General features: G+C 71.0%; 94 protein-coding genes, 3 tRNA genes, 1 other RNA gene and 2 pseudogenes (1 of these 100 only partly in view). 68 read left to right on the top strand and 32 right to left on the bottom strand.

Features of this window, described 5'->3' with window-relative positions; all coding sequences use genetic code 11:
• Window positions 1-1,156 carry the 5' portion of an amino acid permease gene (locus ITJ59_RS14630; RefSeq protein WP_194652034.1) on the bottom strand. The gene continues 269 nt to the left of window position 1, outside the view, so the window shows 1,156 of its 1,425 coding nt (coding positions 1-1,156); the start codon lies at window positions 1,154-1,156; its stop codon lies off the left edge, out of view.
• Between the two features lie 147 nt (window positions 1,157-1,303).
• On the opposite strand from ITJ59_RS14630, the gene ITJ59_RS14625 reads away from it, so the two are divergent.
• The 5 genes from ITJ59_RS14625 (at window position 1,304) to ITJ59_RS14605 (ending at window position 7,912) form a co-directional block, all read left to right on the top strand.
• Window positions 1,304-3,196 carry an ABC transporter ATP-binding protein gene (locus ITJ59_RS14625; RefSeq protein ID WP_228511616.1) on the top strand — a complete coding sequence of 631 codons (1,893 nt, stop codon included), beginning with the start codon at window positions 1,304-1,306 and terminating at the stop codon, window positions 3,194-3,196.
• 80 nt (window positions 3,197-3,276) lie between these two features.
• Entirely contained in the window at window positions 3,277-4,641 is a 1,365-nt protein-coding gene (locus ITJ59_RS14620) for a cystathionine beta-synthase (RefSeq protein WP_194652033.1), read from the top strand.
• Between the two features lie 14 nt (window positions 4,642-4,655).
• Entirely contained in the window at window positions 4,656-5,801 is a 1,146-nt protein-coding gene (locus ITJ59_RS14615; RefSeq protein WP_194652032.1) for a cystathionine gamma-synthase, read from the top strand.
• A gap of 91 nt (window positions 5,802-5,892) precedes the next feature.
• Window positions 5,893-7,293, top strand: coding sequence for an MFS transporter (locus ITJ59_RS14610; protein WP_194652031.1), 1,401 nt, complete (start codon window positions 5,893-5,895; stop codon window positions 7,291-7,293).
• 31 nt (window positions 7,294-7,324) lie between these two features.
• The gene (locus tag ITJ59_RS14605; RefSeq protein ID WP_194652030.1) at window positions 7,325-7,912 is read left to right on the top strand and encodes a substrate-binding domain-containing protein; all 588 of its coding nucleotides are present in this window, start codon (window positions 7,325-7,327) and stop codon (window positions 7,910-7,912) included.
• A 34-nt stretch (window positions 7,913-7,946) separates the two neighbouring features.
• Here ITJ59_RS14605 and ITJ59_RS14600 read toward each other — a convergent pair whose 3' ends face one another.
• Window positions 7,947-8,528, bottom strand: coding sequence for a TetR/AcrR family transcriptional regulator (locus ITJ59_RS14600; RefSeq protein ID WP_194652029.1), 582 nt, complete (start codon window positions 8,526-8,528; stop codon window positions 7,947-7,949).
• Between the two features lie 224 nt (window positions 8,529-8,752).
• On the opposite strand from ITJ59_RS14600, the gene ITJ59_RS14595 reads away from it, so the two are divergent.
• Entirely contained in the window at window positions 8,753-10,009 is a 1,257-nt protein-coding gene (locus ITJ59_RS14595) for a multidrug effflux MFS transporter (RefSeq protein ID WP_194652028.1), read from the top strand.
• A gap of 64 nt (window positions 10,010-10,073) precedes the next feature.
• The gene (locus ITJ59_RS14590) at window positions 10,074-11,972 is read left to right on the top strand and encodes a helicase HerA-like domain-containing protein (protein WP_194652027.1); all 1,899 of its coding nucleotides are present in this window, start codon (window positions 10,074-10,076) and stop codon (window positions 11,970-11,972) included.
• A 12-nt stretch (window positions 11,973-11,984) separates the two neighbouring features.
• Here the strand turns inward: ITJ59_RS14590 and ITJ59_RS14585 are convergent, their stop codons facing one another.
• Window positions 11,985-12,629 (bottom strand): hypothetical protein, encoded by a 645-nt coding sequence (locus ITJ59_RS14585; protein WP_194652026.1) that lies wholly within the window; start codon window positions 12,627-12,629, stop codon window positions 11,985-11,987.
• Between the two features lie 293 nt (window positions 12,630-12,922).
• Window positions 12,923-13,010: transfer RNA gene (locus ITJ59_RS14580), tRNA-Ser, on the bottom strand.
• A gap of 122 nt (window positions 13,011-13,132) precedes the next feature.
• Here ITJ59_RS14580 and pta point away from each other — a divergent pair.
• Together pta and ITJ59_RS14570 are read left to right on the top strand one after the other, a co-directional pair.
• A complete protein-coding gene (pta, locus tag ITJ59_RS14575; protein ID WP_194652025.1) occupies window positions 13,133-15,241 on the top strand; it encodes a phosphate acetyltransferase in 2,109 nt (702 codons plus the stop codon).
• Between the two features lie 85 nt (window positions 15,242-15,326).
• Window positions 15,327-16,523 carry an acetate/propionate family kinase gene (locus tag ITJ59_RS14570; protein ID WP_194652024.1) on the top strand — a complete coding sequence of 399 codons (1,197 nt, stop codon included), beginning with the start codon at window positions 15,327-15,329 and terminating at the stop codon, window positions 16,521-16,523.
• A 141-nt stretch (window positions 16,524-16,664) separates the two neighbouring features.
• On the opposite strand, the gene ITJ59_RS14565 is transcribed toward ITJ59_RS14570, so the two are convergent.
• Window positions 16,665-17,339: an SDR family oxidoreductase gene (locus tag ITJ59_RS14565; RefSeq protein WP_194652023.1), complete on the bottom strand. Its 675-nt coding sequence runs from the start codon at window positions 17,337-17,339 to the stop codon at window positions 16,665-16,667.
• A 37-nt stretch (window positions 17,340-17,376) separates the two neighbouring features.
• Here ITJ59_RS14565 and ffs point away from each other — a divergent pair.
• The 13 genes from ffs (at window position 17,377) to ITJ59_RS14500 (ending at window position 39,380) form a co-directional block, all read left to right on the top strand.
• An RNA gene (ffs, locus tag ITJ59_RS14560) (signal recognition particle sRNA small type) lies at window positions 17,377-17,473 on the top strand.
• A 187-nt stretch (window positions 17,474-17,660) separates the two neighbouring features.
• Window positions 17,661-25,241: a choice-of-anchor G family protein gene (locus tag ITJ59_RS14555; RefSeq protein ID WP_194652022.1), complete on the top strand. Its 7,581-nt coding sequence runs from the start codon at window positions 17,661-17,663 to the stop codon at window positions 25,239-25,241.
• A 163-nt stretch (window positions 25,242-25,404) separates the two neighbouring features.
• Window positions 25,405-28,098 (top strand): DNA polymerase III subunit gamma and tau, encoded by a 2,694-nt coding sequence (locus tag ITJ59_RS14550; protein ID WP_194652021.1) that lies wholly within the window; start codon window positions 25,405-25,407, stop codon window positions 28,096-28,098.
• Window positions 28,098-28,697: a recombination mediator RecR gene (gene recR, locus ITJ59_RS14545; RefSeq protein WP_194652020.1), complete on the top strand. Its 600-nt coding sequence runs from the start codon at window positions 28,098-28,100 to the stop codon at window positions 28,695-28,697. Before ITJ59_RS14550 ends, recR begins: the two co-directional genes overlap by 1 nt.
• Window positions 28,698-28,813: 116 nt before the next feature.
• Window positions 28,814-30,079: an aspartate kinase gene (locus ITJ59_RS14540; RefSeq protein WP_194652179.1), complete on the top strand. Its 1,266-nt coding sequence runs from the start codon at window positions 28,814-28,816 to the stop codon at window positions 30,077-30,079.
• Between the two features lie 32 nt (window positions 30,080-30,111).
• Entirely contained in the window at window positions 30,112-31,164 is a 1,053-nt protein-coding gene (locus ITJ59_RS14535; RefSeq protein WP_194652019.1) for an aspartate-semialdehyde dehydrogenase, read from the top strand.
• 59 nt (window positions 31,165-31,223) lie between these two features.
• Complete coding sequence (locus ITJ59_RS14530; protein ID WP_194652018.1) at window positions 31,224-32,711, top strand: malate:quinone oxidoreductase; 1,488 nt, start codon at window positions 31,224-31,226, stop codon at window positions 32,709-32,711.
• A 48-nt stretch (window positions 32,712-32,759) separates the two neighbouring features.
• Complete coding sequence (locus tag ITJ59_RS14525; protein ID WP_194652017.1) at window positions 32,760-33,866, top strand: Rv2578c family radical SAM protein; 1,107 nt, start codon at window positions 32,760-32,762, stop codon at window positions 33,864-33,866.
• A 153-nt stretch (window positions 33,867-34,019) separates the two neighbouring features.
• On the top strand, window positions 34,020-35,249 hold the full coding sequence (locus tag ITJ59_RS14520) for a sensor histidine kinase (RefSeq protein ID WP_194652016.1): 1,230 nt from the start codon (window positions 34,020-34,022) through the stop codon (window positions 35,247-35,249).
• Entirely contained in the window at window positions 35,246-36,493 is a 1,248-nt protein-coding gene (locus ITJ59_RS14515; protein WP_194652015.1) for a hypothetical protein, read from the top strand. The genes ITJ59_RS14520 and ITJ59_RS14515 overlap by 4 nt, the downstream gene beginning before the upstream one ends.
• Window positions 36,480-37,181, top strand: a complete 702-nt coding sequence (locus ITJ59_RS14510) for a response regulator transcription factor (protein ID WP_228511571.1) — start codon at window positions 36,480-36,482, stop codon at window positions 37,179-37,181. The genes ITJ59_RS14515 and ITJ59_RS14510 overlap by 14 nt, the downstream gene beginning before the upstream one ends.
• Window positions 37,181-37,807, top strand: a complete 627-nt coding sequence (locus tag ITJ59_RS14505; protein ID WP_194652014.1) for a thymidine kinase — start codon at window positions 37,181-37,183, stop codon at window positions 37,805-37,807. Before ITJ59_RS14510 ends, ITJ59_RS14505 begins: the two co-directional genes overlap by 1 nt.
• Window positions 37,808-38,330: 523 nt before the next feature.
• Complete coding sequence (locus tag ITJ59_RS14500) at window positions 38,331-39,380, top strand: LLM class flavin-dependent oxidoreductase (protein ID WP_194652013.1); 1,050 nt, start codon at window positions 38,331-38,333, stop codon at window positions 39,378-39,380.
• Window positions 39,381-39,457: 77 nt separating this feature from the next.
• Here the strand turns inward: ITJ59_RS14500 and ITJ59_RS14495 are convergent, their stop codons facing one another.
• The 6 genes from ITJ59_RS14495 to ITJ59_RS14470 form a co-directional block, all read right to left on the bottom strand.
• Window positions 39,458-40,075 (bottom strand): response regulator, encoded by a 618-nt coding sequence (locus ITJ59_RS14495; protein ID WP_194652012.1) that lies wholly within the window; start codon window positions 40,073-40,075, stop codon window positions 39,458-39,460.
• The gene (locus tag ITJ59_RS14490) at window positions 40,072-41,118 is read right to left on the bottom strand and encodes a sensor histidine kinase (RefSeq protein WP_194652011.1); all 1,047 of its coding nucleotides are present in this window, start codon (window positions 41,116-41,118) and stop codon (window positions 40,072-40,074) included. Before ITJ59_RS14490 ends, ITJ59_RS14495 begins: the two co-directional genes overlap by 4 nt.
• Window positions 41,119-41,176: 58 nt before the next feature.
• Window positions 41,177-41,659, bottom strand: coding sequence for a hypothetical protein (locus ITJ59_RS14485; RefSeq protein WP_194652010.1), 483 nt, complete (start codon window positions 41,657-41,659; stop codon window positions 41,177-41,179).
• A gap of 322 nt (window positions 41,660-41,981) precedes the next feature.
• Window positions 41,982-42,055 (bottom strand) — tRNA-Pro (locus ITJ59_RS14480).
• Between the two features lie 91 nt (window positions 42,056-42,146).
• Window positions 42,147-43,103, bottom strand: coding sequence for a metallophosphoesterase (locus ITJ59_RS14475; protein WP_194652009.1), 957 nt, complete (start codon window positions 43,101-43,103; stop codon window positions 42,147-42,149).
• Window positions 43,100-45,661: a transglycosylase domain-containing protein gene (locus ITJ59_RS14470; protein WP_194652008.1), complete on the bottom strand. Its 2,562-nt coding sequence runs from the start codon at window positions 45,659-45,661 to the stop codon at window positions 43,100-43,102. Before ITJ59_RS14470 ends, ITJ59_RS14475 begins: the two co-directional genes overlap by 4 nt.
• Before the next feature lie 50 nt (window positions 45,662-45,711).
• Between ITJ59_RS14470 and ITJ59_RS14465 the strand changes: the two genes are divergently transcribed.
• Both ITJ59_RS14465 and ITJ59_RS14460 read left to right on the top strand, forming a co-directional pair.
• Window positions 45,712-45,870, top strand: a complete 159-nt coding sequence (locus ITJ59_RS14465) for a DUF4177 domain-containing protein (protein ID WP_017888699.1) — start codon at window positions 45,712-45,714, stop codon at window positions 45,868-45,870.
• On the top strand, window positions 45,867-46,328 hold the full coding sequence (locus tag ITJ59_RS14460) for a RidA family protein (RefSeq protein ID WP_194652007.1): 462 nt from the start codon (window positions 45,867-45,869) through the stop codon (window positions 46,326-46,328). The genes ITJ59_RS14465 and ITJ59_RS14460 overlap by 4 nt, the downstream gene beginning before the upstream one ends.
• Window positions 46,329-46,407: 79 nt before the next feature.
• On the opposite strand, the gene acs is transcribed toward ITJ59_RS14460, so the two are convergent.
• Complete coding sequence (gene acs / locus ITJ59_RS14455; RefSeq protein WP_194652006.1) at window positions 46,408-48,360, bottom strand: acetate--CoA ligase; 1,953 nt, start codon at window positions 48,358-48,360, stop codon at window positions 46,408-46,410.
• Window positions 48,361-49,059: 699 nt separating this feature from the next.
• Between acs and ITJ59_RS14450 the strand changes: the two genes are divergently transcribed.
• The 12 genes from ITJ59_RS14450 (at window position 49,060) to ITJ59_RS14395 (ending at window position 59,018) form a co-directional block, all read left to right on the top strand.
• The gene (locus tag ITJ59_RS14450) at window positions 49,060-50,112 is read left to right on the top strand and encodes a TadA family conjugal transfer-associated ATPase (RefSeq protein ID WP_194652005.1); all 1,053 of its coding nucleotides are present in this window, start codon (window positions 49,060-49,062) and stop codon (window positions 50,110-50,112) included.
• The gene (locus ITJ59_RS14445) at window positions 50,109-51,026 is read left to right on the top strand and encodes a type II secretion system F family protein (protein ID WP_194652004.1); all 918 of its coding nucleotides are present in this window, start codon (window positions 50,109-50,111) and stop codon (window positions 51,024-51,026) included. Before ITJ59_RS14450 ends, ITJ59_RS14445 begins: the two co-directional genes overlap by 4 nt.
• A gap of 84 nt (window positions 51,027-51,110) precedes the next feature.
• Window positions 51,111-51,314, top strand: a complete 204-nt coding sequence (locus tag ITJ59_RS14440) for a DUF4244 domain-containing protein (RefSeq protein WP_194652003.1) — start codon at window positions 51,111-51,113, stop codon at window positions 51,312-51,314.
• Window positions 51,298-51,648, top strand: a complete 351-nt coding sequence (locus ITJ59_RS14435; RefSeq protein ID WP_194652002.1) for a TadE family type IV pilus minor pilin — start codon at window positions 51,298-51,300, stop codon at window positions 51,646-51,648. Before ITJ59_RS14440 ends, ITJ59_RS14435 begins: the two co-directional genes overlap by 17 nt.
• A gap of 22 nt (window positions 51,649-51,670) precedes the next feature.
• Complete coding sequence (locus ITJ59_RS14430; RefSeq protein WP_194652001.1) at window positions 51,671-52,114, top strand: hypothetical protein; 444 nt, start codon at window positions 51,671-51,673, stop codon at window positions 52,112-52,114.
• Window positions 52,090-54,897, top strand: a complete 2,808-nt coding sequence (gene topA / locus ITJ59_RS14425) for a type I DNA topoisomerase (protein WP_194652000.1) — start codon at window positions 52,090-52,092, stop codon at window positions 54,895-54,897. Before ITJ59_RS14430 ends, topA begins: the two co-directional genes overlap by 25 nt.
• A complete protein-coding gene (gene tmk / locus ITJ59_RS14420; RefSeq protein WP_194651999.1) occupies window positions 54,894-55,529 on the top strand; it encodes a dTMP kinase in 636 nt (211 codons plus the stop codon). The genes topA and tmk overlap by 4 nt, the downstream gene beginning before the upstream one ends.
• Window positions 55,530-55,554: 25 nt before the next feature.
• A complete protein-coding gene (locus ITJ59_RS14415) occupies window positions 55,555-56,697 on the top strand; it encodes a DNA polymerase III subunit delta' (protein ID WP_194651998.1) in 1,143 nt (380 codons plus the stop codon).
• Between the two features lie 21 nt (window positions 56,698-56,718).
• Window positions 56,719-57,354 (top strand): TetR/AcrR family transcriptional regulator, encoded by a 636-nt coding sequence (locus ITJ59_RS19190; RefSeq protein ID WP_228511570.1) that lies wholly within the window; start codon window positions 56,719-56,721, stop codon window positions 57,352-57,354.
• Window positions 57,355-57,400: 46 nt separating this feature from the next.
• Window positions 57,401-57,473 (top strand) — tRNA-Thr (locus ITJ59_RS14405).
• Window positions 57,474-57,665: 192 nt separating this feature from the next.
• The gene (locus ITJ59_RS14400) at window positions 57,666-58,475 is read left to right on the top strand and encodes a glycoside hydrolase family 16 protein (RefSeq protein ID WP_194651997.1); all 810 of its coding nucleotides are present in this window, start codon (window positions 57,666-57,668) and stop codon (window positions 58,473-58,475) included.
• Between the two features lie 102 nt (window positions 58,476-58,577).
• Window positions 58,578-59,018, top strand: a complete 441-nt coding sequence (locus tag ITJ59_RS14395; protein WP_194651996.1) for a BLUF domain-containing protein — start codon at window positions 58,578-58,580, stop codon at window positions 59,016-59,018.
• Between the two features lie 15 nt (window positions 59,019-59,033).
• Here ITJ59_RS14395 and ITJ59_RS14390 read toward each other — a convergent pair whose 3' ends face one another.
• The gene (locus ITJ59_RS14390) at window positions 59,034-60,713 is read right to left on the bottom strand and encodes an HAD family acid phosphatase (RefSeq protein ID WP_194651995.1); all 1,680 of its coding nucleotides are present in this window, start codon (window positions 60,711-60,713) and stop codon (window positions 59,034-59,036) included.
• A gap of 129 nt (window positions 60,714-60,842) precedes the next feature.
• Between ITJ59_RS14390 and ITJ59_RS14385 the strand changes: the two genes are divergently transcribed.
• The 3 genes from ITJ59_RS14385 to ITJ59_RS14375 all read left to right on the top strand — a co-directional run bounded on the left by ITJ59_RS14385 (window position 60,843) and on the right by ITJ59_RS14375 (window position 64,064).
• Window positions 60,843-61,838, top strand: coding sequence for a Gfo/Idh/MocA family protein (locus tag ITJ59_RS14385; RefSeq protein ID WP_194651994.1), 996 nt, complete (start codon window positions 60,843-60,845; stop codon window positions 61,836-61,838).
• Window positions 61,839-61,911: 73 nt separating this feature from the next.
• Window positions 61,912-63,420: a D-alanyl-D-alanine carboxypeptidase/D-alanyl-D-alanine-endopeptidase gene (gene dacB, locus ITJ59_RS14380; protein WP_194651993.1), complete on the top strand. Its 1,509-nt coding sequence runs from the start codon at window positions 61,912-61,914 to the stop codon at window positions 63,418-63,420.
• Between the two features lie 23 nt (window positions 63,421-63,443).
• On the top strand, window positions 63,444-64,064 hold the full coding sequence (locus ITJ59_RS14375; RefSeq protein WP_194651992.1) for an isochorismatase family protein: 621 nt from the start codon (window positions 63,444-63,446) through the stop codon (window positions 64,062-64,064).
• A 43-nt stretch (window positions 64,065-64,107) separates the two neighbouring features.
• On the opposite strand, the gene ITJ59_RS14370 is transcribed toward ITJ59_RS14375, so the two are convergent.
• The 10 genes and pseudogenes from ITJ59_RS14370 to ITJ59_RS14325 all read right to left on the bottom strand — a co-directional run bounded on the left by ITJ59_RS14370 (window position 64,108) and on the right by ITJ59_RS14325 (window position 73,731).
• Window positions 64,108-65,946 carry an ABC transporter ATP-binding protein gene (locus ITJ59_RS14370; protein WP_194651991.1) on the bottom strand — a complete coding sequence of 613 codons (1,839 nt, stop codon included), beginning with the start codon at window positions 65,944-65,946 and terminating at the stop codon, window positions 64,108-64,110.
• A gap of 7 nt (window positions 65,947-65,953) precedes the next feature.
• Window positions 65,954-66,169 (bottom strand): hypothetical protein, encoded by a 216-nt coding sequence (locus tag ITJ59_RS14365; protein ID WP_194651990.1) that lies wholly within the window; start codon window positions 66,167-66,169, stop codon window positions 65,954-65,956.
• 261 nt (window positions 66,170-66,430) lie between these two features.
• Window positions 66,431-67,834 carry an MFS transporter gene (locus ITJ59_RS14360; protein WP_194651989.1) on the bottom strand — a complete coding sequence of 468 codons (1,404 nt, stop codon included), beginning with the start codon at window positions 67,832-67,834 and terminating at the stop codon, window positions 66,431-66,433.
• A 200-nt stretch (window positions 67,835-68,034) separates the two neighbouring features.
• A pseudogene (gene ribA, locus ITJ59_RS14355) lies at window positions 68,035-68,640 on the bottom strand (GTP cyclohydrolase II); the annotation flags it as partial.
• Between the two features lie 29 nt (window positions 68,641-68,669).
• On the bottom strand, window positions 68,670-69,782 hold the full coding sequence (ribD, locus tag ITJ59_RS14350; protein ID WP_194652177.1) for a bifunctional diaminohydroxyphosphoribosylaminopyrimidine deaminase/5-amino-6-(5-phosphoribosylamino)uracil reductase RibD: 1,113 nt from the start codon (window positions 69,780-69,782) through the stop codon (window positions 68,670-68,672).
• A 105-nt stretch (window positions 69,783-69,887) separates the two neighbouring features.
• Window positions 69,888-70,445, bottom strand: coding sequence for a GNAT family N-acetyltransferase (locus ITJ59_RS14345; RefSeq protein ID WP_194651987.1), 558 nt, complete (start codon window positions 70,443-70,445; stop codon window positions 69,888-69,890).
• Between the two features lie 2 nt (window positions 70,446-70,447).
• Complete coding sequence (trpS, locus tag ITJ59_RS14340; protein ID WP_194651986.1) at window positions 70,448-71,458, bottom strand: tryptophan--tRNA ligase; 1,011 nt, start codon at window positions 71,456-71,458, stop codon at window positions 70,448-70,450.
• A gap of 42 nt (window positions 71,459-71,500) precedes the next feature.
• Window positions 71,501-72,343 carry an exodeoxyribonuclease III gene (locus ITJ59_RS14335; protein WP_194651985.1) on the bottom strand — a complete coding sequence of 281 codons (843 nt, stop codon included), beginning with the start codon at window positions 72,341-72,343 and terminating at the stop codon, window positions 71,501-71,503.
• A 275-nt stretch (window positions 72,344-72,618) separates the two neighbouring features.
• Complete coding sequence (locus ITJ59_RS14330) at window positions 72,619-72,891, bottom strand: HPr family phosphocarrier protein (protein ID WP_066655121.1); 273 nt, start codon at window positions 72,889-72,891, stop codon at window positions 72,619-72,621.
• Window positions 72,892-72,960: 69 nt separating this feature from the next.
• Window positions 72,961-73,731, bottom strand: a complete 771-nt coding sequence (locus ITJ59_RS14325; protein ID WP_194651984.1) for a DeoR/GlpR family DNA-binding transcription regulator — start codon at window positions 73,729-73,731, stop codon at window positions 72,961-72,963.
• Between the two features lie 253 nt (window positions 73,732-73,984).
• Between ITJ59_RS14325 and ptsP the strand changes: the two genes are divergently transcribed.
• The 4 genes from ptsP (at window position 73,985) to ITJ59_RS14310 (ending at window position 78,925) form a co-directional block, all read left to right on the top strand.
• Window positions 73,985-75,640, top strand: coding sequence for a phosphoenolpyruvate--protein phosphotransferase (gene ptsP, locus ITJ59_RS14320; RefSeq protein WP_194651983.1), 1,656 nt, complete (start codon window positions 73,985-73,987; stop codon window positions 75,638-75,640).
• 61 nt (window positions 75,641-75,701) lie between these two features.
• Window positions 75,702-77,243, top strand: coding sequence for a PTS mannitol transporter subunit IICB (locus ITJ59_RS14315; RefSeq protein WP_228511569.1), 1,542 nt, complete (start codon window positions 75,702-75,704; stop codon window positions 77,241-77,243).
• A gap of 90 nt (window positions 77,244-77,333) precedes the next feature.
• Window positions 77,334-77,771, top strand: coding sequence for a PTS sugar transporter subunit IIA (locus ITJ59_RS19185; RefSeq protein ID WP_027466426.1), 438 nt, complete (start codon window positions 77,334-77,336; stop codon window positions 77,769-77,771).
• Window positions 77,768-78,925: a mannitol-1-phosphate 5-dehydrogenase gene (locus ITJ59_RS14310; RefSeq protein WP_194651982.1), complete on the top strand. Its 1,158-nt coding sequence runs from the start codon at window positions 77,768-77,770 to the stop codon at window positions 78,923-78,925. Before ITJ59_RS19185 ends, ITJ59_RS14310 begins: the two co-directional genes overlap by 4 nt.
• Window positions 78,926-78,975: 50 nt before the next feature.
• On the opposite strand, the pseudogene ITJ59_RS14305 reads toward ITJ59_RS14310, so the two are convergent.
• Window positions 78,976-79,902 (bottom strand): annotated as a pseudogene (locus ITJ59_RS14305) (diacylglycerol/lipid kinase family protein); the annotation flags it as partial.
• 203 nt (window positions 79,903-80,105) lie between these two features.
• Here ITJ59_RS14305 and ITJ59_RS19430 point away from each other — a divergent pair.
• The 5 genes from ITJ59_RS19430 (at window position 80,106) to ITJ59_RS19170 (ending at window position 84,243) form a co-directional block, all read left to right on the top strand.
• Window positions 80,106-81,149, top strand: coding sequence for an ice-binding family protein (locus ITJ59_RS19430; RefSeq protein ID WP_323749522.1), 1,044 nt, complete (start codon window positions 80,106-80,108; stop codon window positions 81,147-81,149).
• 74 nt (window positions 81,150-81,223) lie between these two features.
• Complete coding sequence (locus ITJ59_RS14295) at window positions 81,224-82,156, top strand: NADP-dependent oxidoreductase (RefSeq protein ID WP_194651980.1); 933 nt, start codon at window positions 81,224-81,226, stop codon at window positions 82,154-82,156.
• A 92-nt stretch (window positions 82,157-82,248) separates the two neighbouring features.
• Window positions 82,249-82,836: a DUF805 domain-containing protein gene (locus ITJ59_RS14290; protein ID WP_194651979.1), complete on the top strand. Its 588-nt coding sequence runs from the start codon at window positions 82,249-82,251 to the stop codon at window positions 82,834-82,836.
• A 70-nt stretch (window positions 82,837-82,906) separates the two neighbouring features.
• On the top strand, window positions 82,907-83,485 hold the full coding sequence (locus tag ITJ59_RS14285) for a DUF805 domain-containing protein (protein WP_194651978.1): 579 nt from the start codon (window positions 82,907-82,909) through the stop codon (window positions 83,483-83,485).
• Complete coding sequence (locus ITJ59_RS19170; protein ID WP_228511568.1) at window positions 83,482-84,243, top strand: DUF805 domain-containing protein; 762 nt, start codon at window positions 83,482-83,484, stop codon at window positions 84,241-84,243. The genes ITJ59_RS14285 and ITJ59_RS19170 overlap by 4 nt, the downstream gene beginning before the upstream one ends.
• 70 nt (window positions 84,244-84,313) lie before the next feature.
• On the opposite strand, the gene ITJ59_RS14275 is transcribed toward ITJ59_RS19170, so the two are convergent.
• From ITJ59_RS14275 to ITJ59_RS14250, 6 genes are all read right to left on the bottom strand, one after another.
• Window positions 84,314-84,958: a TNT domain-containing protein gene (locus ITJ59_RS14275; protein WP_194651977.1), complete on the bottom strand. Its 645-nt coding sequence runs from the start codon at window positions 84,956-84,958 to the stop codon at window positions 84,314-84,316.
• 78 nt (window positions 84,959-85,036) lie between these two features.
• On the bottom strand, window positions 85,037-85,807 hold the full coding sequence (locus tag ITJ59_RS14270) for a succinate dehydrogenase iron-sulfur subunit (protein WP_123292177.1): 771 nt from the start codon (window positions 85,805-85,807) through the stop codon (window positions 85,037-85,039).
• Window position 85,808: 1 nt separating this feature from the next.
• Window positions 85,809-87,602: a succinate dehydrogenase flavoprotein subunit gene (sdhA, locus tag ITJ59_RS14265; protein WP_194651976.1), complete on the bottom strand. Its 1,794-nt coding sequence runs from the start codon at window positions 87,600-87,602 to the stop codon at window positions 85,809-85,811.
• Between the two features lie 49 nt (window positions 87,603-87,651).
• A complete protein-coding gene (gene sdhD, locus ITJ59_RS14260; RefSeq protein WP_194651975.1) occupies window positions 87,652-88,098 on the bottom strand; it encodes a succinate dehydrogenase, hydrophobic membrane anchor protein in 447 nt (148 codons plus the stop codon).
• Window positions 88,099-88,109: 11 nt separating this feature from the next.
• A complete protein-coding gene (gene sdhC, locus ITJ59_RS14255) occupies window positions 88,110-88,559 on the bottom strand; it encodes a succinate dehydrogenase, cytochrome b556 subunit (protein ID WP_194651974.1) in 450 nt (149 codons plus the stop codon).
• Window positions 88,560-88,637: 78 nt separating this feature from the next.
• A complete protein-coding gene (locus ITJ59_RS14250) occupies window positions 88,638-89,885 on the bottom strand; it encodes a glycosyltransferase family 4 protein (protein WP_194651973.1) in 1,248 nt (415 codons plus the stop codon).
• 176 nt (window positions 89,886-90,061) lie between these two features.
• Here ITJ59_RS14250 and ITJ59_RS14245 point away from each other — a divergent pair, with 176 nt between their 5' ends.
• The 16 genes from ITJ59_RS14245 (at window position 90,062) to ITJ59_RS14170 (ending at window position 107,381) form a co-directional block, all read left to right on the top strand.
• On the top strand, window positions 90,062-91,177 hold the full coding sequence (locus ITJ59_RS14245; RefSeq protein WP_194651972.1) for a mannose-1-phosphate guanylyltransferase: 1,116 nt from the start codon (window positions 90,062-90,064) through the stop codon (window positions 91,175-91,177).
• Window positions 91,178-91,248: 71 nt separating this feature from the next.
• Window positions 91,249-93,174, top strand: a complete 1,926-nt coding sequence (locus ITJ59_RS14240) for an alpha/beta hydrolase (protein ID WP_194651971.1) — start codon at window positions 91,249-91,251, stop codon at window positions 93,172-93,174.
• 4 nt (window positions 93,175-93,178) lie between these two features.
• Complete coding sequence (locus ITJ59_RS14235; RefSeq protein ID WP_228511567.1) at window positions 93,179-93,697, top strand: hypothetical protein; 519 nt, start codon at window positions 93,179-93,181, stop codon at window positions 93,695-93,697.
• A 14-nt stretch (window positions 93,698-93,711) separates the two neighbouring features.
• A complete protein-coding gene (locus ITJ59_RS14230) occupies window positions 93,712-94,203 on the top strand; it encodes a hypothetical protein (protein WP_194651969.1) in 492 nt (163 codons plus the stop codon).
• 234 nt (window positions 94,204-94,437) lie between these two features.
• Window positions 94,438-95,502: a BMP family lipoprotein gene (locus ITJ59_RS14225; protein WP_194651968.1), complete on the top strand. Its 1,065-nt coding sequence runs from the start codon at window positions 94,438-94,440 to the stop codon at window positions 95,500-95,502.
• A 139-nt stretch (window positions 95,503-95,641) separates the two neighbouring features.
• Window positions 95,642-97,162 (top strand): ABC transporter ATP-binding protein, encoded by a 1,521-nt coding sequence (locus ITJ59_RS14220; RefSeq protein WP_194651967.1) that lies wholly within the window; start codon window positions 95,642-95,644, stop codon window positions 97,160-97,162.
• A 55-nt stretch (window positions 97,163-97,217) separates the two neighbouring features.
• On the top strand, window positions 97,218-98,567 hold the full coding sequence (locus ITJ59_RS14215) for an ABC transporter permease (RefSeq protein WP_194651966.1): 1,350 nt from the start codon (window positions 97,218-97,220) through the stop codon (window positions 98,565-98,567).
• Window positions 98,564-99,856 carry an ABC transporter permease gene (locus ITJ59_RS14210; protein ID WP_194651965.1) on the top strand — a complete coding sequence of 431 codons (1,293 nt, stop codon included), beginning with the start codon at window positions 98,564-98,566 and terminating at the stop codon, window positions 99,854-99,856. The genes ITJ59_RS14215 and ITJ59_RS14210 overlap by 4 nt, the downstream gene beginning before the upstream one ends.
• A gap of 166 nt (window positions 99,857-100,022) precedes the next feature.
• Window positions 100,023-100,421, top strand: coding sequence for a cytidine deaminase (locus tag ITJ59_RS14205; protein WP_123339066.1), 399 nt, complete (start codon window positions 100,023-100,025; stop codon window positions 100,419-100,421).
• A 1-nt stretch (window position 100,422) separates the two neighbouring features.
• Window positions 100,423-101,721, top strand: a complete 1,299-nt coding sequence (locus ITJ59_RS14200; protein WP_194651964.1) for a thymidine phosphorylase — start codon at window positions 100,423-100,425, stop codon at window positions 101,719-101,721.
• Window positions 101,722-101,841: 120 nt separating this feature from the next.
• Window positions 101,842-102,954, top strand: coding sequence for an adenosine deaminase (locus ITJ59_RS14195; protein WP_194651963.1), 1,113 nt, complete (start codon window positions 101,842-101,844; stop codon window positions 102,952-102,954).
• A gap of 3 nt (window positions 102,955-102,957) precedes the next feature.
• Complete coding sequence (locus tag ITJ59_RS14190; RefSeq protein WP_194651962.1) at window positions 102,958-103,404, top strand: PTS sugar transporter subunit IIA; 447 nt, start codon at window positions 102,958-102,960, stop codon at window positions 103,402-103,404.
• Window positions 103,401-103,679, top strand: a complete 279-nt coding sequence (locus ITJ59_RS14185) for a PTS sugar transporter subunit IIB (RefSeq protein ID WP_123292189.1) — start codon at window positions 103,401-103,403, stop codon at window positions 103,677-103,679. Before ITJ59_RS14190 ends, ITJ59_RS14185 begins: the two co-directional genes overlap by 4 nt.
• A 65-nt stretch (window positions 103,680-103,744) precedes the next feature.
• A complete protein-coding gene (locus ITJ59_RS14180; RefSeq protein ID WP_194651961.1) occupies window positions 103,745-104,587 on the top strand; it encodes a purine-nucleoside phosphorylase in 843 nt (280 codons plus the stop codon).
• Complete coding sequence (locus ITJ59_RS14175; RefSeq protein WP_194651960.1) at window positions 104,584-106,260, top strand: phospho-sugar mutase; 1,677 nt, start codon at window positions 104,584-104,586, stop codon at window positions 106,258-106,260. The genes ITJ59_RS14180 and ITJ59_RS14175 overlap by 4 nt, the downstream gene beginning before the upstream one ends.
• Window positions 106,261-106,442: 182 nt before the next feature.
• Entirely contained in the window at window positions 106,443-107,381 is a 939-nt protein-coding gene (locus ITJ59_RS14170) for a hypothetical protein (RefSeq protein WP_194651959.1), read from the top strand.
• Between the two features lie 81 nt (window positions 107,382-107,462).
• On the opposite strand, the gene ITJ59_RS14165 is transcribed toward ITJ59_RS14170, so the two are convergent.
• Together ITJ59_RS14165 and ITJ59_RS14160 are read right to left on the bottom strand one after the other, a co-directional pair.
• Window positions 107,463-109,250 (bottom strand): acetyl/propionyl/methylcrotonyl-CoA carboxylase subunit alpha, encoded by a 1,788-nt coding sequence (locus ITJ59_RS14165; RefSeq protein ID WP_194651958.1) that lies wholly within the window; start codon window positions 109,248-109,250, stop codon window positions 107,463-107,465.
• 79 nt (window positions 109,251-109,329) lie between these two features.
• Complete coding sequence (locus ITJ59_RS14160) at window positions 109,330-110,124, bottom strand: Maf family protein (RefSeq protein WP_194651957.1); 795 nt, start codon at window positions 110,122-110,124, stop codon at window positions 109,330-109,332.
• Window positions 110,125-110,138: 14 nt separating this feature from the next.
• Here ITJ59_RS14160 and ITJ59_RS14155 point away from each other — a divergent pair, with 14 nt between their 5' ends.
• From ITJ59_RS14155 to ITJ59_RS14140, 4 genes are all read left to right on the top strand, one after another.
• A complete protein-coding gene (locus ITJ59_RS14155) occupies window positions 110,139-111,398 on the top strand; it encodes a class I SAM-dependent RNA methyltransferase (RefSeq protein ID WP_194651956.1) in 1,260 nt (419 codons plus the stop codon).
• 132 nt (window positions 111,399-111,530) lie between these two features.
• Window positions 111,531-112,247, top strand: coding sequence for a response regulator (locus ITJ59_RS14150; RefSeq protein ID WP_194651955.1), 717 nt, complete (start codon window positions 111,531-111,533; stop codon window positions 112,245-112,247).
• A 101-nt stretch (window positions 112,248-112,348) separates the two neighbouring features.
• Complete coding sequence (locus tag ITJ59_RS14145) at window positions 112,349-113,644, top strand: sensor histidine kinase (RefSeq protein WP_194651954.1); 1,296 nt, start codon at window positions 112,349-112,351, stop codon at window positions 113,642-113,644.
• Window positions 113,641-114,690: a hypothetical protein gene (locus ITJ59_RS14140; RefSeq protein WP_194651953.1), complete on the top strand. Its 1,050-nt coding sequence runs from the start codon at window positions 113,641-113,643 to the stop codon at window positions 114,688-114,690. Before ITJ59_RS14145 ends, ITJ59_RS14140 begins: the two co-directional genes overlap by 4 nt.
• Window positions 114,691-115,343: the final 653 nt, after the last annotated feature.

Genomic DNA, 115,343 nt, shown 5'->3' with positions numbered 1-115,343 from the left:
CCAGGGGGACCAGGGCGGCGACGATCGTGACCGTGATGCCGATGATCAACGTGTTCGCGATGGGGGTGCCGGTGCGCCGAGAGACCCGACCGAAGACCTTCGGGACCAGGCCGTCACGGGCCATGGTGAGCAGGATCCGGGTCTGGCCGTAGAGCACGGTCAGCACCACGCTGGCGATCGCGACGACTGCGCCGATCGAGAAGACCAGTGCGACGAGGGGCTGACCCGTGACGTCGACCACGATGCGGACGAGTGAGGCCTCGGACGACGAGAAGTCGGTCCACGAGCGGGCACCGATCGCCGCGATGGCGACCAGGATGTACAGCGCCGTGATGAGCGCGATCGAACCGATGATCGCCCGGGGGAGGTCACGGCGGGGGTTCTTCGCCTCTTCGCCGGCGGTGGAGGCAGCGTCGAACCCGATGTACGAGAAGAAGAGCCTGGAAGCCGCAGCGGTCACGCCGGCGGCGCCCATCGGCGCGAGCGGCTCGAAGTTCTGCGCCTGGAAGGCCGTGAACGCGACCACGACGAAGAACACGAGCAGGGCGATCTTGACGATCACCATCACGGTGTTCACCCAGGCGCTCTCGCGGGCGCCGGGGATCAGGACGGCGGTGGCGAGCAGGACGAGGACGGCGGCGGGCAGGTTCACGACGCCTCCGTCGCCCGGGGGAGCCGACAGCGCCGTCGGCAGGTGCAGCCCGAACACGCGCAGGGTCTCGTCGACGTACTCGCTCGCACCGACCGCGACGGCCGCCACCGAGACGGCGTACTCGAGCACGAGACACCAGCCGCAGACCCAGGCGATGCCCTCGCCCATGGTCGCGTAGGTGTAGGAGTAGCTCGACCCGGAAGTGGGGACGGCTCCCGCCATCTCGGCGTAGGACAGCGCCGACAGCAGCGCGGCGATACCGGCGACGACGAACGAGATCCACACGGCGGGACCCGCGAGCGGCACGGCCGTGCCCAGCACCACCAGGATGCCGGTTCCGAGGGTGGCGCCGACGCTGATCATCGTCAAGTGCCAGACACCCAGCGACCGACGAAGTGGTTCGCCGTTGACGCCGACGGCTGCCTCGGACTGCAGTTGCTCGATCGGCTTGCGGCGGGCGAGTTGCTGGCGGAGGGACGTGGGACGGGACGGCGCGGACGTCATGGGACCTCGGTGGTGCGGGAGCGGGGACGGCACATGCTCGCACGCCCCCTGAACGGGGTCAAATACGACCGACTGGATGCAGTGCGGAACGTCCGTCGCCGACGGCACGCCGATGTCCGACCGCGGGGATACGGTTGCTGCATGAGCATGGGCGGCGGGATGCACGGGGGTCGCGGTGGCGGCGGCGGTGGTCCGCGCGGCGGCGGCCGGATCTCGAGCGGCGACTTCCGCGCGCAGAAGGCCGCCAACGCCGAGGCGCCGAAGATCCCGCACCTGGTCAAGCGCATCGCGGGGCTGTTCGTCCCGCACCGCCGGTCGATCGTCCTGACGGTTGTGCTCGTCCTGGTCGGGGCCGCCATCTCGGTGATCCCGCCGTTGCTGACGCAGCAGGCGTTCGACCGAGGGCTGTTCCCCGAGTCCGGCAGCCCCGACGTCCCGGTGCTGGTCGAGCTCGTGTCGGCGATGGTGTTCCTCTGGATCGCGAGCGCCGGGTTGGGCGTCTGGCAGACCTACCTGACTGCGACGGTCGGCAACAAGGTGATGGGCGCCATGCGGATGCGCCTGTTCGGGCACCTGCAGCGGATGGAGCTCGCGTTCTTCACCCGCACGAAGACGGGCGTGATCCAGTCACGACTGCAGAACGACGTCGGCGGCGTCGCGAGCGTGCTGAACAACACGATCTCGTCGGTGCTCGGCAACACCGTCACGGTCATCGCCGCCATCGTCGCGATGCTGCTGTTGAGCTGGCAGATGACGCTGGTGGCCGTCGTGCTGCTCCCGCTCCTCGTGATCGCACAGCGTCGGGTCGGCCAGGTCCGTGCCCGGATCGCGGGGCAGACGCAGGAGTCGCTGTCCGACATGACCGCGATCACGCAAGAGGCACTGAGCGTCTCCGGCATCCTGCTCGCGAAGAGCTTCAACCAGCAGCGCAGCGAGACCCGCCGCTACGGGGACGAGAACCGCAACCAGATCCAGCTGCAGGTCCGACAGCAGATGTCCGGGCAGTGGTTCTTCGCGATCGTGCAGATCTTCCTGTCGATCATCCCGGCGATCATCTACCTCGTCGCCGCGTGGCTGATCATCGGCGACGTGCCGATCACGGCCGGCACCATCGTGGCGTTCACGACGGTGCAGTCGCGCCTGCTGTTCCCGACCGTCGGCCTGCTCCGCGTGGTGCTGGACCTGCAGACCTCCGGTGCGTTGTTCGCCCGCATCTTCGAGTACTTCGACCTGCAGCCCGCGATCACCGACTCGCCGACTGCGAAGCCCGTGGACGACACGAAGATCGGGCACGTCGCCTTCGACGACGTCACCTTCACCTACCCGGACGGCGAACCCGACAAGCCGACGCTCCGCGGGGTCTCGTTCGAACTCCGCCCCGGCCAGTTCGCGGCCTTCGTCGGTCCCTCCGGTGCGGGCAAGACGACGGTCTCGTACCTGGTGCCGCGCCTGTACGAGGCGACCGAGGGCTCCGTGCGCTTCGCGGGGCAGGACGTCCGCGACCTGGCGCACGAGGACCTCATGCGTCACGTGGGGATCGTCAGTCAAGAGACCTACCTGTTCCACGCGACGATCGGCGACAACCTGCGGTACGCCAAGCCGGACGCCACGGACGACGAGGTCGAGCGGGCTGCCCGGGCTGCGAACATCCACGACACGATCGCCTCGTTCCCGGACGGCTACGACACCGTCGTGGGGGAGCGCGGGTACCGGTTGTCCGGCGGCGAGAAGCAACGGATCGCGATCGCCCGGGTACTCCTCAAGGACCCACCGGTGCTGGTACTGGACGAGGCCACGAGTGCCCTGGACTCCATCTCGGAGCGGGTGGTGCAGACGGCGCTCGACACCGCGGCCGCCGGGCGTACCACGATCTCGATCGCACACCGGCTGTCGACGATCCGCGATGCCGACGTCATCTTCGTGCTCGACCACGGGCGGATCGTGGAGCAGGGGACGCACGACGAGCTCCTGGCGCTGGAGGGTACCTACTCGCTGCTGCACCGGCAGCAAGCCGACCCGGCCGGCGTCGTCGGCCACTGAGACCCGACCCCGGTCGTCCCCAGAGCGAGACGCACGTCACGACCCAGCAGAACGCGGTGCCCGCGTTCTAGACTCGGCCCGTGCGTTACGCGAACTCCGTGGTCGACCTCGTCGGCGACACACCGCTCGTCAAGCTCAACCGGGTCACCGAGGGGGTGCGTGCGACCATCCTGGTGAAGGTCGAGTACCTCAACCCGGGCGGCTCGTCGAAGGACCGCATCGCCACCCGGATCCTCGACGCGGCCGAGGCCTCCGGCGACCTGCGGCCCGGTGGCACGATCGTCGAACCCACCTCGGGCAACACCGGGGTCGGGCTGGCGCTCGTCGCCCAGCAGCGCGGCTACCGGTGCGTGTTCGTGCTGCCGGACAAGGTCGGCGAGGACAAGCGCAACGTCCTGACGGCGTACGGCGCCGAGATCGTGGTGACGCCGACCGCGGTCCCGCCCGAGCACCCGGAGTCGTACTACTCGGTGTCCGACCGACTCGTGCGAGAGATCCCGGGCTCCTACAAGCCGAACCAGTACGCGAACCCGAACGGTCCCCGCAGCCACTACGAGACCACCGGTCCGGAGATCTGGCGCGACACCGAGGGGCAGATCACCCACTTCGTCGCGGGCGTCGGTACTGGCGGCACGATCTCCGGCACCGGCCGGTTCCTGAAAGAGGCGTCCGAGGGCCGTGTCCGCATCGTCGGCGCGGACCCCGAGGGCTCCGTCTACTCCGGCGGCACCGGCCGTCCGTACCTGGTCGAGGGTGTCGGCGAGGACTTCTGGCCGACCGCGTACGACCCCGAGGTGCCGGACGAGATCATCGCGGTGTCGGATGCCGAGTCGTTCGCGATGACCCGACGCCTGGCGCGTGAAGAGGGCCTGCTCGTGGGCGGCTCGAGCGGCATGGCCGTCGTCGCAGCCCTCCGCGCCGCTCGCGACCTGACCGAGGACGACGTGGTCGTGGTCCTGCTGCCGGATGGTGGCCGCGGCTACCTCGGCAAGATCTTCAACGACCGGTGGATGCGCTCGTACGGCTTCGCCGAGACCGACGACGCCCGCACGGTCGGGTCCCTCATCGCCGGCAAGGACGGCCGCCTGCCCGACCTGGTGCACGCGCACCCGGCGGACACCGTGCGCGAGGTCGTTGACATCATGACGAAGTACGGGGTGTCGCAGATGCCCGTTCTCAGCGCGGAGCCGCCGGTCGTCATCGGCGAGGTCGTCGGCGCGGTCGAGGAGAAGGCGCTGCTCGAGCACGTCTTCATCGGCGCCGCGAAGATGGCGGACGCGCTGACCGACTTCGTGGGGGACCCGCTCCCGCTCATCGGCGTCGGCGAGTCGGTCTCGTCGGCCCGCCGCGCGCTCGAGTCGGCGGATGCCCTGCTCGTCGTCGAGGACGGCAAGCCGGTGACGGTCCTGACCCGCCACGACCTCCTGACCTACCTCTCCGAGTAAGGAACCCAGCCAGCATGACCGAGTTCAGCACCCGCGCCATCCACGCCGGCCAGGAACCCGACGGCCCCACCGGGGCGGTCATCCCGCCGATCCACCTGACGTCGACGTACGTGCAGGACGGCATCGGTGGCATGCGGAACGGCTACGAGTACTCCCGTTCCGGCAACCCGACGCGTGATGGGCTGCAGACCCTGCTCGCCGACCTCGACGGCGGTGTGGCCGCGTACTCGTTCGCGTCCGGACTCGCGGCCGAGGACGCCCTGCTCCGTGCGGCGCTCCGCCCGGGCGCCCGCGTCGTGATGGGCAACGATGTCTACGGCGGCACGCACCGCCTGGTCAGCCGGTTGCACGTGCCGTGGGGCGTCGAACTCGTCGTGGTCGACATGAGCGAGCTGGACCAGGTCCGGGCCGCGCTGCAGGGAGCTCCGGAACAGACCGTGCTGTGGGTCGAGACCCCGACGAACCCGCTCATGAAGATCGCCGACATCGCCGGGCTCGCGACGCTCGGGCACGAGTCCGGTGCGCTCGTCGTGGTGGACAACACCTTCGCGTCGCCGTACCTGCAGCAGCCGCTCTCGCTCGGCGCCGACGTCGTCGTGTACTCGACGACGAAGTACCTGGGCGGGCACTCGGACGTCGTGGGCGGCGCCGTCGTGCTGGCAGACGAGGAGCTCGCGGCGAAGGTGCAGTTCCTGCAGTTCGGCGCCGGTGCGATCTCGTCGCCGTTCGACGCGTTCCTCACCACCCGCGGGATCAAGACGCTCGCGGTCCGGATGGAACGGCACTCCACGAACGCGCAGGCCGTCGCCGAGGCGCTCGTCGCTGCGCCGGGTGTCGAGCGTGTCTACTACCCGGGCCTGGCCGACCACCCGGGGCACGACGTCGCCGCGCGGCAGATGCGTGGCTTCGGCGGCATGCTGTCCGTCGCCCTCGCCGGTGGCCCCGCTGCGGCACGACGCTTCGCTGAGTCCACCGAGCTGTTCGCGCTGGCCGAGTCGCTCGGCGGCGTGGAGTCGCTCATCGGGTACCCGAGCGAGATGACGCACGCCTCGGTGAAGGGCACGGAGCTGGCGGTGCCGGAGAACGTGGTGCGGCTGTCCGTCGGCATCGAGGACGCCGGCGACCTGATCGCGGACGTGCGGCAGGCGCTCGAGCGCTGACCCGCTGACGGACGGGAGGCACGGTGCGGGCCCGCACCGTGCCTCCCGTCCGTCGTGTCCGCACGTCGGTGGCCGCGCCTACGATGAGCGGGTGAGCACCACGGCGACGAGGACGGGCCTGCTGAGCGGCCGGTACGCCCGCGCGACGATCGGCATGGTCGCCATCGTCGGCGTCGCGGCGTTCCAGAACCTCGCGATGACGACGATCATGCCCGTGATCAGTCGAGACCTCGACGGCGAGGCCCTCTACGCCCTGGCGTTCGCCGCGCCGCTCGCCGCCGGCGTGCCCGGCATGGTGCTCGCCGGCAACTGGACCGACCGTGCCGGTGGTCGGATCGTCGCATGGGTCTCCGCCGTGCTGTTCGCCGTCGGGACGGCCGTGGTCACGCTCGCGCCGACGATGCCGGTGTTCCTGGTCGGACGTCTCATCGAGGGCTTCGGCGCCGGCGCGATCGACGTCGTGCTGTACGTGCTCGTCGCCCGGATCTTCCCCGCCGAGCTGCACGGCCCGGTGTTCGCCGGGTTCGCGGCCGCGTGGGTGGTGCCGGCCCTGATCGGTCCCGCGATCGCCGGCATCGTCACCGACACGTGGAACTGGCACTGGGTGTTCGCGGGGGCGCTCGTGATCGCCGTCGGCGCGTTCACCCTGCTCGTGCCGACGCTCGGCCGGCTGCGTGCGCCCGATGCGGCGCTCCGGCCGCCGTGGCAACGGGTCCGGATCGGCTGGTCGGTCGCCGCTGCGGTGTCGATCCTGCTGCTCAACGTCGCACCGGACCTGACCGCGTGGGCCATGGTGGCCGCGGTGGTCGTCGGCTTGGTCGGCACGTGGTTCGCACTCCGTCCGCTCCTGCCGTCGGGCACGTTCCGCGCTGCCGCCGGGCTGCCGTCCGTCGTGCTGCTCCGCGGGCTCGTCGCGGCGTCGTTCTTCGGCAGCGAGGCCTACGTCCCGTTCCTGCTGCAGGCGAAGCACGGTCTGTCAGCGTCCGCCGCCGGGCTCGCCCTGACGGTGGCGGCGTTGAGCTGGGCGGCCTCGAGTTGGGCGCACGGACGACTGGGGGAGCACCGTCTGACCGCGCGCCGGACCTTCGGTGTGGGACTCGCCCTGGTGCTCGTGAGCCTGCTGACGGCCTTCGCGGTGGCCGCGCTCGACCTGTCGTGGTGGGTGCTCGTCGCCGGTTGGTTCGTCGGCGGTGCGGGCATGGGTGCGATCTACCCGCGCACCTCGATGCTCACGCTGCGGTTCTCGGGCGAGGGGGACGACGGGTTCGCGAGCTCGGCGCTCACCATCGCCGACGCCGCGGGCAGCGTGATCGGACTGGCGGTCACCGGACTGCTCTTCACGGCGACCGGTGGTGCCGACGGCACGGTGTCGTTCCCGCTCGTGTTCGCTGCGATGACCGGCTTCGCGGCGCTGGCCGTCGCCGCCGTCCGGCGCCTCGGACCCGTGCCCGCGCCGGTGCCCGCGACGTCGTCGGACCGCGCGGCCGGGTAGCGTGGCAGACCGGACCGAAGAGGAGACCCCCGTGTTGCGCATCGTCGCTGCAGCAGTCGCCGTGGCGGCCGCACTCACGCTGGCCGGCTGCCAGGGCACGACGTCGGCTGCGCCCACACCGGTGCAGAGCACGGACCTGACGAGCTCCGACGGCGGGTTCGACAAGCAGGCCGTGATCGGTGTCGTCCTGGTCGACGGTGAGTCGGCCCTGGGCGAGGACCTGCGGAGCGGCCTGGCCGACGCCGGCTTCCGGCCAGACGTCCGGGTCGCACCGGCGTCCGGAGCGGCGTCGTCGCAGCGCACCGCGGTGGCGCAGCTCGTCCGCAAGGGTGCCAAGGCGTTGCTCGTGCACGCCGCGCAGCCCGCCGCGCTGACCGGGGTGATCCAGACCGCGCACGACGCCGGCGTGGTCGTGGTGTCCCTCGGCGACCCGTTGCCCGCGACGGGGACCGGCGGTGACGGGGTCTCGGCGGACTACCGCGTGCCGTCCGGCGATGACGACGCGGCGACGGCGACCACGGCGGTCGAGGTCGTCCGGTCGCTGCAGCGCGGGGAGAAGCCCGAGACCGAACCCACGGGCGCGGACACCACCGGAGCGGACACCACCGACGCCGAGTGAGCGCCGCGCGACGGCGTGTGTGCCGTGCGGTCGCTCAGCTCCACCAGGCCGGGAACGACAGCGTGATCGTCTCGACCAGTGCCTTCCGCGAACGTCGCGGCCCGGCCAGCCAGGCCTCGATCGCCCCGACGAAGCCCTGTGCCACGTAACCGGCGGCGACGTCGTCGAGGAGCTCCGGGCGCCGAGCGGCGTCGAGCTCGCGGATGTGCAGCGCACTCGACTCGGTGAAGTGGGCGACGAGCAGACGGTGCAGTGAGGCGTCGTTCGGGTCCGGCAACGCCTTGCCGTAGATGTCGCGGTGGGTGGTCACGTGCTCGACGACCGCGTTGATGCCCCGCCGCGTGATCGTGGCGAGTTCGGCCGCGTCGGCACCGCGGGCCGCGGCGGCCCGGCGGTCGTCGGCGTCGTCCTGGCGGATGCGGTCGAGCTCGGGCGTCAGGACGTCGGCGAGGAGCGAGCCCGGCGAGACCGCGTGCGAGTAGAACGTCGCCCGGTTGATGCCGGCGGCACGGGTGACGTCCGCGACGGTGATCTCGGAGACCGGTCGATCGGCTGCCAGCCGCAGGATCGCTTCGCGCAGGGCAGCGGTCGTGTGCAGGATCCGGGCATCCACCATGACGCCCACCCCCTTCTGATCCGGTTCACCCGGAGGCCCCCGAGCAGTCCGACGGTACCGCATGGCGCGGGATCGGCACGCGGACGGCGGGTGGCAACACGCGGGCAATCCGTGCCGGCGGCCTCGCAGCGCTCCGCGCGGCCCGTAGGATGGTCTCGCGGACGAATCGATTCGATCGACGCCGCGATCACCTCCCGCCCCGCACCGCCGAAGGACTCCTGCTCGTGACCGCGCCCGCCACCACCGGTTCGCTCCGGGTCGTCCTGCACCCCGGAGACTCGCTCTCCCGGCGCCAGCGACTCGTCTACGTCTTCGTCCTGGGCGCCCTGACCGCGCTCGGGCCGTTCACGATCGACCTGTACCTGCCAGCGTTCCCGGCACTCAAGGAGCAGTTCGGCGTCACCGACGGTGCGGTCCAGCTGACGCTGACGGCGACGACGCTCGGGTTCGCGTTCGGGCAGCTGCTCGTCGGTCCGTGGAGCGACAAGGTCGGCCGGCGCCTGCCGCTCATCATCGCGACGACGGTGCACATCGCCGCGTCGATCGGTGCCGCGACCGCGCCGGACATCGAGCTCCTCGCGGTGTTCCGCGTCCTGCAGGGCATGGGCGCGGCCGCTGGTGGTGTCGTCGCGATGGCCACGGTCCGCGACCTGTTCGGTGGCAAGCCGCTGGTCCGGATGCTGTCACGGCTGGCGATGGTGAACGGTCTCGCGCCGATCCTCGCGCCGCTGATCGGGTCGCAGATGCTGCAGTTCACCAGCTGGCGCGGGATCTTCGTCTTCCTCGCCTGCTACGGCCTCGCCGTGGTGATCGCCTCGATCCTGCTCATCGTCGAGACCCTGCCGCCGGCCCGTCGCCGAGAGGCGGGGCACTCCACCATCGGGCAGCGCTACAAGGCGCTCTTCTCCGACCGGATCTTCGTGGGCGTCGCGCTCATCGGCGCCATGGTGTTCAGCGGGCTGTTCTCGTACCTCAGCTCGTCGCCGTTCCTGTTCCAAGGCGTCTACGGACTCGACGCGCAGCAGTACGGACTGCTCTTCGCGGTGAACTCGGTCGGCGTCGTCCTCGGTGTGCAGATCTCGGCGCGCTTGGCGCAGCGTGTCGGGCCGCAGTGGATCCTGGCGTGCTCGACGGCGACGCTCTTGCTGGCGTCGATCGCCATCATCGTGCTCGACCAGCTCGGTGCGGGGCTCGTCGGCGTGCTCGTGCCGCTGTGGTTCTTCATCGCGGCGTGCGGGTTCTCGTTCCCGTTGGTCCAGGTCATCGGTCTGGCCGCCCACGGCAAGGAGGCCGGTACGGCAGCGTCCCTGCTCGGTGCCCTGAACTTCGGCGTCGCCGGGCTGATCTCGCCGATCGTCGGGTGGCTCGGCATCACGACCGCGACCCCGATGGCGATGGTGATGGGGTCGACGGCGGCCATGGCGATCCTCATCCTGTGGGTCGTGGTGCGCCCGCGGACGGTCCCCGAGCTCACGCACTGACGAGTTCTCCACAGCTGCCCGGAACGGCCGGACAGCGGTCCCCGCGCGTCCCTAGGCTGTGCCCATGAGCGACGCGGTGGAGCAGGCACGGGCAGCGGCCGAGGCCGCCCAGCAGGCGGCGGACAAGGCACGACGGCTGGCGGACGAAGCCGTGCAGCGGGCCGAGGAGCTCGCGGCCGCGCTCGCCGGACAGGAGGCCCGGCTCGCCCCCGACGCGGAGCCCGCCTCCGCCGTCCCCGCGGCCCCAGAGCCCACCGCCGCGGTCGCCGACGGTGCCGCCACGGCCACGGCCACGGCCCCGGAGCCGGCCGCCCCGGGTCCGGAAGCCGCCCACGCGGCCGGCACCGTGCCTCCCGGCAGCGGTGGAGCCGGCCCGCTGGGTCCTGACGCCATCGCAGCGATCCGGACCGGGTACACCGTCGAAGGACAGGCGCTCGAACTCGGCGCCCTGGTGAACGGCGACGCCCGGCCCGACGTCCAGGTCCGCATCCCGCTCGGCATGCTGAACCGACACGGGCTGGTCGCCGGTGCGACCGGCACCGGCAAGACCCGCACGCTGCAGGTCCTCGCCGAACAGATCGCGGCGAACGGCGTGCCGGTCTTCGCTGCGGACATCAAGGGCGACCTGTCCGGGTTGGCCGTCGCTGGGCAGGGGAACGAGAAGCTGCTCGCCCGAACCGGGGGGATCGGTCAGGAGTGGCAGGGGGTCGCGAGCCAGGCCGAGCTCTTCTCGCTCGGCGGGCAGGGCACCGGCGTGCCCATCCGTGCGACGGTGTCCGGGTTCGGTCCGCTGCTGCTGTCCAAGGTGCTCGGGCTGAACGACACCCAGGAATCGTCGCTCGGGCTGGTCTTCCACTACGCCGAGCAGGCCGGGCTGCCGCTCGTCGACCTCACCGACCTGCGGAGCGTGCTGACGTTCCTGGTGGGTGACCAGGGCAAGGGGGAGCTGGCCGAACTGGGTGGACTCTCGAAGCAGACCGCCGGCGTCATCCTGCGCGAGCTCATCACGTTCGCCGACAAGGGTGCCGACCAGTTCTTCGGCGAGCCGGAGATCGACACGCAGGTGTTCCTCCGGACGGCTGCCGACGGCCGGGGGATCGTCAGCCTGCTCGAGGTCCCTGGGGTGCAGGACCAGCCCGAGGTCTTCTCGACGTTCCTGATGTGGCTGCTGGCCGACCTGTTCAACGAACTGCCGGAGGTCGGCGACCAGGACAAGCCGAAGCTCGTGTTCTTCTTCGACGAGGCGCACCTGCTGTTCAGCGGGGCATCGAAGGACTTCACCGACCAGATCGTGCGCACCGTGCGGCTCATCCGCTCGAAGGGCGTCGGCATCTTCTTCGTGACCCAGACCCCGAAGGACGTGCCGAACGACGTCCTGGCGCAGCTCGGGTCGCGCATCCAGCACCAGCTCCGGGCGCACACCCCCGACGACGCGAAGGCGCTCCGGGCCACCGTGTCGACCTACCCGTCGAGCGACTACGACCTGGGCGAGGCGCTCACGTCGCTGGCCACGGGCGAGGCGATCGTCACCGTGATGAACGAGAAGGGTGCGCCGACGCCGGTCGCCTGGACGCGGTTGCGTGCACCGCAGGGATCGATGGACCCGATGCCCGCGGCCGACATGGCGTCGCGGGTGCAGGCGTCGCCGTTGCTCGCGACGTACGGCCCTCGGGTCGACCCGGACTCCGCACACGAGATGCTCGCGCGCCGGATGGAATCGGCTGCTGCCGAAGCCGCGGCCGTCGATGCGCAGAAGGAGTACGAGCGGACACAGCGCGAGTTCGAGCAGGCCGAGCGGGCCGCGGCGTCCAGGCGTTCGGGCCGGTCGGGGCGGAGCACGCGGACGACGGCCTCGCGGAAGGCGGACGACCCGCTGTCGGACCTGCTCGGGTCCGGGCTCGGCGGCACGATCGCCAGAGAGGTGGTGCAGGGGATCTTCTCGACGCTCCGACGACGTCGGTGAGCGGCGACCGGCTCAGTCCCCGAGCAGGCCGGTGAACTCGACGACGAGCAGCGCGACCACGATGCACGCCGCCACACCGCCGACGACCAGGTAGGCCGACCGCTGCTCGTACCAGGCTCGGCTCGACGGGTAGCGCTTCGCGAAGGACCGGACCGACACCGGACGGTTCTCCTCGGTCACCTGGACACCCAGGGCCTCGACGACCTGCGCGAGTCCCTGGTCGCCCCAGACGTCGGCACGGATGCGGAACAGGTGCGCGCCCGTGGCGTCGAACGCCACGAGTTCGCGCATCGTGCGGTCGACGGAGCTGCCGTACGTCGTGGCCAGCACCAGGCTGTGCACGCGCTCACGGGGGACCCGGCGGTGCGGTGTGACCACCCCGCGGATCGTCACGCCGTCGGCGTCGATGCCGATGTACGCGGTCCGCAACCGCACGAAGACGACACCGACGAGGGCCGCGAGGGCGACGACCACGGACGCGACGAGCGCCCAGGTCCGGAGGGGGAACGACACCCAGACCATGGCGACGGCGAGCGGCACGGCGGAGAACACGATGCTCAGCGCGGTCGACCGGACGAGCGAACGGCGCGGCCGGAGGACGACGTCGTACACGGCGGCACGCAGGTGCGGCGCGGCCGGCACCGTCGTTTCCCCCATGCGCGTCTCCTCGCCCCTCGGATGTCGTGGGCACGCCGAAGCGTCTGCCCGGCGAGCGACGCCCCTGCCGCTCGATGCATCGCGGTCGGCTCGTCCCGGAGCCGTCCGCTCCGGCAAGCATAGGTGACCGGCGGGGAGCGGGGACAGCCCGTTCCACCCCGGATCGGCGTTTGACGGCCAGTCCTTGGCGAACAGGGGACAGGCGGGTCCGCTGCGTGGGGGACCGCGCCCCTGCACGGCCACGAACTGTCGACGGAACGACGAAGGCCCCGCACTCGAGTGCGGGGCCTTGCTGGCGGAGAATGGGGGATTCGAACCCCCGAGGGCTTGCACCCAACACGCTTTCCAAGCGTGCGCCATAGGCCACTAGGCGAATTCTCCTGACACCGTCTCGCGACGGCGACACCCAATGGTACAGGTTCTGCGGGGTGGTCACGACCGCGTGTCGTGCGGTCCGGTTGCTCCCAGTGGTCGTGACGTGTCCGGCGACTACCCTGGGGCGCGTGTCGACCCGCATCTACATCACGTCAGCAGAAGGGCACACGGGCAAGAGCACCGTCGCCCTCGGTGTCCTCGAGACCCTCGCACGCTCCGTCGGTCGCGTCGGCGTGTTCCGCCCCGTCGCCCGCTCGGTCGCCGAACCCGACTACGTGCTCGAACTGCTGCTGCAGCACACCGCGGTGGGCATCTCCTACGACGACGCGGTGGGGGTCACCTACGACGACGTCCACGCCGACCCGGACGTCGCTCTCGGCACGATCGTGAACCGGTTCGCTCAGGTGGAGCGGCAGTGCGATGCGGTCGTGGTCCTCGGCTCCGACTACACCGACGTCGGCAGCCCCACCGAGCTGTCGTTCAACGCGAAGGTCGCCGCGAACCTCGGCGCCCCCGTGCTGCTCGTGCTCGGCGGGCGCGACGCAGCCGAGCGCGGGGCCCGGACGCCCGAGGGCATGGCGCAGGTCGCGGACGTCACGACGAGCGAGCTGCGGGCGGCGCACGCGCAGTTGTTCGGCGTGATCGTGAACCGTGCGGACCCGGAGGCCCTCGAAGCCATCGTGGCGAGCGTCGAGCGGGCCGTGCACGACGACCACCCGGACGTGCCGGTGTGGGCGATCCCCGAGGACCGCGTGCTCGTCGCCCCGACCGTCCGTGCGCTGCTGCAGGCCACCGACGCGACCCTGGTCCGCGGGGACGACGCCCTGCTCGACCGCGAGGCGCTCGGCACCGTCGTCGCCGGCATGAGCATGGAGAACGTCCTGCCCCGCCTGATCGAAGGCGGCATCGTCGTGGTCCCGGGTGACCGCAGCGACGTCCTCATCGCGACCCTGCTTGCGAACCAGTCGGACACGTTCCCGAGCCTCGCCGGCGTGATCCTGAACGGCGGGTTCGAGACCGCCCCGCAGATATCCCGGCTGCTCGAGGGCCTGTCGAGCTCCCTCCCGATCGCGCAGAACACCCTGGGCACCTACGACACCGCCCTCCGCATCACCCAGACCCGCGGGCGCCTGGCTGCGGACTCGCCCCGCAAGGCCGACCTCGCCCTCGCCCTGTTCGAGCAGCACGTCGACGCCGAGGCCCTGCGCGACCGCCTGCAGCTCACCCCCTCCGGCGTGGTCACCCCGCTGATGTTCGAGCACGGGCTGCTCGACCGCGCCCGCGGCTACGGCAAGCACATCGTCCTGCCCGAGGGCGAGGACGACCGCATCCTCCGCGCCGCGTCGACCCTGCTGGCCCGCCAGGTCTGCGAGTTGACGATCCTCGGCGACCCCGCCGCGATCCGCACCCGCGCGACCGAGCTCGGGCTCGACCTCGACGCCGCGCAGCTCGTGTCGCCGTTCGACCCGGAGCTCCGCGAGCGCTTCGCCGAGGAGTACGCCCGGCTCCGCGCGCACAAGGGCATGTCGATCGAGCTCGCGCGCGACACCGTGACGGACGTCTCGTACTTCGGCACGATGATGGTGCAGCTCGGCCTCGCCGACGGCATGGTGTCCGGCGCGAAGCACACCACGGCGCACACCATCCGGCCGTCCTTCGAGATCATCAAGACCCGTCCCGACACCTCGATCGTGTCGAGCGTGTTCCTGATGGCGCTCGCCGACCGCGTCCTGGTCTACGGCGACTGCGCGGTGATCCCGGACCCGACGAGCGAGCAGCTCGCCGACATCGCGATCTCGTCGGCGGAGACGGCGACACAGTTCGGCATCGACCCCCGCGTCGCGATGCTCAGCTACTCGACGGGTGACAGCGGCACCGGGGCGGACGTCGACAAGGTCCGTGCCGGCACCGCGTTCGTCCGCGAGCGCCGTCCCGACCTGCTCGTCGAGGGCCCCATCCAGTACGACGCGGCAGCCGACCCCACGGTCGCGTCGACGAAGATGCCGGACTCCCCGGTCGCGGGCAGGGCGACGGTCTTCATCTTCCCGGACCTCAACACCGGCAACAACACCTACAAGGCCGTGCAGCGCTCGGCCGGTGCCGTCGCGATCGGGCCGGTGCTGCAGGGCCTGCGCAAGCCGATCAACGACCTGTCCCGCGGCGCGCTCGTCAGCGACATCGTGAACACCGTCGCGATCACCGCGATCCAGGCCGGCACCGCAACCGACGCGAGCTGACCGCCGGACCCGCACCGGGCCTCCAGGCCGACACCAGACCGGCCGCCCACCCGGCGGCACCGACCCACAGAAAGCGACACCACCCGTGACCGCAGCCCTCGTCGTGAACTCCGGATCGAGTTCGTTCAAGTACCAGCTCATCGAGCTCGAGGGGGAGCGCACGCTCGCCTCCGGCCTGGTCGAGCGCATCGGCGAGTCGGCCGGCGCGTGGAAGCACACCAACGCGCTGACGGGGGAGTCGTCGTCGAACGACGCTGCCTCGGTGCCGGACCACGCCGCCGGGTTCCAGGCGATGATCGACGCCTTCGCGAAGGTCGGTCCGTCGTTCGACGAGCACCCGCCGGCCGTCGTCGGCCACCGCGTCGTGCACGGCGGCACCACCTTCGACCGGGCCACCATCGTGACGGACCAGGTCGAGGAGCAGATCGAGGCGCTGAACAGCCTCGCGCCGCTGCACAACCCGGCGAACCTCGAGGGCATCCGCGCCGCGAAGCAGGTCTTCTCCGACGTGCCGCACGTCGCCGTGTTCGACACCGCGTTCCACCAGACGATGCCGCCGCACGCGTACACCTACGCGATCCCCACCGACCTGGCGGCGAAGTACGCGATCCGCCGCTACGGCATGCACGGCACGAGCCACAAGTACGTCTCCGAGCAGGCAGCGGCGTTCCTCGGGCGCCCGTTGTCCGAGCTGAAGACGATCGTGCTGCACCTGGGCAACGGTGCGTCGGCCGCAGCGATCGACGGCGGGAAGTCGATCGAGACGTCGATGGGGCTCACGCCGCTCGAGGGCCTGGTGATGGGCACCCGCTCCGGCGACCTCGACCCGGCCGTCCTGCTGCACCTGCACCGCGAGGCCGGCCTGTCGTTCGACGAACTCGACACCATGCTCAACAAGCAGTCCGGGCTGCTCGGCCTGACCGGCAACGGCGACATGCGCGACGTGCAGGACGCCGCCCTGAACGGCGACGAGGTCGCCGAGGCGGCGCTCGCCGTCTACCGGCACCGGATCCGGCGCTACGTCGGCGCGTACACCGCGCAGCTCGGCGGACTCGACGCCGTCGTCTTCACCGCGGGTGTCGGCGAGAACAACGCGCTGCTGCGTCGGCGCGTGCTCGCCGGGCTCGAGCACCTGGGCATCGCGATCGATGCGGACCGCAACGAGTTGGGATCCCGGGAGGCGCGGGTCATCTCCTCGGACACGTCGCGTGTCGCGGTGCTCGTCATCCCGACGAACGAAGAGCTGGAGATCGCCCGGCAGTCGGCTGCGGTCGCGCTCTGAGGAGGGGCGCGCCGCTGCTGCACGGTGCGGCTCTCGTGGGCTGGTGCGGGGTTGGTGGCCGGGTGCGCGCCTGCAGCGCGGCACCGAGCCAGCAAGCCCGCACGGGGCGGCGGGCTGCGCACGGTGCGGACGGGGCGCTCGTCAGGAGAGGGCGTCGAGAGCCGCGGGGATCGGCGTGCTGCCGCTCGTGACCTCGAACTGGACGCCGACCGCCGTGTCGTCGAGCAGCGCGTGCAGCACGACCGTGGCGACGTCGGCCCGGGCGATCGAGCCGCGCGGCACCGTCCGCCCGACGTCGACCGTGCCCTGCGGCGGCGTGTCGAGCAGGGCGCCGGGACGCACGATCGTCCACCGCAGCCGTCGGGCGCGCAGGTTGGCGTCGGCCTCGGCCTTCGCGCGGAGGTACACCTGGAACACGGCGGCGTCGTCCTGCGCCGGCACGACGGCGGTCTGCGGGTCGTAGGTGTCAGCCGCCATCGCGGACACCATCACGTAGCGGTCGATGCCGGCGCGCTCCGCGGCGTCCGCGAGCAGGATCGCGCCGTCACGGTCGACGGTGAGCTTGCGCTCGGCTCCGCTGTTCGGCCCGGCGCCGGCGGCGAACACCACGGCGTCGACTCCACGGAGGCGCAGTGCCAGGTCGTCGTCACCGAGTTGCTCGAGGTCCGCGACGATCGCCCGGGCGCCCTGCTGCTCGACGTCGGCGACGTGGGCGGGGTTGCGGACGATGGCGACGGCGTCGTGTCCGGCGTCGGTGATCTGGCGGGCGAGGAGCAGTGCGATCTGGCCGTGTCCTCCGGCGATGGCGATCTTCATGTGTCAATCCTGCCCGGTCGCATCCGGTAGAGTTGTCGGCGGCTCCTCACGTGACGCCATCCAGGTGAACTCCCCCAGGGCGGAAACGCAGCAAGGGTAGCCGGGCTCTGGCGGGTGCGTGAGGAGTCTTTTCTGTCTCCGCGTGTCGGCGCGCTGCTTCCGCATGTCTGTTTCGTAACGGGTTGCGGACACGAACCTGATCATGTGTGAAGATCACCTTCAAGGAACTCCCAACCAGGGTTCCGATCGCTCCACCGCCTCACCAGCGGGGGAGATCCGAGGATCAGGTGGCGGGTTCGCCCGCCAGGATGAGAGACACGCATGCGCAGGCACGCGTCGCAGCGCGGTACCCGGGTACCGACCGCAGCGAACAGCTGGACACGACGGATCATCGGTGCTGGCGACCGAGCTCGACGACGAGCATCGGACGATCGGCGTCTCCTCCTGCGTGGCAGTGTCATCGCCACGGTGACGGCGCTCGTCGCCGCCACCGTGGCGATCCAACCCGCTGCGGCGGCACCCAACGACGTCGCTGAGGGCGAAGGCGTCCTGCTCAGCGGGTCGGGGATCGTCGACGTCGACACCCTCGCGCAACTCGGCGGCGCGTACTCCGCACGCGGGGCGGCCACGGGCGGCGGCACGACGAACCAGCCGCTCAACCTCACGGCCCTGAACGCGGTGGGCGTGGACCTCGGCAACGACATCGACCTGCTCGGCACCAACGGCATCCTGACGCTCGGCGTGAACGGGCAGTACGCCACCACCTCGGCGTCGGGCACGACGGCCTCGTCCGGACTCCTGACGAACGACGGCGGCATCGGGGTCGGCACGGGCCTCGGCACCGGTGCCAGCACGCTGGACCTCAACCCGCTGTTCGCACGGGTCGGCGCGGACACGACGGTGCTGTCGAACGCGCAGCTGCGGATCGGTGCCCTGGCGTCCCGCATCCAGGCCACGCGTGGCACCACGGTCGGCACCACGACGGACTACCGGATCGCCGGCGCGAACCTGAACCTCACCAGCCCTGCGGTCGCGGGCCTGACGACGTCGCTGCGGACCGACCTGCGCGCGCTCTCGAACTCCGTGAACACCACGGTCGGGGCGAACGGGGCACTGTCCGGCACGACGACGGCGCTGACCACCGAGCTCCAGCGGCTGCTCCGCAGCACGGCCCTCGGGCTCGTCACCCTCAACGGCACGACCGCGACCGCCTCGGTCAACCTCAACCTCGACGGCACGCTCGAGCAGGTGCTCGCACAGCCGCTGACGGACGGCGCGGTGACGATCACGCCGGCGACCGGCGCGATCACCGTCGACCTCGACGAGCTGACGACACTGAACAACCAGCCCGCGAACACCCCGGTGCTGACCGAAGCGGCCGTCAGCTCGATCAACCAGAGCATCACGACGATCCTGGGCACCCAGCTGCCGACCGCGCTGCAGACCGCCGTCGTGAACACGATCAACTCGACCGCGGTGGCCGTGAACGTCACCGCCAACGTCACCCTGGCCGGGGTCCCGCTCACCGCTCTGGCGCTCCGTGCGGACACGACGCTCGGCGCCTTGGCCGGCACCACCCCGGCGAACGCGACCGTCACGGCGACCGGTGGGCCGCTCGGGCTGACCGTCCTCGGGACCCTGCTCGCCCCGGCCGTCAACTCGATCGTGGTGCCGGCGCTGCAGACCATCGTGCGACCACTCGTCACCGGCACGGCACTGACGACCCTCGGCACCACACTCACCGCGACGACGACAGCGGTGTCCACGCTGCTCGGCCCGGTGGTGCTGTTGCTCCGCCAAGTGATCGACCTGACCGTGAACGCGCAGGACACGACCACGGGCTTCCGCGACGCACGCGGGTACGACCCCGGGGCGCGAAGCGTGCACGCCCTCCGGCTCTCGGTGCTGCCCGGCACGAACGCCGCCACGGTCGACCTCGCCACCTCAACAGTCCGGGCGACGGCCATCGCTCCGCCGACCATCACGGCACCGACGGCGAACCAGCAGTTCAGCGTCCCCTCGGCCTCGTCCACCCGGAGCATCACCGTCAGCGGTGCCGGTGAGCCGGGCGCGACCATCGCCGTGAGCCTCGGCGGCGGACGCACCGGCACGACCACCGTCGCGGCGAACGGCACGTGGACGACGTCGATCCCGAACGTCCCGACCGGCGACCAGACGGCCACCGCGACCCAGACCGTCAACGGCGCCGCGGCTGGGACTGCGACCCAGACGTTCTCGGTCGTCGCACAGCAGGCCCTGACGATCACGACCCCGACCGCCGGGCAGACCATCACGACCACGAGGACGACCGCATCCGTGACCCTGACCGGTACGGCGACCGCCGACGCGCGGATCGACGTCGACCTCGGCGGCGGCCGAACGGCGACCACCACGGCGAACGGCAGCGGCGCGTGGAGCGTCACCGTCCCCGCCGTGCCCGTCGGGGACCAGACCGCGAGCGTGACCCAGACCGTCGGCGACACGACCTCGAGCCCCGTCACGCGGGCGTTCCGAGTCGTCGCTGCCGCGGGCCTGACGGTCGACAGCCCGACGGCGGACCAGGCCTTCCCGCTCGTGGGCGACACCCGGTCCGTTCCGTTCTCCGGCAACGCGCAGCCCGGCGCCCGCGTGGACGTGGACCTCGGCGACGGCCTGACCGCGACCACCACGGCGAACGCCGGCGGTGCCTGGTCGACGAGCGTCACCGGTGTCCCCGCGGGGGACCGCACGGCGCAGGTGACCCAGACGGTCGGCGGCACCACGAGCAGCCCGGTCGAGCGTGACTTCACGGTGACGGCGGCTCCGGGGCTGACCATCGACGTACCGGCCGACGGCAGCTCGATCACGGTCGCGGACGCCACGTCGATGACCCCCGTCACGGTCTCCGGCTCCGCCGCCCCGAACGCGCGGGTCGCGGTCGGCATCGGCGGCTCGTTCACCACCGCGGTGGACGCGGACGACGACGGCGACTGGGCGGCGACCTTCGTGGGCGTCCCGACCGGCGACCGCACGGTCACGGCCCGGCAGACCGTCGACGGCACGACCTCGGCACCGGTGACCTCGACGTTCACCGTCGCGGCCGGCGACCCCGTCGTCATCACCTCGCCCGACGACGGTGACGTGGTCACGGTGCTCGACGCGGACACCACGGCCGACCTCGAGCTGACCGGCACGGCCGAGGGCGGAGCCGAGGTCCGGGTCTCGCTCGGTTCCGGGCGCACCGCGACGACCACGGCTGAGGACGACGGCTCGTGGACCGTCACCGTCCAGGACGTCCCGGTCGGTCGGTACACGATCGCCGCGACGCAGACGGTGAACGGCACGACCTCGCCCGCCGTCCGTCAGGTCGTCACCGTGCAGGTCGGCGCTCCGCTCACCGTGACCGCTCCGGTGCAGGACGCGATCGTCACGGTCGCGACCGACGACTCGGTCGTGGACGTCACGGTGCGCGGGACCGCCCAGCCGGACGCCGACGTCGAGGTCGTCCTGGACGACGGGGACGCGGTCGCCACGACGGCGAACGCGCAGGGCGCCTGGTCGGTGACCCTGTCGGACGTCGGCACGGGCGACCACACCGCCACCGTCACGCAGACCGTCGGCGAGGCCACCTCGACGGCGATCGACCGCGACTTCACGGTCGCGGCCGGCGACGGCCTGGTCATCGACGCTCCGGGCGATGCGCAGGAGATCCCGGCCGGCACCGGCGGACAGGCGAACGTCGTCGTCCGCGGGACCGCCGAGCCGGGGGCGACCGTCGCCGTCACGATCGACGACGCGGACACCGTCGAGGTCGTCGCCGACACCGCCGGCAACTGGGCGGTCCCGAGCACCCAGCTCGGCATCGGCGACCACACCGTCACCGCCGTCCAGACCGTGAACGGCACCGACGGGCCCGTCGTCAGGCGGGACTTCACCGTCGTGCCGGGCAACGCGATCGTGATCGACACCCCGGCGAGCGGTACCCGCTTCGTCGTGGTGGACGGCGACGCCACCGCCACCGTCCGGATCACGGGCTCGGCCGAACCCCTCGCCGACGTGGCCGTCTCGGTCGGACCGGGCACGCGGTCCACCACCACCGCGGACGCCGACGGCGCGTGGGCCCTCGACGTCGCCGGCCTCGCCCCGACGGGCGTGTACACGGTGACGGCGAGCCAGGAGATCGCGGACGTCGTCACGAGCGCCATCCCGACGACGTTCCAGGTCGTCACGGCGAACGCCCTGACCATCGCGGCACCGGGCACCGCCCCGATCACCGTGGCCGGTCCGGACGTCGAGCGCGACGTCACCGTCTCCGGCGCCGGTCAGCCCGGAGCCCGGGTCACCGCGTCCACCGCCGGGGCGGACGACCAGCAGGGCACGATCGCGGCCGACGGCACGTGGTCGGTGACGTTCCCGGACCTCGGCGTCGGACCGCACCCTGTGTCGGTGACGCAGACGCTGCCCGGCACCGTGTCCGACCCGCGCACCTCGGCACCAGCCCAGCGCACGATCACGATCGAGGCCGCCGACGCGGTGGCGGTCACGGTGCCCGAACCCGACGACGTCCTGCTCGTCCCGAACGCGGAGGCGACGCGCGACGTCGTCGTCTCGGGGACGGCGGAGCCGGACGCGCCGGTCACGGTGCGGCTCGGCGGCATCGCGCAGACCGCGACCGCGGACGGCGACGGTGACTGGACGGTCACGTTCGGCGGGGTCGGTGTCGGTACCCCGACGCTCACCGCCACCCAGACCGTGGGCGGGACCACTGCCTCCAGTCCGACCCAGACCGTCACGGTGCGGGCCGGGACCGCACTGACCATCGCGACCCCCGAGGACGGCGACGTCCTGACGGTCGCCGACGCGGCGGGCACCGCCGACGTCGCGGCGAGCGGCCGCGCGCAGGCCGACGCCGAGGTCACGGTGCGGCTCTCCACCGGTGCGACGCAGACGGTCAGGGCCGACGGGGACGGTGCCTGGCAGGCGGCGTTCGCGGACGTGCCCGTCGGCGACCACCGCGTCACCGCGACCCAGGTCGTCGGCGGTCAGACCTCGACGCCGGTGACGGCAGCGGTGTCGGTCCGGGCCGGTGCCCCGCTCGTCGTCTCGACCCCCGCCGCTGACACCACCGTCACGGTCGCCGACGGCGACGCCACCACCGACGTCGACTTCGCCGGTACCGGCCAGCCTGGCGCGACCGTCACGGTCGACCTCGGCGACGGCGGCCGCGCGACGGCACGGGTCGACCAGCGGGGACGGTGGTCGACCACGGTCGAGGGCGTGCCGGTCGGTTCGTGGACGGCCTCGGTCGCGCAGGCGGTCAACGGCACCACGAGCGCCGCGGTCCGACGACCGGTGTCGGTCGTGGCCGCGGCCGCGCTGACGATCCGGCAGCCGGGCGACGACCCGATCACGGTCGCCGATGACGCCGCCACGACGACCGTGACGGTCACCGGCGACGCCGAGCCGGGCTCCACCGTGACCGTCACGGTCGGCGACCGCGACCCGGTGGAGGTCACCGCGGACGACGACGGCTCGTGGACGGTCGACGTCCCCGACCTCGGTGTCGGCGAGCACACCGTCGAGGTGACCCAGACCGTGGACGGCTCCACCTCGACCACCCCGGCCTCGACCACCTTCGAGATCGTGCCGGGCGCGCCCGTCGTGGTCGACCGACCGACCGTCGGCCAGGAGTACACCGTCGCCGACGCGGACGCGGCCACCGCGGTCGACGTCAGCGGCACCGCGCAGCCCGGGGCGACCGTCGTGGTCGACCTCGGCGGCGGACGCAGCGGGTCGACCACCGCGGACGACGACGGCGCCTGGAGCGTCACCGTCCCAGGCGTGCCGGCGGGCAACCGGACGGTGAGCGTCACCCAGCGCGTGGGCGACACCGAATCCGCGCCCGTGACGGTCCGCATCCGCGTCCTCGTCGCCGACCCGATCACGATCGCCACCCCGGCGGACGGTTCGACGGTCCGGGTCGCGCAGCCGGACTCGGTCGTCACGGTCACCGCCGGTGGTGCAGCCGAGGCCGGTGCCCGTGTCCGCGTCACGATCGACGGGGGCGACCCCACGACCGTGACCGCGACGGGCGCGGGCACGTGGACAGTGGACCTGCCCGGCCTGGTCGTCGGGGAGCACACGATCCGCGCCACCCAGACGGTCGACGGCTCCACGTCCGAGCAGGTCCGGAGCACCTTCACGGTGGCACCCGGAGCCGCGCTGACGGTCACCGCCCCGACCGCCGACGCGACCTTCACCGTGCCGGACTCCGACCCGACCGCGACCGTCCCGGTCAGCGGCCAGGGCCAGCCCGGCGCCACCGTCGAGGTCGTGCTGGACGACGGCGACCCGGTGACGGTGCGCGTCGGGTCCGACGGCCGCTGGTCGACGAGCCTGGCCGACGTGCCGGCCGGTGACCACACCGTCTCGGTCACCCAGGTCGTGAACGGGACCACGTCGTCCCCGGTCGAGCGCGACGTCACCGTCGTGGTGGCCGAGGCGGACGCGATCGTCGTCACGGCTCCGGTCGACGGCACGGCGTACCGGGTGCTCGGCGGGTCGACCGACGTGCGCGTGGTCGGTACCTCGGCGCCGAACGCCGCGGTCTCGGTCCGCATCGACGGCGGCACCGCGGTCACGACGACGGCGGACGACGACGGCACGTGGACCGTCACCGTCCCCGGCATCGGCACCGGTCAGCACACGATCGCCGCGAGCCAGACGGTGGACGGCGACACGAGCGACGCCCCGCAGGTCCGGTTCCGGGTGACGGCGGCGACGCCGGTCCGGGTGACGAGCCCGACCGACGGACAGGTGATCCCGACCACCGGTACGACCGTGTCCATCCCGGTGAGCGGCACCGCCGAGCCCGGTGCGACGGTCACGGTCGACATCGACGGGCGGACCGCGACGACGACCGCCGGCGACGACGGTTCGTGGACCGTGACGGTCGGCGGGGTCCCGGCGGGTGAGCACACGGTGTCGGTGACGCAGACGGTCGGCGGTCGGACCTCTGACCCGGTGACCAGCGACGTCACCGTCGTGGCTGCCCAGTCGACCGACATCACGATCACCAGCCCGGTGCCGGGGCAGCTCATCCCCGCGGACGGACCGGGTGACACCGGCTCGTTCACGGTCACCGGGCACGCGACCCCGGGCGTGACGGTCACGGTGACCCTGTCCGACGGACAGGTGCGCACCACCACCGCCGATGCGGACGGTGACTGGAGCGTCGCGTTCGACCGGGTGCCCGAGGGGGAGTGGACGATCCGGGCGACCCAGTCGGTGAGCGGGACGACGACCGCCGCCCCCGAGGTGTCGATCATCGTCGACGCCGTGGATCCGCTCGCGGTCACGTCGCCGACGCCGGGCGCGCACCGGATGGCCTCGGCCGCCGGCTCCGTCGACTGGGCGGTCACCGGCACGGCCGAGCCGGGGGCGACCGTCACGGTCGTCGCCGACGACGGCACGCCGGTCACGACGACGGCGGACGGTACCGGCGCCTGGTCGGTGACGATCCGTCTCGTGGTCGGCCCGCACACCCTGCGGGTCACGCAGACGGTGGCGGGGGCGACCTCGGCCGAGCAGACGGTCCGTGTGGTCGTCGACGCCGCGACGGTGACGCCGGGTGAGCCCGGCACGCCGGGCGGCCCTGGGACGCCGGGGACGCCGGGGACGCCGGGTCTTCCCGGTCTGCCCGGCAAACCGGGTACGCCGGGGGCGGCCTCCGGGACGGGTGCCGGGACAGGGTCCGGCACCGGCACCGGCACCGGCACCGGCACCGGCACGGGCGGCCTCGCCTGGACCGGTACGGATGTCGCCCCGGCCGCCGGGACGGCAGCCGGGCTCGTGGTCCTCGGGTTCCTCCTGCTGGGGCTCTCGCGCCTGGCCAGGCGCGCCCGCCGCCACGGCCGCAGCTGAGTCCGACCGGCGCCACGCACCGCGCCTCTCGTCCGTCTCCGGGTCGGACGGGAGGCGCGGTGCCGTCCCTGCGCTCAGCCGCCGCGGGCAGGCGGCCGGGTCCAGTGCCCGTGGACCTGTGGAGGGGCACGCGGGTGTCGGTCGTCACGGCTACCCTGGTCGCGTGGTCACCGCCCTGTATCGCCGTTACCGGCCCGAGAACTTCGCCGAGCTGATCGGGCAGTCGCAGGTCACCGACCCGCTGCGCACAGCGCTCCGCACCAACCGCGTCAACCACGCCTACCTGTTCAGCGGCCCGCGCGGCTGCGGCAAGACGACTTCGGCCCGAATCCTCGCGCGGTGCCTGAACTGTGCCGAGGGCCCGACCGACACCCCGTGCGGCGTCTGCCCGAGCTGCGTCGAACTCGCGCGTGACGGCAGCGGTTCGCTCGACGTCATCGAGATCGACGCCGCGAGCCACAACGGCGTCGACGACGCGCGCGACCTGCGCGACCGCGCCGTGTTCGCCCCCGCGCGCGACCGCTACAAGATCTTCATCCTCGACGAGGCGCACATGGTCACCCCGCAGGGGTTCAACGCGCTGCTCAAGCTGGTCGAGGAACCGCCGGAGCACGTCAAGTTCATCTTCGCGACGACCGAGCCCGAGAAGGTCATCGGCACCATCCGGTCGCGCACCCACCACTACCCGTTCCGGCTCGTGCCGCCGGCGGTCATGCTCGAGTACATCGAGCAGCTCTGCACGCAGGAATCGGTGTCGGTCGCCCCCGGCGTGCTGCCCCTGGTCGTCCGTGCCGGCGGTGGTTCGGTGCGCGACACCCTGTCCCTGCTGGACCAGCTCATGGCGGGCAGCGAAGACGGTGCCATCGCGTACGAACGCGCCGTGGCCCTGCTCGGCTACACCGACGCCGCGCTCCTCGACGAGGTCGTCGACGCGCTCGCCGTGGCCGACCCGGCGTCGGCGTTCGCCGCGATCGACCGTGTGGTGCAGACCGGTCAGGACCCCCGTCGTTTCGTCGAGGACCTGCTCGAGCGCCTGCGTGACCTGATCGTCGTCGCGGCGACGAACGAGAGCGCCGCCGCGGTCCTGCGCGGTGTCTCGCCGGACGAGCTCGACACCATGACCCGGCAGGCCGGCGTGTTCGGCGCGACCGGGTTGTCCCGGGGCGCGGACATCGCGAACAAGGCCCTGACCGACATGACCGGAGCGACGTCGCCCCGGCTGCACCTCGAGCTCATGACCGCGCGCATGCTCGTGCCCGAGGCCGACGACACCCAGCGTGGTGCCCTCGCCCGGGTCGAGCGGCTCGAACGTCGGGTCGGTGTCGGGGACGCCGGCGGCCACCAGGCGCCGACCGGTGCGGTCGCAGCACCGGCTTCGGCACCGGTCGCGGCCCCGGCTCCGACGCGGCAGGCCGCAGCCCCTGCACCGGCGTCGCGGCCCCACGAACCCGCCGCGCAGCAGGCGCCCGCGACGACACCTGCGACCGAGCCGGCTCGGCCCTCGGCGCAGCCCGACGCCGGCGCCGCCGCACGTGACGCCGCGGCGTCGTGGGCCGCTGCCGTGCCGGGTGCTCCGGCGGAGTCGGCTGCGACCACCCCCGCTCCGGCGGCTGCGGCGGCTGCGACCCCCGAGCCCGTCAGCCCGTCGTCGACGGGACAGGGCACGACGATCGGCGACGAGCCGGCCGTCCGGGTCGTCGGCGCCGTGGGCTTCCAGCAGATGCGGGACGCCTGGCCGCAGATCGTCGAGCACGTCCAGCACGCGAAGCGCTCGGCCTGGTCGGTCGTCGTCACCGCGCAGGTCACCGCGCTGCGCGACGACGTGCTGACCCTGACGTTCCCGAGCCAGCAGGACGTCGCCTCGTTCAAGGAGATGTCCGACCCCTCGGCGAGCGTCAGCGAACTGCTCCGTGCGGCGATCATGGACGTCATCGGACTCCGCGTGAAGTTCGTCGCCCGCGGCCCGGGCGGCGCAGGCGGCTCCGGCGGGCCCGGACAACAGCGTCCGTCGGCTCCGTCGCAGCAGCCGTCCGCCCCCGCGAACCGTCCGGCCGCAGCGAACCAGCCCGCCGCGCAGCCGCCCGCGTCGTCGGCGCCGAAGTCCGCCGCCGCTGCTCCCGCTTCTGCTCCCGTCGAGCCCGAGCCCGTCGCCGCGGAGCCGGCGGCCGAGTCGGCCCGTTCTGCCGAGCCCGCCCGCGCTGCCGAGCCGGAGCTGCGTCCAGCGTCGTCGTCGTCGTCGGCACCGTCCGGAGCACCCGTCACCGACTGGGCGGTCGCGACGATCCCCGCCAGTGACCCGACGGCCGATGCCGTGCCAGAGTCCGTCGAGCCCAGCTGGGCAGCACCCTTCGGCACCGCTCCGGCCTCGGCTCCCGTCGCCTCGGCGGACCCGGTCGCGCCGCAGCAGTCCGAGGCCGAGGCGCCCGCGCAACCCGCCGGTGCCACCGCACCGCAGGGGGTGGAGCCGGCCACCCGGGGACCGCAGGCCGCGTCGACGACGGCTGCCGTGCCTCCCGGGGGACCCGCCGTACCCGGTGCGCCCGTCGTGCCGGGCGTGCCGGTGGACGACTACCCGCTCGACGACGAACCGTACGACGACGGCGCGCCGTTCCCCGACCCGGGGGCCAGCCGCGGCCAGCGGACCCCGCCGACCGCGCCGCCGGCGCAGGCGACCGCACCGCCGGCGCAGGCGCAGGCAGCCCCGCGCCAGCAGGCGGCGCCGCAGCAGAGCGCCCCGCGGACCGCACCACCGGCCCGTCGTGCGCCGGTCGCCGGCCGGTACGGCGAGGCCGTCGTGCGTGAGATCCTGAACGCCCAGTTCATCGAGGAGACCGCTCTCCACCAGGACGGTGCCTGATGTACGACGGGATCGTCCAAGACCTGATCGACGAGTTCGGCCGGCTGCCCGGCATCGGACCGAAGTCGGCGCAGCGCATCGCGTTCCACATCCTGCAGACCGAGTCGTTCGACCCGTCGCGGCTGTCAGAGCTGCTGGCGGACGTCAAGGAGCGCGTGCGCTTCTGCGAGGTCTGCGGCAACGTCACCGAGAACGTCCAGTGCAGCATCTGCCGCGACCCACGCCGGTCACCGGCCACGATCTGCGTCGTCGAAGAGGCGAAGGACGTCGCGGCGATCGAGCGCACCCGCGAGTTCCGCGGGCTGTACCACGTGCTTGGCGGTGCGATCAGCCCGATCGACGGCATCGGCCCGGACGACCTGCGGATCCAGCAGCTCATGACGCGTCTGGCCGACGGCACGGTCGAAGAGGTCATCATCGCGACCGACCCGAACCTCGAGGGCGAGGCCACAGCGACCTACCTGAGCCGGCTGCTCGTGCCGATGGGGATCCGGACGACCCGGTTGGCCTCGGGGCTGCCGGTCGGCGGTGACCTGGAGTACGCCGACGAGGTCACGCTCGGCCGTGCCTTCGAGGGCCGTCGCGTCGTCGGCGGCTGAGCCCCACGCAGGATCGTTGCGTCTGAGCCGGCTCGCACGCAACATCCTCGAAACACCGACTACCATTGTGAGACCGCGTGACCTCGCGGTGTCGCCGTCTCCGGGAGTACCAGCCAGTGGCCTTGATCGTGCAGAAGTTCGGTGGATCCTCCGTCGCGGACGCCGAGAGCATCAAGCGCGTGGCGAAGCGGATCGTCGAGACGAAGAAGGCCGGCAACGACGTCGTCGTGGCGGTCTCGGCCATGGGCGACACCACCGACGAACTCGTCGACCTGGCGCACTCGGTCACCCCGATCCCTGCCGGCCGTGAGCTCGACATGCTCCTCACCGCGGGGGAGCGCATCTCCATGGCACTGCTGGCGATGGCGATCAAGAGCCTCGGGGTCGAAGCCTCGTCGTACACCGGCAGCCAGGCGGGCATGCTCACCGACGCGCAGCACGGCAAGGCGCGCATCGTCGACGTCACCCCGAAGCGCGTGCGCGAGGCGCTCGACTCCGGGCACGTCGCGATCGTCGCCGGGTTCCAGGGCTTCAACCGCACGACGGGCGAGATCACCACGCTCGGCCGCGGCGGCTCGGACACCACGGCCGTCGCCCTCGCCGCAGCACTCGACGCCGACGTCTGCGAGATCTACACCGACGTCGACGGCATCTTCACCGCTGACCCCCGCGTCGTGCCGAAGGCCCGCAAGGTCGACCGCATCACCAGCGAGGAGATGCTCGAGCTCGCCGCGTCCGGCGCCAAGGTCCTGTACATCCGCGCCGTCGAGTACGCCCGTCGTCACGGCGTCACCCTGCACGTCCGGTCCTCGTTCAACAACACCGAGGGCACCATCGTCTACAACCCTGCCGAGGGGGAAACCGTGGAAGAACCGATCATCACCGGGATCGCCGGAGACCTCTCCGAGGGGAAGATCACCGTCGTGGGCGTCCCGGACCAGCCGGGCAAGGCCGCCGAGATCTTCACCAACGTCGCGCGCGCCGGGGCGAACATCGACATGATCGTCCAGAACGTGTCGGCGGCCTCGACCGGGCGGACGGACATCTCGTTCACCCTGCCGAAGGACCAGGGCCAGACCGTGCTGACGGCGCTCGAGGTCGCGAAGTCCGACATCGGGTACGAGAGCATCCAGTACGACGACCAGATCGGCAAGCTCGCCCTGGTCGGTGCCGGCATGCGCACGAACGCGGGTGTCTCCGCCAAGCTCTTCCGTGCCCTGCACGACGCGTCGATCAACATCGAGATGATCTCCACCTCCGAGATCCGCATCTCGGTCGTCACCCGCGCCGACACCCTCAACGAGGCGATGCGGGTCGTGCACAACGCGTTCGACCTCGACGCCGATGCCGAAGCCGTCGTCTACGCCGGCACCGGCCGCTGACCCACGCTGACCCGCTGAACCAGGAGCACCGCATGAGCACCCTCACCGTCGCCGTCGTCGGCGCCACCGGACAGGTCGGCGCCGTGATGCGTCGTCTGCTCGAGGAGCGCGCGTTCCCGGCCGACCAGGTCCGGTTCTTCGCGAGCGCACGGTCCGCCGGCACGACGCTGCCCTTCCGTGGCGAGCAGATCGTGGTCGAGGACTCCGAGCTCGCCGACCCGTCGGGCATCGACATCGCGCTGTTCTCGGCCGGGGCCACGGCGTCCCGCGCCCTCGCGCCGAAGTTCGCGGCCGCGGGGGCACTCGTCGTCGACAACTCCAGCGCCTGGCGCATGGACCCTGAGGTCCCGCTCGTCGTCAGCGAGGTCAACCCGCACGCGATCGACCAGGCGCCGAAGGGGATCATCGCGAACCCCAACTGCACCACCATGGCGATCATGCCGGTGCTCAAGGTCCTCGACACCGAGGCCGGGCTCCGTCGACTCGTCGCCACGACCTACCAGGCCGTCTCGGGTTCCGGGCTCGCGGGCGTCGAGGAACTGCTCGGCCAGGCGCGTGCCGCGCTCGAGCAGGACACTGCCGCGCTCACGCACGACGGCTCCGCCGTCACCTTCCCCGAGCCGGTCAAGTACGTCCGCCCGATCGCCTTCGACGTCGTGCCGCTCGCCGGCAGCATCGTCGAGGACGGCCTCGGCGAGACCGACGAAGAGAAGAAGCTCCGCAACGAGAGCCGCAAGATCCTCGAGCTGCCCGACCTGCTCGTCGCCGGCACGTGCGTGCGCGTCCCGGTCTTCACCGGGCACTCCATCTCGGTCCACGCCGAGTTCGAGCGTCCGCTGTCGCCCGAGCGTGCGACGGAGATCCTGTCGAGCGCGCCCGGCGTGGAGCTCTCCGACGTCCCGACGCCGCTGCAGGCCGCCGGACAGGACCCCGCGTTCGTCGGGCGCATCCGTACCGACCAGTCCGCACCCGAGGGTCGCGGGCTCGCGCTGTTCGTCAGCAACGACAACCTGCGCAAGGGCGCGGCACTCAACGCCGTGCAGATCGCCGAGGCGATCGTCGCGCGCCGCACCGTCGCTGCGTAGCGGGGTCGGCACCGCGCGCGGCTGACCGCCCTGTCGGCGGACGCCGGTAGGATCGACGGGTGGCAGTGAAGCAGGTGGATCCGATCGATGTCGTCCTCGTCGGGGGAGGCATCATGAGCGCCACCCTCGGCGCGATCATCCACCGACTCGAGCCCTCGTGGCAGATCCGCGTGTACGAGCGCCTCGGCAGCGTTGCGCAGGAGTCATCGAACCCCTGGAACAACGCCGGCACCGGGCACTCCGCGCTCTGCGAGCTGAACTACACACCCGAGCTCGCCGACGGCCGCGTCGACATCGCGAAGGCCGTGACGGTCAACGAGCAGTTCCAGGTCTCGAGGCAGTTCTGGTCGCACCTGGTCGAGACCGGCGCGCTGCCCGACCCGTCGAACTTCATCAACCCGACGCCGCACATCTCCTTCGTCTGGGGCGCCGACAACGTCGAGTACATGCGCAAGCGGTACGAGGCGATGCAGGGCCACCCGCTGTTCGCCGGCATCGAGTTCTCCGACGACCCCGCCCAGATCCGCAAGTGGGCACCGGCACTCATCCCCGGCCGCAAGAAGGACCAGCAGATCGCGGCGACCTACTCGGCAGCGGGCTCCGACGTCGACTTCGGGTCGCTCACCCGCCAGCTGTTCGACCAGCTCGAGCTCGACGGGCTCGAGTTCGAGCCGAACCACCAGGTGAAGAACATCTCGCGCGGCAAGGACTTCGACGGCTGGGCGCTCGACGTCCTGAACGAGGTCGGCCGGTCGACGCAGAAGATCGCCGCGAAGTTCGTCTTCGTCGGAGCCGGTGGTGGCGCCCTGCAGCTCCTGCAGAAGTCGGGGATCCCGGAGATCCGCGGCTACGGCGGCTTCCCGGTGTCCGGTGAGTTCCTGCGCACCGACGACCCCGAGGTCGTGCAGAAGCACGCTGCCAAGGTGTACGGCAAGGCCAGCGTCGGTGCGCCGCCGATGTCGGTGCCGCACCTCGACACCCGCATCGTCGACGGCAACGCCTCGCTCATGTTCGGGCCGTACGCCGGGTTCAGCCCGAAGTTCCTGAAGCAGGGATCGCTGCTCGACCTGGTCAAGTCGATCCGCCCGCACAACCTGCGTCCGATGCTCAGCGTCGCGTTCTCGAACTTCGACCTGGTCCGCTACCTGATCGGGCAGCTGCTCGCGTCGAAGCAGACCAAGTTCGACGCGCTGCGCGACTTCATGCCGAACGCCGAGCCGGAGAACTGGCACAAGATCATCGCGGGCCAGCGGGTGCAGGTGATCAAGCCGGACAAGGACAAGGGCGGCGTGCTGCAGTTCGGCACCGAGGTCATCACGGCTGCTGACGGAACCATCGCCGGGCTCCTCGGTGCCTCGCCGGGGGCGTCGACCGCGGTTCCGATCATGCTCGGCCTGCTCCGGAAGTGCTTCCCCGACCGCTGGGACGGCTGGCAGGACACGGTCCACGAGATGGTCCCCACCTACGGGCAGGACCTCGGCGACGACGCCGCACTGGCCGACGCCACCCTGGAGCGCACGGCGAAGGTGCTCGGCCTGCACCACTGATCGCCGGCACGGCTTGCGGGTCGTTCGAACATGTGTTCGAATGGCGGCATGCGGTGGAGTGGACAGGCGATCGATGCCGAGCAGAGCGACGCCCTGCCGGGGATGGAGTCGAACAGTGGCTTCGTCCGGAGTGTGACGACGCCGGAGTTCGCCGGGGTGACCTTCCACGAGGTCCTGGCGAAGAGTGCGCTGAACCGGGTGCCGAGCGCCGACGGGTCGGGGACGTACGGGTGGACGATCAACCCGTACCGAGGGTGCAGCCACGCGTGCGTCTACTGCTTCGCGCGGCCGACGCACACCTACCTCGAGTTCGACGGCGGCGCCGACTTCGACCAGCAGATCGTCGTGAAGACGAACGTGGCCGACGTCCTGCGCCGCGAGCTCGGCAAGCCGACCTGGGACCGGCACCCGATCGCGCTCGGCACGAACACCGACCCGTACCAGCGCGCCGAAGGTCGGTACCGCCTGATGCCCGGGGTCATCCAGGCGTTGGCAGACAGCCGCACGCCGTTCAGCATCCTGACGAAGGGCACGCTGCTCCGGCGCGACCTGCCGCTGTTGGTCGAAGCGGCGAAGGTCGTGCCGGTGGACCTCGCGATGTCGATCGCCGTGTACGACGACGACCTGCAGCAGTCGGTCGAGCCGGGCACCCCGACGACGGCGGCGCGACTCGCGACGGTGCGGGCCATCCGCGACGCCGGTCTGGACTGCGCCGTGTTCCTGATGCCGGTGTTGCCGTACATCACGGACACCCGCGCGCACCTCGACGACGCCGTCGGTCGTGCCGCCGCGGCCGGTGCGACGAGCGTCACGTACTCAGCACTGCACCTGCGGCCTGGCGTGAAGCCGTGGTGGTTCGAGTGGCTCGGGCGGGAGCGGCCCGACCTGGTCGCCCGGTACCGCGCGATGTACCTCGACAACACCTTCGCGCCGAAGGACTACCGCCGGTGGCTGTCGGAGCGCATCCGGCCGATCCTGGCGGCGCACGGTGTCGGTCTCGGGCGCGTGGACCCGGCGACCGGTTCGATGGGGTTCTCCGATCGGTCGTCGCTGCCGCAGGAGCAGTCGGTCCCCACCACCTCGCCGCTCAAGCGCGCCGATCCGGGGTTCGACCGCAGGCTCCTCCGACCGGTCGCGACGCAGACGTTGTTCTGAGCACCGAGGCGTGCGCGTTCGGGGGACAGCGGCACGTGGCAGAGGCCGGTATCATCGAGCGGGTCGCCGAACGGACGCTGTTTCGGGGTACACGGTCAGCACCGGGGTGTTTGATCGTGGGCGGCATTCCCGCCACCCGGAAGGACCCATCTCGTGCTCGGCATCCCCACGCACCTCGCACCGCGGGTGAACGCGTGGTCGACGGTGCGTGCCTTCCACGCCGGAGCGATCGGGTCGTTGGTCGCCGCGGTGATCGCCCTGCTGCTCTACCGGGTGTCCGAACCCGACGTGCAGGTGATCGGTGCGGTCCTGGCGCTCATCCCGATGCTCGGCATGATCGGGGTGCACGTGCAGTTCGGCACGTGGCGCTCGGCGATCGCGTTCCTGGTGGTCGGCGGCGTCTGTGCCTGGTGGTTCGCCGTCGTGGTCCAGCAGCAGGTCCCCACGGGCTGGGTCACGTCGTACCTGCTGTCGCTGTCGGTGATCCCACTCATCCTGGTCGGTGGTGCCGGTGCGGTGCCGAGTCGCGTTGTCCTGTGGTCCTTCCTCGGCTTCGTGACCGGACGGCTCGCGACGTGGATCGCGATCGTCCAGACCGACAGCCCGCCGCGTCCCCTGGTCCTCGCCTGGGTCACTCTCGTGTTCGTGGTCGGACTCGTGCTCTTCACCAGCCGCAGCACCGGTCGGTCCGAGCGGGTGCAGCCGGAGCTGCTGCGGTCGGCGCGCGAGGAGCACGTGTCCGCGTACCGCGCCGGGGTCGAAGCCGAGGCAGCCGCGATCCTGCACGACACCGTCCTGAACCACCTCAACGCGATCGCCCTGGCCCCCGACGGTCCGATGGACCCGCACCTCGCCCGGACCGTCGAGGCCGACGTGGCCGTGCTCACCGGCAAGGGGTGGCTCGCCCCCGCCGCGCAGCAGCGGTCCGGCGCAGCGGTCGACGCCTTCTCGGCGATGGTCGAGGAGCACCGCACGCTCGGGCTCGACGTCACGGTGTCCGGCGACCCCTCGACGCTCGACCGGCTCGACCAGCGTGCGGTCACGGCGCTCGTCAGGGCCGTCGGGCAGTGCTTGGCCAACGTCCGCAAGCACGCCGGTACCGACGCAGCCGAGGTCAGCGTGTTCGACGACAGTTCCTCGTGCACCGTGATGGTGGTCGACGACGGCCGTGGCTTCGACGAGGACTCCACGGGTGCGGACCGGATGGGCCTTCGCGGATCGGTGCGCGATCGCATCGGTCGGGTCGGCGGGGACGTGCAGATCTGGTCGTCGCCCGGGTCGGGCACCAGCGTCATGATGACCGTGCCGTTCGGGCCGGTCACCGGCGCGATGAGCGCGGTGGTCCCCGACGAGGTCGGCGGCGCGCACGGGGCCGAGCGGTGACCGGCACGACCGAGTCCCGCCGGACCGCCCAACAGTACGACCCGCTCGGCGCGATGGGGTCACGCCCGCTCGCCATCGGGTTGGGCGCGGTGAGCATCGTCTGGGCGCTCCTGGTGTCCGTGTTCGACCGCGACGTCGTCGGCAGCCCGACCCTCAGCGCCCTGACCGTCATCCTCGTCGCGGCGTCGGCAGCCGTGGTGTTCGCGGCCTCGAGTCCGTTCCGTGCACCGTTCCCGCGGTGGGCGTTCGTCGCGCACGTCGGCCTGCTGGGCCTGGCGTCGGTGGCGAGCGTCGCGGCGCAGTGGGGCCCCGACCGCAGCGCGCTGAACGACTTCATGTCGCTCATCACGGCGACCGGCATCGTGATGGTCGCGCCGTACCGACCGTGGACGGACCTGACCATCGGGGGAGCCCTGCTCGCCGTGGTGAACGCCGTCACCTGGGGCGTCGCAGCGGCGACGTTCCCGCACGAGGTCCCCGTCCCCGTAGCAGCGTTCCTGGCGGCGGCACCGACCCTCGTGCTCACCGCCGCGTCCGCGGTCTTCGCGTGGACCTTCGCCGGGCTCGCCGAGCGGGTGCAGATCCGGGCCGGTTCCTACTCGGTCGAGCGCGCGGAGCGGGACGGCATCGCGGCGAGCGTGCAGCAGGACCGGTCGACGATCCTCACCCGCGACGTCGCTCCGTTCTTCGCCGAGCTCCGCACGCGCGAGGTCATCTCCGACGCCGATCGTGAGCGTGCCCGCCTGATCGCCGACGGCATCCGGCGCGCGATGGTCGCCGACGCCGACCGCACCTGGTTCGAGCAGGCCGTGCGGGCGGAGGGCGGAGCCGCCCCGATCGTCGACGACCCCGACGGGCTCGCCGCGATGCTCGACGCCGACCAGCGCTCGGTGGTGCGGACGTTCCTGCGGGCGGCGTTCCGCGCCTCGACCGTCGATCCGGCCGGGTTCCGGGCCACGGTCCGGCGCACGGCCGCGCCGGACGACGCAGCCAGCCGGAGCGACGTGGCCAGCCGGAGCGACGGACCCCGCGCCGACGCCGTCCGCGCCGACCCCGCCCGCGCCGACCCCGCCCGTGACGCCCGCGTTCTGCTCGACCTCGACCTCGTCGTCGCCGACTCCGACATCGGCATCCACCGCACCTTCGACCCCTACTTCGCCGTCCTCCGTGTGACGTTCCCCGACCTCGACGTCGCGGTTCGTCCGTCCGCCCTCGCACTAAGGTTCTCCTATGACCAGCACTGACCCGAACCGGCTCACGGAGGGGTCCCCGTCCCTCCCGAACCCGGGAGCACGACGTGTGCGGCTGGCCATCCTCGACGACCACGAGGTGCTGCTGGACAGCCTGTCGAGCTGGATCGCGGTGAACGCGTTCGACTTCGACCTGGCCCTGACCGCGCACACCTGGCTCGAGATGGTCCACAGTGACAGCTTCCCGACCGACCTGGTGTTCCTCGACTTCCAGTTGAAGGAACCCGTGTCGATCGAGGCCCGCGTCCGCACCTGCCGTGCCGCCGGCGCGAAGGTGATCGTGCTCTCGAGCGTCGACAGCCGTGAGTCCCGCGACCGCGCCGTCGCGGCCGGCGCCGCGGCCTTCCTGTCGAAGTCGCTGCCGATGCGCGAGGTCATGGACGTCGCCCGCGAGATCATGGGCGTCGCCCGCGAGACCCCGCAGCCGCGCGAGTGGCGGCCGTTGCCGACGGGGGCCCAGGCCCACCAGCGTCCGAAGCTCAGCGCCGGTGAAGAAGAAGCCCTGCGTCTGTACGTGTCCGGCTACTCCACCAACGAGGTCGCCGCGCAGATGAACGTGCAGTACGAGACCGCGAAGACGTACCTGCGCCGCGTCCGCGAGAAGTACAGCAAGGTCGGCCGTCCCGCGTCGAAGAAGTCGGACCTGATCCGTCGTGCCGCCGAGGACGGGTTCCTCGCGTAGTGGCGAAGCTCTACTTCCGCTACGGCGCGATGAACAGCGGCAAGAGCACGGGGCTCCTGCAGGCTGCCTACAACTACGAAGAGCGCGGACACCGGGTCCTGCTCGCGAAGCCGGCGGTGGACACCAAGGGCGATCGTGAGATCGTCTCCCGCCTCGGCGTGACGCGGACCGTCGACCTGGTCTTCGCGCCCGACGCGGACGTCCGGTCCGCGGTCGCCGCCGCCGGTGCGGTCGACCCGGAGTCGGACCGGCTCGACGGCATGGCCCGTGCGGTCAGCTGCGTCCTGGTCGACGAGGCGCAGTTCCTCACCCCGCAGCAGGTCGACGACCTGCTGCGCATCGCGGTCCTCGACGAGATCCCGGTGATCACCTACGGCATCCGCACGGACTTCCGCACCGAGGCGTTCCCCGGCAGCGCCCGCCTGCTCGAGGTCGCGCACTCCCTCGAAGAGCTCAAGACCATCTGCCGCTGCGGTCGCAAGGCGGTCTTCAACGCCCGCACCGTCGATGGCCGGTTCGTGTTTGACGGCTCGCAGGTGGCCATCGACGGCGTCGACGTCGCCTACGAGTCGCTCTGCGCCAACTGCTACCTGACGGAGTCCGGCGGCCGGCTCGACGGCGCCTGAGCGGTCGCGCCCGCCAGCCGGTCACGACACCCCGCTCGGGTTCGTGGATCGGTCGCGTCGCGTCTGCGGTGCGCCCGCCGGGCGACCGGATGTGACCGGTCCGAGCGGTGCGCGCGGTGTGTCGTGACCGCTCGGCGTCCGAGACGGAACCGACAGACGGTCTGGAGGCGCGGTGCGGCCCCGCCACGGGCCTCCTGAATGTCTGTCCGGCGGTCAGTGCTCCCCGCTCGGGTTCGGCGAGTGGTCACGAGTCGTCGGCTGCGCGGCCGTTGGCCGACAGTGTGTGACCGGTCCGCGTGGTGCGCGCGGTGTGTTGTGACCGCTCGGCGTCCGAGACGGAACCGACAGACGGTCTGGAGGCGCGGTGCGGCCCCGCCACGGGCCTCCTGACTGTCTGTCCGGCGGTCAGTGCTCCCCGCTCGCGTCCGGCGAGTGGTCGGGAATGGTCGCTGGCGCGTGCCCGGTGGGCACCGCCGTTCCGGGCTCGTGGAATGCGTGTGCGCGGGCTCGCGTTGGGGACCACATGAGCGACGACACCCTGCACCTGTCCGTCCTGGACCTGGCGACGCGCGAGTACGGCCAGTCCAACACCGAGGCCCTGCAGGGCTCGATCGACATGGCGGTCCACGCCGAGAAGCTCGGCTACGAGCGGTTCTGGGTCGCCGAGCACCACGGCATGCCCGGCATCACCTCGTCGGCGCCCGCGGTCCTGCTGAGTGCGGTCGGCGCGGCCACCTCCACCATCCGTATCGGTTCCGGCGGCGTCATGCTGCCGAACCACGCCCCACTCGTCATCGCCGAGCAGTTCGGCACGCTTCGCGCGCTGTACGGCGACCGCGTCGACCTCGGGCTCGGTCGTGCTCCCGGCACCGACGGGGCGACCGCGATGGCGCTGCGCCGCACCGACCGGCTCGACGTCGACGACTTCCCGCAGCAGCTCTCGGACCTGATCGGGTTCTTCACCGGAATGTCCTCGGACAACCCGCTGTCGGGGATCCGCGCGGTGCCGGGCTACGGCGACGTGCCGGAGTTCTGGCTGCTCGGGTCCTCCGGGTACAGCGCGCAGGTGGCCGGGGCGCTCGGCGTCTCGTTCGCCTTCGCCCACCACTTCGCGTCGGACAACACCGAAGCGGCGCTCGCGTTGTACCGCGACTCGTTCCGCCCCTCGCGGTTCCGGCAGACGCCGAACGCGCTGATCGGCGTGCAGGTCGTCACGGACGACGACCCGGCGGTCGTCGACGAGCAGAGCGCCCCCGGGATGATCTCGTTCATCCGGATGCGCTCCGGACGGAAGCCCGAGCCGGTCTCGATGGACGAGGCCCGCGCGTACGAGTTCAACGACCTCGAGCGTCGGTTCATCGCGGCCCGCACCGAGCGGCAGGCCTACGGCACCGCGGACCAGGTCGCCGACAAGATCAACGCGCTCGTGGAGTCCACCGGGGCGAACGGCGTGATCGTCGCTCCCGGTGCGGCGCAGGCACGGTACCGGCACCAGGCGCTCGACGTCGTGGCGGCGCTGCACGCCGAGGGGCGGCTCGTCCGCGCTGGCGCGGCGGCGTCGGCGTCCGTCTAGTTCGGTCTCGTTCGTCGAGTGAGCAGAAGACGTCGGGTCGCACCCGACGTCTTCTGCTCATTCGATGGCACTGCGCCTCAGGTGAGCAGGCCGAAGCGCGTCGCCGCAGCCACGGCGCCGACCCGCGAACCGACGTCGAGCTTCCGGAACACGTTGTAGACGTGCCGCTTGACCGTGCCGATCGCGAGCTGCAGGTCCGCGGCGATCTCGGCGTTGGTGCGCGCGGCCGCCAGGAGCCGCAGGACCTCGAGTTCGCGGTCGCTGAGTGGTGACCCCGCGCGGTCCCCGGTGACGAGGTCGACCGGGAACGTCACCGGCGCGGCATCGGTGTGCGCGGCCCGGGCGATCCGGTCGACGAGATCGCGGCTCGGGGTGTCCTTCGTGACGAAGTCGACCGCGCCGGCGTCGAGCAGCGTCCGGCGAAGGACGGCGTCGCGGTGCATCGTGAGCACCACCACGCGGATGTCCGGACGGGTGCGGCGGACCGTGGCGATCGTGGTGCGTGCCGGCGGACCGTCGAGCTCGACGTCGAGGAGCAGGACGTCGATGGCGGCGGCCTCGGGGGAGTCGAGGACCTCGGACGGACGCTCGCCGTGTGCGACCACGCGGATTGTGGGGACGGCCGCGAGGATCGTGGCCAGCCCCTCGCGGAAGAGCCGGTGGTCGTCGACGATGGCGACGTGGGTGACGGTCACAGCGTGCCCCTCGGGATCGTTAGGCGGACGGTGGTGCCGGTCCCCGGGCCGCTCTCGACGCTCTCGACGCTCTCGACGTCGATCCGTGCGCCGATGACCGCGGCTCGCTCCCGCATGGTCTGCTGCCCGAGGCGTCCATCGACGGCGGCGGCGGAGTCGAAGCCCGGACCGTCGTCGGACACCGTCACGACGAGGGCGGCCGGGGTCCACGCGAAGTGCACCTCGGCGGCGGAGCCCGGTGCGTGCTTCCGCCGGTTCGTGAGCGCCTCGAGCAGGATCGTGAGCGCCTCTTCGGCCTGCCAGTTCGGCAGCTGATCGGGCGTACCCGTGCCGCTGAACGACAGGCGGTCGTCGTCGGGGAACAGGTCGCGGGCGTGCCGGGCGAGCGCATCGTCGAGCAGGGCGTCCCCGACGCGGGCGTGCAGGCTGACGGCGAGGTCCTGCACGTCGCCGAGTGCTCCGCGCAGCAGCCGTGCGGCGTCGTCGAGCTGGACGGCTCGTTCGCCGGCCGGGGGATCGGTCAGCAGCACGAGGTCGAGCCGCTGGAGCCCTGCGAGGATGCCGTGGGCCACGCGGTCGTGCAGGTCTCGGGAGATCTGCGTGCGGGAGTCCAGGTGCGCCGTCATGACGCGTTGGCGCAGTGCCTCGGTGTACGCGACGGCTCCGGCGGGGAACCGGCTCCAGATGCCCGCGTGCAGGGCTCTGGTGGCGCGCAGGACCTCGGCCGTGGACTCCGCACCGACCTCGTCTACGAACACCGGCAGGTAGGCGTCGAAGAGCATCTCCGCCGCGAGCATCGCACCGGCCGGGTGCTGGGACTGCTCGGCGTGCAGGGACCCGGTGGCCAGGTGGTCCGGATCGAGGTAGGCGCCGCTCACCACGCTGTCCTCGGCGCCGGCGGCGTAGCGCTCGTGCGCCTCGGTGATCATCGAGGTCACGTTGTCGACGAGGTTCTGCGTCAGGACCGGGTCGTCGGCGAGCTCCGGGAATCTTGCTCGGATCTGCTCGACCATCGGTGGGAGGTGCGCGCTCGGATACTGCATGACACGCTCAGGCTACCGCAGCGTGTCGTTAGCCAGCGAGCAGCGTCCTGCTCGCTGATCAGGGCACCAGCAGCACCCTGGCGATGGCGAGGAGCACCGGCACAGCGGAGACCACGACGAGGCCACAGCAGCGCGCCCAACACGGCATCTGCCGGCCGAGAGCTGTCGTGTACAGGAGCACCGTCGCAGCCGCGATGGCGGGGCTGATCGCGGACACGACCGAACCCGCCGGGTGCGGGCTGGTTGCCATTCCGAGCACCGCGAGGAGCGTCAGGAAGCCGAACAGTGCGGCGATCGGGATGACCGCGCAGAGCGACCCGACCGTGGCCCATCGTCGCCGGTCGGCCATCGTCCGCCTGGTCATCACCAGTCCGTAGATCAGTGACAGGACCGCGCAGAGGACCACCGGCAGGAACAGGTGCGGCAGCAGTCCTGTCCGGCCCGAAGAATGCGTGATGAACTGCGCAGCGCTGTGCGCGTTCATTGCACTCAGCACGAGTGCGGTGAGGAACGCGAGGACGGAGGCGACCCAGGACGGCATGGTCAGCCGCTGCTGCTCGTCGTGGCGCGAGGGACGAAGATCTCCATGGCGGTCGCGAGCGTAGCGGCCCTGGTGTCGCGCGGGTGTGCCGCGCGGCGCACGATGGGCCACCGGACACATCGGCGCCACGACGAGTGCCCCGATCCACCGTTCGAGACCTGCTGCGCTCCGGCTCGCGCGAGCCACGGCCGCACCAGCGATGCCTGCGGCAGCTGTGCGGCGGGAACTCGAGCGTTCCATCGTCGTCGACGTTGGCCGCGGGAAAGCAGAAGGCCCCGGTTCCGGAGAACCAGGGCCTTCTTCGTACTGTCTCAACACAGTGTCGGGGTGACAGGATTTGAACCTGCGACCTCCTCGTCCCGAACGAGGCGCGCTACCAAGCTGCGCCACACCCCGCGGTGTGATCACTCCGTACCGGAGCAACCCGACAATACTATCCGATGATCGAGGGTGCTCACGACCATCAGGCGAACTCCCGGGCGCGTCGTCAGGAGGTCCGGGCGGTGAGGGTCACGACGACGGCTTCGGGGCGGCACGAGAACCGCACCGGCGCGTAGATCGAGGTTCCGAGACCGGCCGAGACCTCGAGCCACGACCAGTGGTTCCGGTGCTCCCACTTGTGCAGTCCGCTGACGTACCGGCGGGGGAGATCGCTGTTCGTGACGAGCGCACCGACCCCGGGCACCTGCACCTGGCCGCCGTGGGTGTGTCCGGCGAAGATGATGTCGGCTCCCTGGGTGACGAAGGCATCGAGCACGCGTTGGTAAGGCGCGTGCGTCACTCCGATCGCGACGGGGGCGGGCCCGTCCTCGTCCTCAGACCAGGGGACCTCGCCGCGCATCTCGTCGACGTTGGTGGGGAGCAGGTCGAGCCGGTCCCAGTCGCGGTGCGCGTCCGAGGTGCCGAACAGCTCGAACCGGGAGCCGCGGAGCTCGATGGCGTGGGCGTGGTCGTTCAGGTCGAGCCACCCGAGGGACTCGAAGAACGCCGTCTGCCGGTCGATGTCGAGCTCGACGGGCTTCGCCTCGCTGTGCATGCGGCTCGGGCCGGAGAAGTACTTCAGCGGGTTGCGCGGCGACGGACCGAAGAAGTCGTTCGACCCGTAGGCGAGTGCTCCGGGGACACCACGGAACGGTTCGAGCGCGTACTCCACGGCTGCGTTCGCCGTGGGGTGCCCGAGGTTGTCGCCGGTGTTGACGATGAAGTCCGGCTCGACCAGGGACAGGTCGCGCAGCCACTGCTGCTTGTCGGCCTGCCACGGGGCCATGTGGATGTCGGACAGGTGCAGGACGGTGACGTCACGCGACCCTGGCGGGAGGACCGGGACGGTCTCCCACCGGATGCCGAAGCGCCGACGTTCGACGAGCGAACCCCAGGCGAACGAGGCGGCGCCGACGGCCGCGCCGGCTGCGAGCACCCCGAGCGCGGCGCGACCGCGGGTCACTTGCAGTCCTTGGGCGCCTTGCCGTTCTTGTCGCCGTACAGCTGGATCGTGACACCGGTGTTCTTGTCCGCTGCCGAACTGATCGCCGGGTCGACGGCCGCGACCTTGCAGGTCTTGTCGCCGCCGCCCTTCGCATAGTCGTCCGACACGTTGACGTTGCCGAAGCCAGCATCGTTCAGCGCGGAGCGGGCGTCGCCGAGCGAGTCGCCGCCGATCTCGGGCACGTTGGCCTGCGAGCCGTCCGAGGTGTACACGGTGACGCTAGAACCGCTGGACAGCAGCGCACCCGCAGCGGGCGAGGTCGATGTAACCGAACCGGGGTTACCGGTGCCGGCACGAGCTCCGCCGTCGACGTAGGTGAAGCCGGCGCCCGAGATCGCGGCGCGGGCTTCGTCAGCGGTCTTCCCTTGCAGGTTGGGGAGCGCCTTGGCGTTGCCTCGGATTGCCGACTGTTCCGGGTTGGTGAAGGCACCCGCCGGGTACGTGGCGTTGATCGGCGTCATCGCCTGCCGCCACACATCGGCACGAGAGCCCGCGTAGGTCCCGTTGACACCGTTGCTGTAGTGGCGGAGGTTGAACTTCTTGCCGTCCGTGTTGCCCTGCCAGTAGGCGGTGGCGACGCGCGAGCTGGCGCCGACGAGCCAGATCTGGTCAGCCTCGTCTGTGGTACCGGTCTTGGCGAACATCTGGGTGCCGTCTGCCGTCTGAGCGCCGCGCGCGGTCCCGCTGGTGATGGTGCCCTTCATGGCGTAGATAGCAGCCTGCGCGAATGCCGGGTCGACCGCCTGCTGGCAGTCCTTCGTCTGCCCACCGAGCTGCTTGCCGGACGGCGAGGTGATCTGGTCGATCGCGATCGGCTTGCAGTAGATGCCGTTGTTCGCGACGGCTGCGTAGGCGGCGGCCATCGTCATCGGGGCGATCTCGTTGGTACCGAGGATCGCGGACGGGTTCTGGTACTGCAGCTCGCCGCCGTCAGCACGGTGCACGCCGAGCGATTGCGCGATGTCCCGGATGTCGCAGAGATCGAGCTTCTGCGCCATCGACGCGAAGGCGCCGTTGATGGAACCCGCAGTGGCACCCATGACGCTGTAGTTGCCGTTCTCGCCGGGCGAGTCGTTCGACACGTCAAACTGCGTGCCGACCGTCTGACCGCAGATCGTCCACGGTGAGACCACACGAGCGGAACCGTTCACGGTCTCGTTCAATCCGTGCCCGGTCTTGACCCAGTCGAGCAGGGTGAAGAGCTTGTAGGTCGAGCCGGTCTGGAAGCCCCCGGAGTTGCCGTACTTGTAGTCGACGCTGTAGTTCAGGGACGTGGCCGTCGGCGCGGACTTCAACGACTCGTCGAAGTCCTTGTTCTGCGCCATCGTCACGATGCGCCCGGAACCGGCCTCGATCGAGTTGAGCGTCGCACCCAGGGCGAGGTTCGTCTCGGCCTTGTTGTCGTACGTGTTGAGGAGCTGCTTCTGCTCGGCGTTGAGGTCGATGTTCAGCGTGGTCTGGATCTTGTACCCGCCGTTCCGCCACGCGGTGTCGCGCGCTTTCTGGGACGTGCCGAGCTGCGACATCTCGAGCACGACCTTCTTGGCGTAGTCGCAGAAGAACTGCGAGCCGTCGCCGACCGACGCCCGGCACCCCTGTGAGGGCTGCGTCAGGTGTACGTAATCCGCGGGCTTCGACAGGCGGGCCGTGCGGTACTCGGCCTCGGTCAGGTTCTTCTGCGCGTACATCGAGCGCAGGATGACGTTGCGCCGGGCGACGTTGGCGTCGTACTTCTTCGGGCTCGACAGGTTGCGCGCCTCGGGGTACTGCACGATGGCCATGAGCGACGCGGCCTCGGCCGGGGTCAGGTTCGTGGCGCTCTTGTTGTAGTAGTGCTGGGCCGCGGCCTGCACGCCGTAGGTCTGGTCGCCGAAGTAGGCGATGTTCAGGTACGCGGTGAGGATCTGCTTCTTCGAGTACTTCTTCGCCAGCCCGATCGCGAGCTTCATCTCCTCGAGCTTGCGGGGGATGGTCTGCTCGACGGCGTCGTTGTAGGCCTGCTCCTGCTCCTTCTTGGTGGGGAGGTTCAGGGCCTCGGTCATCTTGATGTTGCGCACGAGCTGCATGGTCAGCGTCGACCCACCGCCCGAGTCGCCGAGCCCGCCGGCGATGCTGCCCACACCGGCACGGATGAGCGAGGTCATGTCGACGCCACCGTGGCTGTAGAAGCGCTTGTCCTCGCCGTCGATGGCCGCGTTCTTCAACTGGTCGCTGATCTGGTCGAACTTCAGCTCCTGGCGGTTCTGGTCGTAGAGCGTCGCGAAGTGCACCGACTTGCCGCCCGAGTACGCGTACAGCTCGTTGCGCTGCGGCAGGTCACCGATCTCGATGTACTCCGGCAGCGACTCGAACACACCGATCGTCGACGTCGTCGTGACACCGGCGACCGCGATGGCCGGGGTGACCCCGATCGTGACCAGCAGGCCGGCGAGGGCACTGAACCCGACGAATCCGATGAAGGCGCCGACTGCTGAGACGGGCTTGGTCCGCGAGGCAGACGTCTTCTGGGCAGACATAGGATGCAGCCTAAACGACACCCACGACTGAAAGGCTGGCAAGGAACCGCATGACTCGCTGGGAGTACTTCACCACGCCCCTGATGATCCACAACACCACCGCCATCCTCAACAACTACGGGGACGAGGGCTGGGAGCTGGTCCAGATCGTCACCGGCCCCGAGGGTGGGCTCGTCGCGTACCTCAAGCGCCCGAAGGCCGACGCATGAGCGTCGCGGACCGCCTGACCGAGTTGGGGCTGACGCTCCCGCCGGTCGCCGCACCCGTCGCGGCGTACGTGCCCGCGGTCGTCACCGGCCGGTACGTCTACACGGCCGGCCAGCTGCCGTTCGTCGACGGTGCACTGCCCGTCACCGGCAAGGTAGGAGCGTCCGTCGACGCGGAAACCGCCACCGCGCAGGCCCGCGTGGCCGCGCTCAACGCCCTGGCCGCCGTCGAGTCGGTCGCCGGGTCGCTCGACCGAGTCGCCCGGGTCGTCAAGGTCACCGTGTTCGTCGCGTCCGAGCCGTCCTTCACGGGCCAGCCCGGGGTCGCGAACGGCGCCTCCACCCTGGTCGGCGAGGTCTTCGGAGACGCCGGCGTCCACGCGCGCAGCGCGGTGGGTGTGGCCGTGCTCCCGCTGGACGCTCCTGTGGAGGTCGAGCTGGTGGTGGAGCTGACGGCCTGACAGACCGTGAGCAGTGCAGCGAACGCAGGTGGGGCCTCCCGTCCGACATGGACTGGAGGCCCCACCTGCGTGACACGGACTACATGAGTTCCGCGATGGTCGCCATGATCGTCGGGTCGGCCAGCGTCGTCGTGTCACCGATGCGGCGGCCCTCGGCCGCATCGCGGAGCAGGCGCCGCATGATCTTGCCGGAGCGCGTCTTGGGCAGCTCGGGGACGATGACGACCTGGCGGGGCTTCGCGATCGCACCGATGCGCTTGCCCACCCAGTTGCGGAGTTCGGTCGATGCCGATTCGCGGTCGACGTCCGCTGCTGCCTCCGCCGTCAGGATGACGTACGCGACGACCGCCTGACCGGTGGTCTCGTCGGCGGCTCCGACGACGGCGGCCTCGGCGACGCCCTCGTGCCCGACCAGGGCGGATTCGATCTCGGCCGTCGACAATCGGTGCCCGGAGACGTTCATGACGTCGTCGACGCGGCCCTGGATCCAGATGTCGCCCTGACCGTCGAGCCGCGCGCCGTCGCCGGCGAAGTAGCGGCCGGGGAACCGAGACCAGTACGTCTCCACGAACCGGTCCGGGTCGCCCCAGATGCCGCGGGCCATCGACGGCCACGGCTCGGTGATGGTGAGGTAGCCGCTCTCGCCGGGCTCGGCGCGGTTGCCGTCGTCGTCGACGATCTCGGCGACGATGCCGGGCAGCGGCGTCTGCGCGGCGCCGGGCTTGAGCTTCGTCACACCGGGTAGCGCGGAGATCATGATCGCGCCGGTCTCGGTCTGCCACCAGGTGTCGACGATGGGCGTGCGGTCGTGGCCGATGACCTGGCGGTACCAGTTCCACGCCTCGGGGTTGATCGGTTCGCCGACGCTGCCGAGCAGACGGAGGGTCTCGAGGCTGCGGGCCTCGGGGATCTCGCGGCCGGCCTTCATCGCCGCACGGACCGCCGTCGGCGCGGTGTACAGGACCGTGACGCCGTACGAGTCGACGAGGTCCCACCAGCGGCCGGGCTTCGGCTCGTCGGGCGTGCCCTCGTAGAGCACCTGCGTCACGCCGTTCGCCAGGGGGCCGTAGACGACGTACGAGTGCCCGGTGATCCAGCCGATGTCGGCGGTGCACCAGTAGACGTCCTTCTCCGGGTGCATGTCGAACACGTTCTTGTGCGTGTACGCCGCCTGGGTCAGGTACCCGCCGGAAGTGTGCACGATGCCCTTCGGCTTACCGGTCGTGCCCGAGGTGTACAGGATGAACAGCGGGGTCTCGGCGGGGAACGCCTGCGCCTCGTGCGACGGCGCGGCCTTGGCGACCTCGTCGTGCCACCAGCGGTCACGGTCGTTCCAGGCGATCTCGTTGCCGCCGCGCTTCACGACCAGGACGTGCTCGACGCTGTCGGTGCCCTCGCCCTCGAGTGCCTCGTCGACCGCGGGCTTGAGCGGCGACACCGCCCCGCGGCGCCAGCCGCCGTCCGCCGTGACCACGAGCTTCGCGCCGGCGTCCTCGATGCGGGCACGCAGGCTCTCGGCGCTGAACCCGCCGAAGACGACCGAGTGCACGGCGCCGATGCGGGCGACGGCGAGCATCGTGACGACGGCCTCGGGGATGAGCGGCAGGTAGACGACGACGCGGTCGCCCTGCCCGACGCCCAGGTCGGTGAGCATGTTCGCGGCGCGCTGCACGTCGGCGGTGAGCTCGGCGTAGGTGATCCGGCGGGTGTCGCCGGGGGCGCCCTCGAAGTGGATCGCCACCCGGTCGCCGTTGCCCGCGCGGACGTGCCGGTCGAGGCAGTTCTCGGCGACGTTGAGCGTGCCGTCGGCGAACCACTTGGCGAACGGGGCGCCTGACCAGTCGAGGGTCTGTGTGAAGGGCGTGCGCCAGTCGATCAGGGTGCGGGACTGTTCGGCCCAGAAGGCCTCGCGGTCGGCGGCGGCGGCCTCGTGCAGGTCCTCGTGCGCGACGGCGTCGGCGACGAACTCGGGTGTCGGCGGGAAGGTGGCGCCGTCGTCCTCGCGGTGGTCGGTCTGGGTCGGAGTGGACATCGATGTCCTTTCGCGTCGTTGCGTCTGTGCGATCTTGCGTGGTGCGTGGTGCGTGTTGCATCCGCAGGGTGCAGACGGAGACTACCCCTCGGCCTGCGGGGCGGGTGGCACGGTGCGTGTGGTGCATGCGGTGCGCTCCGGCACGAGTGACGGGGTGCGCCGCGGGCGTCGTGGTCGGTTCGACCGGTGTGCTCCGGATCGTCGTCGTGGCGGCACGCCCGGCGGTCGTGTCCGGGGTTGCCCAGAGGGGCGGATCGTGGGGTACAGTAGATCCTGCTGGACTCGTTTCCGGCGGCATCGAATCGGATTCCCCCCAATCCTTCGATGTCAAGGCGGCACCAGTTCCCCCCAACCGGTGCCGCCTCTTCTGTTTCCCGGGGTCCGGCTCGAGCGGTGCGTGCTCGCTGGACGCCAGGCAGGGGCGGCGATCCGCGCAGGGACGCCGGTCGAGTGGACAGACCGGTACATGTTCACGCATGGAGATGTCTGGTGGTGGAGTAGCAGTTGCTACGCACGGCCGAGCGGCGCGCTGCGGAGGATCGATGGCCGTCGTCGCGCCGCGAGGTCGTTCCGCCGAGTGGGGTACGGGTTTGCGTTTCGGGGGACAAATCGGTCCGTTGCTCCACCGACGCGTTCCCCTCCACAGGGTCCTTGCGGCACCGGATGCCGAAAGCGGCTCGCTCCCTACGCTCTGTCGTCATGCACCGTCACCGTGCCGCGCACCTGCCCGCCGCGGCGTCCCTGCCCGTCGTGCCCGCTGCGTCCGCCGTGCGCGCTCCGTACTTGCCCGGGGTGGGGGATCCCGCGTCGCGCCGACCGGACGTCGTCGTCGAGTTCGAGGAGCTCGCCGGACTCGTCGCGGACGCCCGGGTGACCGACGTGCTGGTGATCGGTGGGGTCGGCACCTGGGTCGATCGCGGCAGCGGTCTCGACACCGTGCCGGTCCGGCTCAGTGAAGAGCGCACCCGCGAACTCGCGACCCGCCTGGTGGCACTCGGCGGACGGCACGTCGACGAGACGACCCCGTGCGCCGACGTCCGGCACGGTGACGGCATCCGCGTGCACGTCGTCCTCGCCCCGGTGTCGGTCCGCGGCACCGCGATCTCGATCCGGCTGCCGCACCCGGAGCGCCCCACCCTCGCTGTGCTCGAGCAATCGGGCACCTTCGAGCAGATCCCGCGGTCGGTCGTCGAGGACGCGGTGACGGACCGGCGGAACGTGCTCGTCACCGGAGCGACGGGCAGCGGCAAGACCACGCTCCTCGCCGCGATGCTCGGCGCCGTCCCGCACGACGAGCGCATCGTCACCGTCGAGGACGTCGCCGAACTCCGCATCGCCCATCCCCACGTCGTCGGGCTCGAGGCGCGGCAGGCGAACGCCGAGGGGGTCGGAGCGCTCGGCCTCGACCGCCTCGTCCGAGAGGCGCTGCGGATGCGTCCGGACCGGATCGTCGTGGGGGAGTGCCGCGGCGCCGAGGTCCGAGAGCTCCTGTCGGCCCTGAACACCGGACACGACGGTGGCGCCGGCACGGTGCACGCGAACGGCGTCGCCGACGTCGCGGCGCGCCTCGAGGCGCTCGGTGCGCTCGCCGGGCTCGGGCCGGAGGCGCTGGCACGACAGGCGGTCAGCGCGTTCGACGTGGTGCTGCACGTCGAACGCCGTGCGGGTCGACGTCGGCTCGCCGCGGTGGGTGCGTTCCGGGTCGGCTCGGACGGGAGGCTCGTGGTGCGTCCGGTGGACGGCGTGCCGTGAGTAGGCGGTCACGTCTCCGGCGTGCGGGCGCGTTCGATCCGGCGCGTGCGGCCCGCGTGCTCGACCGGGTCGCGACGCTCGTCGCGGCGGGGGTGCCGCCGCCGCGGGCGTGGGAGCTCGTCGGCGGGGTACCCGGGGGCGGGTCGCCCGGGGGCGTGGCGTCGGCAGTCGTCGTCGGGGGTGCGGCCGCCGACGTCGTCGGGAGTGCGCCGCCCGCTGCCGCCGACGTCGCGCTCGTCCTGCGGGTCGCGGACCGGACGGGGGCGCCCGTCGCGGAGACGCTCGGCGCCCTCGCCCGGGCGCTCCGTCGATCGGCGGCGTCGGACCGGGCGATCCGCGTGGCGCTCGCCGGCCCGCGCACGAGCGCCCGGGTGGTCCTCGCCCTGCCGTTCTTCGGGATCGGACTCGACGCCGCGTGGGGGTCCGGAGCCGTGCAGGTGCTCGTCGGGTCCCCGCTCGGCTGGACCTGCTCGGGACTCGCCGCGCTGCTCGTCCTGCTCGGCCGGGCGTGGACGGCGCGGCTCGTGCGGGCGGCGACCCCCGCCGGACGGATCCCCGGAGTCGTCCTCGACGCCTGGGCGGTGGCCGTGTCCGGAGGTGGTTCGTGGATCTCGGCCGGTGAGGCCGTCCGCCGGGCCGCTGACGGTGTCGTGCCGCCTGAAGCCGACCTGTTGCGTCTGCGCGAGGTCCTCGACCTGGCTCGGCGCGCGGGCGTCCCCGCCGCCGGACTGCTCCGCCGCGCAGCCGACGACGTCCGCGACGACGCCGCTGCGGCCGGGCTCGCCGCAGCCGAGCGCCTGGCCGTGCGACTCGTCCTGCCGCTCGGCGTCTGCGTCCTGCCGGCGTTCGTGCTCGTCGGGGTGGTGCCGGTCGTGGTCGGCGTCCTCTCCTCCACCGTCGTCGGTGTGCGGTGACCTGTCCACAGATGCCGACGGCGACCCTGACCGCGACGGGGCCGCGCGCCACGCTGGTGGGACCGCAACAGAAGGGACGAACCCATGAGCACCACCTCGAACCGTCACCGTCGCACCCTCGGCCGGCTGCGAGATCGAATCCGCGACGACCGGGGGTCCGCGACCGCCGAGTACGCCGTCGTCATCCTCGCTGCCGTGGCGTTCGCGGGGGTCCTCGTCGCCGTCATGCGCTCGGGCGAGGTCCAGACCATCCTCACCGAGCTCGTCCGCGGTGCACTCTCGCTGTGAGCCGCACCCGTTCCACGAGCGGGGCTCGGTCACCGTCGAGTTCGCCGTCGCCCTGCCCGTCGTCGTCCTCGTCCTCACCCTGCTCGTCGCGGGCGTGCTGGTCGTCGACGGGCAGGGCCGGCTGCAGTCGGCCGCCGCGACCGCCGCGCGGGCGATCGGGCGCGGTGACGACACCGTCGGACTCGCCGCCGCCGAACGGATCGCCCCCGGGGCGACCGTCAGCGTCCGGCGTGCCGACGACCTGGTGTGCGTCGACGCCACGCGCGGCGGCACCGGCCCGTTCTCGGTCCTCCCGCTCCGTGCGACGGCGTGCGCCGCGGCCGGGGGGAGCTGACTCCGAGCGCGGCTCGGCGACCGTGCTCGTCGTCGCCGTCCTCGGCGCCGGGGTGCTCGTCGCGTCCGCGGCGCTCGCCGCGGCCGGCCACCGCACCCAGACCGTTCGGGCGGACGGGGCTGCCGACGCTGCGGCGACCTCGGCCGCGGCGACGGCGATCGGGCTCCTCGCCGGGCAACCGTGTGACGTCGCCGAGCGCGTCGCCGACACGAACGGTGCGGTCCTCGTGGGCTGCGACCTCGCCGCCGCGACGGCCCGCGTCCGTGTGGTCGTGGGCTCCGGACCGTTCGCCGTCGGCGCATCCGCGGTCGCCGGTCCGGCGGACGACCAGCCCGAGCACGGTGTGTATGGTGTGCCTGTCGGCCACCGGTCACCGATGTCCCGGACGACCCGGGCACGTTCGTGTCCAGGGCCGACCAGCACCATCGATCAAGGAGACACGTGCCAGGCACGAAGAAGCTCGTGATCGTCGAGAGCCCCGCGAAGGCGAAGACGATCGCGCAATACCTCGGTGACGGATACGAAGTCCAGGCCTCGGTCGGACACATCCGCGACCTCGTCGAGCCCAAGAACCTGCCGCCCGAGCTCAAGAAGGGCTCCCTCGGCAAGTTCTCGGTGGACGTCGACAACGGCTTCGAGCCGTACTACGTCGTGTCCGACGCCAAGAAGAAGACGGTCGCCGAACTCAAGCGTGCACTCAAGGACGCCGACGAGCTCTACCTCGCAACAGATGAAGACCGCGAGGGCGAGGCGATCGCCTGGCACCTGCTCCAGGTCCTCAAGCCGAAGGTCCCCGTCAAGCGGATGGTCTTCCACGAGATCACGAAAGAGGCGATCCAGCGCGCGCAGGAAGCCACTCGTGAACTCGACACCGCCCTCGTCGACGCCCAGGAGACCCGTCGCATCCTCGACCGCCTCTACGGGTACGAGGTCTCGCCGGTCCTGTGGCGCAAGGTCGCTCCCGGTCTCTCCGCCGGACGCGTGCAGTCCGCCGCGACCCGGCTCGTCGTCGACCGAGAGCGCGAGCGCCTGGCCTTCGTCTCCGCGAACTACTGGGACCTCTCCGCGCGGTTCGAGAAGACGGGGGAGTCCTCCTTCTCCGCACGACTCGCCCGGATCCACGGCACCCGGGTCGCCTCCGGCCGTGACTTCGACGACCTGGGCGCGCTGAGCGGCGACGTCGTGCGCCTCGACGAGGCCGCCGCAGCGTCGCTGACGACCGTGCTCGAGCGCGCCGGCGACGCGACCGTCCGCAGCGTCGACTCGAAGCCGTACACCCGCCGTCCGGCCGCACCGTTCACCACGTCGACCCTGCAGCAGGAGGCGGCACGCAAGCTCCGCCTGTCGCCGCGGCAGACGGCCCGTGCGGCGCAGACGCTGTACGAGAACGGGTACATCACCTACATCCGTACCGACTCGGTCTCGCTGTCGAAGCAGGCGATCGACGCCGCCCGCAAGCAGGCGGCCGACCTCTACGGCTCCGCGACCGTGCCGGACAAGCCCCGGCTCTACGCCAGCAAGAGCAAGAACGCGCAGGAAGCGCACGAGGCGATCCGTCCCTCCGGCGACTCGTTCCGCACCCCGCAGGAGCTCCAGGGCACGCTGACCGGTGTCGAGTGGCGGCTCTACGACCTCATCTGGAAGCGCACCGTCGCGTCCCAGATGGCGGACGCCAAGGGTTCGACCGCGTCGATCGTGCTCGGCATCACGTCGACCGAGTCCGTCGAGGGCATCGCCTCGACCGCCACGGGCACGGACGCCGAGTTCACCGCCTCGGGCACCGTCATCACGTTCCGCGGGTTCCTCAGCGCCTACGAAGAAGGCCGCGACGAAGACCGCCACGAGTCCAGCGACCGTGCCGGGCAGGACGTGGCGCTGCCCGACGTCAAGCAGGGCGAGCACCTCGAGGTGCACGACGTGCTGGCCAAGGGGCACGACACCACGCCGCCGCCGCGCTTCACCGAGGCGAGCCTCATCAAGACGCTGGAAGAGCTCGGGATCGGGCGTCCGTCGACGTACCCGACGATCAGCCCCACGATCATCGACCGCGGTTACGTCTCGTTGCGCGGCACCCAGCTCGTGCCGAACTGGATCGCCTTCAGCGTCGTCCGACTGCTCGAGGAGTACTTCGGCGAGCTCGTGGAGTACGACTTCACCGCCGAGATGGAAGAGGACCTCGACCGGATCGCCCGTGGCGAATCCGACCGGGTCGACTGGCTCAAGGGCTTCTACTTCGGTGGCGGCGCGGACGACCAGCGGGGTCTGCGGACGGTCATCGACAACCTCGGCGAGATCGACGCCCGCGAGATCAACTCGGTCGAGCTCGCACCCGGGCTCACGCTCCGGATCGGGCGCTACGGCCCCTACATCGAGGTGCCGACCGACGACCCCGAGAAGCCCCGCCGCGTCAACGTGCCCGAGGACCTGGCACCCGACGAGCTGACCGTCGAGAAGGCCAAGGAACTCGTCGACGCGCCCGTCATCGGCGACCGAGTGGTCGGGATCAACCCTGACTCGGGCAAGGAGGTCCTGGCGAAGGACGGCCGTTTCGGGCCGTACGTCACGGAGCGCACCCCGGAGCCGGAGCCCGCCGTCGACCCGAAGACCGGTGAGGTCACCGACACAGCGCCCGCCGTCGCGGAGCCCGCAGCTGCCGAGGCCCCCGCCGAGACCACCACGGGCAAGAAGGCACCGGCGAAGAAGGCCCCGGCCAAGAAGACGACGAAGAAGGCCGCGGCGCCCAAGGAGCGGACCGCCTCGCTCTTCAAGTCGATGGACCCGGCGACCGTCGACCTCGAGACCGCGCTGAAGCTCCTCGATCTGCCCCGCGTCGTCGGGCAGGACCCGGAGACCGGCAACGACATCACCGCGCAGAACGGCCGCTACGGTCCGTACCTGAAGAAGGGGACGGACACCCGGACCCTGCCGGGCGAGGACGCGATCTTCGACATCGACCTGCCCGGTGCGCTCGAGATCTTCTCCCAGCCGAAGTACGGCGGCAACCGTGCCGCGAGTTCCGCGCTGAAGGAGTTCGAGGCGGACCCCGTGTCCGGCAAGGCGATCAAGATGAAGGACGGCCGCTTCGGCCCGTACGTCACCGACGGCGAGACGAACGCGACGATCCCGAAGGGCGAGGACGTCGAGGCGGTCGACCACGCCCGAGCCGTGCAGCTGATCGCGGACAAGCGTGCCAAGGGCCCGGTGAAGAAGAAGACGCCGGCCCGACGGACGCCGGCCAAGAAGAAGTGACCGGTCGGTTCATCACGCTCGAGGGCGGCGACGGTGTGGGCAAGACGACCCAGGCCGAGCTGCTCTCGGCGTGGCTCGGCGAGCACGGCCGCACCGTCCTGCGGACCCGTGAGCCCGGCGGCACCGACCTGGGCGTCCGGATCCGCGAGATCGTCCTGCACGAACGCGGACACGTCTCGCCCCGAGCCGAGGCGCTGCTGTACGCCGCCGACCGCGCGCACCACGTCGAGACGGTCGTCCGTCCCGCGATCACCCGCGACGAGGTCGTGCTGCAGGACCGCTACATCGACTCCTCGGTCGCGTACCAGGGGGTCGCCCGCGGCCTGGGCGCCGAGCACATCCGCTCGGTGTCCGAGTGGGCGGCGGACGGCCTGGTGCCGGACCTGACGATCCTGCTCGACCTCGACGTCACGGTCGGTCGTGCCCGCGTCGCCGCAGCCCGTGGCGACACGTTCGACCGGCTCGAGTCCGAGGCCGAGGCGTTCCACGAGTCGGTGCGGCAGGCGTTCCTCGCGATGGCGGCGGCCGAACCCGAGCGGTTCCTCGTCGTCGACGCAGGCGGTTCCACCGCAGACGTCCAGCGCGCCATCCGTGCAGCGGTCGCCCCGCTCGTCGCGATCGACCCGGCATGACGGTCGTCGCTGGCAGGATGGTCCCGTGAGCGTGTGGGACGGCCTGACCGGCCAAGAAGAAGCCGTCGCGTCCCTCCGGAACGCGGCGGAGTCGCCCGACGGCACCGGCGGCATGACGCACTCGTGGTTGATCACCGGCCCGCCCGGGTCCGGTCGGTCGAACGTCGCGACCGCGTTCGCCGCCGCCCTCGTCGGCGACGGTCCGGACGACGACCACACCCTGCGGCAGATCACCGCGAAGACCCACCCCGACGTGTCGGTCCTGTCGACGCAGCGCGTGATCATCACCATCGACGAGATCCGGCAGCTCGTCACCTCGTCGTACTACTCGCCCTCGGTCGGGCGGTACCGCATCGTGATCATCGAGGACGCCGACCGCATGACGGAGCGCACCTCGAACCTGCTCCTCAAGGCGCTCGAGGAACCACCCGAGCGAACGGTGTGGATCCTGTGCGCCCCGAGTGAGGCCGACCTGTTGCCGACGATCCGGTCGCGGGTCCGTTCGGTGCGCCTGCGGGTCCCCGGCATCGAGTCCGTCGCCGACCTGCTCGTCGCCCGCACCGGCATCGACCGCGCGCTCGCGATGGACGCCGCACGCCAGGCACAGAGCCACATCGGGATGGCGCAGCGCCTGGCCACGAGCGAGGACGCGCGCGATCGTCGTCGCCGGACCCTGACGACCGTGCTCGGCGTCCGGAGCGTCGGCGACGCCGTGATGGCTGCGGCCGACCTGCTCGCCGTCGCCGACGAGGACGCCAAGGCCATCACGCAGGAGCGCGACTCCGAGGAGCGCGACGCCGCACTCCGGTCACTCGGCGTCGAACCCGGCGGCACGATCCCGCCGGCTCTCCGATCGCAACTCCGGGTGCTCGAGGACGACCAGAAGCGCCGCGCGACCCGCAGCCTGCGCGACGGGCTCGACCGCATCCTGGTCGACGTCTCGTCGCTCTACCGCGACCTGCTGCTGCTCGGACTCGGCGCCCCGGCCGAACCCGTGAACCTCGCGATGCGCGAGCACCTCGACCGGGCGCTGGAGACGACCACACCGGCCGCTGCACTCGAGGTGCTCGACGCGATCGCGCTGGCCCGGCAGCGGATCGGCGCCAACGTCGCCCCGCTGCTCGCGCTCGAGGCCCTGCTCGTCACGGTCGCTCGCGCCCGGCGCTGACGAGCATGCGACAATCACGGCATGCCCGACGCTGAACCCGGCCTGCGCGAACGGAAACGCCGCGCCACTCGACGCGCCATCCAGCAGGCGGCGCTCCGCATCGCGATCGAGGACGGTCTCAGTGCGGTGACGGTCGACGAGATCTCGCGGCGTGCGGACGTCTCGCCCCGCACGTTCTTCAACTACTTCGCGAACAAGGAACAGGCGATCCTCGGGGACGACCCCGAACTCCCCGACGACGCTGCGCTGCAGGAGTTCGTCGGCGGTGGCCCCGGCGGCGACCTGCTGTCGGACCTCGGAGCACTGCTCGTGCACTCGGCGCAGGAACTCATCGAGGAACGCGGCCTGATCGAGGAACGTCAGCAGGTGTTGCGGGCGAACCCGGAGCTGTTCAGCCGCCGCATGGAGTCGATGAAGGAGTTCCAGGCCGAGATCCAGGCGGCCGTCACGCGCCGACTCGAGCGCGAGGACCCCGAGCTCGCCGCCGACCCGGATGCGCTGCGCCGCCGGGCACGCCTGGCGTCGATCGTGGCACTCGGCGCGCTCCGGCACGCGTGGTGGGAGTGGTCTGGGTCCGAGGCCGGTTCGCACCTGGTCGACGAGCTCCAGCGATCGTTCGCGGAGCTCGGCGTGCTCGTTTCGCGTTCACTCGTCTGAACCTGTATAGTCATTGCTCGTGCCGCTCCGGTCTCGGAGCGAGCGCGCCGCCTTAGCTCAGTCGGTAGAGCGATTCACTCGTAATGAATAGGTCGTCGGTTCGATTCCGACAGGCGGCTCAGAACACATCCCCGGTCACGACCCCCACCAGGTCCTGACCGGGGATTTCTGCGTCTGCGGGAAACCGCACCCCTTGGTCTCGGGACTGACAACGGGGTGGAGCGCGGGATAGCCTCATCGCGATGCGGGCATCCCCGTGATCCACCACCAGCACCGCCCCGAGACCCCGGCGGCCGACCGTCGGAGGCATCGTGTTCAAACGTGTGACGACCGTCGTCCTGGTGGCTGCGGCAGCCGCCGCGTTGGCGGTCACCGCCGCTGCTGTGCCGCAGTCCCACGCCGAGTCCGCGTCGTCGTCCACCACCTCCGGGGCTGCGGGTCCGCGCACGAGTGGGACGCCGGAGCCCAACGCGGTCGCTGCCGATCCGACCATCGGTCGTGAGCCGACGTTCTCGGTCGACTTCGACACGCCCGCTGCGGCTGACGGGCCGTTCGCGGAGACGTACAAGGACTCGTGGCAGCCGTACCCGGACGGCACCGGTGACAAGTACTGGTCGAGCAAGATGGTCAGCGCCCACGACGGGTACATGGACATCAGCCTCGACGGCGAGCACGGCTCGGCCGGCACCTTCGGTACGCCGGAAGACGCCTGGTCCCACGTCGGTGGGTCCTTCAGCATCCGCGCACGGGCGACGGGCGGCACCAAGAACGGTGCCGCCATCATGCTCTGGCCGACGTCGAACGACTGGGCGGACGGCGAGCTGAACTACCCCGAGGGCAACTTCGACGGGTCACCGCGCGTGTTCCACCACTCGATGCTGCCCGGGCTCGAGCGGGCCTCGGACAACTACAACACGCATGTGTCGTGGCGCGACTGGCACACCTACACGACGGAGTGGATCCCCGGGAAGGCGATCCACTACTACCTCGACGGCAAGCTCGTCTTCACGGTGGCGCGGAACGTCCCGACGAGCCCGCACCGGTACATGGTGCAGGTCGGCAACTGGGGCCGCGCCGGTCACCTGCAGATCGACTGGGTCCGCACGTACGACGCGCAGTGACCGGTACGGGGTGCCGAGCGGTTCCCCGTTCTGGGGCTGCACGGTTGCTCGTCGATCGGCCACGATCGGAACCGAGCCCACTCCGCGCGTCGAAAGGTCGTCATGCTGCTCTCCCTTCTCTACATGAGTGCCGCTGACGAGCCCTTCGACCAGGAACGGCTGGACGCGCTGCTCGAACACGCGCGATCCCGCAACGCCGCGTCCGGCCTGTCCGGCCTGCTGGTCTACAAGGACGGCCGGTTCATGCAGCTGTTGGAGGGCCCCGAGGACGCGGTGCTCGAGACCTACCAGCGCATCATCGACGACCCCCGCCACACCGATGTCGGCCTGCTGGTCGAGGAGCGCATCCACACGCCGCGCTTCGGCGAGTGGACGATGGCGTTCGACCGCGATGCGGAGACGCCGCTGCCGGACGGGTTCGACCCGTTCCTGGCCGACGGCGACCGCAGCGCGGACGCGAGCAAGGCGCGCGCCCTGCTGCGCTGGTTCCGCAACCACCCCATGGCGGCGCCGGACGCGGCACTCGGCAAGCACCGGCGCTGACCGCCGCGCACCCGCTCAGGGCAGGTAGTACGTCGGGTTCGGCAGCTTCACGCTCCGATCCGCCGACCCACCGAGCAGGTCGCTGTACTGGTCACCGAAGTTCGCGACCACGTCGTACCGGCCGCCGGAGCGTGACTCGATGTGTGCCCGGGTCTGCGACTTGTACTCGACCGTGGTGCACTTCGCCGTGGCGCACGTGATGTACGACGGCTGCTGTGACGCTCCGACCCCGGTCCACTTCGTGTAGTAGGTCTCGGTGCCGCGCTTCGTGGCCGAGAACTGCGGGTACCCGACCTTCCGCAGGTTGTCGATGGTGGCGGTCTCCTGGTCGGTGTTCCGCCCGGTCAGTCCGATGACCGTGCAGCCGGCGCGCTGTGCGATCGACACGAGCGAGGCCATCGAGGGGGTTGCCGGGAATCGTTCGTCCTGCACCCACTCGTCCTGCCGTGCGGGGTCGAAGACGAAGTGCATGTCCGCGACCTCCATGTCGTAGGTCCAGAGCGTGGTGTCGTCGGCGTCGAGCACGATCGCGGGGTTGCGGTGCTGCTTGCGGCCGACGGCGCACTGGGCAGCGACGACGGGTGCCTGTCGCGTGACGATGGACCGCATCTCGCGGATGTAGGGGGACTCGGTGCGGTTCGCGAGTCCGGTGCCGGGGTCGCCGTAGTACGTGGCGATGGTCTTCTTGACGGAGTCGATGTTCGGGATGCCCTCACCGGACTGCGTCGTGCCGGAGGAGCCGTCGGCCGCCATCGTGAACTGCGTCCGTGGGGACAGCCGGGGCTCGGAGACGCCGGGCAGGTCGGCCGAGGGCAGGAAGTACGTCGGGTTCGGCAGCTTGAGCGAGCGGTCGGCGTACCCACCCTGCAGGTCGCTCCACTGGTCGCCGATGTTCAGCGTGATGTCGTAGCCGAGGTCCTGCTCGATGTGCTTGCGCGTCTGGGCCTTGTACTCGACGGTCGTGCAGCTCGCGGCGGCGCAGGTCACGTACGACGGCTGCTGCGAGGCGCCCTTGCCGGTCCACTTCGTGAAGAAGCGGTCCTCGGTGAAGGCGGTGTAGCCGACCTTCGACAGGTTCTGCACGGTCGCGGTCTTCTGGTCGTCGTTCCGGCCGGTCAGTCCGAACACGGTGAAGCCCATCCCGGCGGCGCGGTTGACGAAGCCGACCATGGACGGAGTGGCGGCGAAGCGCTCGTCCTGCACCCACTCGTCCTGCCGTGCGGGGTCGAAGACGAAGTGCATGTCCGCGACCTCCATGTCGTAGGTCCAGAGCGTGGTGTCGTCGGCGTCGAGCACGATCGCCGGCTTCTCGCCGTGGCGGACGGCGCGGTCGTGGATCCGCTGCAGTCCGGCACGCTGACGGTCGACGATGGACCGCATCTCACGGATGTAGGGGGAGTCGGAGCGGTCGGCCAGACCGGTTCCGGGGTCGCCGTAGTAGGTGGCGATGGTCTTCTTGACGGAGTCGATGTTCGGGATGCCCTCGCCGCCCTGGGTCGCGCCGGACGAGCCGTCGGCGGCCATCGTGAAGTGCGTCCGCGGCGTCAGACCGGCATCGGCGGAGTGCCCTGGCGAGTGCCCCGGTCCGTGTCCTGGGTCGCCCCATCCGTGGGCGCTGGCCGGTCCGCCGACGAGGGTGGACGTGAGGACGATCGCCGCGCTCGTGGCGACGACGGTGAGGACGGAACGGCGCATGGAGGACCTGCACACCTTCGACTCGGGGAGGGGTGACCCCCGGATGGGGGATCGTGGAGCACGTTAGCTGGCAATCACCCGTGGAGTCCATACCGAAGTGCTGAGGCCTGCACTGGTAGACATGGGCCCATGACGGTTCGCTGGGGAGTCATCGGCACGGGCGGCATCGCCCGGTCCTTCGTGGGCGACTGCGTCGCCGCGGGCATCGAGTTCACGGCGGTCGGCAGCCGCACACGCGACCACGCCGAGGCGTTCGCGGCGGAGTTCGACATCCCGCGGGCGCACGGCTCGTACGAGGAGCTCGTCGCGGACGACACCGTCGACGCCGTCTACGTGGCCACCCCGCACGTCCGGCACGCCGCGGACGCCCTGCTCGCGATCGGCGCCGGCAAGCACGTGCTCGTCGAGAAGGCCTTCACGATGACGGCGGCCGAGGCGCGGACCGTGGTCGACGCGGCACGTCGGGCCGGCGTCGCCGTGACCGAGGCGATGTGGACCCGGTTCCTGCCGCAGATGGCGATGATCCGCGCGGTCCTGGCCGAAGGACGGATCGGCCGGCCGGTGGTCGTCGAGGCCACGCACCACCAGGCCCTGCCCACTGATGCGTCGCACCGGTTGCGCGATCCCGCCCTCGGCGGTGGGGCACTGCTGGACCTGGGCGTCTACCCGGTGTCGTTCGCCGTCGACGTGCTCGGTGTGCCCACGTCGCTCGTCGCGGCCGGCACGCTGAGCGAGCAGGGGGTCGACACGCAGATGGGCATCGTCCTCACGCACGACGGCGGCGCACAGTCCGTGATCCACTTCGGGATGGACCTGCGGAGTCCGAACACCGCGTCGGTCATCGGCGAATCGGGGCGCATCGACATCGACTCCACCTGGTACACCCCGACGACGTGGCGGATCCGCGATCGCGACGGCGTCGTGGTCGAGGAGTTCGACGCGCGCGAGGAGCTCGCTGGCTACGGTCACGAGGCCCGTGCGTTCGAGGCGATGATCACCTCGGGCGTGCACGAGGGCGGCCCGATGGACGCCGAGCAGTCCGTCGCGATCATGGCCGCGATGGACGAAGCGCGCCGCCAGGTCGGCGTGCGCTACCCCGCGGACGATCCCTCCACAGCCCCCTGATCCGGGGCACGTCGTCCACCGGGCGAAGATCCGGCCTGGAGGCTCCTGCCGCAGTTCCGTAGGATCGGTCGCGATGTCCGATCAGCAGTCCACCCCGCCTTCCGTCCCGGAGCGTGTCCGCGCCGCCGTCGCAGCCGTGCGCGCCTCCGCTGCGCGTCGTCCGGTCCCGTGGATCGCCGGCGGGCTCGCGGCGCTGCTGGTGGTCGGTTCCGGCGGTGCCGTCGCGGTCGCCGCCGCGATGACGCCGGACACGCGCACCGACGCTGCACCCGCGGCGACCTCGAGTGCGACGTCGACTCCCGGCCGGACGACCACCAGCACGAAGCGGCCGTCGAGCACGCCCACGCCCACTCCGGACGCCCGGGCGGTGCCGAAGGACCCGGCCGGACCCTCCGCCCTCCGGACCTGCTCGATCGCGACCGCAGCCTCGGCGAGCGGTCTCGGCGCCTTCGAGGGCTACGTCATGGACGCGAAGACCGGCAAGGTCCTGTTCTCGAAGGACGGCGACAAGGCAGCGCAGACCGGCAGCGTCATGAAGACCCTGACGACGGCCACGGCACTCGCGGTGCTCGGCGGCGACCACCGCATCCCGACCACGGTCACCCAGGAGTCCGGCGGCACGATCGCCCTGGTCGGGCACGGCGACGCGACCCTGTCCGCCGGCAACGGCACCGTCTACCCGGGCGCACCGACGCTCGCGCAGCTCGCGCAGCAGGTGAAGGCGAAGCTGGGCGGGACTCCCGTCACCACCATCGTCACGGACGACACGTACTGGAGCGACGCCGACGCGTGGGACCCCACGTGGCCGGTGTCCGAGCGCACCATCGGGTACCAGCCGAAGGTCACGGCGCTCATGGTCGACGGGGACCGCGCGAACCCGTCCGCCGCGACCTCGCCCCGGTCAGAGGACCCGGTCGGCCGCGCGGGCGACGCGTTCCGCACCGCGCTCGCGAACGCCGGGGTCGCCGGTGCCGCGAACGCGCAGGTCGTCAAGCGCGCCACGACCAGCACGAACACCATCGCCACCGTGTCCTCGCAGCCGGTGTCCACCCTGATCGGGCAGATGATCCCGAACTCGGACAACACCCTGGCGGAGATGCTCGCCCGGGTGTCGTCGAAGGAGGCCGGCTCGAACGGCTCGGCGGCGTCCCTCACGTCGGTGTACCGGTCGGCGCTCGGGTCGTACGGCGTCGACGCGGCGGGCATCGTCATCAAGGACGGTTCCGGCGAGAGCGCCGCGAACGCGGTGTCGCCGAACTTCGTCGCCCACCTCATGGTCCAGGTCGCCGCGGGTGCGAAGGGTCTGGGCACCCTCGCGAACGCCCTGCCGGTGTCCGGCCAGTCCGGCACGCTCGCCAGCCGGTTCACGGGGGCGAACGCGGTCGCACGCGGCAAGGTGCACGCGAAGACCGGTTGGATCGACAGCGCGAACACCCTGGGCGGCTACATCGACGCCGCGGACGGCTCGCGCCTGACCTTCGCGTTCTACGCCATCGGGTCGCCCCGTGCCGCTGCTCTGCCGGCCCTCGACGCGGTGACCACGGCGGCGTACTCGTGCGGGAGCAAGCTCACCGGCTCCTGAGTCACCGGGTGTTGGATGGACCCATGGCCAGGGCACTCCTCATCGTCGATGTCCAGAACGACTTCACCGAGGGTGGTGCGCTCGGGGTGACCGGCGGTGCGGCACTCGCGAAGCGCATCACCGCGTTCCTCGGACGCCACGCCGGCGAGTACGACCTGATCGTCGGCTCCCGCGACTGGCACCACGGCGACGACGACAACGGCGGGCACTTCGCCGGACCCGAGGGCCCGGACTTCGTCGACACCTGGCCCGTGCACTGCGTCGCCGGCACCCCGGGCGCCGAGTACCACCCCGAACTCGACACCGACCCGATCGACGTCGACGTGTTCAAGGGCCAGGGCAAGCCCGACTACTCGGCGTTCCAGGCGCACACCGAGGGTGGCGTGCCGCTGCCGGAGATCCTGACGGAGCACCGCGTGCACAGCGTCGACATCGTCGGCATCGCCACCGACCACTGCGTTCGGGCCTCGGCCCTCGACGCCCGTGCCGCGGGGATCGACGTGGCGGTCTACGAGGACCTGGTGGCCGGCGTCGACGACGAGCGCAGTGCCCGTGCGCTCGAGGACATCCGATCGGCGGGCGGACACGTCGACCGCAGCGACATGGACGAGGGGCTCGCGAACCCGGGTGGCGCACAGCTCTGACGGACACGCTGCCCGGTCGCCGGAGCCGGCACGGCAGCGGGTCTCAGACCAGCAACTGGTGCTTCGCCAGGTCGCGGTACAGCGGCGTCGACTCGACGAGCTCGGAGTGGGTGCCGGCACCGACGACGCGGCCGTGCTCGAGGACGACGATGACGTCGGAGTCCACCACCGTGGACAGCCGGTGCGCGATGACGAGCAGGGTGCGGTCCTCGGCCACGGCGTCGATCGCCAGCCGCATCTTCTGCTCGTTGACCCCGTCGAGCGAGGACGTCGACTCGTCGAGCAGCAGGATCGGGGGAGCGGCGAGCAGCGCACGGGCGATCGCCAGACGCTGACGTTCGCCGCCCGACAGCATCACGCCGTCCTCGCCGACCTGGGCATCGAGGCCACGCGGGTCGCGGTGCAGGACCTCGCCGAGGTTGACGGCCTCGAGCACCCGGACGCAGTCGTCCTCGGTCGCGTCCGGTGACCCGAGCAGCAGGTTCGCGCGGATGGTGCCGGCGAGCACGGGTGCGTCCTGTTCGACGTAGCCGATCTGGGCGCGGAGCTCGGCGCGGTCTATGCCGCGCACGTCGATGCCCCCGAGTCGGATGACACCCTCGGTGGGATCGTAGAACCGCTCGATCAGGGCCAGGGTCGTCGACTTGCCTGCACCCGAGGGACCCACGAGCGCGACTCGGGACCCGCGGGGGACCCGGAACGAGACGTCGTGAAGCACCGCGTCGTCGGCCGGACGATCGTCGTCGAGGTGATCCGGGCCTCCCGGAAGCCCTTCGGCGCCGTCCGCGCCGGACGCGTCCGCAGCGGCGGCGTACCGGAACGTGACGTGCTCGAACGCGATGGCGTCGTCGGTCGCGACCGCGGCGGCGGGGCGCGCCGCGGCGTCGTCCTGGGCCTCGGTCGGCAGGTGCAGGATCTCCTCGATCCGGCCGAGCGCACCGAGCGCCTGGGCGACGGCGACCGCGGCGCCCATCGCCTGGCCGAGCGGCATGATCATCATGAAGAGCAGCAGGATGAACGTGATGAGCGTCGCGATCGTGATGGTGCCCGCGGCGACCTGCGCGCCGCCGACGCCGAGGACGGCGATGAACGCCACCTGCATGACGATGCTCGCGACCGGCACCACGAACGCGGACATCTTCGCGATGTCCAGACCGCGCCGGTAGGCCTCGGTCGCGTGGCCGTCGACCTCGTGTACCTCGCGCTCGGTGGCGCCGGCGGCGCGGATGGTGCGGACGGCACCGATGCCGCGCTCGACGGCCGCGGTCAGGTCGCCGACCTTCTCCTGCGCGCGTTTCGACGCGACCCGGATGCGACGGCTCAGCCCGCCGACGACGACGATCGCGACCAGGACGATGACGACCACGATCACGAGCAGCAGCGGGTCGATGATCGCCATCGCGATGATCGCGCCGACGAAGGTGAGGGTGCCGCCGATCGACTCGATCAGGCCCTGGGTCAGGACCGCCCGCAGGAGCGTGGTGTCGCTGCCGACGCGGGAGACCAGGTCGCCTGTGCGACGGGTGTCGAACTCCGAGATCGGCAGGTTCAGGATGCGCGCGATGAGCTTGCGGCGCGTGGAGAGCACGACGCCCTCGCCCGCACGCTGCAGCAGGAAGTGCTGCACCCCGTTCAGGACGCCGGCGACCAGCACGAGCCCGACGAGCAGCCAGACGAGCGTGCTGAGCGTGTTGCCCTGCTGCACCGCCGTGACGACCTGGTTGACGAGCAGCGGCTGGGCGAGGGAAGCACCGGCACCGAGGATGCTCAGGACGATGATGACGACCATCGCCGGCTTGTTCTCGAACAGGTAGGACAACAGGCGGCCGAAGGTGGCGCGGGGGCCGTCGGTCTTCTTGGGGCGCGCGAAGGGGAGGCTCATCGTGTTCCTAGTTTCTGCCGTACTTCTTGTGCACTGCCTGTCGGCTGACGCCGAGCAGGGTCGCGATCTCCTGCCACGACGCCCCGGCGTTCCGGGCCGAGCGGGCGGCGAGCTCTTCGGTCCGGTCGAGTTCACGGCGGAGCTCGCGGACGCTGGCGAGAGCGGAGAACGGGTCGTCCCCGGAGGCTCCTGCCGCGAGGCTCGTGATGGTCGGTCGGTCCATGCGCGTCAACCTACATTGACGCGCCGACATCTGTCAACCTGAGTTGACGGACAGGCGCGCGTGTCGGTGTCGGAGACGCCGGCGTCTTCGTTCGACGCCGCCGAGTTCGCGAGACGCCGCCGAATTCGGGGGCGTCTCGCCGGCTTTGCGGCGTCTTGCTGACACGACGGCGTCTCGCGAGTGCAGTGCACGAGACCGCGGACTGACGGGAGGCCCGGTGCCAGCTGGCACCGGGCCTCCCGTCCGTCCGTCGGTCGCCGATCAGGCGTCTGTGAACTCCGTGCTCTTCGTCTCGCGGACGAAGAGCAGTGCGACGAGCGTCACCACCGCGGCGATCGTCAGGTACAGGCCGACCAGGAAGATGTTGCCGTCGGGCTGCCACAGCGCCAGGGCGATCGTCGGGGCCAGCGACGCTCCGAGGATCGACGCGACGTTGTACGCGATCGCCGAGCCGGTGTACCGGACGTTGGTCGGGAACAGTTCGGGCAGCAGGGCGCCCATCGGTCCGAACGTCAGGCCCATCAGGGACAGCCCGACGGTCAGGAAGGTCACGACCGTGATCGGACCGTGCGACGCGGCGAACCAGAACTGGAACGTCAGGCCGAACAGGGCGATGCCGATCGTGGTCGGGATCAGGGTCCTGCGGCGACCGAACTTGTCGGCGAGCATGCCGGCGATCGGCGTGAAGATGCCGAAGAACACGACGCCGATCATGAGCAACGTCAGGAACTCACCGCGGCTGTAGCCGAGACCGACCTTGGGGACGAGCGCCGACGCCGTGGAACCGGTGGTGCCGTAGGACAGCGTGAACGTGGTCATGAAGTAGAACAGCACGTAGGTCGCGACCATGCCGAACGTGCCGACGATGAGCGCCTTCCACGAGGTGCGGAACACCCGGCCCAGCGGGATCTTCGCGACCGTGCCCGACTCCTGGACACCGCGGAACACCGGCGACTCGACGAGCTTGAAGCGCACGTACAGCCCGACGATGACCAGGACGGACGAGAGCAGGAACGGGATGCGCCAGCCCCACGCCTGGAAGTCGGCGTTGGGGGTGCCGTCGGCGCCGGCGGGCATCGCGGCGTTGATCGCGATGAACAGGCCGTTCGCGAGCAGGAAGCCGATCGGTGCGCCGAGCTGCGGCATCGAGCCGAACACGCCACGCTTGCCCTTCGGGGCGTTCTCGGTGGCGAGCAGTGCCGCACCGGACCACTCGCCGCCGAGGCCGACTCCCTGGGCGAAGCGCATCACGGCGAGCAGGACCGGTGCCCACACGCCGATGGTGCTGAACGTCGGCAGGCAACCGATCAGGAACGTCGCGGTGCCCATCACGAGCAGCGACGCGACGAGCGTGGTCTTGCGCCCGACGCGGTCGCCGAAGTGGCCGAAGATGATCGACCCGATCGGACGGGCGAAGAACGCGAGGGCGAACGTGACGAACGACGAGAGCTGCGACGCCGTCGGGTCTTCGTTCGGGAAGAACAGCGTCGGGAAGACGAGGACCGCGGCGGTCGCGTAGACGTAGAAGTCGTAGAACTCGATCGACGTGCCGACGAGGCTGGCGATGACGACGCGGGAGCGCGGGTTGCCGGCGGGTGCCGGGGTCGAGGTCGGGGTCGAGGTCGAGGTCGAGGTCGGGGTTGCGGGTGCCGGTGCGGCGGTCATGAGCGGTCTTCCGTGGTGCGCGCTCCTGGCGGAGAGCACGGATACCCGAAACGGCGGACACCGATCGGTTCGCGCGGGGTGGCGCGGACACCGGTCGGGTGCGTTCGGTTGGGTGGGGGACCGCTTGTGACGGAAGACAACATCGTACGACAGATGTCGTCCACCTCCGAATCAGCCCAGAGTCAGCTGGTGGCGCCCGCCTAGAGGTGGGCGGGGAGCTGGTGACCCATCCGGTCGCGCTTCGTGTCCAGGTACCCGGCGTTCTGTGCCGAGATGCCGACGACCAGCGGCACGAGGGACTCGACGGTGATGCCGTGCTCCTCGAGCTGGCGACGCTTCTCCGGGTTGTTCGACAGCAGCCGCACCCGGGTGATCCCGAGCTCGGACAGGATGCCGGCGGCTCCGCCGTAGGCGCGCGAGTCGGCGGGCAGGCCGAGCGCGAGGTTCGCGTCGAGCGTGTCGAGACCGTCCTCTTGCAGGCGGTAGGCCTTGAGCTTGTTGATGAGGCCGATGCCGCGCCCCTCGTGCCCGCGCAGGTAGACGACCACCCCGCCCTCGGCCGCGATCGTGTCGAGGGCGGCGTCCAGCTGCGGACCGCACTCGCACTTCAGCGACCCGAACGCCTCGCCCGTCAGGCACTCGGAGTGCACGCGCACCAGGGCGCCGTCCGACGGTGCCGACCCGTCGGGCAGGGCGCCGATGATGGCGACGTGCTCCGCGCCCGTGACGAGGTCGCGGTAGGCGCGCATCTGGAACGTGCCATGGGTGGTCGGCACGTTGGTCGAGACCTCGAACTGGACGGGGCTGCCCGGGGTGGAGGAGGTCAGCGCGTCGGTCATGGGGTGCTCCGGTCGTTCATGGGCCCGTCGTCTCCGAACCCGGTTGCTGCGTCGTGCTGGTGTGCTGTGTCGTGCTGCTGCGGTGTCTGCGACTGCGCTGTCTGTGGCTGCGCTGTCGCGCTGCGCTGCGGTCGGGCTCGGACCAGCAGGTCAGGGCCCAGGCTGGTGGTCGATAGTACGTCCAACCGCCGACGCTCGGAGATGCTTCCCACTCCCAGGTCGCCCAGAGCGACCCGGGGTCCGCCGAGCAGCACGGGCGCGACGTAGACGAGGTATTCGTCGACGAGTCCGGCGGCGATGAGCGCCGACGCGACGGTGGGGCCGCCCTCGACGAAGACCGAGTGGACGCCGTGTCCGCGCAGCATGCCGAGCGCAGCGGCGAGATCGTGCCCCGGCAACGCCACGAAGCCGCGCGGGTGTCGTCGGACCGCGGCGTCGTCGGGGATCGCACGGTCGCCGAGCACGACGGCGAGTGGTTGGTCGGCGAGCAGTTCGCCGGCGTCACCACGTGCCGTCAGGCTCGGGTCATCGGCAAGGACGGTGCCGGTGCCGACGAGGATCGCGTCGTGCGCGGCCCGCTGTTCGTGGACGTGCTGCCGGGCGGCGGCGCCGGTGATCCACTTGCTCGTCCCGTCGGCCGCGGCGGCACGGCCGTCCAGGCTGGAAGCCCACTTGACGGTCACCCACGGTCGGCCGAGCCGGACGGAGAGCAACCACCGTTCGAGGAACGCCTCGGCGTCGTCGGCGAGCACACCGGACACGACGTCGACCCCGGCGTGGCGGAGCCGGTCGGCGCCGCCGTGCACGTGCTCGCCCGGGTCGTCGATCGCGTACACGACGCGGGCGACTCCGGCTTCGATCAGGGCGGCGGCGCAGGGGCCCGTCCGCCCGGTGTGGTTGCACGGTTCGAGGGTGACGACGGCCGTCGCGCCGCGCAGGAGCGACGGGTCGACCTTCGCCATCGCGTCGACCTCGGCGTGCGGGGTGCCGGCGCCCTTGTGCCACCCCTCGGCGAGGACGTCACCGGCGGGGGAGAGGATCACTGCGCCGACCCGCGCGTGGTCGCCCACGACGGGCCCGAGGGCCGCGAGTTCGAGCCCGCGGCGCATTGCCCGGACCTCGATGGGTCGTACCGTGTCGCTCACAGATCGAGCCTACCGGCGCTGAGTCGGTGACGTGTCATCGGAAGGAACAGGGTGTCACGGAGCGCGCCGTCACGGAGCGCCGGGCCAGGCGAGGTCGGACGCCGGTTCCCCGTCCGCACGACGAAGCGCCGTCCACGCGCTGGTCGGACCCCCGTCGCGCCCCGGGATACGGGCCGGACCGACGCCCGTGAACGAGAACCCCGCGGCCCTGGCGACCGCAGCCGAGGCGGCGTTCCCCTCGTAGCACTCCCAGTAGACGTCCGGAGCGCCGTCCGCGAAGGCCCAGTCGACGACGAGCTCGACGGCGTCGTGCATCAACCCGAGTCCGCGCGCCGACGGTGCCAGCCAGAAGCCGAGGTCGCGGCCGGCGGTCCGGTAGCCGATGACACCGTCGAGCCAGGTCGATCCCTGCCGACGGATCGCCCAGGTGTACTCGCGGTCCGATGCCCACCCGGGGCCGACGAGCGCGTCGACGAAGGTGCGGGCGTCCTGCTCGCGGTACGGCGTCGGGATGGTCGTCCAGCGGACGACGTCGGGGTCCTGGCAGGCGTCGGTGATGGCCGCGGTGTCCGCCCGGGTCGGGACGTCGAGTCGGACCCGGGCGGACTCCAGCGTGACGGGGAGCATCGTCAGGCGCGCGTGCGCGGGACGAACCCGATCCGGTCGTACACGCGGGCCAGCGTCTCCCGTGCGATGGACTCGGCACGGTCGGCGCCGACGGCGAGCAGGCGGTCGAGTTCGGCCGGGTCGTCGAGCAGTTCGAGCGTGCGGGCGCGCACCGGCTCGAGCTCGGCCACGACGGCTTCGGCGACCGCACCCTTCAGGTCGCCGTAACCCTTGCCCGCGAACGAGGCTTCGAGCTCGGCGACGGGGGTCCGGCTGAACGCCGACAGGATCGCGAGCAGGTTCGTCACCCCGGGCTTGGCCTGACGGTCCGCCCGGATCTCGCGCTCGTCGTCGGTCACGGCCGACTTGATCTTCTTCGCGGTGCGCTTCGGGTCGTCGAGCAGGCGGACGAGGCCGCTGTCGGAGGCTGCGGACTTGCTCATCTTGCTCGTCGGGTCCTGCAGGTCGTAGATGCGCGCCGTCTCGGTGCCGATCCGGGCCTCGGGCACGACGAACGTGTCACCGAAGCGCGAGTTGAACCGGCCGGCGAGGTCACGGGTGAGTTCGACGTGCTGACGCTGGTCGTCGCCGACAGGCACGACCTTGGTGTCGTACAGCAGGATGTCCGCCGCCATCAGGACCGGGTACGTGAAGAGCCCGACCGACGCGGCCTCGGAGCCCTGTCGCGCCGACTTGTCCTTGAACTGCGTCATCCGGCTCGCCTCACCGAACCCGGTCAGGGTGTTGAGTACCCAGGCGAGCTCGGCGTGCGCCGGCACGTGCGACTGCACGAACAGCGTCGACTTCGTCGGGTCGATGCCCGAGGCGATGTACTGCGCGGCCGTCGCCCGCGTGCTCGCGCGGAGCTCGGCGGGGTCCTGCGGCGAGGTGATCGCGTGCATGTCCACGACGCAGTAGATGGCGTCGAAGTCGTCCTGCAGGTCGCGCCACTGCATGAGCGCCCCGACGTAGTTGCCGAGGTGCAGCGAGCCGGCGGACGGCTGGATGCCCGAGAAGATGCGGGTCTTGGTCATGGCGGTGCTCCGGTGCGTCAGGTGAAGCGGAGGAAGGAGGGGTCAGAGCTCGTAGTCGACGACCACGGGGGCGTGGTCGGACCATCGCTGGTCGTACGCCGCGGCGCGGTCGACCGTGTACTCCGTGACCTTCGCGGCGAGGTCGGGCGTGGCCATCTGGTAGTCGATGCGCCAGCCGGTGTCGTTGTCGAACGCCTGTCCGCGCCAGGACCACCACGTGTACGGGCCCTCGACGTCGCCGGCCTGCGCACGACCGACGTCGACCCAGCCGAGGCCCGGGCCCGTCGAACCGTCGGCGCCCTCGACCTCGGCGCCCTGCTCGCCGAAGAACCGCGAGAAGTACGCACGCTCGCGCGGCAGGAAGCCCGCGCGCTTGACGTTGCCCTTCCAGTTCTTGATGTCGCGCTGGTCGTGCCCGACGTTGAGGTCACCGACGACGACCGCGAGCGGGTTGTGCTCCCGCAGCGCCGGCAGTCGCTCGGTCATGGCGTCGAGGAACTTCCACTTCTCGTCCTGCTTGGGGGTGTCGACCTCGCCCGAGTGCACGTAGGTGGACACCACCGTGACCGTGGTGCCGCCGATCTCGTAGTCGGCCTCGAGCCAGCGTCCGGCGGAGTCGAAGTCGTCCGGACCCAGTGCGACGCGGTGCACGTGGGCGCCGTGCCGTGAGGCGATGGCGACGCCGGCCCGGCCCTTGGCGGTCGCCGGGTCGTGCACGATGTCCCACTCGTCGCCGAGCAGGCCGGCCAGGTCGTCGCTCGACGCACGGACTTCCTGCAGGGCCAGCACGTCGACTTCGCGGGTGGCGAGCCAGTCGCCCATGCCCTTGCGGAAGGCGGCGCGGACGCCGTTCACGTTGACGGATGCGAGGCGCAGGCGTGTCATGCAGACCACCTTATCGGCGGGCGCCGACACCCCTGGTCCACGCCGGTTCGGGGTTCCACGACTCGCCGCGTGCGCGTCGCTGAGGTTCCACAGATCGACGTGGAGGACGCCGAGATGACGAGATTTCGGAACCTCGGGCGGGCAACCGGGCGAGCGCACCCCGGGGCGGGCGGGTGGGCGGGGCGGGCTGGGCGGGCGCGGTGGGGCGACCGCAGACGGACGGGAGGCACGGTGCCAGCTGGCACCGTGCCTCCCGTCCGTCTGCGGTGTCGCGATCAGGCCGCGTCGTGGTCCGTCTGCAGGAACTCGACCAGGCTGTCGGCGGTCGTCTCGGCGTCGTCGCCGGTCACCGTGAGGGTGACCTCGTCGCCGTTCTCGATGCCCAGGCCGAGCAGGGCGAGGATGCTGCCGGCGTTGCCGGACTTGTCGCCCTTGGCGATCGTGACCTGGTGCCCGGAGGCGGTCACGGTCTGGACGAAGAGGGACGCGGGACGCGCGTGCAGGCCGGAGGCGCTGGCGACGGTCACGGTGCGGGTGGCTTCGGACATCGATGTACTCCTGTCGATGGGTGGTGCGCTCATGCTAGCGAGCGCCGGATGGGCGGGTCGGGTGAGTGGTCAGGGTCGACCGGGCCAGAACACCTCGGTGCCAGCGGCCTCGACCTCGCGGACCAGGTCGAGGTTGACGCCGGGGTCGGTGATGATCGTGTCGATCGCGGCGAGTGGTGCGACGCGTCCGAACTCTTCACGACCGAACTTCGTGTGGTCGGCGAGCAGGATGCTCCGGCGGGCGGACTTGATCATCGCCGACTTCACCGCGGCCTCTGCCATGTTGTGGGTCGTCAGGCCGCGCTCGGGGGTGATCCCGTTGATGCTGACGAAGGCGACGTCGACGCTGACCATGCCGATGAGCTGGTGCGTCCACGTGCCGACGCCGGCCAGGGAGTCGCTGCGGATGTTGCCGCCGAGCAGGTGCAGGTCGATGCCCGGTCGGTTCGCGACGGCCATGGCCACCGGGAGGGAGTGCGTGACGACGGTGAGCCCGCGATCGGTCGGCAGCATCTCGGCAAGGCAGATCGTCGAGGTGCCCGCGTCGATCATGATCGAGCCGTTCTCGGGCAGTTCCTCGAGCGCGGCCTCGGCGATGACCATCTTCTCGGGCTGGTTGATGCCGCCGCGGTCGCCGACGCCGGGGTGGATCGTGATGCGCTCGACCGGGATCGCGCCGCCGTGGGCGCGCCGCACCAGGCCGCGGCGCTCGAGACTCGTGAGATCGCGGCGGATCGTCTCGGGCGTGACCTCGAGCAGCTCGGCGAGGTCCTTGACGTCGACCCGCCCCTGCGAACGCGCCTCTTCGACGATGCGCTGGTGGCGCTCTGGTGCGTACATCGGGACTCGTCGTCTCCTGGGTCGGAACGGAACGGACATGACCGGGCACGAACCTGCCGGAACCGGCCCGGAGGGGCTGGCCGCCAGACGCAAACGGGCATCTGTTTCTGTATTTTTATCCCCGGATGTGTTTGTTTGTCAACGCGGATCGGGGTAGTGTGCTGCTCAGCCGCACCGGCGAGGTCCCGTCTCCGCTGTGCGCGCACCGAACGAACACCCCACCGCACGTGCGTGTGAGATGAAGGAGTCTCGAATGTCCGAACTGCTCGGCACCGGCGTCGGCCGTGGCGTCGCCCACGGCCCCGTGCTCCGCATGGCGGACCCGCTCGGCGAACCCTCGAAGGACGCCCTGACCGGTTCGGCGGACGACGCGAAGCAGGCCGTGCACGACGCACTGGCCGCCGTGGCCGACGACCTCAACAAGCGCGGTCAGCTCGCCGGCGGCGACGCCCAGGCCGTGCTCGAGGCGCAGGCGCTCATGGCGCAGGACCCGACGCTCCTCGACGACGTGCACACCCGCATCGACGGCGGCACCAACGCCGAGCGCGCCGTCTACGAGGCGTTCGCGCAGTTCCGCGACCTGCTCGTCGGCATGGGCGGCTACATGGGGGAGCGCGCAGCCGACCTCGACGACGTCGCCCAGCGCATCGTCGCCAAGCTCCGCGGCGTGCACGCCCCGGGTGTCCCCGAGTCGGACACCCCCTTCGTCCTCGTCGCCCGCGACCTCGCGCCGGCCGACACCGCGCTGCTGGACCTCGACAAGGTCCTCGCGCTCGTCACCCGCGACGGCGGACCCACCTCGCACACCGCGATCCTCGCCCGCGCCAAGGGCATCACCGCGATCGTCGGGGTGACCGGTGCGGACGACCTGGTCGACGGCCAGCACGTCGTCGTGGACGCCGTCGCCGGCACCGTCGTGACCGACCCTTCCGACGAGCTCGTCGCCGAGGTCGACCAGCGCATCGCCGACCGGCTCGCCGCTGCCGCCGCACCGCTCACCGCCGGTGCCCTGGCCGACGGCCACCTCGTGCCCCTGCTCGCGAACCTCGGCAGCCCCGCCGACGCCGCGGGTGCCGTTGCTCTCGGTGCGGAGGGCGTGGGGCTCTTCCGCACCGAGTTCCTCTTCCTCGACTCGCCGAAGGCGCCGACCGTCGACGAGCAGACCGAGTCCTACCGACAGCTCCTCGCCGCGTTCCCTGGCAAGAAGGTCGTCGTCCGGGCGCTCGACGCCGGCGCCGACAAGCCGCTGCCGTTCCTCACCGACAAGGACGAGGAGAACCCCGCGCTCGGCCGCCGTGGCCTCCGTGCCCTGCGCAACCACCCCGAGGTGCTCCGCGACCAGCTCACCGCGCTGGCCCGGGCCGACGCCGCGACCGAGGCCGACCTGTGGGTCATGGCCCCGATGGTCGCCGACGCCGAGGAGACCGAGTACTTCGTCACCCTGGCCCGCGAGCTCGGCATCCGCACGGCCGGCGTGATGGCCGAGGTGCCGTCGCTCGCCCTGATGGCCGAACAGGTCTTCCAGAACGCGGACTTCGTGTCGATCGGCACGAACGACCTGACCCAGTACACGATGGCCGCCGACCGCATGCTCGGCACCGTCGCGTCCTACCAGGACCCGTGGCACCCCGCCGTCCTGCGCCTCGTCGCGCAGCTCGGAGCGGCCGGCGCCGATGCGGGCAAGGCCGTCGGCATCTGCGGTGAGGCCGCGGCCGACCCGCTGCTCGCCGTCGTCCTGGTCGGCCTCGGCGCCACCACCCTCTCCATGACCCCCGCGGCCCTGGCCGACGTGCGCGCCGAACTCGGTCAGCACACGCTCGAGCAGGCCCGCGAGATGGCCCAGGCGGCACTCGCCGCGTCCACGGCGGCGGCCGCGAAGTCCGCCGCAGCGGCCGCGCACGCCGTCTGACCCACCCAGCACCACCCTCCCTTACACCGCAGCAGCTCCACCACACAGAAAGTCACCGCACATGACAACGTCGTCCGTTGCAGCGCCCGACGCACCCGCGAAGTCGCGGGGCGGCGCACGCGTCGCCGTTCAGAAGTTCGGCACGTTCCTCTCCGGCATGGTCATGCCCAACATCGCGATCTTCATCGCGTGGGGCATCATCACGGCCTTCTTCATCGAGACCGGCTGGACGCCCGTGGGCATCCTCGGCGGCTTCGGTGAGACCGGCGGCGTCGCCAACATCGGCCTCGTCGGCCCGATCCTGACCTACCTCATCCCCCTCGCGATCGCGATCCAGGGCGGTCGGATGGTCTACGAGACCCGCGGCGCCGTCGTCGGGTCGATCATGACGATGGGTGTCATCATCGGGGCCAACGGCACGACGATGATCCTCGGCGCGATGATCTGCGGTCCGCTCGGTGCGTACCTCATCAAGCAGATCGACAAGATCTGGGACGGCAAGATCAAGCCCGGCTTCGAGATGCTGGTCAACAACTACGCGGCCGGCATCCTCGGCTTCGCGCTCGCGATGGTCGGCTTCTTCTGGCTCGCGCCGCTGTTCAAGCTCATCGCCGAGGGCCTCGGTGATGCGGTGAACTTCCTCGTCCAGCACTCGCTGCTGCCGCTCGCCAGCGTCATCATCGAGCCGGCCAAGGTGTTCTTCCTGAACAACGCCATCAACCACGGTGTGCTCGACCAGCTCGGCGCGGACCAGGTCAAGGAATCGGGCAAGTCGATCCTGTTCCTGCTCGAGGCGAACCCCGGCCCCGGTCTCGGCATCCTGCTCGCCTTCACCTTCTTCGGTGTCGGCATCGCCCGCTCGACCGCTCCCGGCGCGATCATCATCCAGTTCCTCGGCGGCATCCACGAGATCTACTTCCCGTACGTGCTGCAGAAGCCGATCCTGTTCATCGCCGTCATCCTCGGTGGTGCGACCGGTGTCGCCACCAACGTCGCGTTCCACTCCGGCCTCGTCGCTCCGGCGTCACCGGGTTCCATCTTCGCGGTGCTCGGTGCGACGGCGAAGGACAGCTTCGTCGGCGTCATCCTGTCGGTCATCCTGTCGGCTGCGGTGTCGTTCGCGGTCGCGTCGTTCTTCCTCCTCGCCACCCGCAAGCGTGACCGTGAGCTGGGCAACGACGGCGACATGAGCGCCGCGATGGCGAAGCTCCAGGCCAACAAGGGCCGCGACGTCAACTCGGCAACCGCCGGCCTGCTCGGCGGCAACGCCCCGGCCAACTCGGAAGAGGCTGCCGCGTCGGGCACCACCGCCACCGCGACGAAGGTCCAGAACCTGGTCTTCGCCTGCGACGCCGGCATGGGCTCGAGTGCGATGGGCGCCAGCGTCCTGCGCAACAAGATCAAGAAGGCGGGCATCGAGGGGGTCACGGTCACCAACAAGGCGATCGCGAACCTGTCTGGTGACGAGGACCTGATCATCACGCAGGAAGAGCTGACGGACCGCGCCAAGCAGAAGAACCCGAACGCACAGCACGTGTCGGTCGGCAACTTCATGAACGCGCCGCAGTACGACCAGGTCGTCGACCAGCTCAAGAACCAGTAACGCCACCACCAGTAACGAAGTGCAGTATCGGAGGGGACGGGGACATCCCCGTCCCCTCCACCACGTCGTCGAACACCAAGGAGAACCCCGATGCCCGTCCTGCAGGAGAGCCAGATCCGGATCCACACCGAGGACACCGCGCCGACCAAGTCGGAGGCGATGAAGGAGGCGGCCGAGATCCTCGAGGCTGCGGGCGCGGTCACCGCTGACTACTACCCGGCGATGCTCGAGCGCGAGAAGAGCGTGTCCACGTACATGGGCAACTTCCTCGCGATCCCGCACGGCACGAACGACGCGAAGGACGCAATCAAGTCGTCCGCCCTGTCGTTCATCCGCTACGCCAGCCCGATCGACTGGGACGGCAACCCCGTGCGCTTCGTCGTCGGCATCGCCGGCGTGAACAACGAGCACCTCGACATCCTGTCCAAGATCGCGATCGTGTTCTCCGACGAGGACGAGGTCCAGAAGCTCACCGACGCCGCCGACACCAGCGCCATCCTGTCGATCCTCGGCGAGGTCAACGAGTGAGCACCGGCACCGCCGTCCACTTCGGGGCCGGCAACATCGGCCGCGGCTTCGTCGGGCTGCTCCTGCACGAAGCCGGGTACGAGGTCGTCTTCGCCGATGTCGCCGCCCCCGTCATCGACGCCCTGGCCGCCGCCGACTCGTACACCGTGCACGAGGTCGGTACCGGAGCGCAGGACCACGAGGTCACGAACTTCCGCGCCCTGAACAGCGCGCAGGACGAGGACGGCGTCGTGGCCGAGATCGCCGCTGCCGCGATCGTCACCTGCGCCGTCGGCCCGAACGTCCTGAAGTTCATCGCGCCGGTCATCGCCCGCGCGCTCGTCGCCCGCGACGCCTCCGCCGCTCCGATCGCCGTGATGGCGTGCGAGAACGCTCTGAACGCCACCGACCGCCTGCGCGAGTTCATCGTCGACGCCCTGCCCGCGGACGGCTGTGACGCGGCGCTCGCCAAGGCCGTCTTCGCGAACACCGCCGTCGACCGTATCGTCCCCGCGCAGCCCGAGGGCGCCGGCCTCGACGTCACCGTCGAGACCTACTTCGAGTGGGCCATCGACCGCACGCCGTTCGGCGGCAACGAGCCGGAGATCCCCGGCGCACACTACGTCGACGGCCTCGCCGCCTCGATCGAGCGGAAGCTCTTCACGGTGAACACCGGGCACGCCACCGTCGCGTACCACGGCTTCGTCGCGGGCGCGGACAAGATCTCGGACGCCATCGCGATCCCGGCCGTGCGCTCCGAGCTCGAGTCCGTGCTCGCCGAGACGAGCGACCTGCTCGTCCGCCGCCACGAGCTCGACCCCGAGGTGCACCGTGCCTACGTCCAGGCGATCATCGCCCGGTTCGAGAACCCGCACCTGCCCGACACGGTGACCCGCGTCGGTCGCCAGCCGCTCCGCAAGCTGTCGCGCGACGAGCGCTTCGTCTCACCGGCTGCGTCTCTGGCCGAGGACGGCACCGAGCCGACCGCCCTGCTCGACGCGATGGGTGCGGCACTCCGCTTCGACGTCGCGGACGACGAGCAGAGCGTCGAGTTGCAGGCCCTGCTGGCGTCGGACGCGTCCGACGCCGACGTGGTGACGCAGATCACCGGCCTGGGTGCGGAGCACCCGTTGCACGCCGCGTTCGCAGATCGCGTGCGGACCGCGCGCGGTTGACGCTCTCGACGTCCCACCCTTCGTGACGGCCCCACCCGGATGGTGAGTCCGCCGGGGTCCACCGTCAGCCGCACCGCGACCACCGTGCCGAACGGGTCGCCGTCGAGCTGGATCTGCTCGGCGTGGTCGAGCTCGAGGTCGAGCACGCGTGCGCTCGTGTACCGCAGCGTCCGGGTGGCCGGGATGAGCCACGACAGGAACCGGCCGAACCCGGTCCGGTGGAAGAACCGGTTCAGGGACAGCCCGTAGCCGACCCCTGCCCACCCGACCGTCCGACCGGGGCGGAACGCGACCGCGTCGAGCACCCCGTCGTCCGGCTCCGCCGCGGGGAGCAGCAGGACGCCGGCGGTCAGGGTGCCGCAGTTCCCGACGATGACCGTGTGCGCTCGCATCGTCCGGGCCTCGCCGTCGTCGAGTCGGTACCGCAGGTCGACCTGCCGGTTGCCGATGACGGACCGCATGATCGGGTCCGAGTACGCCAGCCACCCGAACCGTTTCTTCAGGCGCGCGTTGGTGTTGGCGGCCATGTTCGCGTCGAGTCCGATACCCGCCATCACCAGGAAGGCGTGGTGCGTCGTCGTGCCCTGCGGGTCGGTGAGGGCGGCGAACGCCAGGTCGACCCGTCGATCCGTCCCGGTGAAGGCAGCTCGGACCGATCCGGCGACGTCGTTCAGCGGGATGCGCAGGTTCCGGGCGTACAGGTTGCCGGTCCCCACCGGGAGTAGGGCGAGGGGGACACCGGACCCGTGCAGCGCCTCGGCCGTGACACGCAGCGTGCCGTCACCGCCGACGACCAGGACGACGTCCGGCGCGGTGGCGAGCGCGTCGAGGGCCGCGGCACGGCCGTCGTCGGACGCCGCCGTTTTGAACCACGTCGTGGGGTCCCAGCCGGTCCGGTCCTCTTCGGCCGCGACGGTGGTGCGGAGCACCCGCAGGTCGACCTTGGACGGGTTGACGACGATCGCGGCGCGCGGCATGGAAAGGACGATACCGAACAGCTGTCGGGCTCCGGAACGCGCGAATCTTGTCCGCGATGCGATGAAGTCGACGAACCTGGGAGTCCTGACCGCAGAACACATGCGGTACGAACACACTCGGGACACGGTGAACGCCGGGTGACTTCGACACCCCATCGGCTCTTCGCCATCACAGGCACGGGCCGCCATGGCCCGGTACCTCGATCACCGGCTTCGGCGGCACCGGCAACGGGACCGTGAACGGCACCGTCCACCAGACCGACGCCGCGGCCGCGCAGGCGCAGTCGGACACCACGACCGCGTACAACGTCGCCGCGTCGCTGACGCCGACGCGGACCGGGCTCCAGGAGCTCAACGGACTCAGCCTCAGCCCGGGCGTCTACAACGGCGACACGCTGCAGCTCGCGAACACCGGCCAGCTGACCCTGGCCGGCAGCGCGGACTCGGTCTGGGTGTTCCAGGCCGCGTCGACCCTGACGATCGGGTCGGGCACGAGGATCGTCATCACCGGTGGCGCCAGCTCGTGCAACGTGTTCTGGCAGGTCGGCAGCTCCGCGACCATCGGCAGTGCCGCCCAGTTCCAGGGCACCGTCCTCGCCGACCAGTCCGTCACCGCGACGACGGGTGCGACGGTCGTGGGCCGACTGCTCGCCCGGAACGCAGCGGTGACGCTCGACGACAACACCATCACCCGGCCGACCAACTGCCCGGCTGCCGGAACGCCGTCCGAGAGCGTCGCACCGACGATCACCTCGGGCACGCCGACCGACGCCACCGCGGGCACGCCGTACTCGTTCCCCGTCACCGCGACGGGCAACCCGGCACCCACCTACTCCGACGGCGGGACCCTGCCGCCCGGGCTGACGATCAACCCGACCACGGGCGTCATCTCCGGCACGCCGACCACGCCCGGCACCACGACGGTGACGATCACGGTCGACAACGGCACCGCACCGCCGGACACGGAGACGTACGTCGTGACCGTCCGCGCACCTGCGCCGACCGCGACGCCGACGCCCACCGCTTCGGCTCCCACACCCACCGCTCCCGCTTCGACGGCTCCCGCGGTCCCGGTGGTCGGTGGCGGCGACAACGGCGGCGGTACGACCGAGCTGGCCTTCACCGGCAGCGATCCGACGATCCCGCTCGCCGCGGCAGGCGCGATGCTGCTCGGCGGCATCGCCGTGATGGCGCTCCGTGCACGGACGCTCCGCGCACGACGTCGACTCCCGTTGGAGGATCACTGACGGGTGACAGAGCCGGCGCCGTCAGTCATTCGGGTACTGACGGCGTCGGTGGCTCGGGGCGTAGCGTCGAGCGCATGACGAAGCACTGGATGGCACCGCGGTTCGGCGGCAGCGAGGTCCTGGAGTTCGTGGACACCGACGTTCCCGTACCCGGACCCGGCGAGGTCACCATCGCGGTCCGCGCCGCGGGCATGAACCCCGCCGACACGAAGCACACGCGACAGGGTGACCCCGCCGACCTGCCCCTGCCCGTCGGGTACGAGGTCGCCGGCGTGCTGACCGCCGTCGGACCGGACACGACGATCGCGTCCGGCGGGGGAGCGGTCGGCGACGAGGTCCTGGCCTTCCGGGTCGTGGGCGGCTGGGCCTCGGAGCTCACGGTGCCGGCGGCCGACGTGTTCGCGAAGCCCGCGTCACTCGGGTTCCCGGAAGCGGCCAACCTGCTGCTCGCCGGCACGACCGCCGCCGACATGCTCCGTGTCACCAGAGCCGCGGGGCGCGACACCGTGCTGGTGCACGGCGCCTCCGGAGCGGTCGGCGTCAGCCTGCTCCAGCAGCTCCGACTGCTCGGCGCGCGGGTGATCGGCACGACCTCCGAGCGTGGTGCCGACGTCGTCGGACGCTTCGGTGGCGAGTGGGTCGCGTACGGCGACGGCCTGGAGGCACGGGTCCGTTCGATCGCACCCTCCGGCATCGACGTGGCGCTGGACTGCGTCGGGACCGACGAGGCCGTCGACGTCTCGCTCGCAGTGGTCGCGGACCGCGACCGCATCGTGACGATCGCCGCGCAGGCGCGAGCCGCGTCGGACGGCTTCGCCGCGGTCGGCGGGGCGCAGCCGGCGAGCAAAACGTTCCGTGACTCCGTGCGACAGCGTCTGATCGACCTGGCCGGGGTCGGCGAGCTCGAGGTCCCGGTGTCGCGGAGGTTCCCGCTGGCCGAGGCACGTGAAGCCGCGGCCCTGCTCGAGTCAGGACACCCCGGCGGCAAGCTGGCGCTCGTTCCGTGAGTCGGTCGTCCTCCGCTTGGGGGACGCGGCCGGTGGGTGGTCCTGCCACAATCGGTGGTGGTCGACCGTCGGCTGCCGGAAGGAACGAAGCAATGAGTGACCAGTACCCGCCCAAGGACCCGTACGGGCAGCAGCCTGGTCCCTACGGGCAGCAGCCTGGTCCCTACGGGCAGCAGCCTGGTCCGTACGGGCAGCAGCCCGGTCCCTACGGGCAGCAGCCCGGTGCGTACGGGCAGCAGCCCGGTCCCTCCGGCTCGCAGCCGACCGGGCAGGGACAGCCGCCGCTCTGGGCACCCTGGTACGGGATCCCGTTCGTGCAGGCGTTCCTGCGGTTCTGGAAGAAGTACGTCCGCTTCGACGGCCGCGCCAGCCAGTCCGAGTACTGGTTCTGGGCGCTCTGGTACGTCATCGGCTCGGCCGCCACCGGCGCCGTCGGCGGCGTGCTGAACGTCCTGCCGTTCGTCGACGACGCGTCGAACGGGCTGAGCGGTCTCTGGGCGCTGGCCTGCGCCCTCGGCTTCATCGCGTTGACGGTGCGACGGTTGCACGACGTCAACCTCAGTGGCTTCTTCGCGCTCTTCTTCATCATCCCGCCGCTCGGCGTGCTGTTCTCGCTCATCGTCGGCCTGATGGGCGCCAACCCGCAGGGGCAGCGGTACGACGAACCCCACCGCGGGTAGCGAGCGACGTCCCCCCGTCGGTTCTGGTTCACTTGGACCTGAGTATCAGCCAACGATCGAGGGGGACACCGTGAGTGACCAGTACCCGCAGAACCCGTCCGGCCAGCAGCCGGGCGGCCAGCCGAACCCGTACAACGGAGCGCAGCAGTACGGCCAGCAGCCCACGACCGGCCCGAACGGCGAGCCGCCGATCTGGGCGCCCTGGTACGGGATCTCGTTCGGCAAGGCCGTCGGACGCTTCTTCAAGAAGTACGCGACGTTCAGCGGACGCGCGAGCCGCAGCGAGTTCTGGTGGTGGTACCTGGCGAACGCGATCGTCGGCATCGTCCTCGGGATCCTGTACGGCATCGGTTTCGCCACGTCGGAGCGCTCGACGGTGTCGATGTCGACCGCGACGTCGGCGAGCGTGCAGTCGACAGTGACCAGCCCGTCCGCGCTCTTCGTGATCGCCGGCATCCTGCTCGGACTCTGGGGTCTCGCGATCATCGTCCCGACGCTGGCGCTCGGCTGGCGTCGCCTGCACGACGCCAACCTGCCGGGTGCGCTCTGGATCATCGCCCTGTTCGTCGGCATCGTCGGCATCGTCTACGGCCTGCTGCCCTCGAACCCGCAGGGCGAGCGCTACGACCGACCGACCGGCGCTCGATGAGCAACGACACACCGCAGTGGGGCCAGCCCGGCGACGACCAGTCGTCGGGCCGGCCTGACCACGGGCAGCAGCCTGGGTACGGCCAGCAGCCTGGTCAGTACGGGCAGCAGCCTGGGTACGGCCAGCAGCCTGGTCAGTACGGCCAGCAGCCCGGGTACGGCCAGCAGCCCGGTCAGTACGGCCAGCAGCCTGGTGCGTACGGGCAGCAGCCCGGGTACGGCCAGCAGCCCGGGTACGGCCAGCAGCAGTACGCCGAACCGTACCCGCAGTACGGGCCGCCGATCCCGCTCGGACCCGACGGAGCGCCGCCGCTCTGGGCGCCCTGGTACGGCGCCGGGTTCCTCGACGCGTTCACCCGGTTCTTCAAGAAGTACGCCCGGTTCGACGGGCGGGCCAGCCGCAGTGAGTACTGGTACTGGATCCTGGCGAACGCCATCGTCACCGCCGTCTTGTTCGGCGGGTTCTACGCGGTCCTGTTCTCGTCCATCGCCGCGAACACCCGCGTCGACGAGTTCGGCAACACCGTCGGGTCGTCGGCGCCGTCGCCGTTCGCGTTCGTCCTGCTCGCGCTCTACGGGCTCTGGTCGCTCGCGACACTCGTGCCGAGCCTCGCGCTCGGATGGCGCCGGGTCCACGACGCGAACCTGCCCGGAGCGCTCTGGATCCTCGGCTTGTTCGTGAGTGTCGCCGCGATCGTGTTCGGCTGCCTGCCGCCGAACCCGGCCGGTGCGCAGTACGACCGCCCCGACCAGGCGTAACGCCGCACAACGACAATCGGCCCGCACTGCGCGGATACGCGGTGCGGGCCGATTGAGGTTCTGCGAGGTGTCAGACCACGCGGAGTCGCGCCAGCGCACCGTCGACGACGAGGTCGCGCACCGTGACCGACGGGTCGGCGATCTGGAACCGGAGTGCGCCGCCGGGCTGCTCGAACCAGGGCTGCACGAAGCGGACGGTCACCATGAACGGCCGCTCGACCAGGTAGCGATGGGTCTCCGGGACTCCGGCGACGTGCGGCGGCAGCGACCGACTCGGCACCGGGGTGTCGAGCGGGTGCAGCAGGTAGCCGTCCGGCCCACCGATGCGGTCGACCGGCACACCGGCGGGGATCTGGATGGTCAGACCCTGCTCGCCGGCCTGTGACACCTGCTGCGCGAGCTGCGGGTACGTGGACGCCGCGCGGTCGCGGAGTCCCTCGAGCTCGTGCCGGGCGATGTCACGCGGAGCGGGGAACGGACGGTTCAGGAACCGACGGAGCATCTCGACCGCGTCTGCTTCGCCACGGGCAGTGGCCAGACGGCGAGCCGTGCCGTAGTCGACGACCTCGAGTGCGAAGTCGTCGGGTCCCTCGGCCGGGACCACGCGGAGCGCGCCCTCGACCGGCGGCTCGTGCAGGGTCTCGCCGGGGAGCTGCACGTAGCGGATCGTGTAGCCGAGCTGGTCGAGGATGGGGCGGGTGGCCGCGAAGGTCATGGAGCGGAGCCTATCGGTGGAGTCGATGTCGTGCCTTGGACGACGCCGAGCATCGACGCCGTCCTTCGATGCCGTGGGTCAGGCCCGGCCTCGCATGACGGCCTGCTTGACCTCGGAGATCGCCTTCGTCACCTGGATGCCGCGGGGGCAGGCGTCGGTGCAGTTGAAGGTCGTGCGGCAGCGCCACACGCCTTCCTTGTCGTTGAGGATGTCCAGGCGCACCTCGGCGGCATCGTCACGGGAGTCGAAGATGAACCGGTGCGCGTTCACGATCGCTGCCGGGCCGAAGTACTGGCCATCGGTCCAGAACACCGGGCACGACGACGTGCACGCGGCGCAGAGGATGCACTTCGTGGTGTCGTCGAAGCGGGCACGATCGGCCACCGACTGGATGCGCTCCTTGCCCGGGGTGGGCGCCGTCTTGGGCTGCAGGAACGGCTGGACCTCGCGGAAGGACTTGAAGAAGGGCTCCATGTCGACGACGAGGTCCTTCTCGAGCGGCAGGCCCTTGATCGCCTCGACGTAGATCGGCTTCGAGACGTCGAGGTCCTTGATCAGGGTCTTGCACGCCAACCGGTTCCGGCCGTTGATGCGCATGGCGTCCGAGCCGCAGACGCCGTGGGCACACGAGCGGCGGAACGTCAGGGAGCCGTCCTGGTCCCACTTGATCTTGTGCAGGGCGTCGAGGATGCGGTCGGTCGGCAGCATCATGACGTCGAAGTCCTGCCAGCGCGGCTCGTCGTCGACGTCCGGGTCGAAGCGCCGGATGATGAGCGTGACGGAGAAGGACCCGGGAGGCGCGTCGGTGGTGTCGGTCCGGGGTGCGTCGGAGACCAGGGTGTCGGTCATCTCAGTACTTCCTCTCCATCGGCTGGTACCGCGTCACGACGACCGGCTTCCAGTCCAGCGTGATGTGGTCGTCGGCGAGTGACGAGTGCGGGTCGCCCGTCAGGTACGCCATCGTGTGCTGCATGTAGTTCTCGTCGTCGCGCTTCGGGTAGTCGTCGCGCATGTGACCGCCGCGGCTCTCCTTGCGGTTGCGAGCCGAGTAGACGACGACCTCGGCCAGGTCGAGCAGGAAGCCGAGCTCGACGGCCTCGAGCAGGTCGGTGTTGAACCGCTTGCCCTTGTCCTGCACGGACACCTGCATGAACCGGTTCCGGAGCGAGTGGATGGTCTCGGTGACGCGGGCGAGGGACTCGTCGGTGCGGAACACCTGGGCGTTCTTGTCCATCTCGTCCTGCAGTTCCTTGCGCAGGACGGCGATGCGCTCGGTGCCCGTCGAGGCGCGGAGCTGGTCGAGCATGTTCCGGACACCGGCGGCCGGGTCCTCGGGCAGCGGCAGGAACTCGGCGGTCTTGACCCACTCGGCGGCGTTGTTGCCGGAGCGCTTGCCGAACACGTTGATGTCGAGGAGCGAGTTCGTGCCGAGGCGGTTCGAGCCGTGGACGGACACGCAGGCGCACTCGCCGGCGGCGTAGAGACCGGGGACGACGGTGGTGTTGTCGTACAGGACCTGGGCGTCGGTGTTCGTCGGGATGCCGCCCATGGCGTAGTGCGCCGTCGGCATCACCGGGACCGGCTCGACGACTGGGTCGACGCCGAGGTAGGTGCGGGCGAACTCGGTGATGTCCGGGAGCTTGGTCTCGAGGACCTCGGCACCCAGGTGGGTGCAGTCGAGGAGCACGTAGTCCTTGTTCGGCCCGGCGCCACGGCCCTCTGCCACCTCTTGCACCATGCACCGGGCGACGATGTCACGCGGGGCGAGGTCCTTGATGGTGGGGGCGTAGCGCTCCATGAAGCGCTCACCCGAGGCGTTGCGCAGGATCGCGCCCTCGCCACGAGCACCCTCGGTGAGCAGGATGCCGAGGCCGGCGAGCCCGGTCGGGTGGAACTGGAAGAACTCCATGTCCTCGAGCGGCAGGCCCGTGCGCCAGACGATGCCGACGCCGTCGCCGGTCAGGGTGTGCGCGTTCGAGGTGGTCTTGTACATCTTGCCGAAGCCGCCGGTGGCGAAGATCATCGCCTTGGCGTGGAAGACGTGGAGTTCGCCGGTGGCGAGCTCGAACGCGACGACACCGGCCGGCTGCTTGCGGGTGACGCCGTCCTCGCCCACGACGTCGACCATGATGAGGTCGAGCGCGTAGAACTCGTTGTAGAACTCGACGCCGAGCTTCACGCAGTTCTGGAACAGCGTCTGCAGGATCATGTGCCCGGTGCGGTCGGCCGCGTAGCAGGCGCGGCGGACCGGTGCCTTGCCGTGGTCGCGGGTGTGCCCGCCGAAACGCCGCTGGTCGATCTTGCCCTCGGGCGTGCGGTTGAACGGCAGGCCCATGTTCTCGAGGTCGATGACCGCGTCGATCGCTTCCTTCGCCAGGATCTCGGCGGCGTCCTGGTCCACCAGGTAGTCGCCACCCTTGATCGTGTCGAAGGTGTGCCACTCCCACGTGTCCTCTTCGACGTTCGCGAGGGCCGCAGCCATCCCGCCCTGTGCCGCACCGGTGTGCGAGCGGGTCGGGTAGAGCTTCGAGATGACGGCCGTCTTCGCCTTCGGGCCGGCCTCGATCGCGGCACGCATGCCCGCGCCTCCTGCGCCGATGATGACGATGTCGAACTGGTGGTGGTGCACGGTGGTCTCGGTCACAGGGGTCTTTCCGTAGACGGTGGGAAGGCGGTCGGCAGCGGGGATGGTGCTACTGCGCCGGGCAGAAGGAGGGGAGGTCCGCGGCGGCGGCGCCGGCGGGGCACGGGTCGAACGTCCAGCACACGAGCAGACCGAGGGCGATCAGCACGACGCAGGCGATCAGGATCGCAGCGAGGAGCGTCTTCCGGATGCCCGGCTTCGACACGTAGTCGTTGACGATCGTGCGCATGCCGTTCGAGCCGTGGATGAGCGCCAGGACCAGCATGAGGGAGTCCCACACCTGCCAGAACGGGTTGGCCCACTTGCCGGCGACGAAGGCGAAGTCGATCTGCTTGACGCCCTCGCCCGCCACCATGTTGACGAAGAGGTGGCCGAAGATCAGCACGACGAGCAGGACGCCCGAGCCGCGCATGTAGATCCAGCCCCACTTCTCCCAGTTGGTGGAGCGGCGCGCGGCCGAGGCGGAGCGGGGAGGTTCGACGATCTGCGTGGTCATCTTCGTGCCCCTCAGTTGAAGTCCGCGACGAGGTTGATGAGCTGGCGGGGCAGGAAGCCCGCGATCGCGATCGCCCACAGGACGATGACGATCCAGAACATGGCCCGCTGGTACTTCGGCCCCTTGGACCAGAAGTCGACGAGGATGATCCGCAGTCCGTTGAACGCGTGGAACACGATGGCCATCACCAGGGCGATCTCGCCGAGGTTCATGATCGGGGTCTTGTACGTGCCGATGACCGCGTTGTACGCCTCGGGCGAGAGCCGGACGAGAGCGGTGTCGAGGATGTGCACGAGCAGGAAGAAGTAGATCGCGACGCCGGTGATCCGGTGCAGGACCCACGACCACATGCCGGTCGATCCGCGGTACAGCGTGCCCTCGAGCTTCCGAGAGGCGCGGGGCGCCTCGATCGTGACGTCGGGGACGGCGGTCGCCGTACCGCCGCCGGTGGGCTCAGCCATGAGCTCGTCCTTCCGTAGGACGGGCTCGCCCGATCGGCGAGCCCTTGCCGTTCGTGTTCGTGTGGAACACGCCCCATCCTATGCGCGAGCGCTGACCTTCTCGTCCCGACCGGCCCGCACGGCCCGACCGACGGGCGGCGCGCCGATGGTGCGAGCCGTGTCGTGGTGCCCCAGGAGCTCGTCCCCGACGGCTTCCCACGTCGTTCCCTCGACCCGGAGACGCCCCGCCGATCCCATCCGATCCGCGAGGGCGCGGTCGTGGTGGAGTCGCAGGACCGCGTGGCGGAGGGCCTGTGGTGCGTCGGGATCGTAGAGCTCGCCGTCGAGTCCGGGGGCGACGAGGTCGAGCGGGCCGCCCGACGCCGGGGCGATCACCGGCAGACCCGAGGCGTGCGCTTCCTGGAGGGTCTGCCCGAAGGTCTCCGCCGGGCCCGTGTGCACGAAGAGGTCGAGCGAGGCGTAGGCGTCGGCGAGGGCGTCACCGCGCAGCGGTCCGGTGAAGGTGACGTCGAGGTGCCGGAGACGCCGCTCGAGCATCGCCCGCGACGGCCCGCCGCCGGCCACGACGATGCGGATGCCCGGGATGCCGCCGAGCTCGGCGAGCCGCTCGACCTCCTTCTCCGGGGCGAGCCGCCCGACGTAGCCGACGATCGTCTCGCCGTGCGGGGCGATCCGACGCCGGAGCGCCCGGACGTGGGCCGACCCACGGCGCTCCGGGCGGAAGAGGTCGGTGTCGACGCCGCGACCCCAGCGGGCGACCCGGGGCACGCCGTCCTCGGCGAGCATCGCGGCGGTCGCGCTCGACGGCGCGAGCGTCAGCGAGGCGCCGGCGTGGATGCGGCCGAGGATCTTCCGGACCAACGGGACGGTCGCCGTCAAGCCGTTGCGGCGGGCGAACCCGGCCACGTCGGTCTGGAAGACGGCGACGGAGGGGATGCCGAGCCTCCCGGCTGCCGTGATCGCACGTCCACCCAACAGGAACGGACTGGCGGCGTGGAGCACGTCGGCGCCGGAGGCGGCGAGGATCGTGTCGAGGACGGGGTGGGGGAGTGCGACGGGGAACTGCCGGTAGGCGACGGCGGGGATCCGGTGGACGTCGAAGGAGCGGTAGCGCTCGACGGTGGTGCGGGACCGGAACTGCGCGAGACCGGGGGTGTCCGGTGCGATCACGACCGCGCGGTGTCCACGGCGTTCCAGGTGGTCGAGGACCGCCAGGACACTCGTGGTGACGCCGTTGAGGGTGGGCAGGAAGCTCTCGGTCACGACGGCGACTGTCCGGGGGGACGTGCCGCGCTCCACGCTGCGTGCGCTCATGGTGCTGCCCATGCTCCGGGCGCGACGTGACCCGGCGGGGCCGACGACGTGAACGGGGCGCAGGCGCCGGGTGAACAACCAGGCGCCGCCGTCGCGCGGACACCCGACGGTGCCGTGCGGGAGGCCGCATGCGGGAATCGTGCGGAGACCACCCAGGATCCGCGCGGTGGGACCGGTACGGTGAGCGCGTGGCTGACGCTCTCGAAGACTTCTACGCGATCATCCCCGCAGGGGGCATCGGATCGCGACTCTGGCCGCTGTCGCGCGCGGACGCACCCAAGTTCCTGCACGACCTGACCGGTTCCGGCACCTCGCTGCTGCGGCAGACCTGGGACCGGCTCGCCCCGCTCGCGGGCGAGCAGCGGATCATGGTGGTGACCGGACGGGCGCACCGCGTCGCCGTCGAGTCGCAGCTGCCGGGGGTCGAGGACCACAACGTGGTGCTCGAGAGCGAGCCGAAGGACTCCACGGCGGCCATCGGCCTCGCCGCGGCGATCCTCGTGCGCCGCGAACCCGACGTCGTCATCGGCTCGTTCGCCGCCGACCACGTGATCGGCGACGCCCGCGGCTTCCGCCGTTCCGTCCGCGAGGCCGTCGCCGTCGCCCGGGCCGGCTACATCACGACCATCGGCATCACGCCGACCGAGCCCGCGATCGGGTTCGGGTACATCCACGCACACGGCGACACCCTCGACATCGAGGGCGCTCCGACCGCGCACGCCGTGCGGTCGTTCGTCGAGAAGCCCGACCTGGACACCGCCCGTTCGTACGTCGAGCAGGGCACGTACCTGTGGAACGCGGGCATGTTCATCGCCCGCGCCGACGTGCTGCTCGAGGAGATCGGCCGGAACAACCCCGTGCTGCTCGCCGGGATCAACGAGCTGGCGGACGCCTGGGACACCTCGGCCCGCGGCGCCGTCGTCGACGCGGTCTGGCCCACGCTCGAGAAGATCGCGATCGACTACACGGTCGCCGAACCGGCTGCCGCGGCCGGTCGCATGGCGGTCGTGCCCGGCGACTTCGACTGGGACGACGTCGGCGACTTCGCCTCGCTCGCCAAGCTGCAGTCCGGTGGCCGACCGAACAACCTCGCGGTGCTCGGTGACGGCGCCCGGATCCTGGCGGACTCGTCGAGCGGCATCGTGATCTCGCACAGCCAGCGGCTCATCTCGCTCATCGGGGTCGAGGACATCGTCGTCGTGGACACCCCCGACGCGCTGCTCGTCACCACCAGCGCGAACGCGCAGCGGGTCAAGGGCGTCGTGGACGCGCTGAAGATCAGCGGTCGCGGCGACGTGCTGTAGCCACGCTACGCGACCTACTGATGTATCACGTGTAGGGTCGCTGGGGAGCGACACGGGGAAGACTGGGGGCGATGGCGGACATCGAGTTCGACGCGGGGGACGCGTCAGCACTGGCGAAGGCGGTACGGCGAGCGGCAGCGACTCTGCGCGGGCAGGGCGGGAGCCGATCGGGTGCGGCGGATTCAGCACTGGCGGACTTCGCCGGCTCGTACGCCGACCGGTTCCGTGAGGCCGTCGTCATCGAGGCCGAGGACCGCGCAAGGCTCGTCGGGGTGCTGACCGATCTCGCGTCCGGGGTCGACCGAGCAGTTCAACGCGCCGAGCAGGAGCGCGAGCGCGTCCGCGCGCACGCCGCCTGGAAGGTCCGAGAATCCGAGCGTCAGCGGTCGGCAGTCGACGCGCTCGCCGGACCGTTCTCGGGAGCGGCGGTCGATCTCTGGGGGACGTTGGTCGATCGAGAACCGTCGAACGAGCCGCTCACCCGGCCGACCGTCGACGCCGAGTTCCGCGGCCGCGAACGTGCTCGGTACGGAGCCGGCGCGAGCCGAGGGAAGAGCTCGGCCGACCCGGCGGCGCTGCGCGCGTTCGTCTCGACGGTGGCAGGGCTGGACACCTCGGCCTCGGCCGAGGCTGCGCGAGTGCGATCGGCCTGGTCGTCGTTCCGGTCCTCGTGCGCATGGGTGCAGGTCGACCGCGGCAGCATGCCCGCCGGGTTCGACCGGTACACCGGAGAGAACGACGAAGACCGGTCCTGGATCACCAAGACCGCCCAGGCGTTCGAGGACGCAGGCGGCGGCGCGATCGCCGACGCTGTGCTCGACATCGCTGCCATGGGACGGGCAGCCCCCGCCGTCCAGGGGTTGCTCGCGGCGGGCCTGACGCCGGCGCAGGTCGCAGCGAAGTGGGCGGCGCTCGGTCTGACCACGGCCGACGCCGATGCGCTTCGCGCGTTGCCGACGTCGGTGCTGTCCGAGCTCGGCAACCTGGAGGGGATCCCGTACTGGGCTCGGAGCACGGCCAACGTCGTGGTGTTGAACCAGCGGATGGGCGATGTGGAGCTCGAGATCGAGAGTCTTCTGGCCTCGGTGGCGTCCACGGGCGACGAGGGTGCCGCACGCGCGGCGGTACAGCGGATCGCGGCGCTGAAGACCGAGCTGAAGTCCCTGCGCAACATCAACGCGGCCGTTCGCGAGAGCCGTTTCGACGGCCCCCGCTATCTGATCTCGTTGACGGAAGACCACCCCCCGCTCGCCGCAGTGTCGATCGGTGACCTCGACACGGCTGATTCCGTGACGTGGGCCGTGCCGGGGATGGACACGACGACCGCCGGCATGAGCTCGTGGACGACTGCGGCGCAGAACATCTACGAGCAGCAGACGCGTCGTGGGGACGCTGCTGGTCGTGCCGTGGTTGCCTGGATCGGGTACGACGCTCCGATCCCAGCGGACGTCCTGCTCATGGGGAAGGCCGATCGGGGCGGCGAGAACCTCGCCGCGTCGATCCGCGGATTGGACGCCGTACGTGCAGGGCGGATGCCGGAGACGAACATCATCGGGCACTCCTACGGAACGACCACCGCGGCAGTCGCGCTGTCGAAGCCGGGCGTCCACGTCGACCGCTTCGTGGCGCTCGGGTCGGCCGGGCTGCCGGATGACGTCCGGTCAGCGGACGACTTGCACGCCGGACGCGTCTACGCCGCGCAGGCAAAGGATGCGCCCGTGGGCCAGGCTGGCAAGGGCGACGAATGGGCCTCCTTCGGACGGGAACACAGCGTCGGGCACCGCGTGGATCCGACGTCGGAGGCCTTCGACGCGACGGTGTTCGGCGCCGACGGCACGACGCTGCAGGGTGGCGAGAAGTTGCACTCGGTCCTGCACCACGATCCACTGAACGGCGACCGACGGGGGTATCTCGACCGTGGCACCGAGACGCTGCACAATGTCGGACTCGCGATCAACGGGCGGGATGACGAACTGACCCCGGCTCGAGCCAGGTGAACGCATGGAACGACTGAGGAGAACGATGAACGTCGCAACGCCCGTCCGACGCGTGGCAGGGAGCGCTCTTGCGTTCGTGATGGTGATCGCGGTGCTCGCCGCTTGTGCCCGGCAGCCAGAGGAAAGGAAGCCCTCCGTGGACCCTGACACCGCGAAACAGCAGATGATCGATGCCATCGACGACGTCACGAAGCATCTGGGCGGCGTGTGGAAGCCTCGCACCGGCCCTGACGCTCCTGAGCACTGTGAGCTGCCTGACGGGTCGCGGGGTGCCCACTGGGTGTACCTCACCGGCCGGACGTCAAGTGGCGAGTCTGAGAACCCGGAATCGGACGCGAAGACGACGCGCGCCCGCTGGGAGTCCCAAGGCATGAAGGTCGAGCGCTGGGCTGACCCCGATGGGCCCGCGATCGTCGGCCGCGGAGGTGGCTCGATCGACTCCATCAACCTCTACGCGTTCCCGGGCAACTACACCGTCGAAGCCATCTCGCTGTGCTTCCCTGGTGACGCCGACAGCTTGTGACCCGTGGACGGGCTGTGGCACGCAGCTTCGTCGGTTCTGTGCTCCTCGTTGGCATGCTGCTGGTGGGGTTGACCGGTTGCGACGCGCAGAGGACCGGCACCGGTGCATCTGGGTTGGGGGAGCCACAGGTGAGTGCGGACGCCACGAAGCGTCAGATGGTGGAAGCGGTCAACGACGCGACCGAGCGCCTCGACGGCAAGTGGAAGGCTCGGACCGGGCCGGACTACGCGGAGGACTGCGCGCTCGCGGACGGTGAGGCGGGCGCGCAATGGCGCTACCTGACCGGGAGCACCACCACGGGGGAGCCCGATGCCGATGCAACCGCCATGGCCGCGCACTGGGAAGCGCAGGGGATGCAGGTCGTCCGGCGCGACTCGAGCGACGGCCCCGCGGTCTTCGCGGACGGCGGGCGGAACGTTTCCTCGATCAGCGTCTACGCCTACGCGGGGAACTACACCGTCCAGGCCGTCTCACTGTGCTTCCCGGGCGACGCCGACGAACTCTGACCTCCAGGGATCCGCCGCTTCGACGACGTCCTGTAGCGCTCCACCGACAAACCCCTCGAACTGGGGGTCTTCGGGTGAGCCCGCGTTACGAGCGCGTTTCGGCGCGGTCGCGATCCCGTAACCGATCCACCGGGACCCCGGAACGGGTCCTGTACCGGCCGGGCGGTCGTGTACTGTCGCCACGATCGCCCGGAACGCACGTGGTCCGGGCACGCTCCCCGGAGGAACCAACCCGTGACATCTCGTACCCGACGCGTCGTCCTCAGCGGCCTCGCGCTCCTCGGCACCGCTGCCGTCCTGGCCGGCTGCTCCGCAGCCCCGTCCGACACGACCGCCGCCAAGAAGACCGACTTCCGTCCCTGCATGGTCTCCGACGCCGGTGGCTTCGACGACAAGTCGTTCAACCAGCTCGGCTACGAGGGCATGAAGGACGCCGCCAAGGACCTCGGTGCCACCTACAAGGAGGCCGAGTCGAAGGACGCGACCGTCTACGACTCGAACATCCAGCAGCTCATCGGCCAGAACTGCAACCTCGTCGTGACCGTCGGCTTCAACCTCGCCGACGCCACGAAGAAGCAGGCTGCGGCGAACCCCGACACCGACTTCGCCATCATCGACGACAGCTCGATCGACGCGAAGAACGTCAAGCCGATCACGTTCGACACCTCGCAGGCCGCGTTCCTCGCCGGCTACGCAGCGGCGTCCTACTCGAAGACCGGCGTCGTCGGCACCTTCGGTGGCATGCAGATCCCGACCGTCACCATCTTCATGGACGGCTTCGCGGACGGCGTGAAGTACTACAACGAGCAGAAGGACAAGAACGTCAAGGTCGTCGGCTGGAACGTCGACACCGGCAAGGGGTCGTTCACCGGTGGCTTCGAGGCCGGCACGCAGGCCAAGTCGGTCGCGCAGACGCTCCTCGACCAGGACGCCGACGTGATCCTGCCCGTCGGTGGCCCGATCTACCAGTCGGCTGCCGAGGCCATCAAGGACGCCGACAACGGCTCCGTCCTGATCGGTGCGGACAGCGACCTCTACGAGGCCGACCCGCGCTACAAGGACATCGCCTTCACCTCGGTCGAGAAGGGCATGCGCCCGGCCGTGAAGGACGTCGTCGAGCAGGCGGCTGACAAGAAGTTCTCGAAGACCCCGTACGTGGGCACGCTGAAGAACGAGGGCGTCGGCATCGCGCCGTTCCACGACTACGAGTCCAAGGTCGACAAGGGCCTGCAGGGCGAACTGGACGACATCAAGGCCGGCATCATCGACGGCTCGATCACGGTCAAGACCCAGTCCTGACCCGACGGACGCGGGCGAGGGGCTTCCCTCGCCCGCGTTCTCGTGCGCCCGAGTGGCGCACTCGAGACCGTGTGCTCCGTGGCGCACGCGAGACCGTGCGCCTGCGTGGCGCACTCGAGACAGAAATAGACTCCCGAACATGAAGCTCGAACTCCGCGGCATCACCAAGCGGTTCGGCGCCCTGGTCGCCAACGACCACATCTCGCTCACCGTCGAGCCAGGTGAGGTCCACTGCCTCCTGGGTGAGAACGGCGCCGGCAAGTCCACCCTGATGAACGTCCTCTACGGCCTGTACGACGCCGACGAGGGCGAGATCCTCCTCGACGACGTGGTCCAGGAGTTCGACGGCCCCGGTGACGCCATGCGCGCCGGCATCGGCATGGTGCACCAGCACTTCATGCTCGTGCCGGTGTTCACCGTCGCCGAGAACGTCATGCTCGGTCAGGAGCAGACCACCTTCGGCGGCCGGCTCGACCTGGCCGGCGCCCGCAAGCGGGTCAAGGAGATCTCCGACCGCTTCGGGTTCGACGTGGATCCCGACGCCAAGATCGAGGACCTGCCGGTCGGTGTGCAGCAGCGTGTCGAGATCATCAAGGCGCTGTCACGTGACGCCTCCGTGCTGGTGTTCGACGAGCCGACAGCCGTCCTCACCCCGCAGGAGACCGACGAGCTGATGGGCATCATGCGCCAGCTCCGCGAGGCGGGCACCGCGATCGTCTTCATCACCCACAAGCTCCGCGAGGTCCGCGAGGTCGCCGACCGCATCACGGTGATCCGGCTCGGCAAGGTCGTCGGTGAGGCATCGCCCACCGCGACGAACAACGAGCTCGCCGCCCTGATGGTCGGCCGCGCCGTCTCGCTCGTCGTCGACAAGACGCCGTCGACCGGCGGCGAGGACGCCCTGGTCGTCGAGGGCCTGACCGTCACCGACCCGTCCGGCATCGTGCTCGTCGACGACGTGTCGTTCTCGGTCCGTCGCGGCGAGGTCCTGGCGATCGCCGGCGTGCAGGGCAACGGACAGACCGAGCTCACCGAGGCGATCCTCGGTCTCGAGCCCGTCCACGCCGGCCGGATCACGCTCGACGGCAAGGAACTCACCGGTCGCAGCGTCAAGCAGGTGCTCGACGCCGGAGTCGGCTTCGTCCCCGAGGACCGCAAGGAGGACGGCCTGGTCGGCGAGTTCACCATCGCGGAGAACCTCATGCTCGACCGGTCCGACCACGGCGCCTTCGTCCGCGCCGGCACCATCCGGTCCGCGGAGCGCGACTCCTTCGCCGACGCGAAGATCGCCGAGTTCGACATCCGCACGCCGGGCCGCGCGACCGCGGCCGGCCGGCTGTCCGGCGGCAACCAGCAGAAGATCGTCCTCGCCCGCGAACTCAGCCGCGAGCTCCGGCTGTTCGTCGCCGCGCAGCCCACGCGCGGCATCGACGTCGGGTCGATCGAGTTCGTGCACAAGCGCATCGTCGCCACCCGCGACACCGGTGTGCCCGTCATCGTCGTCTCCACCGAGCTCGACGAGGTCGTGGCACTGGCCGACCGCATCGCCGTCATGTACCGCGGCGGCATCGTCGGGATCGTGCCGGCGACCACCCCGCGAGACGTCCTCGGCCTCATGATGGCCGGCGAGATCCCAGAAGGAACGGAGTTGGCCGCATGACCGGTTCGGCCGGCGAGATCCAAGCCACATCCACGACCGGAACGGAGTTGGCCGCGTGACCACCCCCACGCCCGACAACACGCAGCCCGCAGCCGACGCCCCCGTCACCGACGACCGTCTGCAGGAGTCCCCGGAGACCCCGCACCTGATGACGGACTCGGTGGACGACACCGAGCGCCGGAACGGCGCCCCCGGAACCGACCGCTGGCACGCCGCCCTGCAGAGCATCCTGAACGGTTCCGTGCTCGTCACGGTGCTCGCCGTCGTGCTCGCGCTGGTGGCCTGCGGCATCCTCATCGCGCTGACCGACGAGAACGTCCGTGCCACGGCCGGGTACTTCTTCGCCCGCCCCGCCGACATGCTCCAGGCGGTCGGCGCCGCGGTCGGCGGCGCCTACGCCTCGCTGTTCCAGGGTTCGGTGGTCAACTTCGGCGCCGACAGCTTCCAGCAGGCGATCTCCCCGCTCACCCGCTCGATCGACTACGCGGTGCCGCTGGTCGTCGCCGGGCTCGGGATCGCTCTGTCGTTCCGCGCCGGGCTGTTCAACATCGGCGGTCAGGGCCAGATCCTGATGGGGGCCGCGGCCGCCGGGTGGGTCGGGTTCTCGTTCGACGGTCCCGCCGCGATCCACATCCCCCTCACGATCATCGCCGGCATCGTCGGCGGTGCGGTCTGGGGCGGGATCGTCGGCGTGCTCAAGGCCCGCACCGGTGCGAACGAGGTGGTCGTCACGATCATGCTCAACTACGTCGCGCTCTACCTGGTCAGCTACCTGCTCCGCACGCCGGGCCTGCTGCAGGCCCCGGGAAGCAGCAACCCGATCTCGCCCGCCACGAAGGACAGCGCGCTGCTGCCGCAGCTGTTCGGCGAGCGGTACGGCGTGGACCTCGGCTTCGTCGTCGCGATCATCGCGGTCGTCGTGGTCTGGTGGCTTGTCAACAAGTCATCGCTCGGCTTCCGGTTCCGCACCATCGGTGAGAACCCCCGTGCCGCCCGCGTGGCCGGCATGAGCGTCCCGTCGCTGACGATCTGGGTCATGGTCATCTCCGGAGCCCTGGTCGGGATCGCCGGCGCCTACCAGGTGCAGGGTGCTGTGACGACGGGCTTCACCTCGGGCATCGACGCCGGCATCGGCTTCGACGCGATCACCGTCGCGCTGCTCGGCCGCTCGAAGCCGTGGGGCGTCTTCTGGGCCGCGATCCTGTTCGGCGTGCTGAAGAACGGTGGCTACGCCATGCAGGCCGCCAACGGCATCCCGATCGACATCGTCGGTGTCATCCAGGCCCTCATCGTCCTGTTCATCGCGGCGCCGCCGCTCGTCCGCGCGATCTTCCGGATCCCGCAGCCGGGGGCTCGCCAGCGCGCGAAGACCAGCAAGACCAGCAAGAAGGCGGTCGCAGCATGAGCACCCTCAGCCCCACCGCGGCCGCGCCGCGCCTGCCTCTGAACGACCGCCCGGTCGAGACCACCCGCAGCTGGAAGCTCCCGATCGGGTACGGCGTGTTCACGCTGCTCGCGATCGTGTTCTTCGTCCTGCTCAGCCGTGCCGGCACCACGACGTTCCGGCTCGCGAACGCCGGCGACTTCATCGCCCTGCCGAACGTGCCGTTGTCCGCGGCACCGACCGGCTACGTCGTCGTCGTGCTGCTGGCGATCGCCACGGTCTACGCCGTCGTCGAGGTCCGCGCGTACCGGCACGTCCCGCTCTGGGTCACGTCGGTCTTCGCGATCGTCTTCGTCGTCGGCTTCCTGACCTGGGCAGCGGCCGGCGCAACGATCCCGCTGCCCGGCCTGCTCGTCGGTGCGCTCGGGCTGAGCGTCCCGCTCGTGTTCGGTGCCCTCGGCGGCGTCATCTCCGAGCGCGTCGGCGTCGTGAACATCGCGATCGAGGGCCAGTTCCTCGCCGGTGCGTTCACCTCGGCGCTCATCGCGTCGATCACCGGCTCCGCCTGGGTCGGGCTCGTCGGAGCGCTCATCGCGGGTGTGCTGGTGTCGTTCATCCTCGCGGCGTTCAGCATCAAGTACCTGGTCGACCAGGTGATCGTCGGCGTCGTCATCAACGCCCTCATCTCCGGTCTCACCGGCTTCCTGTACTCGCAGGTGCTCTCGCCGAACGAGACCACGCTGAACGTCGGGGTCCGGTTCCCGAAGTTCGAGATCCCGCTGCTCCACCAGATCCCGGTCATCGGCCCGGTCTTCTTCGAGCAGAGCGTCATCGTCTACCTGGCCTACGTGGCCGTCGCGGTCGTCACCTTCGGGCTGTTCAAGACGCGCTGGGGCCTGCGGCTCCGTGCCGTCGGCGAGCACCCGCAGGCCGCCGACACCGTGGGCATCAACGTCACGAGCACCCGGTTCTGGAACGTCTCCCTCGCCGGTGCGATCGCGGGCCTCGGCGGCGCGTACTTCACGCTCGACGCGGTCGGACCGTTCACCAAGGACATGACCGCCGGCGCGGGCTACATCGCCCTCGCCGCGGTCATCTTCGGACGCTGGGACCCCATCAAGGCCACGCTCGCGGCGCTCCTGTTCGGCTTCGCGTCGAACCTGCAGAACACGCTCGGGGCGATCGACTCGCCCGTGCCGAGCGAGTTCCTGCTGATGCTGCCGTACGTGGTCACGATCTTCGCCGTGGCCGGCCTGGTCGGGCAGTCGCGCGGCCCCGCCGCGTCCGGCAAGCCGTACATCAAGAGCTGACGGCCTGGAGGCACAGCACATGACCGACACGCACGCTGCGGACGACGGCACGGCCGCGTCCACCGACGCGATCGCCTGGACGGACCCGGCCACGGCCCTGCGCGCAGACGGCGGCGACACCGCCGCCGACGGGGCGGACGGGGCCACGGGCCTCCCGGTCGACGACGTGGACTGGGGCGCCCTGCGGGACGCCGCCACCGCCGCGATGCGCCGCGCCTACGCGCCGTACTCGTCGTTCCCGGTGGGCGCCGCGGCGCTCACCGACGACGGCCGGATCGTCTCCGGCTGCAACGTCGAGAACGCGAGCTACGGCGTGACGCTCTGCGCGGAGTGCTCGCTCGTGTCGCAATTGCACATGACGGGCGGCGGCAAGCTCGTCGCCTTCACCTGTGTCGACGGCGACGGCGCGACCCTCATGCCGTGCGGCCGCTGCCGCCAGCTGCTGTTCGAGCACTCGACCGAGGGCATGCTCCTCGAGACGGTGTCCGGCATCCGCACCATCGACGAGGTGCTGCCCGACGCGTTCGGACCGCGCACCCTCGCCACCTACCAGCAGGAGCACTGACATGGCCGTCGAGCCGTTCGACACCGTCGACCTCATCCGCACGAAGCGCTCCGGTGGAGCCCTGAGCACCGCCGAGGTGGACTGGCTCGTCGATGCGTACACCCGCGGCTACGTCGAGGATCCGCAGATGGCCGCGATGGCGATGGCGATCTTCCTGAACGGGATGGAGCGGCGCGAGATCAAGGACCTCACGCTCGCGATGATCGCGTCCGGGGAGCGGATGTCGTTCGGATCGCTCGGCAAGACGACCGTCGACAAGCACTCCACCGGCGGGGTCGGCGACAAGATCACCCTGCCGCTCGCGCCCCTGGTGGCGTCGTTCGGCGTCGCGGTGCCACAGCTGTCGGGCCGTGGCCTCGGGCACACCGGCGGGACGCTCGACAAGCTCGAGTCGATCCCCGGGTGGCAGGCCGCGCTGTCGAACGACCGCATGATGGCTATCCTGTCCGACGTCGGAGCGGTCATCTGCGCCGCGGGATCCGGGCTCGCGCCGGCCGACAAGAAGCTCTACGCGCTGCGCGACATCACCGGCACCGTGGAGTGCATCCCGCTCATCGCGTCGAGCATCATGTCGAAGAAGATCGCCGAGGGCACCGGTGCGCTGGTGCTCGACGTGAAGTTCGGGTCGGGGGCGTTCATGCCGACCTACGAGGCGTCGCGGGAGCTCGCGCAGACGATGGTCGACCTCGGGAACGACGCGGGGGTGAAGACCTCGGCGCTGCTGACCGACATGGAGGTCCCGCTCGGGCTGACGATCGGTAACGCGCTCGAGGTGCGGGAGTCGGTCGAGGTGCTGGAGGGCGGCGGGCCCGCTGACGTCGTGGAACTGACGGTGGCGCTGGCTTCGGAGATGTTGACCCTGGCCGGGTTGCCGGACGCAGATCCAGCGGCCGCGCTGGCCGACGGCCGCGCGATGGACACCTGGCGCCGGATGATCGAGGCGCAGGGTGGAGACCCCTCCGCCGCGTTGCCGGTCGCCCGCGAGCGGCACGTCGTCACCGCGCCGTCGTCGGGTGTGCTCACGCAGCAGGACGCCCTGCCGTTCGGGGTCTCGGCCTGGCGCCTCGGTGCCGGTCGTGCCCGCGCGCAGGACCCGGTGCAGGCCGGCGCGGGCATCGAGCTGCACGTCAAGCCCGGCGACGCCGTGGCCGAGGGGCAGCCGCTCTGGACGCTGCACACCGACGACGCATCGCGGATCCCGCGGGCGCTGGAGTCGCTCGAGGGCGCGTGGGCGATCGGCTCGTCCGACGCCTCCGTCGCGGCCCGTGGGCCGATCGTGCGGGAGCGCATCGCGGGCTGAACGCGACCGTCCGACCGACTGGAGGCTCTCCGCACACGTGTGGAGAGCCTCCAGTCCGTTCGCCCGTCTGTTGTGCACAGGTGCCTGCGCGCGGTCGGTGACCACCGATAGCCTGGTCGCATGAGCGCCGACGCCACGACCTACCGCCTGCCCGACGCCGGAGCGGTCATCAACGACCTGCCGAAGGTCTCGCTGCACGACCACCTCGACGGCGGCCTGCGTCCCGCGACGATCGTCGAGCTCGCCGGTGCCGCGGGCGTCACGCTCCCGACCACCGACCCGTCCGAGCTCGGACAGTGGTTCGCCGACCAGTCGAACTCGGGCTCGCTCGTCGAGTACCTGAAGACGTTCGACGTCACCATCTCGGTCATGCAGACGGCTCCGCAGCTGCACCGCGTCGCGAAGGAGTTCGTCGAGGACCTGGTCGCCGACGGCGTCGTCTACGGCGAGGTCCGCTGGGCGCCGGAGCAGCACCTGCAGGGCGGGCTGACGCTCGACGAGACGGTCGAGGCCGTGCAGGCCGGCATCGAGGAAGCGGTCGACGCCGCGGGCGGGCGCATCCGCGTCGGTCAGCTCGTCACCGCGATGCGGCACGCCGACCGGTCGCTCGAGATCGCTGAGCTCGCCGTCCGGCACCGCGACGCCGGGGTCGTCGGTTTCGACATCGCCGGTGCCGAAGCCGGGTTCCCCGCGTCGAACCACCGCGCCGCATTCGACCACCTGGCGTCCGAGCTGTTCCCCGTCACCGTGCACGCGGGCGAGGCCGACGGGCTCGCCTCGATCCGGTCCGCGCTCGTCGACGGCCGCGCGCTGCGGCTCGGGCACGGCGTCCGGATCTTCGAGGACGTCACCCTCTCCGACGCCGGTGACGGGTCGACGCTGGCCTCGCTCGGCGAGGTCGCGTCGTGGGTGCGCGACCGTGAGATCCCGCTCGAGGTCTCGCCGTCGTCGAACCTGCAGACCGGTGCGATCGCGGCCTGGGGCGACGACCTGGCCGACCACCCGTTCGACGTGCTCTACCAGCTCGGGTTCCGAGTCACGGTGAACACCGACAACCGCCTGATGAGCGGGACGTCGCTGTCGAAGGAGCTCGCGCTGCTCGCCGGCACGTTCGGCTACGACCTCGACGACCTGGCGGCGTTCCAGATCAACGCGGCGCTCGGCTCCTTCCTGCCGCTCGAGGACCGCGAGGAGATCATCGCGACCATCACGTCCGGGTACTCGGAGGCCTGACGCATGGGACTGCCGCCGCTGCCGGACGCCGCCGTGCTCCTCGGGGCCGCCGCGCCCACGTGGCGTGACGCCATGCGCCTGGCCGGCGGCGCGCTCGTCGCGTCCGGAGCCACCACCGACGAGTACACCGACGCCATGATCGGCATGGTCGAGGAACACGGGCCGTACATCGTGATCTCGCCGGGCCTGGCGTTCGCCCACGCCCGACCGGGTGGCGCGGTCCTGCACGACGGGCTCGCCGTCGTGACCCTCGAGTCGCCGGTCGCGTTCGGCCACCCGCACAACGACCCCGTCCGGGTCGTGCTCGGGCTCGCCGTCGCCGGGGTCGGCACGCACCTCGAGTCCATCGGCGAGATCGCGAACCTGTTCAACGACCAGACCGTCACGGGGCGGATCGCCGACGCGACGACGGCGGACGAGGTCCGCACGATCATGGGGGTGTCCGCGTGAAGATCGTGACCATCTGCGGCGCCGGCATCGGGTCGAGCGGCATCCTCAAGGTGAACGCCGAGAAGGCACTGTCGGCGCTCGGACTGCAGGCGTCGGTCGTCGCCGCGGACGTCGCGTCGGTGCGGGACGTGTCCGACGACGCCAACGTGATCCTGACGAGCCAGGAGTTCGTCGAGGCGATCGGCGACACCTACGCCGAGGTCATCGTCATCCGGAACCACTTCGACCAGGGTGAGATCACCGCGGCGGTGGACCGGGCGCTCGGCGAGCACTGAGCGGGGTGGCCTGGCGCTGCGGGGTGCGGCGGGCGGCGGGGTTTCGCTGGCTCTAGCATTGGGGCATGAGCACCGAGAACCCGCTGAACGACCCCGCTGCCGACCCGTTCGAGGTCGCGCGGGACGCCGCCGCCGTCATCGCCGCGAAGTCCGGCATCGAGCGGCACGACATCGCCCTGACCCTCGGTTCGGGCTGGGGCAAGGCCGCCGACATCATCGGTGAGACCGTGTCCGAGATCCCGGCCGACCAGGTCCCCGGGTTCAGCGCATCCGCCGTCCCCGGGCACTCCGGCACCATCCGGTCGATCCGCCTCGCCGACGGCCGGCACGCGCTCGTCATCGGTGCGCGGACCCACTACTACGAGAACCACGGTGTCCGCCGGGTCGTGCACAGCGTGCGCACCGCCGCGGCCACGGGCGCCACGGTGATGGTGCTCACGAACGGCGCCGGTGGCATCAAGGAGCACTGGACGCCCGGCACCCCGGTGCTCATCAGCGACCACATCAACCTGACCGCCGACAGCCCGCTCGAGGGCGCGACGTTCATCGACCTCACCGACCTGTACTCGTCCCGTCTGCGTGACGTGGCGCGGTCGGTCGACCCGACCCTGGACGAGGGCGTCTACACGCAGTTCCGTGGCCCGCACTACGAGACCCCGGCCGAGGTCCAGATGGCCAAGGCCATCGGCGGGCACATCGTCGGCATGTCCACCGCGCTCGAGGCCATCGCCGCCCGTCAGGCCGGCATGGAGGTCCTCGGGTTCTCGCTCATCACGAACCTCGCCGCCGGCATCCAGAAGACGCCGCTGTCGCACACCGAGGTGCTCGAGGCGGGTCGGTCCGCCGAGCCCGTGATCGCCGACCTGCTCGCGCGTGTGGTGACGGCGCTCGGGCAGCCGACGTCGTGAAGATCGACCTCGACCACGTGCTCGGCACTGCCCGGGCCTGGCTCGCACAGGACCCGGACGAGCTGACCAGCAGCGAGCTCGCCGCCGCGATCGACGCCGCCTCCGACGGCTCCGGTCCGGCGGTGCAGGCGCTCGCCGCTCGGTTCGGCGGCCGACTGCAGTTCGGGACCGCCGGACTCCGCGCCGAGCTCGGGTACGGACCGCTCCGCATGAACCGGGTCGTCGTCACCCAGGCTGCTGCCGGACTGGCACGGTTCCTCGTCGACACCGGCCGGTCGCGCAGCGTCGTCATCGGCTACGACGGCCGCGTGAACTCCGACGTCTTCGCGCGTGACTCGGCCGAGGTCATGCGCGGCCTCGGACTCGAGGTCACCCTGCTGCCGAGTGCCCTGCCCACGCCGGTGGTGGCGTTCGCCGTCCGGCACCTCGACGTCGGTGCCGGGGTGATGGTCACCGCCAGCCACAACCCGCCGCGGGACAACGGCTACAAGGTGTACCTCGGCCAGGACGACGACGGTTCGCAGATCGTGCCGCCGGTCGACGGCCTCATCGCGGACGCCATCGACGCGGTCGCCGCCGGTTCGATCACGGATCTGCCCCGGGGCGCCGACTACACCGTCGCCTCGTCCGCGCTGGTGGACGCCTACGTGGCCGCGACCGCCGCGATCGTGCCGGCACCCGTCCTGGCGCCGCAGGAGCAGCCGAAGGTCGTCTACACGGCGATGCACGGTGTCGGGTGGGAGACCGCACGCGCGGTGTTCGCCGCGGCCGGGTTCGCGTCGCCCGCCGTGGTGCCGGAGCAGATCGAGCCGGACGGAGCGTTCCCGACCGTGTCGTTCCCGAACCCGGAGGAGCCCGGCGCGATGGACCTGGCGATCGCCCGCGGGCTCGCCGTCGGCGCAGACCTCGTCATCGCGAACGACCCCGACGCCGACCGGCTCGCGCTGGCGATCCCCGCGGTCTCCGACTCCGGGGCGCCGACGTACCGCCGCCTGTCCGGCAACGAGGTCGGCTGGCTGCTCGGGTGGCAGGCCGCCGTCCGCGCGTCGGCGACCGGCGCGACCGGCACCCTCGCGGCGTCGATCGTCTCGTCGCCGGCGCTGGCCCGCGTCGCCGCCCGCCACGGCTTGGAGTACCGCGTCACCCTCACCGGCTTCAAGTGGGTCTCGCGGGTCCCCGGGCTGCTGTTCGGGTACGAAGAAGCGCTCGGTTACCTCGTCGATCCCGAGGTCGTGCGCGACAAGGACGGCATCTCGGCGGCGCTCTCGCTGCTGTCGTTGGCGACGGAACTCGCCGCCGCCGGATCGTCGATCGCCGGGCAGCTCGAGGCCTTCGCCGCCGAGTTCGGAGCGTTCGCCTCGGGGCAGGTCGCTACGCGCGTGGACGACCTGTCCCGCATCGGGCAGATCATGGCCGCGCTCCGGTCCGCTCCGCCGTCGTCGCTCGGCGGGCTGGACGTCCTCACCGTGACCGACTACGTCGACGGCGCCGAGGGCTTCCCGCCGTCCGACATCCTGCGCTACGACCTGACCGGTGACGCGCGGGTGATCGTCCGACCGAGCGGCACCGAGCCGAAGGTCAAGGTCTACATCGACACCGTGGCGGAGACCCCCGCCGAGGCCCAGCGCCTCGTCGACGCCCTCGCCGACGCCGTCCGCCCCTTGGTCTCATAGCACGCCCGTCCGCCCGCGGAACCAGGTTCCGGACACAGCACCGCGCATCTTCGTGGTGCTGTGTCCGTACCGCGGTGTTGTCGGCGTTCGCTCCTGTTGCACAACCGCATCCGGCCGGTCGGTTCTCCACAGCGGCTGCACGCTCACGCCACGGGAGGTCACACAGGCGACACGATGTCCCGATGGAACGACTCCCGCTCACGACGACACCGGTGGACAGCGCAACGGCGCGGCGCGTGCGCCGAAGCGTCGAGCGGGGTGAGTTCCTCCGGATCGGTCACGGCGTGTCGACGCCCGCGCAGGCGTTCCGCGATGCGTCCGAAACGGTCCGTCATCGGGCCCGGATCGACGCCGTCCTCGCGGCCTCGCGACCGGGGCTCATCGTCTCGCACGCCTCCGCCGTGGTCCTGCACGGGTTGCCGTGGTTCGGGCCGCTGCCGGATCGTGTCCAGCTCACGGATCCCACACGCGACCGAGCGCAGCGGCTGCGGTTCAGCGACAAGGTGCCCGCCCGCGGTCGGGATGTGGCGACGACGACGATCGACGGGGTCGAGACGACGGACTTGGTGACGACAGCCATCGACGTCGCACTCCGCTCAGACCGTGGCCACGCCCTGGTCGTCCTCGACGCTGTGCTGCGGCGAGGAGTCCACCGCTGGGATCTGCTCCGCGAACTCGAGACGCGGACGACCCGTCGTGGTGTGCAGCGTGTCCGTGCGCTTCTCGAGCTCGCTGACGGGCGGATCGAGTCAGTCGGTGAGAGCCTCACGCAGTTGGTGATGCACGACCTCGGACTGCCGCGGCCAGAACTCCAACACGAGTTCGTCCTCGACGGCCGATGCATCGCGCGGGTCGACTTCTGGTTCCCCGAGCACGGGGTGGCCGTGGAGTTCGACGGACTCGTCAAGTACCGGGCCGGCGACGTCCGAGGGACGCGGAGCGCAGAAGACGTGGTCGTCGCGGAGAAGCTCCGAGAAGACGCGGTGCGCGCGGTCTCGGGGGTTCGGAGCGTTGCGCGGTTGATCTGGCGCGAGGTCCTTCCCGGCGGGGACGCTCCTTCCACGCTCCGGCGGTCCGGGCTACCCGTCTCGCCGGCGACCCAGAGGACGCCGGCGTGGTGAAGCACTGTGGAACGGACACAGCACCGCGCGAATGCACGGTGCTGTGTCCGGAACCTGGTTCCGCGGGAGGGAACCCGCGCGCTACGCCAGCTCGAGCAGCACGTGGCCGGACGAGACCGTCTGGCCGACCGGAGCGTTCAACCCGGTGACGACGCCGTCCTTGTGGGCCTGCACGGGCTGCTCCATCTTCATGGCCTCGAGCACGACGAGCAGGTCGCCCTTCACCACGGTGTCACCCTCGGCGACGGCGAGCTTCACGACGGTGGCCTGCATCGGCGACGCGACGGACCCGCCGGACTTCGCGATGCCGCCCTTGACCGCCGACGAACGGCGCTTCGGGGGAGCGGAGGGACCGGCCGGACGACGACCTGCGACACCGGCGCCCGAAGCTCCGCCACCGACGATCGACGGCATGGTGACCTCGATGCGCTTGCCCTGCACCTCGACGACGACGGAGTCGCGCGAAGCCGGCGCCGGCAGTTCCTCGGGGGAGCCGCTCCACGCCGGGATGTCGTTGTCGAAGTCGGTCTCGATCCACTGCGTGTAGATGCTGAACGGCTCGTCGTCCGGCGTGGCGAACGCCGGGTCCGACACGACCGCACGGTGGAAGGGGAGCACGGTCGGCAGGCCGGTGACCTCGAACTCGGCGAGCGCACGGCGTGAGCGTTCCAGTGCCTCGGCACGCGTGGCACCGGTGACGATGAGCTTGGCGAGCATCGAGTCGAACGAACCGGAGACGACGTCGCCGCTCACGACGCCGGAGTCGACCCGGACACCGGGGCCGGACGGCGCGTTGAAGGCGTGCACGGGGCCGGGCGCGGGGAAGAAGTTGCGACCAGGGTCCTCGCCGTTGATGCGGAACTCGAACGAGTGACCGCGCGCGACGGGGTCCGCGTAGTCGAGCACGCCGCCCTCGGCGATGCGGAACTGCTCGCGCACCAGGTCGATGCCGGTGACCTCTTCGGACACGCAGTGCTCGACCTGCAGGCGGGTGTTCACCTCGAGGAACGACACCGTCCCGTCGGCGCCGATGAGGAACTCGCACGTGCCGGCACCGACGTAGCCGACCTCGCGCAGGATCGCCTTCGACGACTCGTACAGGCGTTCTTCCTGCGACGCGGTCAGGTACGGCGCCGGGGCTTCCTCGACGAGCTTCTGGTGGCGACGCTGCAGCGAGCAGTCACGGGTGGAGACCACGACGACGTTGCCGTGCTCGTCCGCGAGGCACTGGGTCTCGACGTGGCGCGGCTTGTCGAGGTACTTCTCGACGAAGCACTCGCCGCGACCGAACGCCGCGATGGCCTCGCGCGTGGCCGATTCGAACAGCTCCTCGACCGAAGCGCGGTCGCGCACGACCTTCAGCCCACGACCGCCACCGCCGAACGCGGCCTTGATGGCGACGGGGAGCCCGACCTGGTCGACGAAGTCGAAGACCTCGGACACGTCCTGCACGGGCTCGATGGTGCCGGGGGCGAGCGGCGCGCCGACCTTCTCGGCGACGTGCCGCGCGGAGACCTTGTCGCCGAGACGCTCGATCGAGTCGGGCGACGGGCCGATCCAGGTGAGCCCGGCGTCGATGACGGCGCGGGCGAAGTCGGCGTTCTCGGCCAGGAACCCGTAGCCCGGGTGCACGGCGTCGGCGCCGGACCTGCGGGCGACCGAGATGATCTTGTCGATGACGAGGTAGGTGTCGGCGCTCGTGGTGCCGTTCAGCGCGTAGGCCTCGTCGGCGAGGCGTGCGTGCAGGGCGTCACGGTCCTGGTCGGCGTAGACGGCGACCGATGCCTTGCCCGCGTCGCGGGCCGCGCGGATGATGCGGACGGCGATCTCGCCGCGGTTCGCGATGAGGACCTTGCTGATACGGGGCATGAGACATCAGCGTATTCGTGCAACGGAAGCACGAATTGACTGGCACCCACAAAGAACCACCGCGAAGAGGTGCGGATGTCTACAGTGACCAGAACTCGTGCCAGGGGACGCCGAACCCTCGGAGCAGCATCGACCGCAGCACCGGCAGGGACAACCCGACCACGGCGGACGGGGCGCCGTCGATGCGCGTGATGTACGCCGCTGCACGCCCGTCGATGGTGAACGCACCGGCGACCTCGAGCGGCTCGCCCGTCGCTACGTACGCGTCGATCTCGTCGGTGGACAGGTCGTCGGCGAAGGTCAGCACCGCGCTGTCCACGGCGACCACGCGGTCGCCGTGGGCGGCCAGGGTCGACCCGCCGGGCGCGACCTCCCCCAGCTCCGGCACGCCGGCAGGGGACGTCACCAGGCTGCGGACGGGAGGCGCGGGGCGGGCCGTATCCGGGCCTCCCGTCCGTCTCGTGGCCGGGTCCACGTCGCGGCGCCGGTCGTCGCGTCGTCGATCGATCACGCAGTGCCCACTCCACAGCGTCCCGCCGCCGGCGGTGAGCATCTGCCGCCAGCGCTCCCGGGCCACCGCCGGGTCGTGGGGCTTGCCGTACAGGCGCCCGTCGACCTCGAAGGCGGAGTCGCCGCCGAACACGAACCCGTCGACCGGCGAGCCGGCGACGTCGGCGTCCGCGACGGCCGACGCCTTCGCGACGGCGAGCAGCGCCACGAGCTCCGGGCCGGTCAGGTCGCGGCCGAGCGATGCCGATGCTGCGGACGCGGCGGCGTCCTCGTCGACCCCGGGCGACACGAGCACGGGCTCGATCCCGGACTGGGCGAGGAGCGCTCGGCGGGCGGGGGATGTACTCGCGAGGTACAGACGCATGGGACCATCGAACCATGGGTGAATCCGTCGGCACGCTGCTCGAACTCGACGTCACCGGGATCGCCCACGGCGGCATCTCGGTGGCACGGCACGAAGGTCGGGTGGTCTTCGTCACCGACGCGATCCCCGGGGAGCGCGTCGTCGCCCGGGTGACCGAGGACCGGAAGAAGTCGTTCTGGCGCGCGGACACGGTCAGCGTCGTGACCCCGAGCGAGCACCGCGTCGACCACGTGTGGGCCGAGGCCGCCCTCGACCGTGACCCGGAGACGCGTCCGGGCGGCGCCGAGTTCGGGCACATCGCCCTCGCACACCAGCGCACGCTGAAGCACGACGTGCTCGTCGACTCGTTCTCGCGGTTCGCGCACCTCGACCTGTCCGCGGTGCTCGGCGGCGACGTCGTGGTCGAGGCCGCGCCCGGCGACGATGCCGCGAACGGCCTCGGGTGGCGGACCCGCGTCCGCCTGCACATCGACGAGCAGGGCACCGCCGGTCCGTTCGCGGCCCGCTCGCACTCCGTCATCCCCGTCACCAGCCTGCCGCTCGCCGTCGCCGCCGTGCAGCAGAGCGCGCCGCTCGGTCGCGGCGTGATGCCCGGCTCGTCGGTGGTCGACGTGCTCGCCCCGAGCGGGTCCGAGGGGGCGCGTCTCGTCATCGACGAGCAGAAGCCCACCGTCGTGACCGAGGTCGTGGGGCAGCGCACGTTCGAGGTCGACGACAACGGGTTCTGGCAGGTGCACCGGGCCGCGGCGTCGGTGCTGACCGAAGCCGTGCAGGACCTGGTCGACCGCGACCGACTCGACCCCGAGGGCACCCACCTGGACCTGTACGGCGGCGTCGGCCTGCTCGCCGCCGCGCTCGGCGACCTCGTCGGCCCGAAGGCGCGCATCACCAGCGTCGAGAGCGCCGCGCGCGCGACCGAGCACGCGCAGGAGAACCTCGCCGAGTGGCTCGGCGCCCGCGCCGAGACCGGGCGTGTCGACCGCTGGCTGGCGAACACGGTGGCGAACGCCTCCGCCGCCGAGAAGGACCGGTTCCGCGCCGGCACGATCGTGCTCGACCCGCCCCGCGCCGGGGCCGGACGACAGGTCGTCGAGCAGATCGCGGCACTCCAGCCGGCGCAGGTCGTCTACGTCGCGTGCGACCCGGTCGCCCTGGCCCGTGACGTCGCGACCTTCGCCGACCTGGGGTACAAGCTCGAGGCGGTGCGGGCGTTCGACCTGTTCCCGCACACGCACCACCTGGAGGCCGTGGCGCGCCTGACACCCGCGCGGTGACGGGGATCTCCACCGGTTCGTCCGCGTGGCGCGCTGGGTTTCCCCGGACCTGAGTCCAGCCTGGGTATCCTTGGGTGCTGATGACGACCCGGTTTCAGGGGCCGGGCACGTGCATCGGAACGAGAGGCAACAGTGGGAGCAGGAACGACAACCGCCGCCGAGACGACGAGCGCGGCCACCAGGCCCGTCCGCGTCGCGATCGTCGACGACCACGAGTCCGTGCGGCTCGGGATCCAGGCGGCGTGCCAGAACGAGGGCTTCGAGGTGGTGCTCACCGCCGCGAGCGTGCCCGAGTACGTCCAGAGCCTCGACGGGCGCGAGGTCGACGTCGTCGTCCTCGACCTGTCCCTCGGTGACGGCTCGACCGTCACCGAGAACGTCAAGGGTGTGCAGGGAACCGGTTCCGCAGTGCTCGTGCACTCGATCGCGGACCGGGTGGCCAACGTCCGAGAGGCACTCGCAGCAGGGGCTGCCGGTGTCATCCCGAAGTCGTCCGCCACGAAGACCGTGATGGCGGCGGTCGCCACCGTCGCACGCGGCGACGTGCTGAACAACCTCGAGTGGGCGAGCGCCATCGACGCCGACCGCGACTTCGCGAAGGCCCAGCTGGGTCGGCGCGAGCGCGAGATCCTGCACCTCTACGCCTCGGGCCTGCCGCTCAAGCTGGCGGCGCAGCAGCTCGGCATCGGGTACTCCACGGCTCGTGAGTACCTCGACCGCATCCGCGTGAAGTACGTCGAGGTCGGTCGCCCGGCCCCGACGAAGGTCGACCTGCTCCGTCGTGCGGTCGAGGACGGGATCCTCCCCGGGCTCGACTCGGGCATCGACCCCGACGGCGACGGCCGCTGAGCAGCATGGGGAGCGCGGCTGAGTCGGCGGCGCGCCGGGGGAGCGGCCGGGCACCGGTCGGTGCCGGTCGGGCCCCGGCCGTTGCCGGCCCCGCAGTGCCGGTGGCCGACCTCGCTGGTGGTCTCGGCGGGGCGCCCTTCGGGGCCGACCCGGCGCGCAGCGTCCGTGCGTCGATCACCCAGGCGTCGGTGGAGCGCGCCTTCTCGGTCCTCCTGGCGATGACCGCCGTCGGCCTGGGCATCGTCGACACCCCGGCGGTGCTCGCCCAGTTGCCGTACCTCGACCCGTTCTGGGGACCGGTCGTCGCGCTCGCGCTCGGTGCGTCGTTCGTCCTCGTGGGCGTCTCGGCCTTCGTGCAGCGGGTGGCGCAGCTCGCGCAGATCATCTGTGCGCTGCTGTTCCTCGTCGCGCTGGTGACCTGGCCGCTCACCGTGCAGGAGCCGATCCCGTCGACACAGCAGCCGTGGCCGTGGTGGTTCTGCACCGTCGGTTCCACCGCTGCTGCGATGGGCTTCGCCACCTGGCGGGCGACCATCTACACGGCCCTCGTCCCCGCGATCTACGTCGTGCTCCGGCTCACCCCGGTCGGTGGCGACGCCGGTCTCGTGCGGGCGCTGCTCGACGGTGTCTACACCGGCCTGCTCAGCGGCGCGGTGCTCGTGATCGCCGTCGTCCTGCGGCGGGCGGCCTCGTCGGTCGACTCCGCGCAGTCCACCGCGGTCCGCCGGTACTCGCTGGCCATCCGCGAGCACGCGGTCGAGGTCGAGCGGGTGCAGGTCGACGCGATCGTGCACGACAGCGTCCTGACCACGCTGCTCTCCGCTGCGAGGGCCGACACGCTCGAGGGCAAGACCCTCTCCGCGCGCATGGCCCGGAACGCCATCGACCACCTCGAGGCCGCGGCGACCGACGGGCCGAACGACGACACCCCGGTGTCGCTCGCCGAGCTCCGCACCCGCATCGGTGAGGCGGTCGGCGCCCTCGCGGTGCCCGTCCGCCTCGTGCCCACCTCGGCTGGCCAGGTCCGGCTGCCCGCAGCGGCCGGCCAGGTCCGACTGCCGGCGTCGGTGGCCGATGCCCTCGCCTCGGCGGCGATCCAAGCGGCGGTGAACAGCGTCCAGCACGCCGGTGGGCCCGAGGTCGCCCGGTGGGTGCGGGTCGAGCAGCTCGGTGACGGGGTGCACGTCGAGGTCGGCGACGAGGGTCGGGGGTTCGACCTCGCGACGATCCCACCCGAACGACTCGGGGTCCGACGCTCGATCAGGGAACGCGTCGCCGCCGTCGACGGTCACGCCGAGGTGCACAGCGCACCCGGCCAGGGCACCCGCATCGAGCTGTCGTGGTCGCCGAGCGGTGCGTCGCCGACCGACCCCGCGACGACCGGGGAGGCCGAATGAGGGTCTCGCTGCCCGCGAGCATCGCGATCGGTCTGGCGTCGCTGTTCTCCGTCTACCACCTGGTCCTCGCCGTCGCGACGTTGCAGCGCGTGCAGGACGTCGGGCCCGTCATCGCCTGCATGGTCCTCTACGCGGCGGCGACCGGTACGGCGTTGTTCGTGCCCGGCAAGGTCCTGCCCGTCTGGACGGCCTGCTTCTCCCTCGCGACGGCGATCGCGATGCCCATCGTCGCCGCGCCGGTCGTCGACCTGGCGAACGGCCCGGGGTACGCCACGTGGTGGATCGCCGCCGTGGGCACCCTGATGGTGGTCCTGGTCGTGCGGGGCCGAGGCCCCTTCGCCTGGGCCGGTGTGCTGTTCCTCGCCGTGTACACCGTCGCATGGGCGGGCCCCGATGCCCTCGGAGCACTCGGCGTGCTCGGCAGCGTCGCGTGGGTCGCGATCGCCACGGTGTTCGCCGTGGCCATGAACCGCGCCATCCGGAACACCCGCGAACTCGTCCGAGCCGAACAGGAGACCGCCGACTGGCAGGCCGCGCAGGACGCCCACGTCTTCGAGCGGCAGTTCCGCCTGAGCCAGACCACGCGGATGGCGTTGCCGATGCTGCAGCGGATCATCGACTCCTGCGGTGACCTGGACGACGCCGACCGCGCTGAGTGCCTGCACCTCGAGCAGGCCATCCGCGACGAGATCCGGGGCCGCTCCCTGCTGTCCGAGGACGTCCGCGACGAGGTCATGCGCCTGCGCCGCCGGGGTGCCACGGTGCAGTTGCACGACGACGGTGGTCTCGACGAACTCGAGGTCGACGACATCCGCCGCATCCACGCCCGCATCGCCGAGGCGCTGCGGCAGGCCCGTGAGGCCGACAGCGTCATCGTCCGCACGGTCAGCGAGGGGTCCGACGCCGCCGTGACCGTCGTCGGGCTCAAGCTCGACACGGCGGCGAGCGAGTCGGCCGCCCTCGGAGCGGGCATGGACGACGACGACGGCGACGAGGACGACTCCGTGGCCCTCTGGCTCGAGATCCCGCGGCACGAGCCCGCCTGAGCAGCGCTGCGCGCGCGCACCTGTTGTGTCCGCGTGGGGACGACAATGTCGATGTCGCACGACGTCGAGGACGTCGTTCCGGGTCCGTGGGAAGTGCGCGCGGCGGTGGACGGGACACGCGCCGGACGGGAGGCGCGGTGCGGGGCCGGCACGGGCCTCCCGGCCGCCAGCTGGTCGCGCCGGGCGAGCGCCGACGGCTGACGCGACACCGTGGACGTCGTACGACGTCGAGGGTGTCGCTGTGGCGCGTGCGCAACTGTTGCGTGCGGGTGGGGACGACAAGACCGACGTCGTACGACGTCGAGGGCGTCGTTCCGAGTCGACGACCCACCGGAACGCCCGCCGCGAACACCCCCGGAAACGGGGAACGGGCCGGTCGGGATCCGACCGGCCCGTTCACGACCCGAGGCTGAGCGACAACCCGAATGTCGCCCTGCCTCGCAGCGGGCGGTGGCGTCGTACCCTAGTCGGCCACCGACCTGCGATGTTCTTCGTTGAAGGACACCGAACACCAGTAACTATGCCAACCGACAACCCCCGTGTCAGTCGTCATTATGGGGGACAAATTCGGCAGTTCCGGTCCAACGGGTGGGTTCATGCCCCCCGTGCGAGGGGATACCGACCGGGAAGTGCAGCCTGCAACGTCCGCCGAG

Origin of the sequence: Curtobacterium sp. VKM Ac-1393 (assembly GCF_015350995.1) — a bacterium.
Classification (GTDB): domain Bacteria; phylum Actinomycetota; class Actinomycetes; order Actinomycetales; family Microbacteriaceae; genus Curtobacterium.
The sequence above is the reverse complement of the archived record's forward strand: the minus strand, read 5'-3'. Positions and strand labels throughout refer to the sequence as shown.

Excerpts from the sequence above, each read along its gene's own strand:
- ITJ59_RS14625 (WP_228511616.1), top strand. The coding sequence starts at position 1,304 with ATGGGCGGCGGGATGCACGGGGGTCGCGGTGGCGGCGGCGGTGGTCCG.
- ITJ59_RS14615 (WP_194652032.1), top strand. The coding sequence starts at position 4,656 with ATGACCGAGTTCAGCACCCGCGCCATCCACGCCGGCCAGGAACCCGAC.
- ITJ59_RS14600 (WP_194652029.1), bottom strand. The coding sequence starts at position 8,528 with ATGGTGGATGCCCGGATCCTGCACACGACCGCTGCCCTGCGCGAAGCG.
- ITJ59_RS14590 (WP_194652027.1), top strand. The coding sequence starts at position 10,074 with ATGAGCGACGCGGTGGAGCAGGCACGGGCAGCGGCCGAGGCCGCCCAG.
- ITJ59_RS14585 (WP_194652026.1), bottom strand. The coding sequence starts at position 12,629 with ATGGGGGAAACGACGGTGCCGGCCGCGCCGCACCTGCGTGCCGCCGTG.
- ITJ59_RS14565 (WP_194652023.1), bottom strand. The coding sequence starts at position 17,339 with ATGAAGATCGCCATCGCCGGAGGACACGGCCAGATCGCACTGCTCCTC.
- ITJ59_RS14555 (WP_194652022.1), top strand. The coding sequence starts at position 17,661 with ATGCGCAGGCACGCGTCGCAGCGCGGTACCCGGGTACCGACCGCAGCG.
- recR (WP_194652020.1), top strand. The coding sequence starts at position 28,098 with ATGTACGACGGGATCGTCCAAGACCTGATCGACGAGTTCGGCCGGCTG.
- ITJ59_RS14535 (WP_194652019.1), top strand. The coding sequence starts at position 30,112 with ATGAGCACCCTCACCGTCGCCGTCGTCGGCGCCACCGGACAGGTCGGC.
- ITJ59_RS14525 (WP_194652017.1), top strand. The coding sequence starts at position 32,760 with ATGCGGTGGAGTGGACAGGCGATCGATGCCGAGCAGAGCGACGCCCTG.
- ITJ59_RS14510 (WP_228511571.1), top strand. The coding sequence starts at position 36,480 with ATGACCAGCACTGACCCGAACCGGCTCACGGAGGGGTCCCCGTCCCTC.
- ITJ59_RS14500 (WP_194652013.1), top strand. The coding sequence starts at position 38,331 with ATGAGCGACGACACCCTGCACCTGTCCGTCCTGGACCTGGCGACGCGC.
- ITJ59_RS14490 (WP_194652011.1), bottom strand. The coding sequence starts at position 41,118 with ATGCAGTATCCGAGCGCGCACCTCCCACCGATGGTCGAGCAGATCCGA.
- ITJ59_RS14485 (WP_194652010.1), bottom strand. The coding sequence starts at position 41,659 with ATGCCGTCCTGGGTCGCCTCCGTCCTCGCGTTCCTCACCGCACTCGTG.
- ITJ59_RS14470 (WP_194652008.1), bottom strand. The coding sequence starts at position 45,661 with ATGTCTGCCCAGAAGACGTCTGCCTCGCGGACCAAGCCCGTCTCAGCA.
- ITJ59_RS14465 (WP_017888699.1), top strand. The coding sequence starts at position 45,712 with ATGACTCGCTGGGAGTACTTCACCACGCCCCTGATGATCCACAACACC.
- ITJ59_RS14460 (WP_194652007.1), top strand. The coding sequence starts at position 45,867 with ATGAGCGTCGCGGACCGCCTGACCGAGTTGGGGCTGACGCTCCCGCCG.
- acs (WP_194652006.1), bottom strand. The coding sequence starts at position 48,360 with ATGTCCACTCCGACCCAGACCGACCACCGCGAGGACGACGGCGCCACC.
- ITJ59_RS14450 (WP_194652005.1), top strand. The coding sequence starts at position 49,060 with ATGCACCGTCACCGTGCCGCGCACCTGCCCGCCGCGGCGTCCCTGCCC.
- ITJ59_RS14440 (WP_194652003.1), top strand. The coding sequence starts at position 51,111 with ATGAGCACCACCTCGAACCGTCACCGTCGCACCCTCGGCCGGCTGCGA.
- ITJ59_RS19190 (WP_228511570.1), top strand. The coding sequence starts at position 56,719 with ATGCCCGACGCTGAACCCGGCCTGCGCGAACGGAAACGCCGCGCCACT.
- ITJ59_RS14395 (WP_194651996.1), top strand. The coding sequence starts at position 58,578 with ATGCTGCTCTCCCTTCTCTACATGAGTGCCGCTGACGAGCCCTTCGAC.
- ITJ59_RS14390 (WP_194651995.1), bottom strand. The coding sequence starts at position 60,713 with ATGCGCCGTTCCGTCCTCACCGTCGTCGCCACGAGCGCGGCGATCGTC.
- ITJ59_RS14385 (WP_194651994.1), top strand. The coding sequence starts at position 60,843 with ATGACGGTTCGCTGGGGAGTCATCGGCACGGGCGGCATCGCCCGGTCC.
- dacB (WP_194651993.1), top strand. The coding sequence starts at position 61,912 with ATGTCCGATCAGCAGTCCACCCCGCCTTCCGTCCCGGAGCGTGTCCGC.
- ITJ59_RS14375 (WP_194651992.1), top strand. The coding sequence starts at position 63,444 with ATGGCCAGGGCACTCCTCATCGTCGATGTCCAGAACGACTTCACCGAG.
- ITJ59_RS14370 (WP_194651991.1), bottom strand. The coding sequence starts at position 65,946 with ATGAGCCTCCCCTTCGCGCGCCCCAAGAAGACCGACGGCCCCCGCGCC.
- ITJ59_RS14365 (WP_194651990.1), bottom strand. The coding sequence starts at position 66,169 with ATGGACCGACCGACCATCACGAGCCTCGCGGCAGGAGCCTCCGGGGAC.
- ITJ59_RS14360 (WP_194651989.1), bottom strand. The coding sequence starts at position 67,834 with ATGACCGCCGCACCGGCACCCGCAACCCCGACCTCGACCTCGACCTCG.
- ribD (WP_194652177.1), bottom strand. The coding sequence starts at position 69,782 with ATGCGCCGCGGGCTCGAACTCGCGGCCCTCGGGCCCGTCGTGGGCGAC.
- ITJ59_RS14345 (WP_194651987.1), bottom strand. The coding sequence starts at position 70,445 with ATGCTCCCCGTCACGCTGGAGTCCGCCCGGGTCCGACTCGACGTCCCG.
- trpS (WP_194651986.1), bottom strand. The coding sequence starts at position 71,458 with ATGACCAAGACCCGCATCTTCTCGGGCATCCAGCCGTCCGCCGGCTCG.
- ITJ59_RS14335 (WP_194651985.1), bottom strand. The coding sequence starts at position 72,343 with ATGACACGCCTGCGCCTCGCATCCGTCAACGTGAACGGCGTCCGCGCC.
- ITJ59_RS14330 (WP_066655121.1), bottom strand. The coding sequence starts at position 72,891 with ATGTCCGAAGCCACCCGCACCGTGACCGTCGCCAGCGCCTCCGGCCTG.
- ITJ59_RS14325 (WP_194651984.1), bottom strand. The coding sequence starts at position 73,731 with ATGTACGCACCAGAGCGCCACCAGCGCATCGTCGAAGAGGCGCGTTCG.
- ptsP (WP_194651983.1), top strand. The coding sequence starts at position 73,985 with ATGTCCGAACTGCTCGGCACCGGCGTCGGCCGTGGCGTCGCCCACGGC.
- ITJ59_RS14315 (WP_228511569.1), top strand. The coding sequence starts at position 75,702 with ATGACAACGTCGTCCGTTGCAGCGCCCGACGCACCCGCGAAGTCGCGG.
- ITJ59_RS19185 (WP_027466426.1), top strand. The coding sequence starts at position 77,334 with ATGCCCGTCCTGCAGGAGAGCCAGATCCGGATCCACACCGAGGACACC.
- ITJ59_RS14295 (WP_194651980.1), top strand. The coding sequence starts at position 81,224 with ATGACGAAGCACTGGATGGCACCGCGGTTCGGCGGCAGCGAGGTCCTG.
- ITJ59_RS14290 (WP_194651979.1), top strand. The coding sequence starts at position 82,249 with ATGAGTGACCAGTACCCGCCCAAGGACCCGTACGGGCAGCAGCCTGGT.
- ITJ59_RS19170 (WP_228511568.1), top strand. The coding sequence starts at position 83,482 with ATGAGCAACGACACACCGCAGTGGGGCCAGCCCGGCGACGACCAGTCG.
- ITJ59_RS14275 (WP_194651977.1), bottom strand. The coding sequence starts at position 84,958 with ATGACCTTCGCGGCCACCCGCCCCATCCTCGACCAGCTCGGCTACACG.
- ITJ59_RS14270 (WP_123292177.1), bottom strand. The coding sequence starts at position 85,807 with ATGACCGACACCCTGGTCTCCGACGCACCCCGGACCGACACCACCGAC.
- sdhD (WP_194651975.1), bottom strand. The coding sequence starts at position 88,098 with ATGACCACGCAGATCGTCGAACCTCCCCGCTCCGCCTCGGCCGCGCGC.
- sdhC (WP_194651974.1), bottom strand. The coding sequence starts at position 88,559 with ATGGCTGAGCCCACCGGCGGCGGTACGGCGACCGCCGTCCCCGACGTC.
- ITJ59_RS14250 (WP_194651973.1), bottom strand. The coding sequence starts at position 89,885 with ATGGGCAGCACCATGAGCGCACGCAGCGTGGAGCGCGGCACGTCCCCC.
- ITJ59_RS14240 (WP_194651971.1), top strand. The coding sequence starts at position 91,249 with ATGGCGGACATCGAGTTCGACGCGGGGGACGCGTCAGCACTGGCGAAG.
- ITJ59_RS14235 (WP_228511567.1), top strand. The coding sequence starts at position 93,179 with ATGGAACGACTGAGGAGAACGATGAACGTCGCAACGCCCGTCCGACGC.
- ITJ59_RS14220 (WP_194651967.1), top strand. The coding sequence starts at position 95,642 with ATGAAGCTCGAACTCCGCGGCATCACCAAGCGGTTCGGCGCCCTGGTC.
- ITJ59_RS14210 (WP_194651965.1), top strand. The coding sequence starts at position 98,564 with ATGAGCACCCTCAGCCCCACCGCGGCCGCGCCGCGCCTGCCTCTGAAC.
- ITJ59_RS14200 (WP_194651964.1), top strand. The coding sequence starts at position 100,423 with ATGGCCGTCGAGCCGTTCGACACCGTCGACCTCATCCGCACGAAGCGC.
- ITJ59_RS14195 (WP_194651963.1), top strand. The coding sequence starts at position 101,842 with ATGAGCGCCGACGCCACGACCTACCGCCTGCCCGACGCCGGAGCGGTC.
- ITJ59_RS14190 (WP_194651962.1), top strand. The coding sequence starts at position 102,958 with ATGGGACTGCCGCCGCTGCCGGACGCCGCCGTGCTCCTCGGGGCCGCC.
- ITJ59_RS14180 (WP_194651961.1), top strand. The coding sequence starts at position 103,745 with ATGAGCACCGAGAACCCGCTGAACGACCCCGCTGCCGACCCGTTCGAG.
- ITJ59_RS14170 (WP_194651959.1), top strand. The coding sequence starts at position 106,443 with ATGGAACGACTCCCGCTCACGACGACACCGGTGGACAGCGCAACGGCG.
- ITJ59_RS14165 (WP_194651958.1), bottom strand. The coding sequence starts at position 109,250 with ATGCCCCGTATCAGCAAGGTCCTCATCGCGAACCGCGGCGAGATCGCC.
- ITJ59_RS14160 (WP_194651957.1), bottom strand. The coding sequence starts at position 110,124 with ATGCGTCTGTACCTCGCGAGTACATCCCCCGCCCGCCGAGCGCTCCTC.
- ITJ59_RS14155 (WP_194651956.1), top strand. The coding sequence starts at position 110,139 with ATGGGTGAATCCGTCGGCACGCTGCTCGAACTCGACGTCACCGGGATC.
- ITJ59_RS14140 (WP_194651953.1), top strand. The coding sequence starts at position 113,641 with ATGAGGGTCTCGCTGCCCGCGAGCATCGCGATCGGTCTGGCGTCGCTG.